Genomic DNA, 115,343 nt, shown 5'->3' on the forward strand with positions numbered 1-115,343 from the left:
TCAGTGATTTGACCTTTACCAACTTGGTAATAAATCTTAGCTTTCAAGTCGGCAAGAATTTCAGCCATTGATTCATTTCTTGTCGAATCGAAACGTTTACCAATATTTTGTTCAAGCCACTCTTGGAAACGTTGGTTAGTATTATGTAAGTTAGCGTATTGAGCATCATCTGCTTGATAAGGTGTTGTTAACTCACTAATGTTATAACCAGCAGTCTTCATATCTTTGAAGACACGTCCGCTTAAATACATACTCTTTTCATAGTATGTTGGAAACTGTGGTTTGCTGACTTGTGTATTTTTTGGCTTAGTTGCCTTTTCTTCTTCACTCCACGTTGGATGGAATAGTGATCCATATTTCAACCAGTTGTATGGATATTCACCAATTGATGTACCATATTGTTGCATGTATTTAACGTAGTCACCAGTTGGTGTTTGCCCGTTAAACATTGTCATATTGTTAATAAGGTTGTCAATATCAGCAACTGTCTTATCAGCTAACGGATTCCTGTAATATCTACTATAGAAATCTTGGTTACCACTACTTACAACATTACCAATTAGGCTTCCATCACGTAAGGCGATTGATGAACCAGTACCACTACCATTATCAACTAACCAACCAGCCATATCAGAAGCTACAATCAAATACTTATGGTCAGCTTCAACTTCTGTATCACTATCTAATAATTTTTGTGATTTTAGCAATCCACCATGAAGGTTTGATCCTGCAGTATATGAAGCAGCGAATCCCTTATTGATGGTTGCAAGACTGTCATCATTCAATGGTACGAGACCATTTAACTTATCAGTAGCGTCTCTTTGGATTGTGACAATACCAATCTTAGCTTCGATATTAGGATTACTATTAAGTTCAGTAGTGAATGCTTCAAGTTGTGCTTTAACATTCGCATAGTTCTTAATAGTTGTAGTATCTACAGCAAAGACGATAGCAATTTTTCTTTTTGAACTGTACCATCTTCTGGCAACTTAAAGTTAATACCATAAGTGCCATCCCCATTATCAGTAGCTGTTTTTGCGATTGGATAATCAGGTGTTTCTGTTTGAGCAACCGCTCTACTTACCCCTGAAACACTCCCCAAACCAAGAACAAAAACTCCCAATGTCATAATAAATTGAGTAATTCTTCTCCTGAGTTTCATTAATACTCCTCCTATAAAAAACCAAATTAATTAAAGGAATTATTACTTATTTTTAAAAACTATAAGTTAATTATTATTCTAAGATAGATTTTTTAAAAGCAAAAGATAATAATTCCACTAATAACTTGATTATACATAAACATCCATATAAAGTCAGTTATTTTTAGTAAATCCTTATAAAATTTATTCTTAAATAAAAAAACACCAATAATAAAATTGGTGTTTTTTAGTCATTATTCATCTTTTTTAAAACAATTAGAGCTATCATTGAGGCCATGTACGTACATACAGTTACAGTCATCGCTAAATATTCATACTTTAATTGGTGCACTCTAATAGTAAGTTGAGAAGTTCTGCTTCTAGATATCAAACTAGACCTCACTGCCACTGTTCCGTAATCATCATTTCTTTTATTCGCAACTTTTTTCCCGTTTATATATGAATCGTATTTAATTCCTTTATAATCGACAACCGGAGTTACAACATATTGAGGAATTTTATTATTTCTAACCGAAATTCTCTGTTCTGTACTATTCACCGTAGACGTTAATCTATTAAAAATGATTGGTCCGGGAATAATATTATTAGTCACTAGGTAAGGAGCAAGCCCTTGGTTCTTACTTAATTTCGTTTTGGAATAATAGTCATTATTGAAAGAAGGCTTTACTAATCCATCAGTCATTGCAGATTGTGAAAGTATGTTAGATCTCTGTTCTTCAGTTTTATAAATCGAATAACTCCCTGGAAACAATACTAGAATTGACACTACTGTTATTACAATTTTTGACTGTTCAAAATTTATATTCGTCATCATGCCAATGATACTAATAACAATAAAAATAACTGATATTGTTAAAATTCGTCCCGGAAATTGAATAGTTTCTATTTTTGAAAGAAATGTAATTTTATCAATTATTTCCCACCCATTTTTAAACCAATCAGTAGTCATAATTGTTAATATAACTCCAATAATACCTGAAGAAAGAAAATAAATATTTCCCCGCCTAGATTCAAAACTGAAAAACAAGTAAATAATTGAAACGACACCTAATAAAAGTAATATACTTCCTATATTCCAACTTGTAGCACTATACCCAGCAAACCCCTTGGGAGAAAAAATATTCAAAAAATCACTGATGTAAGATGCTGTAGAAACTGTTGTTTTAATAAATCTTCCATTAGTTGGAAAAAGAAGTTCATTAGACGTAGTTAGGTTTAAGAAATTATAAATGGTCACCAGTGATAATAATGCTGTAAGTGAAGCTGACACTAATATATTCACTATTTCGTTAAGATTTATCTTTCTAGTTATTATCCTAAATAGCTCCACTAAAATTAACGGTACTAGAATTAAAGCAACCGATAAAATATGGGAATTTACAATCAAAGAAAAACCCAAAGCCAAGAAAATAATACCTGACCTTTTCTTTTTCCATATTCTTAACAATCCAATAACTACTAAGGGAATAAATGTATAGCCCAGTAGTTCCCCAACTGCCAGTCGTTGATATTCAAGTATTAAATGCCAGTTGTTAAATACATATAAAGCTGAAATAAAAATAGAAATTGACGCTTTATGAGTAAACTCTCGAGATAATAACCACGCAGTGAAACTTGTTACAAAATTTATTAAAAACATACATAAGAATACTTTTTTCACTAACGTGACTGGTAGTAAAAATGGCCAAATAAATATATATAGTGAAAAAAATGGATACATTGAGTTAATTCCGATTCCTTGTGTTTGAAAATCTAGAAAATTGACTGGAAACGCTATTTGTCCCTGCTCCATACTATGGAGTACACTTCTGATTCTAGCAAAGTGAAACGCCCAATCATCTTGTCCAACATGCACTTGCCGATCAAAGAAAAAAGGAAGCGTTGCTAAAATACTAATAATTACAAGTGCTAATAATTCAAATATAATTTCGTAGTTCTTATTAAAAGATTTTTTAAGTTCCATCATTTATCCTTTTACTTAAAAAATCTTCCCCTTTATATTAAGACTCAATCCACATATTATTCTTATTCAAAATCTTCAGGATAAGAAACTATTTTGACTTTAATATCTGAAGAAATAACATTACTCTCTTTGGCAATTTTTAATTGTTCATCCATATATTCTACCGCCATAAAATCTGACGAATGTAGCCAGATGTTGTCCACGTACCATTGATTATTTATGAAATCATCAACGAACGTTTTACCTTGTGGGTATTTCCAACCCAGACTGTTATCCAGAGAAATATGAGTAACTGCATTTTTATTTTTTAAAAAAACTTCTTCAAGTTCTTGGACATTGCTAACCAATGTCCAACCATCGGGTACTGATCTGATATCATCTAAAAATAATTTCATAGTTACCTCCTCCAACATTTTCTATATTTTTAAAAGACTTTTTAATTATTCTCAGGTTTATTATTAAAAAAATCAAGAGAAATATTTGTTACAGGGCTTTGTAAAAGTCAAGCAAAAGTGTATCATTTAAGTATATTACTCAATCAAGGTGAAAGAAAAATGACCATTGTTATAACTTTAGGATTATTTATATCATTATTTTTGGCAATGATTTTGCAAAAAGATCAAATATTTGGCTTTTTGGCAACTATTTATTTGAATTTAATTTGTGCCTCTTTTTTTGCGCTCAAAACAACAGAGTTCTATTTAAAAAGACCTATCACTGTCACTGCAATTTTTCTCGATAAATCAACCTCAATAAAATTTCTATTATTAATAATTGCATTCTTTGTCATTTTGTTCATTCTTTTCTCGTTCCTTAATCGAAAGCTTTTAAATATAAAAATAACTAAGTATAAGAATAAAAAGTGGATTAGATACTTAATTGTACTTTTTGTCTTAAGCCTCGGTCTATTCCTACTTTTTTCAGCAAATTGGGAACAGCAAACATTTAGTCTCTTGACTCCAGAGCAAATAATTTATAATCTAACTCAACCCATGGAAGGAGCAGATGGAAGCTTTTTAAATTCATTTGTAAACGGTCCCCTAACAAAAACACTTATTTTCTTTGTTATATCAATCCCTTTTGTCTTATATATAAGAAATTTCAAAATCTCATTTTCACTTAAAAAAAATTTCTCACTGAAATTTACCACCATTTTTTCATTAGTCGGCCTAGTATTATCAATTACCTTTACCTCAGTTGCTGCCGTTAAGGCTGATGCTGCGAGCTTTTATCATTACCTAACTTCTGATTCCTCATTCATTCAAAATAACTACACTAAGCCCACTTCAAAAAATGTTATTTTTCCAACTAAAAAAAGAAATTTAATCTATATTTACGTTGAGTCTTTGGAATCGACTACCATTTCAAAAGAACTTGGTGGACAGTGGAGCACAAACTTGTTACCTGAGTTAACCAGCTTGGCTGAGCAACCTGAAAATGTCCATTTTTCTGATACCAATAAAGAGTTTGGAGGTGCTCAACAATTACCTGGTACTGGATGGACTGTCGCTGGAATGGTTGCACAAACATCAGGACTTCCTCTTAAAGTTCCAAGTAGTAACGGAACCAATCAAAGATCACATCAAAATTACTCTACCGGAACGAAAGATAAATTTTTGGCAGGTGTAACCTCTATAAATGATATCCTTGCCGGTCAAGGATATGAACAAACTTTAGTATTCAGATCAAGCGCTGCTTTTGCAGGAAGAGGTAACTATTTTGGGCAGCATGGAGTGAATACAATTGATGACTTAAACGTTGTAAAAAGAGAAAATCGTCTTCCAAAAGATTATCATGTTTTCTGGGGATACGAAGATTCAAAATTATTCAACTTCGCTAAGGAAGATGCAACAAAACTAAGTCAAGGAACTAAACCCTTTAATTTAACCTTACTAACTGAGAACACTCATTTTGTAGGAGGTTATTTAGAATCATCCGCCCCACAACCATATAACGACAAGTACTCAAATGTCATTGCGTACTCAGATCATCAAATTGTGGATTTTGTAAAATGGGTTCAACAGCAACCATTCTATGACAATACAACCATTATCATTCAAGGTGATCATTTATGTATGGATTCTAATTACTACAAAAGTGTTCCAGACAATAAAAGAAGAACTTTTAATTTAATAATAAACGGCGCGCAACCTAAAGACCAGGTCATAAAAACTAACAACAGACAATTCAGCACTCTGGACATGTTTCCAACCACCCTATCTGCTCTGGGTGTCACCATTAAAGGAGAACGCCTAGGCCTTGGCACCAATCTACTTTCGGATAAGAAAACTTTAATTGAAAAATATGGATTTGAAAAAGTTAATAAAGAGTTATCAGAAAGATCCAGTTACTATACTAAGACATTTATGATTAACAAATAAAAAAAGAACAATAGTTTAGTCTATCGTTCTTTTTTATTTATATTAAGACTGGAGAAGAAAAATCTAAAAAATTAGCTCCTAAGGGTAATGAGTTATTTTTTTTACGTAGTCACTACGCCTCTAATTCTTCCAAATTGAAAACTCCGATCTTCGTGAAAACTACCATTGACTACATACACTGTTATAAAAAAGATAGATTTAAGCAAAACGACAGTACCAATATGATCAGCAAACTTTAAAGTTTATTTTTTAAATAATCATTTTTATTCATATATCCTTCGTAATTACTATCAATTCAAATTATAAACTAGTAGTATCTATTTCAGTTCCCTTTATTGTCCATTAATAAATTTATTATTGTAATACTTCGAAACTGCTGATAATTCTGTACTGACATTAACAAATCCATATTTCTCAACTAATGTCTCTTTATTCGAGAGAAGATTTGTTCCTAATCCAAGCCTGTTCCCTTTAACTTCTACACCTAATGCTGCCAGCGTGGTTGGAAACATATCAATTGTTCCAAACTGTCTGTTAGTAGTTTTAATTTTAGATTTATCAGCTTCTTGTGGAGCATTAAGAATCAAATTGAATGTATGTCTGTCTTTCACCCCTTTATAGTATTGAGTATCCATACTTAGATGATCACCATTTATAATGATAGTAGTATTTTTGTAAAAATCTTGTTGTTGCGCCCACTTCACAAATTCAACTATTTGATGATCTGAAAAAGCAATTACATTGGAGTATTTATTTCCGTATGGCTGGGGAGAGCCTTTTTCAGTATATCCACCAATATGATGCGTATTCGCAGTTAGCATAGTTAAATTGAAAGGTTTATTTTGTTGACTTAGTTTCGTTACATCTTGCTTGGCATATTCAAATAGTTTTGAATCTTCATATCCCCACCAAACTTTATAATCCTTAGATATTCTGCCTTCTTTTTTTGCCGCGAGATAATCATCAATTTTTACATTCCCATGTTCTTTGAAGTAACTTCTGCGACCACCAAATGTTGCATCAGAACCAAACAAAGCGACTTGATTGTAACCTTCTTTTTCTAAGATGTCGTTTAATGAGATTACACCTGGAAGAAATTTATCTCCTTTGTTATTAGCATAACTATTCCCATCAACAGGAATTTTTAAAGGCAGCCCTGAAGTCTGGGCAACCATTCCCGCAATCGTCCATCCAGTTCCTGAAAGCTGTTGTGCTCCACCAAATTCCTTTTCACTATTTGAAAAATGAATTCCTTGTCTTGATAATTCTGTTAATTCAGGAAGTAAATTTTGACTTTGTTGTCCTCCCAACTCTTTTGATATGGATGTCGATTCTAAGGACTCAGCATAAATATAAATTAAGTTTCGTTTGTGCTTAGGGAATTTAATGTTATTTGCAGTTGGTTCAACATAGTTCTTTTTTATGAAAGTTGAATCAGTTGTGAAATAATCGTAAAAATCTTTCGCCTTTATCTCCACTGCAGCAATAGAAGTCAAAACTAGACTAATAATTAAACTTGGAACAACAATCCATTTCCCTAAAAAGCGATAATTAAAAAATCGATTTAAGATTTTAAATGAAAAGTTGAATTTTCTTAAATAAATAAAAATAATACTCAAAAAAATCAGTAATAGCAGTGATTGTAATAATGGTCCAATAATAAATGAATCGACAAATCCTCCTGCAGTCCCTTCCATCGGCTGAGTCAAATTGTATATGATTTGCTCAGGAGTTAACAGATTGAAATTATAATTCGTCCAGTAACTAGCTTTTAACAAGAAATAGCCTATAGTAATTAAGAAAGCCGCACCTATACTTCCATAAGGCAACCGATTTTTTTTAAAGTTTTTTTCTACCATTGAAAAACTAGTCCAACGCTCTAATAAATTGAGTGAAAAATAAACTAATACGTAAACAATTAATAAAATAAAGCAAAATTTGATTGAAAAAGTTGGTGTAAATATTACATCGTTAAAAACTATAGGATTATGTGTATATATTCGCGCCAAAAATAAACTTATTAACAAAGAAGCTATTCCCACGAGAAAAGTTTTCGCCAAAATTTTAAAAGTAGTATCATTTTTTGTAAAGATTGCAGCCAAAATTGGCAATATTACAAATCCAAAAATAAAAATATACATTTATCCATCCTCTATACCCTGTTTACTATGTTTAATCTTATCATTAAATTTTCATTGTGCAAAAAAGTCATAGAATTATCCTTCTACGACTTTCTTTTTCATATACATATAGTAACTTCCATAACAAATCCCACAGGCAATGATTAATATTCCAAAAATAACGGTTAGATTTGCCGCCCCAAAATTTTGAAATACCAAGGTTCCAATTGGCACACCTAGCGCATTACCGGTTAAAAATCCCGATTGCGCAATACCAAGATAAATTATGCGTTCCTGCCTAGGAAAGATTTCATATTCCATTAATTCTTTAAATATAAAGAATCCCGCAGTTCCAAATGACATAATCGCATAGGCCAATATGATGAAATAAATATTTTGCTGACCATTTAAGACTAACAAAATCATCGATATTCCGATGATCAGTTGATTGATTATAAAGAATAATAATGGAGCCACATTCACTTTAATTCTTTGGTAGAAAATTGCCGCTACTACCGTCAAAACACTAAAGACAGTAGTCCAAAATGTCACTGAAGCAACCTTTAGTCCCGAGCTACGGAGAATAGCTGGAATGATTGGTTCAATCAATGCATCCGTTACTCCTAAGAAAAACACCACCAGAAACAAAATAATTCCCGAAGTCTTATTAGATGGAAAGATGGTTATTGGTTTATCTTTTTTTTCGTGCATTTTGCTTGTTGGGATATCGTTAAAAAGAATCAAGCTTCCCATACAAATTGAAGATAAGACAATTAAAGAAATGTAGACTAAATTTGACGAATTGAAAAATGAAATAATGGCGCCAGCAACAATAATTGCCAACAGTGCTGCTACTTGTAGTATTACATATCGTGACGATACTAAGATTTTTTTACTAGCCTCATCCGCATCCGACTCGTAATAAATCCAAGTTCTAATTACTATTAAGGTAATGCTTGCTCCCATTCCAGAGATTAATCCAGATACTACTGCAATGAATGGACTACTGGGGAAGATTCTCAAGAACATCCCCAATGCATAAATCGGCAAAAACACTATCGCAATTTTTCTTAAATTCCAATTGTTCAAATTATTACTAATCAGAAATGATAAGGCACCAGCAACAGCCATTGCTGAATAAGCCATTGAATAATTCACTAATCCATTATTTTGTTGAAAATAAAGAACTTGAGAATATCGTGAAATTCCCATAGTTAAATAAAAAACTAAAATGAATGACAACAGTTTTCGATGTTTATATTCAGTTTTAAAAATTGTTTTAACTCTGCTCATTCAAAAAACATCCTAAAACCCCTAAAAATGCCAGTTGCAGGATTCGAACCTGTGACCGCCGGTTTACGATACCGATGCTCTACCAACTGAGCTAAACTGGCATAAGTAAGTACATCTTATTTGATGTACTTGTCTAAAAACTTCGTTACTTTATTTTGATATAATTGAGGATTTTTTTCAAATGATTTTGCATGTCCAACGCCCTTAATTACCCAGAGTTCTTTGGGACCCTTAGTTGCCTTGTAGTTTTTGTAAACCATGTTAGTTGGTACAAAATCATCTTTTCCTCCGTGAATGAAGAAAACAGGCAAATGATTATTCTTTAGTTGATCAACGCTACTAGCTACATATGGATCATAGCCACCCTTTACTATCGTTACCCAACTGAGAATCTTAACTAGTGGAACTGGTGGAATATTGTATAAATTACCAGCTTCGTAGAATAATTCATCTTTCAAAGATGAATAGCCACAATCTTCGACAATTGCTTTAACCTGAGATGGTAGATTAATTCCACTCATCATCATAACCGTGGCCCCACCCATACTAATTCCGTAGAGAACAATCTGGGAATCAGTACCATCTTTAGCGATTACTTTGTTTACCCATTTTGCGTAATCATCTTTATCGGTCCAACCGTAACCAATAACTTCTCCTTCACTTTGACCATGAGCTCGATCATCAGGAGCCAGCACGTTATAACCCATATCATGAAACATCTTGATTTGTTGAGCCATATCTTCTTTTTTACCCATGAAACCATGAGCAACGACAACGGTTTTTTTCGTTGGTTTTTCAGCTGGCACATAAGCAGCCACCAACTTTAAATTACCACCAGCTGAGGTTTGTTTCCACGTTTGTTTATTTTCTTTGAGCCATTTTTTGGCGGCCGTTTCTTTCTTAGTTACTTTCTCACTATCCAAAAATGATTTTTCACCTGGAACAAACGCCACTTGATAGAAATAAAGACTGGCTGCAGTAAGTGCTGCTGCAATTACCACAACAATTGCTGTCAGCCAACTGATTATTTTCTTTTTTCTGCCCATTTTTTTCTTCATATTTTCACCTATCGGTTATTGTAATAAAAAAGCCAGCAATAGCTGGCTGATCGACTCCGGTTGTCAGGCTCGAACTGACGACAACCTGATTAACAGTCAGGTGCTCTACCAACTGAGCTAAACCGGAATAATAACTTGACGACTAATAAATGATAGCTTTTTTAAAAAATCTAGTCAAGTCATTTTTATACTATTTTGTTATCTTCTTAACCCCATTCATATACGGAACAAGCACTTCTGGAATCGTAACTGTGCCATCTTCATTTTGATAATTTTCTAGAATTGCTGCGACAGTTCTACCTACTGCTAATCCAGATCCATTAAGGGTATGCAACAAGTTAACTTTTCCGTTCTCATCACGATAACGAATTTGGGCACGACGTGCTTGGAAATCTTCACAGTTTGAGCAGCTTGAAATCTCACGATAAGTTTTTTGTGCTGGCATCCAAACTTCGAGATCATATGTCTTAGCAGCGGAGAAACTAGCATCTCCACTTGCTAAAACAATCCGGTGATATGGAAGATTTAATTTCTCAAGAATGCTTTCTGCATCCAAAGTCATTTGCTCCAATTCGTCATATGAAGTTTCTGGCTTAGTAAATTTCACCATTTCGACCTTGTTGAATTGGTGCATTCTAATTAAACCACGAGTGTCACGTCCGGCACTTCCCGCTTCAGAACGAAAACTTGGACTCAAAGCTGTGAATTTTTGAGGCAACTTCTCTTCATCAAGAATTTCGCCTCGGTAAAAGTTGGTTAAGGGCACTTCTGCAGTGGGAATTAATGTCAATGGATCTTCTTCATTCATGACCGTGTATACATCTTCAGTAAACTTAGGAAACTGCGAGGTTCCAAACATTGATTCATTGTTAACTAAATAAGGCGTAATCATTTCTTGATACTCTTCTTTAGCATGTTCATCGAGCATAAAGTTATAGATAGCACGTTCTAATTTTGCTCCTAGACCCATGTAGTAGACGAAGCGACTTCCGGAAACTTTTGCAGCACGTTCAAAATCAAGAATTTCTAAATCTTCTCCAAGTTCAAAATGAGCTTTTGGTGTGAAATCAAAGTCTCTAATCTCACCCCATTGTTTCACTTCTTCATTGTAACTTTCGTCAGGTCCAACAGGCACAGTATCAGATGGGAAGTTTGGCAAGCGCACTAAAATATAATTCATTTTCTCATCAATATCATTTAATTGACTGTCTAAATCTTTAATCTTTGCCGATACTTCTTGCATAGCATTAATCTGCTCGATAGCGTCTTCTTTATTACGTTTTGCTTGAGCAATCTCTTGTGAAACGTTATTACGTTCAGCCTTTAATTCTTCGGTTTTTACAAGAATTTCACGACGCTTAGCATCGAAATCTACAACCTCATCAATTTCTTCAGCTTTAACACCGCGAGCTGCTAACTTATCCTTTGCCCATTGTGGATCTTTTCTAATTTTTTTAATATCTAACATTTTTTCTACCTCCTTCAAATAAAAAAAGCCGACTCTCCCTAACTAAAGGGACGAATCGACTTGTTCGCGGTACCACCCGAATTCAAGCATATAAAAATACACTTGCACTTCATTGGATGATAACGATCTCCGTCGATGGCTTCTAACCATAAGCTCGAATGCTGGAATAGGATTCTTATTAGTTCACACCAACCACTAACTCTCTGAAATAAATCACATAGGCATTCTCAATTGCTTGTTGTAAATATAATAATGTATCGAAATAAATAATTCAACTTATCTATTGTTCAAAGTTTTTTGATTAGTCCACATTTCGTGAATCAAACTGTACAATTCGCCATATTGTCCTTCTAGTCCGCCATAAATCCACCGGAAGATAAAGGCATTACTATCGATACCTTCAGGCAATAACTGCTCACTTTCACTAATAACCAAATCAGCTTTTTGAACATCATCAGTAACGTCTACATAAGGAATTGACTCAAGCATCTGCATCAAGTCACTATGAATCATGAAGAAACGTTCCATATCAATAAAGACTTGAATTCGATTCTCTTTGCGGTTCAAAACCACTCGTTGACTGATTAAGTCATACATTGCCTCGGCAATATTCACAGTGTCATTACTAAAGAATTGGAATGGCTCCTCTTTAGCAACTTGTTGGACCGTATCCAGAGCCATTTTCTTAATTTCTGGGTATTCTAAACGTTGCATGGATAGTTGATAATTTAAGTAAAAATCAGCCAGTCCCATGAAATTCTCTTTGAAGGAGATGCTGGCAATTGCAGATGAAACAAAATTATTTCGGAATTGCTTCATTGCCTTATCATCAAAATTCATCGCTTTTTTCAAGTCCAATGGAAACTTGCTTATTACTTCATTAATAAAGCGATATGTTTCCGGATTTGATTGTTGATACAACGAAGTCAATTTCTCAATTGCGGCATCATCTTGTGGCATAAAGGTTGGCATGCAAGTGATGTATAAATAATAATGTGCCGACTCAATATGTTCTTGTTCAGGAGTTAAAGTTGCTGGTAGCTTCTTAGCTTCGCGATAACTCTTAACCACATTAGGATGAGGATATCTTAGTAATTTATTAGAAAGATCTTGATTACTAATATGGCGTCCTTGACCCGAACAGATATTATTAATTGCCACAAAAGTAGCATAAAATTCTAGAGAGGTTTTGTCTGGAAGTGGAACTTGAAATTCATTTAAAACATATTTTACGAAGTCCAAACACTCATCATGAGAAATATCTGCAAAAGGCCATTCATAGCCACGAGTGGCATTCCACATAATTCCAGTTAAGCCCAAGCGAATCATCTTCTCGTCACCAATCAAGCGAATTGGTTCATAGGTCAATCGTAAGTTGAACTTACGCATGATAGTTCGTAATGGTTTTAAGTGACGTAAGACCGTTGCCTTACTGGAATTTTCTCCTTCATAAAACTTCTCAAAGGATGTACATTCTTGATTAATAACACAATTCATGATGAATCTGTAAGGATGAGAATTCTTCACAAGATAGAAATGGTATTGATCGGGATCAACGTTAAAGACCTCAAACATGCTAGGGTCTTTCTTCCCTAGTATTTCTGACATATCATCTAGAATTCCTAAATAAGTGTTGTAAATACTACCGTAGCTCTTCTTCAATAGTAGGGCAATTTGGCGTAAATTAACTTCATCTATTTGGTAGTCTAAAGCTCCATAAGTTGATAAGCGATCAGTGTCAGCCATTTCTCTAACTTTAATCTGAACGATTTTAATGAATAAATTCAGTTTTTCGGCATCAGATGATGTTAGAAATAAATCTTTTGATTTCTCCATGTCACTCCTCAAATTTCAAATTCATTTTTATGTTAATTTATTTTACTTTTTTAAACACTTATTTACAACTCAATATCCTCTAATTTAATCATTTTTGTTTTATATTTAATTTTATAGTAAAGATAAAACCCTATGAATAAAGGAATACTCATGTAACTTATTAGTAAATTAAACCAATTAAATGAAACTAAAGAATTGATATCTTGTCCCAAAATTACGATAATCCCAAGAAAAATTGCTAATAATGGTCCGAAAGGAAAGAGTGGTGCTTTGTATTTTAGAACTCCCAGATCTTTCTTCTGAACAATAAATGCTCTTCTGAAACGATAATGTGACCAAGCAATTCCTAGCCAGGCAATAAATCCAGTTAAACCACTGGCAGCTACCAATAATTCATAGAAGTTCTTGCCAACAATACTTAATAGTAGAACTACTAATCCAAAAACTCCGGTAAGGATTAATGAAATTACCGGCACACCACGAAGACTGGTTTTCGAGAACACTTTAGGAGCGAAATTCATTTCACCCATCGACCAGAGCATTCGTGTAGCGGCGTACATCCCTGAATTGGCAGCCGACAAGACCGCAATCAGAATAACACCATTGATGATATCCGCAGCTCCAACTAGACCTAGCTTATCAAAAACTAAAGTAAATGGACTAATAGCGATATCTTTTACGCTAGAACCCAGTAATTGTGGTGATGTATAAGGTATTAAAGCCCCAATTACAAAAATTGCCACTACGTAAAAAATCAAAATACGCCAAAAAACTTGTTTGATTGCCTTTGGAATACTTTTTTCAGGATGTTTGGTTTCTCCTGCAGTAATTCCGATTAATTCAGTACCCTGGAATGAAAAACCAGCAACAACGAAAACACTTAACATTGCTGGAATACCACCAACAAACGGTGCTTGTTTGTAATGAAAGTTACTTAAACCAACAGCTGGTTTACCATTAATTCCAAAGAAAATCATTGCTCCACCAACAATAATGAATGCAATAACAGTAGCAACTTTAATCAAGGACATCCAATATTCTGATTCAGCAAATGTTTTTACTGAAACAATATTGATAAAGAAAATAACAATTAAGAAGAATAAACTGATTAACCAACCTGGTATTGTTGGTAACCAATAATGCACAATAATTGCAGTAGTCGATAGATCAACCGCTAAGGTAATAGCCCAGTTAAACCAATAATTCCAACCAAGAGCAAACCCAACCGCCGGGTCAACAAAACGATTTGCATAGGTTGAAAATGAACCTGATACCGGAATATACGTTGCCATTTCTCCTAAACTAGTCATTAAGAAATAGACCATAATTCCGATAGCAACATAAGCCACCATTGCTCCACCAGGACCAGCTTTAGAAATGGTTGCTCCACTTGCGACAAATAATCCTGTTCCAATACTTCCTCCTAGAGCTATCATCGACAGATGTCGAGTTCTAAGAGATCTCTTTACTTCTGTATGTTCTGCCATACTTCCTACCTACTTATAAAAAATTACAAATAGACCAAAATAACTAAAAAAACTCCTCGTCATCAGCGTTCGCCAATAACAAAGAGTTTAGACTTTACCTACTCAGTTATTAATAGCACTCCGCATTTTTGCGACAGTATATTACCTCTTAAGTAATATCCCAACCAATACTTCTCATAGTAAATATTGATTTCGGCATCTTCTCCTTTCAATAGAAATTCTAGTCACTATGTTGACAATTCCTACCTACTGATAGTTGATGCGCCTCTATTTGTTAACCATATTCTAGTATAAGTAACTATTTTACGCAATCATTGCTTTAAACTTTTCATATAATATTCCTGATTTTTCATTCCCAGAATACTCATGTCAGCTTCATATTTATACTCAAAGCCATTATTTAAAAGGATTTTTTTTGAAGCAATATTTTCTTTAAAAGTGCTTGCCCAAATCTCAGTTAAGCCATTCTTTTGTCCATACTTAATCCCTAACTCCACAACTTTAGTGCCAATTCCCTGGTTCTGGTATTGGCTGTCGATTGTTATTCCTAATTCCTTAGTATGAATCAAGTCCTCAGACTGCCCACGACTATTTAAAAAAACTACTCCAACAAATTTCCCGTCGAGTAAGATTTTTTGCTCCCATTGACTATCAACAATTTGATTAAAAAAATGTTGTGCTTGTTCTTCAGTATAGTCACTAGGAATTCCCGCATTTTGAGAAGTGGGTTCTTTAAGTAATTGATAAAAATCTTCAAAATCTTGCTTGGTAAAATTCTTAAGTTCAATCATTCTTCATTATCCCATGGAAAAATAAGTCGATAAATTCCAACGTATCTGTGGATGTCGTACCATCCATATTCGTTACATATTTCATCAACACATCAATATAGATCAAAATAGTCCGATTTGAAATCTCTGGTCTTAGCTCCCCAGACTTACGTCCTTGTTCAAAGAAGTCATGCCAGAAATATTCTTTTCCTTCATTATACGCAATCATCACTTCATTTTTGCCATCATTTTCGCGCATACTTTTTAACATGAAATTTGCAAAGTCTGGATGAATAACCGCTGCGCCCGCATACTTTGCATGAATCATGGCTTTAACTTTTTCTTTGAAATCAAGTTGATCGTTATCGATTATTTCTTGAAAGTCCGTATAACCGTCTTTAATCGCCTTGATAATAACTGTATGCCCAAGATTTTCCTTATTCTTGAAGTATTTAAAAATAGTAACTTTCGATACTCCAGCATCTTCAGCAATATCTTCAATTTTTGTTTTTTTATATCCATCTTGATAGAACAGCTTCTGAGCTGAAGCTAAAATAACACCTTTTTTATCCATACGTTTACTCCCTGAACTATGAATTAACGTCAAGTTCATTTTATCGTAAAATTCCCATTTTTCAAGTATTTATGAAATGAACTATTTATATATATAAAGTTCATTTTATGGTTGACTTTCCATTTAACAAGTATTACTATCATCTTGAATTTGGAGGAAGTAATAATGACAACACAACTAAAAATCACTAATTTAACAAAGAAATTCAAGAACTTTACCGCTCTTAATAATATTAATTTAGAGTTAAACTCTGGTGAGGTTCTCGGATATATCGGACCTAACGGTGCTGGTAAATCGACAACTATCCGATCCATCTTAGGAATTTTACATCCAACTAATGGACAAATCGAGATTTTTGGACAAGATGCTTTTAAAGATGCTTCCAAAATTCACGAAAAACTTGCTTACGTGCCTGGTGATGTTTATCTTTGGCCCAATTTAACCGGTGGCGAAACGATTGACCTACTATTAAAAATGAACAATCAAAAACATTCTCAACTGACTGATGAGCTTATTAAAGATTTTGATTTAGATATTAGTAAGAAGAACAAAACTTATTCGAAAGGTAACCGTCAAAAAGTAGCTTTGATTGCGGCTTTTTCAACCGAGGCGGAAATCTATATTTTTGACGAACCTACTTCAGGATTGGATCCTTTGAACGAAGAAGTTTTCAAGAAACATCTAAAAAAACTAAAAGATAACGGTAAGAGTATTCTCTTATCTAGTCATATCTTAAGTGAAGTTCAAGAAGTGGCTGACCGCATTGCAATCATCAGAAATGGTCAGATTATTCAAACTGGTACTCTAGAGGAAATGCAATACTTAACCGATACTTTAGTTGAAGCTCAAGTATCTGGTGACCCTCAAGAACTTAAGAATATGCCCGGAGTTTCTAATCTAGTTATCAAGGACAAAAAAGTTAGTTTCCAAGTGGATTCTGATAACCTCAACAATACAATTAACTACTTAAGTTCAATTGGACTTGCTAGTCTCAAGAGTACCAAACCTACTTTGGAACAGATTTTCCTACAATATTATAAGGTTAGTGGTGACAAGTAATGACTAATTTATTCAAAAAAACTGGGTTCTTAACGAGAACCTACTTAAAGAAAGATTGGGTAATTCTTAGCGGCGCTATCGCATCTTTATTTGCATTAGTCGTAGGTGTAGCCGCCGTTTTACCAAACGTTTATAAAAGTGCTAGTTCGATTTCTTCAATTGTGCAGGTCTTAAAACAACCGGCAATGCGTGCTGTGATTGGTATTTATCACGGTGGAAATTCCAATGGTAGTCTTTACGCTTCATTAATGATTCTCTGGGTAGCATTATTGGGCGTGATTTTTGCCATCATTATTGGTGTGCGAAACACTCGTAGTCAAGAAGATTCTGATTTAACCGAACTCCTCTTATCAAGGAGTATCGGTCGCTTGGCGTTACCAATGGCAAGTTTTTTGGAACTTTTCTTCCTATATGTTGTCACTTTCATTACCAATTTTGCCGGACTAACTCTTTTAGACATTGACGGATTAAGTTCAAGTACTGCTCTATTATTCGCCCTTAGCTTTAGCTTGGTTGGTCTTTTATTTGGTACGTTGACTATTCTTTTTGCTCAGCTTGCTAATACTTCAAGTGGAGCCAACATTATGTCGTATGTCGCACTACTATTATCTTATATGGTAGTAATAGTTGGTTCACAAAAGAATAATACCGATCTATTATGGTTATCTCCATTAGGATGGTTATCAAAATTAAGTCTTACTGATAAAAACTCCTACTTACCTGTTATTGTAGCTACAATTATCACCATTGTTCTCTTAATTATTGCCTTAGTTCTTCAATATAAAAGAGACATCGGTTCAGGATTATTACCAAAACTTCCTGGTCGTAAAAAAGCTTCAATGTTCTTACGTGGATTCTCTAGCTTAGCTTTTAGAAATCAATTAACTTCATTAATTGTCTGGGCAGGAATTTTGTTCAGTGCTGGACTTGCTTATGGTTCTGTTTTTAAAGACATCACTAAATTAGCATCCGGCAATCAATTGTTAATGCAAATGATTGCTAAACAACAAGATAAAATGATTCTTAGTTTTTCATTTATGATTCTCGGAATCTTTGCTATTTTGGCAACCGTTCCCGGGCTACTTCATATTTTCAAAATCAAATCAGATGAAACTAAAGGCTATCTAGAATTAATTCACAGTAAAAAAGTTTCTCGTTCACAAGTATTCTTTACCTATGGATTAATTGGTATGTTTGAGTCCTTTATTGTCTTCGTTGCTAGTGTGCTAGGAATTTATGTTGCTCAAGTAAATATGATGAAAAATCCTATTCCATTAGAAGACTTCGCCAGAGCAACTCTCGCCTTCTTACCTATCATGTTAGTTATTTTGACTGTCGGGTTAATTCTTGTTACTTATGCACCAAAATTAACTAACTTGATCTGGCTAGTTCTTTACTATGGATTCTTTGTAAACTACTTCGGAAAATTATTCAAAATGCCTAAATGGGCAATGGATGCTTCATTATTTGGATTAGTAAAACGCAGTTGGGACCATCCTTTGTCAACTAACTACATGTTAATTTTTGTAGCTATTTCCGTAGTCCTACTTATTGTCAGTTTAGTAAGATATCAGAAACGTGATTTAGTTTATTAGTAAATTGCATATGTTTTGTAGAATCAGACCTTTTCAAGTATGATGAGTTCAGATGAAAGAAAGGGTGTGGATTAAATGAGTTTTTATTTTCACGGAGAAGAAGTAACTGTACCAGGAACTAGACCAGAAGTTGGTTCAAAGATGCCTGATTTCACTTTATTGGATAAAGATGGTAAGTCAGTATCTTTACAAGACTTAATCAGCGACAAACCACTATTAATTAGTGTTGTTCCTGACATCAACACTCGAGTTTGTAGTATTCAAACCAAACACTTCAACGAAGAAGTTGACGGCCACGAAAGCATTAATTTCGTAACCGTTTCAACTAACACTTCTGAACAACAAAGTGAATGGTGTGCTGCTGAGAACGTAAAGAACATGAAGATGTTATCAGATGTTAACTCTGATTTTGGTGAAGCAATGAACCTAATCGTTCCTGAAAAAGGTATTGACCTTCGCTCAATCTGGGTAGTTAATACTGATGGAGTAATCACTTACAGTGAAGTACTCGAAGAACAAACCAACGAGCCTAACTATACAGTGGTCTTAGATCACATTGATGAAATGTACACAAACTAACATTTTGATAATTTCCGATAAGGATTGTGAATGAAAAAAACCATTATTTTTGCCCCAGAGACATTTAATCTCGCTGAGACAACAAGAATGATTGAGATAGCCAAAGAACTCGACAAGGATTTTGATTGTCAGTTCTTTGGCTTTTCTAATAAGTACTCCAAAATAATTTCTGAGAATGGCTTTTCATTCGAGCTTTTACAACCGGTGTTCTCAGATGAAGAAATTAATCAAATTATGTTACTTGATCAAATGAAAGGAATTAAAAATCCTTTTACAATTCAAGTTGTTCAACAAAGAGTCAAAAACGAATTGAATTTAATCCACAAACTACAACCAAGTATAGTTGTTACAGGAAGTAATCCAACCATCTTTTTAAGTGCTCGCATTGCTCAAATTCCTCTTGTATATGCAAAACCATATGCTCTATCAAGAGCTTATTATTCAGAAAAGAAAAAGAATTTAATTGATGTTATAACTACAAAGATAAAATGGATTCCCAAAGCATTCAAGGTAACCGCCAATTCATACAACTTGCAATTACCAAAATATACAATAGATTTGTTAGAGGCAGATTATAATTTCATCACCACTTCCTCACTGTTTTATGATTCCAAAACTTTGCCAAAAAATTACTCACACGTCGGACCCATATTTGCAAAAATGGGCGAACAACTTCCCGATTCAGTTAGTAGTTTTATCGACCAAGCACGAAAAGCTGGCAAAAAAATAATTTATTTTGCTTGCGGCAGCTCTGGAAACAAAAAATTTATCAGTAGTGTTTTGAAGAAATTAGTTAACCAGCAATATTATATTATTGCTCCTGTTGCTAGCTACTTGACTGAACATGAATTAAGCACATTCAAAGATAATGTCCTATGCACCGATTGGTTGCCAGCTCACAAAGTATCTCCACTAGTTGATTTTTCTATCATCCATGGTGGAGAAGGAACCGTCCAAACAGCTTGCGAATCAGGGAAACCCTTCATCGGTTTTGGTTTACAGAGTGAACAAAGAGTTAATCTGAGTTACTGTGAACATTTTGGAAATGCCATTCAATTAAAGCCTTCACAGGTAAATTCCAAGGCTTTTGACAAAGCTGTAAAAGACATTCAATCACCATCTTTTATTACTCGTGCTGCTGAATTAAAAGAACAGTTCGAAGTGACTGGTGCTAAAAATGCTGCTATTCTAATAAGAAATATCGGCACAAACTAAATAAAAAAGAGTTCTCAATGAGAACTCTTTTTTATTTGAATTAATATCTATCTTAGTGCTTCGAAGTCTATTTTTTAAGCAACTAAAAATTTCCGTGGTTCTATTTTCAAGATATTAATTGAAGACAACGATGTTGCCAATGCGATGATGATAAGTCCGAATGCTCCAAGTTGCATTAAGCTCAGTGGACTGATTTTTAATTTTGGCTCGTCATGCTTAACTGCCGGTTTGTGGTTGTTACCTTGTGGCATTACCTGTGCACCAGACGGTTTATTCTGTTTAGAAATTGTTTGTGGTCCGGCACTAGAGTTATTAAAATTACCAATTAACAACCCGGCTGTAGTAACTATCAAGGTAGTCGAAACAACAACCACTAACAATATACTTCGACCTTTTTTGTAGACGACATGTCGCCGAGTAGCTTTTTTAAAATTCATAATTAGTAACTCCTTTAAAATTCAATACTTTTTATTCTTTTTTTGACAATTCAACAAGTTTGTTATTAAAATACTATCAATGTTGAACCCGACTTTGATTAAACTTGTAATAATAAATCAAAGCGGCGATCGTAGTAGTAACTGCCAAGCCATACTTAGTTTTCGCCTTCATAATTAGCACCTCTCTTTTCATTGGATGTGTACATCATAATTGGTGCACCTTAAATCAACCTTAAGGAAATAAAAAATGTCAAAACAAGTAAAAATTCTCATCATTGAAGACAATGTCGATATTTCAAATAATATCGTTTCATTTGTTGATTCATTTGCCGACTGCACGCAAGCATTCGATGGAACTCTCGGACTCTTGGAGGCACAAAGTAGTATCTACGACCTAATTATCTTGGACATCATGTTACCCGGAAAAAGTGGCTTCGATGTCCTAAAAAAATTACGACAAGAACAAAATTCTGTTTCTGTTTTAATGCTCACAGCTAAAGATCAATTAACTGACAAAGTACATGGATTTGACCTTGGAGCTGATGATTATTTAACGAAACCTTTTCACCGTGAAGAATTATTGGCTCGGATTAAAGCCCTTCTAAAAAGAAGCGGTGCACTTAATAACGACTCAACTATTACTAGTGGTGAAATTACCTTGAATCTCTCCAATCGTCAGGCAACTGTCGGTAGTGAGATTCTTAGTTTGAATGGAAAAGAATTTGACTTGCTGGCCTATTTAATTCAGAATAGCAATACTATTTTGACCAAAGAACAAATCTTTGAGCGAATTTGGGGATTCGATTCCGAAACTTCGATTACCGTGATTGAGGTTTATATGAGCAACTTAAGAAAAGAACTCCATAAATATCTCGATGGTGATTTGGTCAAAACAATCCGTAATGTTGGTTATATTTTCCAAGGTGAAAAATGAAAAAATTCAATTACATTAGAAAACAACAGTTAAAAGTTTTCCTACAAACTATCGTTGGTTTTGCAGTGCTCTTTCTAACTCTAGGTTTGATTATTTTTACCCTGTTCGAAAACACCACCTTATCCAGTGTTGATAATGCTCTGACTCGTCAAACCAACGAAGTAAAGGCTCAAGCACAATTTAGTGATAGTCTTTTTAGCGAGCCTAACGAAAACATAATTCCCTCACAAGGACAAGATAATGGAGCCACATTTCCGATTCAGGGACAAGATGGTGAGTCCATAATTCCTTCTCAAGAACAACAAAATAATGATAGTAACAACTATGGCGATACCCAACAAAAAATTATTAGAGAACCGAAAGTAATTGACGTTCCTTTCAAAGCTAACGTCTTGATTTTCAATAGCAACGGAAGACTCTTAAACAAAGATAGTTTAGGAAATCGTTACTCTATTTTCAAAAAAATCAAACCCCTAAAGAGAAATATCGGCATTAAAAAAACCATCTCCGTGAGGAAGATGAGTTTTCGTTCTTACTTGATAAAATTCGATGATTCAATTCCAAATTCAAAATATTCTGGTAATTATGTCTACATTTTGCAAAACGTTGACGCCGAAAATGCCGCTATTACTAACTTTAAGAACGTCTTAATCATTACCTTCGTTATTTTCTGGTTATTATCATTAATTTTGGCCTATATTTTAACTGTGCAAAATATGAAGCCAGTTCTGAAATCATGGAGACAACAAGCTGAATTTGTGAACGATGCTGCTCACGAGTTGCGAACTCCTTTGGCAATTATTCAAGGTAAACTTGAACTAATGTTAACTAAACCAAACGAAAAAATCGTTGATGAAGCCGAATCTATTTCTGTTTCACTTGGAGAAATTAAACGTTTGACTTCGCTAAGTAATGACCTATTAACCTTGGCAAAAACGGACACCGATGTTAACTCATTAACACTTGAAAAATTCACTCCTAAAGAAGTTCTCCAACCTACCGTTGATACTTTTAATGAAGTTGCCATTTCTCAAAATAAGCAATTGTTGTCCAACTTGACAGTCGCTCAAAATATTACTGCGGATCCCAAAAAAGTGACTCAAGTGTTAATCATTTTATTAGATAACGCTTTGAAATACACCAATGAAAAAGCCACTATCAAAGTTGAAGATGCCATTGAAAACAACAAGTATGTTCTGCGAGTAACTAACGATGGCGAATCAATTTCTAGCGCTGATAAAAAAATGATCTTCAACCGTTTCTACCGTATCAATAAAGACCGTTCTCGTGATACCGGTGGTAATGGATTAGGACTTTCAATTGCTAAAGAGATTGTCACTTTACACAAAGGAAAAATTTCTGTATCAGACAACGTTCCTCAAGGCGTAACTTTTAAAATCGAACTCCCCGTTAACAACAAATAAAAAGACCTCAAATGAGGTTTTTTTATTTTACCGGTTGGCGACGAATCACCAACCAAGAACCGAGATACAATATTATAGCTAATACGAATATTGTGGTTATTGGTGCCCAGATATTTGGACCTGGAACTCCTAAGATTGTTCCCAAGAAATCGAATACTGCTAGCTGGGATGACTTAGGCAAGATGTTAAAAATATATCCCAATAACATTGGCAAGAAAACACATGCTGCTCCAATAATCATTAAAGTAATCTTTTTCAATCTTTTAAACAATAATCCACTAAATGTTCCAATTGAGGTCGCTAAAAGGAATATTACAAAATTAAAGGCCAGAACTCCCGCAGAAAAATCACTGACTTTATACATTGTGTGAATAGTTGATGCATGGACTTGTATCCAAGAAAGATGACTGATTATTGCCGAAAAAATTAAATTCATAAGCACTAACACTGCTGAAACAACTGTTGAATTTATTAGATATGAAACGAAAATTGTCTTTCTACTTGATCCAAACTGAATTGAATTATTGAAACGTTGCGTAACAATAATTAATCCGATCGTTACTGAATAGATAAACGACGGAAAAATCACATCCATAACTGTCATCTCAGCAGACTCATGAGCTATCAGTACACTAGCAATAAATGGCATTGCTATTGTAAGAACTGCGTAAAGCCCATAAAAAATCATCAATGCTTTCAATGAATTAGTTAGTCTATCTTTGACATTCGCTACTAATTTCATTTGTCTCTACTCCTATCTTTTACTTCACTGGCTGACGACGAATCACTAACCAAGAAATGAAGTTAAATATCAGACATATTACTAATAAGGTAAGTACGGGCGCCCAAATATTCTTGCCTTGTAAGCCTAAAATAGTTCCAAAAAAATCAAACACTGCTAGTTTTGCCGATTGAGGCAATACACTAAAAATATATCCCAACACCATTGGGATAAAGACAAGCGCTGCACCGAGAAACATTAAAGTTATTTTTTTTAACCGTTTAAATAACAGCCCACTTAAAGATCCTATTGATATAGATAATAGAAACAATACAAAACTGAAAACTAAAATTTCAAATGATACATTGTTAACTTTATAAAGGTTATCTATTACTGAAGAGGTCATATTAAGCCAAGAAATATTATTCATTATTTCTGTAAAAACTATGTTTAAAATGGCTAAAATTAAAGAAACAACTATTGAATTTATCTGATATGAAATAAAAATAGTCTTTCTACTTGAACCAAATTGAATAGAGTTATTGAATCGTAAAGTCACCATCAGCATTCCAATAATTGCTGCATAAATAAACGAAGGGAAAATCACTCCCGTTGGCGATCCAACTACATTTTCATGAGCTATCAGCATACTAACAATAAAAGGTGTTAGTAGTGCAAAGAATAGATAAAATCCATAAAAAATTACCAATGGTTTCAAAGAATTAACTAATCTGTCTTTGACATTTGCTACTAATTTCATTAGTTCGTCCTCCCCACAAAATACTCTTGGAGATTTAGTTTGTTGACTGAAATTCCTTCAGGTAATTGAGCTTCATCAACTTTATTTTTTACATATAGTTTGCTGATACCAGTAAAGCTATGTTTATAAAAGACATTAAAATTATCTTCAATCGCAGCAATCTTTTCAGAATCACCTTCTAGCATGACACTAGAATTTAACAAGTCTTCGACATCACCGTCATCAATAATTTCACCATTTTTGATCAGAATGATATGCTCAAAGATTTTTTCCATTTCTTCGATAATATGGGTAGCAATTACAAAAGTACGGGGACGAGTAGCATATGTTTCCATCAAAAACTCATAGAACAAATCACGATGGTTAGCATCCAATCCCAAGATTGGTTCATCTAGAAAAATAAAATCTACCGGTAAACAAAGAGCAATAATCAATTTAGTAATTGAGTTATAACCAGTTGATAAACCACCGATTTTACTATTAATATCTAAACCAAAGCGATCAATCATTTTAGTAGCTAAATCCCAATCGAACTCCCCATAAAACGATTCAGCACTTTTGAAAATTTTCTTAACCTTAAAATCTTTACTAAAGTAGTTCTTTTCACTACTTAAATAAATATGAGCTTGGCTTTTTTCATTCTCAGTAACGGTTTCCCCGTTAATTGTCATCTCTCCAGAAGTGGGAAACTCACGATTACTGATTAAGTTCATCAAAGTAGATTTACCAGCACCATTTCTACCCAACAAACCATAGATTTTTCCGGGTTCAAATTTTGTTGAAATGTGCTTAAGAACTTTTTTATCCTTGTAGTTCTTTTGAATATTATTAATTATAATTTCAGTCATTCTGATATCCTCTCTCAATAAGTTCTTGAAGTTCTTCTAAACTCAAATTTAATTCCTTAGCGACTTCAACCGTCTTCAAAACATAATCTTGATAAAAAGTTGCTTGGCGATCTTCAAGAATTTCATCCTGTGAATTTTGTGTAACGAACATCCCTAATCCACGCTTCTTTTCAATCAAATTCTTTTCAACCAGAATATTCATTCCTTTAAGAACCGTTGCCGGATTGATTCGATATTCTTTTGAAATTTCTGTCGTAGAGGGAATTTGTTGTCCCTTTTTATAGATACCTTTTAAAATAGCACTCTCGATTTGATCAGCTATTTGTAGATATAAAGGCGTTCTTTCATCAAATTTAAAATACACAATTTATTTCCTTTCAAAGTAAAATAACAGAACTGGCCAGTTACTAGGTTAGTTACTTGTGTAACTAACTATATAACCTGCCAATAAAATTGTCAAATAAAAAAAGCATATTCTTTCGAATATGCTTTCTAAATCTATCTACGACGGTGTTTCTTAAAAGTAACAATATGTAAGATACACGACAATAACACAAAGAAAATTATCGTAAAGCTGAGGTAATTAACCCAGAAATTATCCATCGAAATAAACTGACTAATTCCTAATTGAATCCCCATAGTTGCTAATGCCATTACTGCAATCATAAAAAATAATTGAATATATCTTTTCAAGGTTGAATCATCCTTTCGCTTCTTAGTTGAAATTTTCTTTGCGTATTTTGCACAGATTTTTTTCTTATTCTCGGGAATTTCTTTCATACCAAAGGTTCCTGGTAAAACAATTTCACCAGTCTTGATAACACCGGCAGCACTCATTACTCGATCAATTGTCTTAAAACTTTCATCAGTCACACCGGTTAAGAAATTCTCCGTTGTTGAAACATAGCAGCTAGTTAAACTTAAATAATGTTTGTTCTTAAATGGTCCGGGAATAGTATCACCATTTTCTTTGAAGTAAACAAACTTTGGTCGCATACAATCAAAGAAGTTCTTCAACACACCAGATAATTCACGCCAATAAGTTGGTGCCGCAAATACCCAAACATCAGCTTCCATTAGTTTATTACTTAGTTCATCTAAAACTGGATTTTCTTCAGGATATTTTCGTGGCGTAATCTCATAATCTTCTAAAAAAATTGTTTCTTGTTCACAATCACTATCAACATTTTTCATTACTTCCGCCAACAATTTGGCGTTGATACCTTCTCTTTGATGTGATGCTAAAATACCTAAAATCTTCATTGAGTAAACTCCTCCATGAACCATTATATACTTAAAAGATATTACTTTCTATTTTGTTTTCGGTTACAATATTTTACAAATACGAATGTGAGGAAATGCGCATGGAAATCAAAAACTCAACTGATTTATCATCACAAGTTTATAAAGACGCTCTAAAAATTCGTTACACCGTTTTTGTCGAAGAACAAGCCGTTCCTGAAGATATGGAAATTGATGAATTCGAAAGTATCTCTACTTACTTCGTCGGTTACATCAATGACCTTCCCGTAGTAACTGCACGCTGTTATGAGACTGACGATAATGGTTGGCATGTTCAACGGGTTGCCACTACCAAAGAATATCGTCAACAAGGTCTTGCCAAAGAATTACTAATTCATATTGAAAATGTTGCCCAACAACATGGCTACGATTATTTAATTTTGGGTGCTCAAGATCAAGCTCAAGGATTCTATCTAAAACTTGGTTATCAAGTAATTGGTGATCAGTATTTGGATGCTGGAATCGAACATCACGATATGAAAAAAACTTTATAAGTGTTCTTATTAGCCAATCAATTTTAGAAAGTGTATTTTAGTTGTGGAAGGTGATAAAAAATGAAAAATACATTTATTGTTGGTGCTAATGGTGCCATCGGAAAATTATTGGTAGAAGAATTACAAAATAAGAAAATTGGTTTTACAGCTGGCGTTCGTAAAACTGAGCAATTGGATGCTTTAACAAAAAACAAGATTCCGGCTAAATTAATTGATTTAACCGGAAGTGTAGAAGATCTTGCTCAAGCTATGTCAGGTAGTGATAGTGTAATTTTCACCGCTGGTTCAGGTGGAAAAACTGGTGATGATATGACTCTAGAAGTCGATCTCGACGGTGCAGTAAAAACTATGGAAGCGGCAGTTCGAGCTGGTATCAAAAGATATATTATGGTCAGTTCAGTATACGCTGACGATCGTGAGAAGTTTGCCAACTCTCCTATTCGTCCATATATGACGGCAAAATTCTATGCCGATCGCGAACTTAGAAGATCTAATTTGGACTACACAATTATTCATCCCGGTTATTTGACTAATGACGATCCAACCGGAAAAATTTCTGTTGATGGTGATGAGACTCAAACAGTCACTAGAAATGATGTTGCTCAAGTTTTGGCAACAATAATTGATAATTCAAGAACTATTCGCAAAGACTATCTCATCGTAAATGGTACAACTGATATTAAAGACGCATTTTAATTAGGAGGAACAATCATGGCTACAATTGGCTTCATTGGTACTGGTGTAATGGGTACGGGAATTGTTAATAACTTACTCGACGCGAACTGTTCTGTTAACGTCTATAATCGTACAAAATCAAAAGCTGATCCTTTGGTTGCACGAGGTGCAACTTGGTATGACAGCCCAAAAGAAATCACCGAAAATTCGGATATCATTATGAGTATGGTTGGTTTTCCTCAAGACGTCGAAAACATCTATTTCGGTGACGAGGGAATCTTTGCTGGTGCAGATGAAAACAAAATCTTGGTTGATATGACTACTAGTACTCCTAGTCTTGCCAAAAAGATTGGTGAAACAGCTGAGCAAAAGAAGATTAAAGCAATCGACGCGCCAGTTTCTGGTGGCGACCTTGGTGCTAAGAATGGAACTTTGACGATTATGGTTGGTGGTAACAAAGAGGCCTTTGATACTATACTTCCTATCTTTGAAGTAATTGGTAGCAATTCTAATTACTTTGGTAGCTATGGAGCCGGTCAAAATACCAAAATGGCTAATCAAATTATGATAGCTGGAACAATGACAGGAATGTCGGAAATGCTAGTCTACGCCAAAAAATCAGGACTTGATTTAGACAAGGTTATTGAAACAGTTGGTGGCGGTTCGGCTGCTAATTGGAGTCTGACCAATTATGCACCACGAATTCTAAAAGATGACTACACGCCAGGATTCTTCGCTAAACATTTCTTAAAAGATTTACGAATTGCCTTGGACGAAGCTGAAAAAATGAACTTAGATTTACCTGCTACCAAAGCAGCCAAAGATCTTTATGAAGTTTTAGTCGACGAAAAGAACCTCGGTAACGATGGAACACAAGCTTTAGTTAAATTATGGTGGAAATAAAACTTCAACAGAATTACCTTTTTGTTCTATAATAAATTTATGACAAAAAAGAATTCACTCCAAAACTCAAATATTCCTTTTATAATTAAAGGAGCAGCGATTGGACTAATTACAGGATTTGTAGTTAGTCTTTTTCGTTTATCAATTCAAGTATTGCTTTCACAGATGACTAACCTATTTAATCTTACTCATCAACATCCCTTATCTTGGCTGATTCTAGTTGCAGTCATTTTGATGATTTGGATTATCACTTCTCAGCTAATCAAATCAGATTCGAATATCAAAGGCTCAGGAATTCCCGAAGTTGAGGGACAACTGATGGGTGAAGTTGAATTGAACTGGTTTTCTGTTTTGTGGAAGAAGTTTACTGCTGGTGTTTTAAGTATCGGTTCTGGACTTTTCTTAGGTCGTGAAGGTCCTTCCATTCAACTCGGTGGAGCTATTGGACAAGGAACTGCCGAATTACTTCATGCTAAGTCGGTGGAAAGACGTGTATTAATTGCTAGTGGTGCGGCAGCTGGTTTATCAGCTGCCTTCAATGCGCCAATGGCTGGAACCTTATTTATTCTGGAAGAAGTCTATCATAACTTCTCGCCCTTAGTTTGGCTTAGTGCCTTAGCAAGCTCATTAACAGCTAACTTTGTCTCGGCAAATATTTTTGGTCTAACACCAGTTTTGAATCTACATCATAATCAAAATTTTCCTTTGAAATATTACGGATTATTAATTGTAGTCGGAATTGTTTTGGGTATCTTAGGTCGTTTATATCAAAAACTAACCTTATTAATGCCACATCTCTATGAATTATTTTTAAGACGAATCCCTCATTATTATTTTGGAATAGTCCCGCTATTACTTCTAATTCCAATTGGATACTGGGCTCCTAATTTAATTGGCGGAGGAAATTCATTAATTTTGAATCTGCCCCACCAACACATCACTATCATTCTCATCGTAGGAATTTTCTTACTTAGATTATTTTTTTCAGTTGTTTCATATGGCTCCGGATTACCTGGAGGGATTTTCTTACCAATTCTTACCCTAGGGGCACTTATCGGTGGTGGACTAGGCATGGCTTTTAACCAGTTGGGACTTCTGCCAAAAGAGTATATTGTTAGCTTAGTGATTTTTTCCATGGCGGGGTATTTCGCTGGAATTGGAAAAGCACCTTTTTCAGCAATTATTTTAATTACCGAAATGGTCGGCAATTTATCTCATTTAATGCCTCTGGCAGTTGTGGCTTTGATTAGTTATATCACAGTGGATAGTCTTGGTGGTGCACCAATCTATGAATCACTTCTTCAAAAGAAACTCTCTCTTCAAAAGATTCAATCCATTACTGGTCAACTCGATCAATTAGAATTCCCAATTTACGAAAATAGTGCCCTCGCACAACAACAAGTTAGAGACATTCATTGGCCTAAAAACACCTTGCTGGCTCGGATTCGTCGGGGCAGCAATAATATCATTCCCAATGGTGACACAGTCATTCATCCTGGAGATACCTTAATCATCTTAGTCGATAGTAATCAACGTTCCGCAGTCCGAGAAAGTCTAAATCAAACAGTTATCAATTAAAAAAAGACCTGTGAATTTCACAGGTCTTTTTATTATTTAACCGGCAATACAGCGTAATGCCATTTCTTTAAAATCCAGTCTTGAGTTTCTTTTTTCTTCAAAACTTTTAACAAGGCTTTAATTTTTTTATCGTCCTTATGTCCACGATTTACTGCCACGACATTGGCGTATGGTGAATCAGTTGGCTCAAGTACGACCGCTTTTTGAGGATTCAATCCCGCTTCAACTGCAAAGTTTGAATTAATTGCAATCAAATCTCCTTCATTATTCTTATATAATTCCGGCATTAACTTAGGGTCAAAACTATATTTGAATTTCAATTTCTTAGGGTTATCTTTGATATCTTTGAAACTAGCTGTTTCAATATTCGTTCCTGGTTTCAAGGTAAGAACATTATTCTCAGCCAGAATTGATAGTACTCTTCCCCAATCAGCTCGTGAACTAGAAACTAGTACAGTTGCTTTATCTTTTAATTGCGATAAATCTGAAATTCGTTTGCTATAAAGTCCTAATGGTTCCAGATGAATCTTTCCAGCGCTGACAATGTGATAGCCGTTATCTTTATTGGATTTGTTCATATATGGAATGTGTTGGTAATAGTTGGCATCAAGTTCTTTAGCATCTAAAGCAGCATTAGGTAGTACATAATCATTGAAGACCTTAATTTCCAAATCAATTCCTTGCTTCTTCAATTCTGGTTTTACATGCTTCAGAATTTCTGCATGAGGTACCGAGGTAGCGCCAACAACTAAACGGTTCTTCGGACGACTCTCCTTACAGCCTACTAAGAGAATTCCCACGAAGAATAATAAGAACAGTAATTTAAATTTTTTCATATTATCCTCCTAACGATGATCAACGCGTTTAGTAAACCAATCACCTAAGTATTGACAGATAAACACAATAATCAAAATAACGACGGTTGCTACTAATGTAACGGTGTTCTGTCCGGCCTCGAATCCATCTTGATAAGCTAAGTTACCTAAACCACCGGCACCAATGACTCCAGCCATTGCCGTATAACCAATAATTGAAATAGCGGTAACCGTTAATCCTGAAATTAATGCAGGTAAACTTTCGGGTAACAACACATGCCAAATTGTTTGACTGTTTTTTGCTCCCAATGATTTAGCAGCTTCCAAAACTCCCAAGTCAACTTCATTAAATGCCAATTCCACTAATCGAGCATAAAATGGTGCGGCAGCGATGACTAAAGCCGGAATGGCAGCTTTTGGTCCGATAATTGTTCCCATAATGTTTTTTGTGAACGGAATTAGTAACACAATCAAAACCACAAACGGTATCGAACGAAAGACATTTACTAGAAAGGCAACGATTCCTCTTAATAATTTTAGATACCATTTTTGTGAATTTTTGGTCTGAAATAAAATTAATCCCAATGCAAATCCTAAAATAGCGACAACAATAACGGTAAAAAAGGTTAAGGTAATGGTCTCAACAGTTGAAACGCGTAGATTAAATAAGTCTACTTGTGACCACTGAAAATATGAATTAATTCCTGCATTCATCTATAACACCTCCACTTGAACTGACTTATCAGTAATACTTTTGATGACTTCATTATGTTCTTTTTGCGGTGCTTTGATTTGAATAATCAAATGTCCTAATACACCTTCGATGGTTGGCTGTAATTGGCCTCCTAAGACACTAACTTCAATATCAGTATATTCACGAATTAATTCGGTAATGACTGGTTTGTCAGCGCTCTTGTTAGGAAAACTCAACTTCAAAATCAAAGAATCAGCTCCACCATTGTCTTTAATTTCTTGTAGTAATTCTGGAGAATCAAAATCATTATTAACCTGTGATTTCGTAATTAATGATTTAGTAATCTCTGACTGTGGATTTTCAAAAATCTGTGAAACTGATCCAGTTTCGACAATTTCACCACTATCCAGTACGGCAATTTGTTGACAAATTCTTCTGATGGCTTCCATTTCATGAGTCACCATAATAATCGTAATTTTGAATTCTTGATTAATTTTGATTAACAAATCAAGAATTGAAGAAGTGGCTTCTGGATCCAAAGCACTAGTAGCTTCATCACAGAGAAGAATTTTAGGATCTCTAACCAAGGCTCTAGCAATCGCCACGCGTTGTTTTTGTCCACCCGATAATTGACTAGGATATTTATCAACTTGATCACTGAGACCAACGATTTCTAACATCTCCAAGGCTTTTTGATTACGTTTGGTTTTGCTTTCACCATTTAGCTTCAGTGGCAAAGTAACATTTTCCAAAACTGTTTTAGAAGATAAAAGATTGAATTGTTGAAAGACCATTCCAATTTGTTTTTGTTGTTCACGTAATTGATCATTTGAAACATTCACGATTGAATTATCGTCAATCAAAACATCACCACTACTAGGTTTTTCCAACCCATTAAATAAACGAATCAAGGTACTCTTTCCAGCACCAGAATAACCAATCACGCCATAAATAATGCCCTCAGGAATATCTAATGAAATATTATTTAAAACTGTAAATGACTGACTATTGTTAGCAAAAGTTTTCGTTACATTCTTAATACTTATCATCCTAATCTCCTTCCAAAACAAAAAAATCCTTCCTCCCAAAAATGGGAGAAAGGACGTCTAATAACGTGTTACCACCTTTATTCGTGATAGTTTCACAACTACCACCTCGCAAAGTACCTGTTGATACTCGTTTGCTGTAACGGGCAACCCCCGTACTTGGCTCAGCAATTCACCAAGTAAACGTTAAAAGACCATATTCGAAAACTTTTCGTATTATCTCTTTTCACCAGTCGAGACTCTCTGTTAATACTAATCAGAAGACTACTCATCTTTTTGTTTTTCTAAACTATTTTTTGTTACCAGTTATCATATTTAAATTTTTGATGCTTGTCAACTCTTTTTATAATCACGAATGAATTGATCAATTTCATTGAAGTCATCGGAAAACAGTAATAAGTCGCGATGCTGCTGCGTTAGAAAGCCTAATTCCACCATCTGATCATACATTTCTTGTAAGTGTTTATAGTAACTATCTTGATTAAAAATTATTGTTGGTGAATCGTTTTGACCAACTCGCTGCCAAGAATATGCTTCGCTAATTTCTTCAATTGTTCCGGGACCACCTGGCAAAGCTAGACAGGCATCAGCCATGGCCATCATTTTTTGTTTGCGTTGGTCCATATTATCGACAATTTCTAAACTAGTTAGTCCCGGATGGGCTTGTTCATCATCGACTAAGAATTGGGGAATAAATCCATAAACTTTCCCACCGGCATCTAAAACCGAATCAGCAATTACTCCCATTAATCCACGATTACCACCACCGTAAACCAAGTCATAATTGTTCCTAACCATCCATTGTCCAAGTTCCTTGGTTTTATCAATATATTTAGAGTCAAAACCCGTGGAAGCTCCACAAAAAATTGCTATTTTTGGCATATTTATTCTTCTTTCAAATAAGGTTGAATGGAATTACTTATCAAAGTTGTCATCATCATAATATCGCCATGATCGAACTCATTTTTTGTCATAACAATTGCGTGCAAGAAGCCTATCATTCCCCAACAAGTGTAGCTCAAAACATAGATACCTTCGTTGTTCTTAAATGGCAACACTTCCGCACCACGTTTAATTGTTAGTTTAAGTAAATTACTCATTAAACCTGAGTTTTTGTTTCTACATAATATTTCTAGTTCTTTAATATTCTCAAATACATAAGTCAAAATGTGCTGAAAATACTCAATACTTTTTTGATTTGGCTCGTAGGATTCAACCATATCGGAAAATGCCTGCAAAGCTTTTTTCTCCGTCTGATCTTGTAAGTCATAAATATCCTTGTAGTGAATATAAAATGTCCGTCGATTTAAATCAGCCAGTTGCGTAATTTCGGTGATTGAAATTTCGTCAACTGACTTCTTTGCTAAGAGACCAACGAATACTTTTTCAATATTTTCCTGTGTCTTTAGTGATCGCTTATTTGTTTTCAAATTATTCTCCCCAAAAGTCTTTATACATAATTATACACATATCGTGTATAAATTCACACAACAGTATGAATTGTCCATTGAATCCCGATTTAATAAGCATAGAATAGGCCACACACTATTCAAAGGGGAAATAATTATGTTCTTAGCACTTAAAGAAATTAAACATAGCAAATTAAAATTCAGTCTCTTAACTTTAATAATTTTTCTAATTATCTTTTTAGTAATGTTCATTACTGGCTTGGCCAATGGACTCTCAAACGATGGCAAATCAGCCCTCAGCTCAACTGATATTCAAAGTTTCGTTCTTCAAAAAAATTCTAACAAACGTATTAGTCGATCAAATTTAACGACTAACGATATCGCCAAAATCAAGAAAGATCACGATCAGCTTGTCCCACTAACCATCTCTCAAAGAACTGTCCAAAAAAGTTCTGATAAGAATAACAAAACTGATATTTCATTTTTTGCGATTGATGCCAAGAGTTTCTTAGCTCCAACAATTAGTGAAGGTAAAAAACTCGCCAACGATAATTCAAATAATGTCATTGCCAGTGAAAAACTCAAAAAACTTGGCTATAAAATTGGTGACAAATTCAAAGAAACAACCACTAATCAAGAATTCAAAATCACCGGTTTTACTTCTGAGAGTTCTTATTCACATACTCCAGTAATTTATCTCAATAATAAAGAGAACCAAAAAATTCTAACAACCGGAATCAACACTTTGGTTAGTCAAAAGAAAATTAGTAAGGTCAAAGGTTTTGATGTTGTAGATATTAACTCAATTATTCAAAACATCCCTGGCTATTCTGAAGAGCAAGGTTCTTTATTAATGATGATTGGTTTTCTTTTTGCAATTTCCGTAGTTGTTTTGAGTGTTTTTTTCTACATCATCACCTTAGAAAAACTTCCACAGTTAGGAACTCTCAAAGCACTGGGAACTTCAACTAGGTATCTCGGCCTCAACTTAATCTCTCAAGCAGCACTCATTACTATCTTTTCATTAATTATTTCAGATGCTTTGATTTTAATTATGAAGATGTCACTACCTGCTTCAATGCCGTTTAGTTTAAGTACAACGACACTATTAGGAACCAATCTCTTATTCATTGTTATTTCAATCATTAGCTCATCAATTTCGTTAATCAAAATAAGCAAAGTTGATCCAATTTCAGCAATCGGAGGAAAATAAAAATGTCAGTCATGGAATTATCTAATGTTTCTAAGAGCTACCAAGATGGCAACGAAACAATCGAAGTTTTGAAAAACATTAATTTATCAGTCAATGCCGGTGAATTCATTGCTATTGTTGGTCCAAGTGGCTCAGGGAAAAGCACCTTCTTGACGATGGCTGGAGCTCTCCTTCATCCAACTAATGGCTCAATTACAATTGACGATCAAGAAATCACTTCTGCTAGTGACAAAGTTTTGACAGATATTCGACTCAATAAACTTGGTTTCATTTTTCAAAGTGCCGAACTAATTCCTTATCTCACAATAATTGATCAACTCAATTATATTGCCAAAATTGCCCACCTTAGAGACTACGAAAAGCATAATCTAGAATTATTAAAATCAATTGGTCTTCAAGACCAACAACATAAATACCCCACCCAGCTTTCCGGTGGGCAAAGACAACGCGTGGCTATTGCTAGAAGTCTTGTCAATAATCCCAAGATTATCCTAGCAGATGAACCAACTGCTAGCCTTGATTCGAAACGTGGTTTTGAAATTGTCAAAATGTTACAAGAAATTAGCCATACCAAAAACAAAGCCGTGGTAATGGTAACTCATGATGAAAGAGTACTTGATTTAGTTGATAAAGTTTACAAAATCGAAGATGGTCAATTAAGTTAACAAGCAACAAAAATGCCCTACAATTCTATGTAAGGCATTAAAATATTACTAACCATGGTTGTAAGTTGTTCAACATCTTTTTCTTCAAACTTATGTGATTTCAAAACGGTGTCTTCCAAAAATCCGATGGTGCCCCAACAAACGAAATTCAAGGCTCTTATTGCATCAATTCCTACTTTGAGTTTTAATACTTCCTTAGCACGCTTAATGGTCATTTCGGCCACTTTACTCATTAACGAAGAATTAGAATTTTTATATAATGCATCAAAAGTTACTAAATTATCAGAGACAAATTTCAAAATGTGCCGGAAGTATCCATAATCATCGTTTACTTCTGAATAATCATTCACCATCAACAAGAACCTAGTCAAGGTATCATCCTCGACTTGTTCTTTCAAATCGTAAATATCTTCATAATAAACATAAAAAGTCCGTCGATTAACTTTTGCTAAAGTTGTTACTTCCACGATAGTAATTTTTTCAATGGGCTTTTTTGCTAGCAAGGAAATAAAACTGGTTTCGATCTTCTTTCTAGTTTGTAAAGCTCTTGTGTCAGCCGTTTTTTCTCGACTCCCATTTTTATATAGCGCGATACCAACTCATTAATTCATTAATTATTTTTTCTGGTAAATAACCCAAATTAATTGATTTACCACTTGCTCCTGATCGGTAGTGAACCTTAACACTAGCTAGTTTTTTCTTCTCTAGCCAGACACTTTGTTTTTTAACCAAACTCTGGACTTTATCAATCTTAAATAATACTTGGCTTTGCGAATACATTGTATTGAATTTCAAGCCAACAAACTCTTGGTCAATAACAAAAATATTTGCACGTAGAGCTTCCATTAAGGACGGCATAATAACTAACCATAGACAAAAAATCACTACTGCTAGCGTTGTATAGAAGCTCTTGAACACTAACACGTCGGCTGCTACTCCAGCAACGATGAATGGCAGCGACCAAAGAAGTGCATTTCTAAGGTTGTAATAGATAGTACTTCCCAGACGAGTGTTTTTTTGATATTTAATCTCGGGAAATTCTTCGAAGAATTCGGCTAAGAATTCGCGAGTCTTATCAGTACCGATTATTGGCATTACAGTTAGATTCTTTTCAGTATCTTTTTTATTAGAGTTAGAAATAATTACTAACTGAATGGTTTCAATTTTCAATAGTTTTCTTATCCAAGTCTGATGAATCTTGATTGCCTGAATCCGATCAGTTTCAATCGAAACAGTTCTTGTTTGAATTAATCCATATTTCACGTTCAATCTTCCCGGAGTTTTTGTCAAAGTGAAATTGAAGTATCTAATCACTAATAACAAAATTGAAACTAAATATAGTAACAACAAGAAGAGTAACGAAGCACCGATTGCGAAACTAATTCCGAAATGTTCTATCGAAAAATTGACATACATCATGTCTTTAAAACCTTCAGGGACGTCATTAAAGAATCTTGCCGAATAACCAATTAACACTACCGCAGCAGTAAGAAAATAAGTTGAAGTAGCTGAATATAATAAAAGATTCTTAGTCGAAATCTTATATTCAGAAATGATTTTCGTTTTGTTTTTTTCTGGTTCAACAACAGTAGTTGGCTCTGCTTGAACCTTTAACTCATCAACTTGATTACGATGAGCTTCGATTTCATCTTTTAAGGACATATCAACCGCTGACAAAGTTACTTCCGGACCTTTTTTGTCATTTCCAGCGGTTTCAATTTCCAACTGTGTCAAATTCAATGGCTTCAAAAAGAACCATTGATTCACGGTAATATTTTGAATGCGATCATATGGAATGTGATTTACTTTTTTGACAATAATCCCACTATTCACTTTGATATCACGATCTCTAATCTCAAATGAAAATGTGAAATAACGCAATGCTGAAATCACCACCAGCAAAACAAAGGCCACTACAATTGCTAAAAGGCTCCACAGAATTCCTTGAATTCCCAATGAAGAAATTAGCCCTACCATTGAGAAAATTAATGGCACGATCAATTCTCTGATAGTTTTAATTAAAAAATAGACTACCGAAATGGGATGAAGTCGTCTGACTTGTTTAGAGGTCATTTCTAGCCTCCTTCGCCAATTTCATAATTAGATCTTTTAGTTCTTGTGCCATATCACCAGTTAACCCATCAATCTTATGATTTTCAGCAGCAGTAACAATACTTACCTCATGGAGTTTAAACATTTGCAGAATTGGTCCTTGTTTCATGGTGACATTTTGAACTCTGGCAATAGGAATAACGATTTGTTTTCGCAAGAAAAATCCTTTATGTAATTCCACCCGATTTTCGGTAATATTGAAGGTCCAAAAATTCCAACGGTACGGAATAATTGCTAGTTGTACAACAAAAATAATAATTATAATTGCAAGAATCGCCCAAAGATAAATTGAAAAGGTATTATCCTCGACGGTAACAGGTATTAATAATTTTGCCGGGATCCAAATTATTAAAAAGAAGATTAAAGTAAATATTGCATGCAATCCCCAAATACTTCTAATAGCTTTAGGTAGCTTTTCTAACTTGTTTTCCATATAATTCATCCTTCTAAATCAATTTGATTTTAATTATACCTGAAAAATAAGACCGACAAAAGTTCGCAAATATCTATTTTAAAAACGTTCGTTAAAGCTTATAATGGACACTGCATGTTGTTTACAAATAAGAGGATATGAAATGGCAGTAATATTTAAAAAGATTGCCAGCGACAAAGTGCTATTAATTGCTTTTGTGGCTGCTATTATTACTAGTTTTTTAAGTGCCCCACACATTATTCAAGATATCAACTGGCATATGATAGGATCGTTGCTTTCAATGATGCTACTTGTTCAAGTCTATGAATACCTGGATTTTCTTGAATATATTGCAACTGAATTAAGTATAAAAGCTAAAACTGTCCGCCAGTTGATGGTTGTGATTGTCTGTCTTTCATTCTTTGGAGCAATGGTTTTAACAAATGATATTACTATCCTAACCATGATTCCCCTCTTTCATAAAATGGCGAAACATTTAAAGATCAACCCGGTTATGCCGGTAATTCTCATCGCCGTATCTTCCAACTTAGGAAGTATTTTCACTCCCTTTGGTAATGCCCATAACTTATATGTTTTATCGCATTACAATTTATCAATTACACAGTTTTTCAAAATGTCAGCGCCAATTTCAATTATCAGTTTTGTGGTCTTGTTGCTACTAACAATGACTTTCCCTAAGCAAGAAATTCAAGCTCGAGAATTGAAAAAAATTGTCTTAAATAAACCAGCTCTAGCAATTACCTTTGCAATTACCATCTTGTTCTTTTTGAGTATTTTTTCATTTATTCCAATTTGGATTCCACTTATCTTTTCAATTGTGTGGACCCTTCTTCTCAACTATCATGTTACCGAAGCAGTTGATTACGCCTTGTTATTAACCTTTATGTGCTTTGGGGTGGCTGTTGGTAATGCTAGTCGCATTCCCGAAGTCGTACAATTGTTCAAATTTTTAGAAAAAGATCCCATGAGTATCTACTTAACTAGTTTAATTACCAGTCAATTCATGAGTAACGTTCCGACAACAATTTTAGTTTCACAATTTACCAAAGATGTTACTGCTGTTTTCTTAGGAACTAATTTGGCAGGAATCGGGACAGTCATTTCTTCAATGGCTAACCTCTTAACTTTCAAGCAATACAATTTCTTCTTCAAAGTTAAACCATTAAGATTCTTAGTAACTTTCTTTGTAGTTGATTTACTATTATTGATTTTATTTGGTGTTATCGGTGCCTTTCTAATTTATATCTAACAAAAAAAGCCTGAAAACTTCAGGCTTTTTTCTATTCAACAATTTTTTCATCAGGGTCAGTCCCTGGTAAATCTTCTAAGCGTTTCATATCTTCAGGTTCAATCGCAAAATCTACTTGAGTATTTTCAACGATATGGTCTTTACCTACTGCCTTAGGCAATGGCAAGGTTCCGTGTTGTAAACAATATCTAATTGCTAATTGTGCAGGAGTAACTCCATATTTATGGGCAATCTCTTCAATTACTGGATGTTCAATTAAATGACCCGTAGCAAGTGGTGAATAAGCCTCCACCAAGATATTATTATCGGTACAAAAATCTCTGACTTTTTCTTGATCAAAGCCAATGAAATATCTAATTTGGTTAACCATTGGTTGAACTTTGGCATCTTTAATAATGTTCTCTAAATCGAGAATACCGAAGTTCGCAACACCGATTGCCTTTACTTTTCCTGTTTCGTAAAGTTCTTCGAAAGCCTTCCAGACAATCATATTATCTCGGTCATGAATGTTCCCACTATCATTCCATGGCCAAGGTGCTTGAAGTAAATACAAGTCAAGATAATCAGTCTGCAAATTTTCTACAGTTCGATCAAACTCTTCAAATACTTCATCGTAAGTCATCACTTCTGGTGGTAATTTTGACGAGATAAAAACATCCTTACGATCAATACTTGATTCTTTAATGGCTTTACCAATACTACTTTCATTGGCATATTTCTTAGCTGTATCAAAGTTTCTATAACCAGCCGCAAGTGCATCCTTAGCAGTTACATAAGCTGGATCTCCTCCAGGAATTTTCCAAGTTCCAAAACCAAGTTTGGGAACTTCAATTCCGTTAGCAAGTACATAAGATTCGTTAATAATACTCATAGCAAAAACCTCCTTTTATGATGTAGTTATTATGTCATGTCTAAATCAATTTTACTAACAAAACACACTATTGAATGTTCGCCTAGAATCCTTTATGATATTAAGCAACGCTGTAACAGAAAGGGAACAATATGACTAAAAAAGTCTATCTAGCAGGTCCATTTTTTGACGAAAAAAATGAACAAAGAAATCGTGCTCAAAAAGCTTTTGAAGCACTTCAAAAAAACCCCACAGTTGGTGATATCTATCTACCAATGAATAATCAGGAAGCTGACTATCCAGAATTATCACTTGAGTGGAGTAAAGAAGTTTATCAACGTGACATCAACGCAATGGAAAATGCTGATGCTATCGTCGCAATTCACGACTTTGAAGGTCATGGTATGGACGAAGGTACAGCTTTTGAAATCGGTTGGGCAGTTGGTAAGAAATATATTGTTCTGTTCCAAGAAAAAGAAGCAGCTGTCAACGTAATGCCCTTACAAGCTGCCAATTATTTTACTAGATCATTCGACGAGTTAAGTACCATCGACTTTGATAACGAAGAACAAAAAGAATACGACGGTGAAATAATATAAATGCCTCTTCTAAGAGGCTTTTTCATTGTCTTCTAATTGTATATTAACTTATTTATAAAACTAGGTTATTATGAAATAAGCATTGTTGTAAATATTTTCTATGAAACTAGGTAAAAAAATGTCATATATAAAAAATCTGAGCACCTTTAAAAAAGTACTTTATGCTTCATTTATTTTAATTTTATTATTCAATTTAGTAATCCCATCTCTCTCAGGAGACGATCTTTTCTACTACAATGCCATTAGTGGTCACAGTTTTAACGGCCAATTTTTAAATGATTTACCAAAATTTATTTTCTCAAGATATCATATCTGGAGTTCTAGAGTTGTGATTGAATTCTTCCTAACATTTTTAACTCAACATGTTTTCATTTGGAAAATATTAGCTACTGGAGTAACTTGTCTGTATATTATCCTTATGAATTACTACTTCAACACAAGAAAATCTCTAAATATTTTACTAGTTATCCTTACAACTTTATTTTCACTTCCAAATTCTTTTTTCAGTGAAACAGGTTGGATTGCAACCACGACTAACTACTTTTGGGCAATCACCTTTGCATTAGCCGCTTTCTATCCTTTCTTTCAGAAGTTGATGAAGAGAAAAATTAACTGGTTTTTCTACTCAGCAGCGTTAATAATTCAAATTTTTGCAAGTAATCAAGAGCAAATTAATGCTTGTTTCTTAGGTTTAACTACGTGTTTGATCGTTTATCTTGCATTTCAAAAACAAAAAATTTGGATCTTGTTACCTAACTGGGTACTTTCAATAGGTGGGGCAATCTTTTCTCTAACTACCCCTGGCAACAAATTACGTTACGCATCAGAGTTGAAACACTGGTTCCCAGACTATGCTCATTTTGGTCTTCTTAGAAAATTGGAATTAGGTTTTTCCTCAACTGGCAAAGCAACTTTTTTTGATTTTAACTTGAGCGCACTTCTTTTCTTTATAGTTTTAGCATTGTTGTCTCTTCTAATAATAAAAAATAAGTATTTAAAAATGATGACACTTGTTCCTCTAATTACTAACATTATGTTTTATATATTTAAAATTAACCGCCCTAATCCAAACTCTGTGGATGATTTAACCAATAACTTTTTAAAACATTTTACAAATTTTGGAACTGATATTTCTTTAAAAAATCCTAGATCAATAATGCCTGATTTGTTCATACTCATACTACTTATTATTACAACTGTTTCCATTTGGTTAATCATTGAAAATCATAAAAAGGCCCTGCTAATAATCATCTTATTGGCAATGGGCTTTGCATCTAAATTTATCATGGCTTTTTCACCTACCATATGGGCATCGGGAATTCGAGTCAATTTTTCGTTATATGTTAGTCTTATAATGGCAACTCTAATTTTACTCAATGAGTATGAAATTAAAAATCCCGAAGGTATGACTAAATTCATGAATTTGTATATTCCTTCCGCAATAGTAGCAGGTATTCTTATGTTTTAAAAAGAGACTCTAACGAGTCTCTTTTTTAAATTCATCCAAAAATTCTAACATGAAATCATGTCTGATTTTAGCCAGTCGTTTTCCTTCAGTCGTGTTCATTTGATCTTTTAACAACAGTAATTTTTCATAAAAATGATTGATGACTGTTCCCTGTTCTCGATAACTGTCATGATCCATTTCTGTTCGTGGCTTTATTTTAGGGTCATAAATTTTGCTACCCTTATTTCCACCATAATAGAAGGCTCGACCAATTCCAATTGCCCCGATAGCATCTAAACGATCGGCATCTTGTACAATTTGGCCTTCAATCGGTAACTCAATATGATTTTCCAAATTCTTTGAATAAGACATGTTATCAATAGTAAAAAATATTTGATCAACTTGATTCTCATTCAGTTTTTGTTTAGTTAAAAAATCTCGTAAATCTTGACGTGCCAGTTCAACGTCCGCAACTAATTTTTCATCAATTACATCATGCACATTGGCCGCAATTTGAACAATTTCAATATCTGCAGTCGGTTCTGTCTCCAGAATTTTCTGTGACAATTTCACAACTCGATTAATATGATCAATCGAATGTCCTGATGTATCGTTAGCTAAAATTTCATTTCGGTATTTAACAATCTGCTTATTCATAAATAATGACCTCGTTATTTCATTATATATAATCATTCAAAAAACTACGAGTAATATCTGAATTCTCAAAAAGTATACTTGTTTCAATCTTCTAATTACGATAATATCAATATTATCATTTGCGAAAGAGATACGTTCATGCTGTATATAATGAAAGCCGCTATCAATTCAATCAGATTGAGAAGCGCTTAATCTACTTCTAATTTGAGAAAGACTCTTAAGTTAGAAGTTTCAAGCTGTAATTGTCACATTGTTTTATATCTAACTAGGAGTATTTTATGAAAAATAACGTTTCATCTTCTCTGCCCAATAATTGGCGGAGAAATTTATATATCTTTTTAAGCGGACAATTTCTGTCCGGAATTACCAGTATGGTAGTCCAATATTCAATTATTTGGTACTTAACTAAAGTAACTGGTTCAGCAACAATTTTAAGTTTTGCTACATTATTGGGAATGATTCCCATGGTTGTCTTAAGTCCTTTCGTTGGTCCAATCGTCGACCGTCGAAACAAAAAGTTCTTATTAATTATCACTGATATTATCGTGGCACTATTCGCTTTAATTCTTTCGATTTCAGGAACAATCTCACCAGAGTTTCCATTATGGCTAGTCTTTGTTTCTTTATTTATTCGTTCTGTAGCACAAACATTTCAAATGCCAATTATTCAATCAATCCTTCCTACCATGGTGCCTGAAGCAGAATTGACTAAGGTAAATGGGCAATTAGGAATGATACAATCAGCCAACTATATTATTGCCCCAGCACTAGGAGCTTTCCTATTTGCCATTGTGCCAATGAACTTGCTAATTCTGTTCGATGTTCTGGGTGCAATTTTCGGGGTAGGTTTATTATTCTTTGTGGTTATTCCTCGTATCTCAGCCGAGAATGAGAAAATCCAAATTTGGGCAGATTCAAAATTTGGACTACAAAAATTAGTTGCCAATAAAGGTCTTTGGTATATTACCCTTATTGGATCTTTTTTCATGTTACTTTTCATGCCTGTTGCCAGCCTATATCCACTAATGACGATGGAATATTTCCAAGGAACTGTCGGACAAGCCGGCTTGATTGAAGTCGTCTATTCTGTTGGCGCATTGTTAGGAGGACTAGTTATTGGATTATTCGGTAACTGGAAGAATCGTATAATTCCTATCCTAGCATCATTTGTGGTCGTTGGAGTAACAACCGGTCTTAGTGGCATTTTACCTGGTGACCAAAAAGGTTTCATTTGGTTTGTTGTATTGAATGCAATCGCAGGATTTGCCATGCCATATCTTGAAACTCTATTAATGGCTATGATCCAACAAAGTTACGAACCCAAGTATTTGGGTAGAGTTTTAGGAGTTTTTAATTCCTTAATGAGTGTTACCGGTCCAGTGGGTTTAATTTTCACAGGTCCAATTGCTGATGGAATTGGCGTTGAAAAAATGTTTATCATCACTGGAATTGGGACTTTTCTTTGTGGAATTGCAATTGTCTTAATTCCAAAGGCCAGAGATTACGATCTCTCACTCCAAAAAAAATTGGCAAAGAACAAAATTGAAGTTCCCACCGAAGAATAATGATTAGCTCCACAAGGAACTAACAATCGTAATAATAGTAATTAGAACTAATACAACAATTTCTTTTTGTTGTATTTTTTCTTTCAAAAAAATCGCCGAAAAAACCACTCCGTACAAAGAAGTTATATTCAAAATAGCTCACCTTTCGTCAAGTTCGAGTATCAATTCATAATTTACTTTAAAAATTATTGAGTTATTATTAAATTAAAATAAATAATTAGGGGAGCTAATGATGACACCAAATAAAAGGGGAATTTTATTTGTCAGCACTTTTTTTGTTGCACTTTTACTAACTGGATGTGGTTCAAATACCCAAAAAACATCTAAAGCTGAAGTTCAAGGAGCTGTAAAAGTAGCTAAGAACTACAAGCCAAAGAAAGCTACAAAAAAGACCGTTCAAAAAACTTCATCATCACCAGTAGCGACGAAACAAGCTACTAATTCAACTGGCAACACTTCAAATAACACTCCACAAACAACACAATCTTCAAATACTTCACAGAAAGTTCTAGGAGTTCCATACATCAGTCAGGGTTCAACTATGTTATGTGAAGGTTCATCCTTGTTGGAAGCTTTACACTACAAAGGTGTAACTAATCAAGGTATTTATCAATTTGTAAATTCAATGCCAATTTCACCTAATAACAATCCATATAATGGATATTCTGGAGAATGGCGCCACAATGTTAATGGTACTTATCAGGGCATGATGTCAGGTCCAGTTGTTCAATGGGCTGCAAAAGTTGGTGGCAGAGCTTCGCAAATATCAGGAGCCGCTGCAATTAAAAATTCAATTAATAGCAATAACCCAGTAGTTGCTTGGATTGTGTACGGCTTCTCAACTCCTCAATTCAAACAAATGCCTTGGGGTCGAGCAGTTTGGAACGGACATGTAATCTGTGTCGATGGCTATAGACCAGGCGGTTATCATATTGTCGATCCTAACGCTGGAAGTTATTGGATTTCATCAGGAACTTTTGAAAGCTCCAATGGCGTTACTGGAATGGCAGTTTCAGTTGGATAATAAAAAGACACTCAATGAGTGTCTTTTTTAGTAGGTCATTGCTCGATAGCCTTGATTAGCGTATTTTTTCCAAAAAACTTCATATGACAAATGATCTTGTTCACCTGTATATGGATCGTTAAAAATAAGATTGTCTTTATCATATCCTGTAAGTAGAACACAATGTGCTGGTTGATAGTGATAACTAATCCAGGCAACCACTGGTTTACCAGCTTTTAGTTTTTGTTTAATTGTCTTGATTGATGACGAACTCAAATCCTGGAAACTCCCAACATATTTCAGAAAAACATCTCGCCAAGCCGGTGGATACATCGTATATCCCGTTCCATCAAATGGATTACCCCAGAAACCACTTTCCATATCGCCATTAGGAGCATAAGGAATTACTCTTGCTAACTCAGTGTTAGTTATCTTAACTCCCTTGAAATTAAACAGCATTGTGGTAGCAGTAATTTCACAACCAGTAGGCAAGTCAGGAAATTGAGATAACTTCTTCACTTTAATTAGAACTTTACTACTTTTGTCACCCACATCTTTTTTCACAATCGGTTGATCATTGTTTGTATAATTTGCCCAGACATTTCTTGAGTCATCAAACCTCATAGATAAAGCCACAACTAATATTGTCGAGAGCAAAATAAGACACACAAAGAATTGCATATTTCTTTTTCTCAAAAAGCAGTCCCCTTTTTTAACTGTTTTTTAATAAAAAAGACCGTAGATTACACAAATAATCCACAGCCCCATTGAATCTAAGCCATCTATCGGATTTGAACCGACGACCCCCACCTTACCATGGTGATGCTCTACCTACTGAGCTAAGATGGCACATTTACCTTTAATAATATACCAATAGTCTATGAATCTCTCAAGTGCAAATTTACTTTAGTTATTGGATATTTTATACTCTATATAGCGAGGAAAAAAATATGTCTCCCAATAAAGAAAATTACTTAAAAGCCGTCTATGAATTGACTCTAGACTTTCGAAAAGTTACCAATAAAAATATTGCTTCAATTATGAATGTTTCGGCAGCTTCAGTAACTGAGATGCTAGCTTCTTTAGCCAAAGATAACTTAATTGAACATAAACCATATAACGAAATTTCACTTACCAAGTCTGGAAAAAAAATTGCCAAAGAACTTGTTAAGCGTCATCGTATTTGGGAAGTTTTCTTATATGAAAAATTGAATTACGAAATCGATACATTACACGAAGCTTCTGATCAATTAGAACACACATCAGATGACGTTTTAAGCGAGCGACTTAACAAGTTCTTGAACTATCCAATTCGTTGTCCACATGGCGGATTAATTCCAGGAAACGTTAAAAGACGTTCCGATAATGACACTCCACTAACTGAGTTTCCTGTTGGTGCAATCAAAAAAATTCATCGAGTCGTTGATAATCATGAATTCTTAACCAAATTCAAGACCACTGGTCTCACGATTGGTGAAGAAATTGAAATTGTCGAAGAAACCGATGACTACATCTTAGTAGCCTCCAAAGAAGATGGCAAAGTTAAAATTCCGATAACCGATGCCTCATTTATTTTTCTAGACTAAAAAAGAGCAATCATTAGATTGCTCTTTTTTGATGGGCTAATAAATCACGATAGTAAATTGCATAAGTTAAGTTCTTATATGGCAATAACCAAAACGATAGTAACCCACAGGTAAAGAAATTTAAAACATCCCAACCTAAGAAGCTAAACACAAGTATTAAATACTCAATTTTACGATTTCTCAACAAACGATAGCTGCCTGACATTGTCGAAAAAATCCCAATCTTTTGGCCACTATCATGGACATCTTTATAAATAAAATACTGTTGTGAAAAAGCAATCATGAAGAAGATTCCTGGGATAAAGTAAAAGTTTAATCCCGTTTGAACGAAGAAATTAGCAATCGCCCACATTGCAATAACTGGCAAGAAGAAGTCTTTACTGAATACCCGAAAGGCTCCGGTAGTCAGGTTGACCCGCTTGTTATCTAGTTGCATATTTAAATAATCCAAAGAAGAATATTGGATCCCAACAACTAACATTGCTGAAAATAATTGAAATCCCATTAACAAAATATTTTCTCGAAGATTGAAGTTCAATAAATTTCCAGAATTCATTAATTTAGTGATTTGTTCAGTAGAATATAAATCACTAATTCTGGATGCTAAATAAAAAGCTCCCGCATAGTAAAGGATTTTCAACAAAACTGCTGGTAAATTCAATTTTGTTAATTCACTTCTCTTTGCTCTAAGAACTAATCTAGCTTGTTTCTTTATTTCAAAAACATTTGAAGTTCCTGGTCCCAATGGCTTACCTCATTATTATTTCTTATGAAACCATACTAACACACCAAATAAAAAAAGCTGAAATTCAGCTTTAACTTATTTCAACTTCTCCGCTATTAGTAGTGATTCTTAAAACATCCTTACTATTCGGATTCTTTTCAAATGATTTACTGTACTCGCGGTCATAGTAATCAAGTTTTGAAGCACTCGAACGACTCTGGTAACTAAAACCAATATTATTTATTTCTTCAATATCAACATCTCCATTAGTTGTTGATATTCTGTTATTTTTCTTCAAATTTACTCGTTCAAGTTCAACATCACCACTAGTCGTTTTAATGCTGCTATCACTCAACTCAGTTGTTTTAACACTTATGTCACCGTTAGTTGTAGATAGTTCGCTTACATCAGCAATGGTTGTATTTTCCACTTCAATATCACCGCTGTTGGCAAAAGAATTGAGTTTATTTAATTGCGAGTTTTTGAAGCTAATTTCACCATTAGCTGTTTTTAACTCAGTTTGCTGACTAACCTTAACACCTCTAATTTCAAAATCAGAAGTATTTCCATTTAGTCTCATTTCAGAAGCTTCAACATCATTTATTTTAACATCTCCATCTTCACTGTTAACTTTAATCACATTGACTTTTTCATCATATGGGATTGTAATTTCAATCTTTGGATCACGGAAAGAAAGGTTAACTCCGACATTGAATTTTGTTTTTGCATCTTCGTCAATTGTTAAATTTTCTGATTCTTGACTAATTGTAGCAAATTTCTTACCAATAACGTTTTGCTTAACGCGATATTCATTGCCTTGCTTAATTTCAACATCGGCTCTATTAGTGTTGATATACAAGTTTTTAAATTTTTTAACCGTTTGTTCTTTTCTATGCTGTCTATTGTCAGCAACTTGAGGGCGACCATTATCAAAACTGATACTTCTAACTCCACCCATCAATGCGCCGCAGACTGTCAAAATCACTCCGACGAATAGCACAATAGAAGTAATTACGTAATATTTCTTCATGATTATTGTCCCTCCTTGGTATTGTAATATTGCTTATCAAAGAATTTGCGACCAATATATTTCACGAATTTTACGACTGCCTCTATAAGTGCCTTCATAACGAAGTAAACACCTGGTGCAATCATTAATCCTAGAGTTCCTATTATTAAGCCAGTTCCTAGATAGAATAGCCCAACCGGAAGTGAAGAAAACATTGTAAAAATTCCTGTAAATACTGCAACTATTCCTCCGATAACAAATCCAACTATTGTTCCAAGGAAACCAACAAATAATCCAAAAATTGCGGCAAATATGGCCATTAAAAGCCCAATTAGTCCAATTGCTAATGGAATAGCTGAGGGAATTGCGAAAAGTCCTAGGATAATAATCCAAATAACTCGCATCGAGTTGTTACTCGGTTTCTTAGAGTCTTTCTCTTTTTTAGTCACTTTTTCCGTCTTTGTTTCAGACTCTTCATCAAATGAGATCGAATAGTCAGCCAAAATTTTTCTTGATAATTGCTTTGGTGTACCCAAGTTCTTTACGATTTCACTTTTAGATTCTGGAGTCGAATCTAAGATATACTCGGTATAAAATTCGATTATATCTTCTTGTTCGTTTTTACTAAGACTACTAATATACGATTTTAATTCGCTAATATAATCTTCTATAAATTGTTGATTTTCCATCTTTATCCTCCCAGTATTTCATTGGCTGATTTTGAAAAATTCTGCCAGTCCTGTTTTATTTCCTTTAATCTTTCTTCCCCAGAGTCAGTGATCTTATAATATCTACGATTACGTCCTTGATATGGTTGGTCATACGTTTCTAAATAACTGTCTTTTTTGAGTCTTCTTAAAACCGGATAAATCGTCGACTCAGAGATATCGAATTTTTCTTGAAATCTTTGAGTTAGCGTATATCCATACAAATCTTCTTTAGTTAAGAAAGCCAACATCGATCCATCAAGGACTTCGCTTGGAATTTGAATTGCCATAACTTTCTCCTTTCCAATATTATATTTCATATAGTATTATATAAATAAAAAAAGATGTTTGTCAACATCTTTTTCTAAACTAATTTTTTTCTTAGAATTCCTGAGATAAAGTCAATCGCTGTAACCATTACTATGATACCGATTAGAATGATTCCCACTCGACTCCAAGAACGAGTTTGAATCGCAAAAATTAATGGTGTTCCGATACCACCAGCTCCAACCATTCCTAAAATCGAAGCCGAACGAACAGCAATTTCAAATCGATATAAAGTTAATGAGAGAAATTCTGGTAGCACTGTCGGTAACGTTGCAAAAAACAACACTTGTGAGTGATTACCACCAGCACTAGTAATAGCTTCACTAGGTCCGTAATCTGCATTTTCCAGTGCTTCAGAGAAGAGTTTACCAAGCATCCCAATCGAATGAATACTAAGCGCTAAAACACCCGCAAAAGCTCCAGGACCGACCGCTTTGATGAACATAATTGCCAAGACAATTTCTGGAAAGGTTCGAATAATTGTTAGAACAATTTTTCCAGTCTGGCTTCTAAACTTACTACTATTCTTTTTAATATGCGCTGCCCAAAAAGCAAATGGCACACTTAGTATGGCCGAGATGAAGGTTCCTAAAAAGGCAATCGCTAGAGTTTGAATTATTAAGTTAACTAAGTCTTCGCCACTACCATCGTAGGTATAGGCCCAGTCAGGATTAAACAATCCACCAAAAATTGAATTAGTAACTTCGCCGGCTGAATCCTTAATTCCCGAAAACTCAATTCCGGAAAAACTCCAGACATAAATTGCAATGATGATTACTCCCCAAATCAACCAATTGTATTTAGGGTTTTTAATTATTTTTTTCATTATCTTAATTTCTCCCTTAATACATTACTTAATGTGTCAATGATTAATACCACCACAAAAATAGCAATAATAATCACGGCTGTTTGATCGTATCTAAAGGAAGATAATGATCTTTGCAAGAAGACACCAATACCACCAGCGCCTAGATATCCTAAGATAGTTGAAGCACGAACATTGATTTCAAAAGTATACAAGAAGTAACTGATGAATTGATTGATTACCTGTGGCACAATTGCAAAAACAATTACCTGCATTTTATTTGCTCCACTAGTTGTTAAAGCATCAATCGGTCCAAAGTCAATGGTTTCAATCGTTTCATAGAAGAGTTTAGAAATCATAGCAAATGAGAAAACTGTCAAAGTTGCCACACCGGCAACTGGTCCAATACCCACAATCGCAACAAATAATGCTGCTAATAATAAGTCAGGTAAAGTTCTCATTAAATTAAGGAAGAATCTGATTACACTGGTAACATATTTATTTTTAATAACTGTTCTGGCAGCAATAAAGGAGAATGGTAATGCGATTAAAGTTCCTAAAGACGTTCCAATAACTGCCATTTGAATAGTCTCAAGAAGTGGTTGAATGATGTAGCGGCTGTAACCCCAATCAGGGTTTACCATTTGTTTTAATAGTTCAAAAAATTGTGAAATATTAGAAACTAGTAAATCCAAGTTCACTCCGGTGATGATTGAGCTTCCAATTAAACAAATTAGGAAAACTACCAACCAAAAAACAAATACCAGATGAAATCTTTGGACTATTGTTCTTTTTGGTATTTCATTCATTAACTGCCTCCTTTGGCGAAGCAGTCTCACCGTTATAAATTTGATCTAAATCAACTTCAGAAACTTCATTGATTTTCTTATCATAAATTAATTCACCAGCTCGTAATCCAATAATTCGAGTGGCGTATTTTTTAGCAAGTTCTTTCGAATGAAGATTGACCATTACCGTAATACCAAGTTCTTCATTGATACTCTTTAGGTCGTCTAGAACAAGCTTAGTAGTTAATGGATCTAACGATGCAATTGGTTCATCAGCAAGAATTATTTTAGGATTTTGGATTAAAGTTCTAGCAATGGCAACACGTTGTTGTTGTCCACCAGATAATTGATCGGCACGGGTATAAATTTTTTCAGCTAGCGAAACTCTCTTTAAAGCATCAACAGCATTTTGTTTATCTTCTTTAGAGAAGAGTCCAAAAACACTCTTGAATGTCGAATAATATCCTACTCGACCAGACAAGACATTGCGTTGAACACTCGACTGCTTAACTAAATTGAAGTTTTGAAAAATCATCCCAATACTACGACGAAGTTCACGCAGACTCTTTCCTCTAGCTTTAACTATTGATTGTCCATCAATTAAAACATCACCTTCACTGATAGTTTGAAGTTGGTTAATTGAACGCAGCAAAGTACTTTTACCAGCTCCTGACAATCCAACGATAACGACAAATTCGCCAGGATCTACCGTTAAGTTAACATCCTTTAATCCTAAAGTTCCATTTGAATAAATCTTCGATACATCTTTAAATTCAATAATTGACTTGCTCATTTTGTTATATCCGCCTTCTTCGAATAAAAGCCGTTTATCAATTAATAAACGGCTTTTAGCTTGCTATTTGACTGAAGTGTTAAAAATTATTTGGTTAATTTTTTAACATCTTTATTGTATTGTCTCATCAAATCAAAGTTACTATCTTTTGATTTTGTGTATCCTTCATGTGAATAGATTTCTGAGACAATCTTGTGTCCTTTTTTAGTCTTAGCAATTTTAATAAATGCATCTTGAATCTTCTTTTGCCATTTTGTTGACATATCTTTTCTTACAGAAATTGTGTCATTTGGAATTGGTTTTGTAAAGTATAGTGGTTCAACTTCGTCCATGATATTAGGAACATCTTTTTTAACGATGTTTCTAGCATCTTCAAAGACGAAAGCTGCATCTGTATCACCATTTAGAACTGACATTACACCTTGGTCATGTCCCTTAACTTGAACGGTTTTGATACCATTCTTGTTAACGTTGATTCCCTTTTTCAACAATTCCACAGCGGGGAAGATAAATCCTGAGGCTGAAGTAGTATCTTGAACGGCGATCTTCTTACCTTTAAGATCTTTAACACTCTTGATATCACTACCTTTTTTAACAACGATCATTGATCTATATTTATCAACTAATTGTTCACCATTTTTTCCACCTGGTTGAACAATTTTGTAACGTTGAGCTTGAAGTAATACCTTAGTTCCGTTTTGTTTATGAGCCATTACGTAAGCATCTGGTGGTAAGAACCCAACATCAACTTGTTTTGAACCCATTGCTTCGACAATCGTATTGTAGTCAGTTGAAACACTAACTTTAACAGGAATGCCTAATTGTTTGGAAAGTAATTTTTCTAGTGGTTTAGCTTTTGCCTCCATCGTATCAGCTTGTGATGATGGAACAAATTGAACTTTTAATTCCTTTGGTTCGTATGAAGAGGCTGATTTTTTGCTGCCGCTAGTGCCGCAGGCTGCCAATCCAATACTCAAAATTAATGCAAATGATACTAGTAGAATCTTTTTCCAAATTTTCATCTACTTCGTTCCTCCTTTATTTTATAAATTTAGATTATTACAAAAAACGAACTTTATCAAGTTAAAATCTTAACAAAAATCGTTTTTATTGGTACGTTCCACTTATTAACCACAACATATTGTTGATTCTATTGGTTTCTTTGGCAAAACACGAACTATTTCGCAAAAATAAAGGTTGACTTTCGTTAATGATGAATGCTATATATAGATGGTAGCTATATAAGACATACAATATAATGTATCTACAAAATATAAGTTCGTCATGTAACATTCGACTTTAAGGAGAAACAGATGCAAGTATTTGATTATAATGACATTCAATTAATTCCCAATAAGTGTATTGTTCAAAGCAGATCAGAGTGCGATACCACTGTTACTTTAGGAAATCACACCTTTAACATCCCCGTAGTTCCCGCAAATATGCAAACTGTTATAGATGAATCTTTGGCAGAAAAACTTGCTCAAGAAGGATTCTTCTATATCATGCACCGTTTCAATCCTGAAAGTAGATTAAATTTCGTCGAATCAATGAAAAATAAAAATTTAATTAGTTCTATCAGCGTTGGTATCAAAGATGAAGAATTCGATTTCATTCGTCAGCTCGCTGATAATAAACTAACTCCTGACTATATAACTATCGATGTTGCTCACGGTCACAACGACTTAGTCATTCAAATGATTCATCACGTCAAAGAATTTCTACCTGATTCTTTTTTAATCGTTGGAAATGTTGCCACACCTGAAGCTGTTCGCGAATTAGAAAACGCCGGAGCAGACGCTACAAAAGTTGGCGTTGGTCCTGGTAGAGCCTGCATTACAAAGCTCAAAACTGGCTTTGGAACAGGTGGATGGCAGCTTAGTGCAATTAACTTATGTTCAAAAGCTGCCCGTAAACCAATCATTGCCGATGGCGGAGTTCGTTTCAACGGAGACATTGCTAAATCCATTCGTTTTGGTGCTAGCATGGTTATGATTGGATCATTATTAGCTGGTCATGAAGAATCACCTGGTGAATTAATTGAACAAGATGGTCAAAAGAAAAAAGAATATTTTGGCTCTGCTTCCGAGTTTCAAAAGAATGCTCACAAAAATATTGAAGGCAAAAAATTATTTATTGACTACCGAGGCAGTATCTTTGATACACTAAAAGAAATGAAAGAGGACTTACAATCAGCAATTTCTTATGCTGGTGGACGTGACTTGGATTCTATTCGCAAGGTCGACTATGTGATTGTTAAGAACTCTATTCTAAATGGTGACATCGATTATTAAGGAGAATTTGTATGAAAAATATTTATCTTGCCGCCCCATTTTTTAGTGATGAACAAATAGCTAGACGTGATAAACTTGCCAAATTATTAAATGATAATCCTTCAGTTGGAAACGTCTTTTTACCTGGTGAACACGAAGATGATCCAGATGCAGAGTTTGGGACAACCGAATGGCAATTAGCTACATTCAAATTAGATGTTAATCAAATGAACACTAACGATGTTGTTGTTGCAATACTCGATTATGAAGCTGTTGACACCTCAGACCCAGGAACCATTTGGGAATGTGGCTACTCATATGCTAACAACATCCCTGTCTTAGGAGTTCAATTTAGTGGTTCTAAGAAATTGAACTTAATGTTATCTATGAGTTTAACTGCTTTCTTTAACGGTGAAACTGACATCGAAAAAATTAAAAATTACGATTTTGATTTACTACAAACAAGATTCGCAGAATTTGAAGTATTTTAAGCAGTAAAAAGACCATCACTTGAAAGTGATGGTCTTTTTTTATTAAACTTCTTTTGAAAAAATCAAATCTGAACCTTCCTTTTTCAAGAAAGTAAATCCCGTTCGTTGAACTACATCAATACTTTTAGTGTTCTTTTCATTAATAACTGCACGAATGGTACTGACTCCAATTTCATCTTGAATCAATCGATTCAGTTCATTGACAATTTTCGTCATAATACCAAATCCTCGAGCATGCTTGTCTAACCAATAACCAATCTCGGCCATTTTAGTTTGTTTATCAATCTCATGAAAATCAAACAAGCCGACTATTTGGTTCTCATATTTAATGCAGTAGACTTCTTGTTTAGGATTTTTTTCAGCTTCAATTAAAAACTTCGTTTCATCATCAATCGATTTTGTCTGACTAATCCACGGAAACCACAAGGCGAATTCATCACGATTGTTTTGTACTAAGTCAAATATTTGGGGACTATCAATCAATTTTGGATGTTCCAAGGTTACTTTTTTCATAAGTTAATCTCACTTCTAATTTTGATTAAATTGGGTCTCTACATATTCTCGATATAGTTCATGATTCTTGACTAATTCACTGTGTTTTCCTGAACCGCTAACAGTACCATGCTCTATGAAGTATATTTTATCAGCATCGACAATTGTACTCAAACGATGTGCTATTACCAAGGTAGTTCGATTCTTCATCAAAGTCTCCAAAGCCTTTTGTACCATTGCTTCTGACTCTGAATCTAAACTAGCTGTTGCCTCGTCTAACATTAATATCTTAGGATCTCTCAAGAACGCCCTGGCAATTGCTAATCGTTGACGCTGTCCACCAGAAACTTTCACACCGCGAGTTCCAACTTGAGTATCCAAGCCTTCAGGCATTTCTTTCACAAATTGATCAGCATAGGCCAGTTTTAGAACTTCCCATAACCTGTCATCAGAATATTCCCCTTCCAAACCATAAGTTAAATTGTCTCTGATTGTTCCTGCCATAATGGCCGAATCTTGACTAACAAATCCGATTTGACGACGCCACTTTTCAAGTTTCACATCTTCAATATCAGTGTCACCTATTTTGATACTGCCACTCTTAGGTTGATAATATCGTTCAATCAGTGAAAAGATTGTTGATTTTCCACCACCAGAAGGTCCGGCAAAGGCAACTACTGTATTTGGTTTTGCTTCAAAACTAACATCAAAGAGAATCTGATTACTCTTGTCGTAGGCAAAATCGACTTTATCCATAGTTAACGTTTGTCCATCGACATCAACATCTTCACCTTTCGCAAAATCTTCTTCAGGTTCTAACATTAATTCCTGAATTCTTTCAGTTGAACCACTTGTTTTGGCTAAAGTTGTCATGAATTGTCCTAAAGTTGCAGCGGGTCCCATTAACTGGAATAAGTACATTAGGAATGAAAACATTGCCCCAATTGTCATAGTTCCATCGACAACTCGTGATGTTCCATAGGCCAGAATCCCTACAATAAGTCCCATCATTACTGCCATCATTACTGGACTGGCGATTGAATCATAAATTGCTTCACGTAACCCAATTCGATAGAGTTTGTCGACTTCATCTTTTCCTTTACCTATTTCAAATTCTTCGGCATTAGAAAGTTTAACTAACCGAACTTCACTAAGTGTTTCATCTGATTCACCACTAAATTCAGCCAAAGCATCTTGTCTAGCATGACCAACTTTTCTAGCTTGACGACTGATTGGAAGCATAACTGCCATTACTAGTGGTACAGCAATGAACATAATCAAAGTCATTCGCCAGTCCATAAAGAGCATCAAGACCAAGGCTCCAACAATGGAAAATAATGAAGTCACTAAACTAGGAAATGACCTTGAAAGCAAATCTTTGATTTGTGTTGAGTCATTAACTAGTCGGGAAGTCATTTCACCTGACTTAGTTTCGTCGAAGTAACTAATTCGTAGTCGAAGTAATTTGTTCCAAATTTTATTTCTTAATTTCTGAACAACATCTTCACCGAAGAATCCTAATAATGAACCAGAAACAGCACTGATAATCGCACTTACAATAAAGATTGCTATAATTCCGATTATCAGACTCCAATTCATTCCTTTTGAAAAACTATTAATCAAATTCTTGGCAAATTGGGGAACAACTAATTGAAAGCCAGTGGCAATTAATCCAGTTGCCAATCCAACATATAGTTGCCAATATTTTGGTTTAGTTTGCTTAATTAGTTGAAAGAAACTATTAAAGTTAAATTTTGTGTTTGATGGTTCCACTCTCATTGAATGTCTCATATATTTACCTCATACAATCTTGGTTTTGTTAAAACCAGTTGAATTTGTCCCAACGGCGATTATTTCCATTAAAATGATCAAAATGATGATGGAAATCTCTATCACGATCATCGAAGTCATGTTTATTTTTTACATTATCGGCAATCTTTTTTAACAATTGAGCAAGTTGTTTTTGTTCATCTTCACTCAAACCAGTTAAAATTTCTTCCGAAATAAGATCAACTTGTGAATCACCTTTTTTAATTCTCTTTTTTCCGTCTTCAGTTAAATAAATTAATTGAATTCTCTTATCAGTTTCACTAGCTTTTCTCTCAATAAAGCCTCTTTCTTCTAAGGCTTTAACTTGTAAGCTAACCGAACTAGGTTTGATATCCAACAACTCGGTTATCTCAGCATTGGTCAAACCATCATGTTGAGTCAACAAATTCAAAAGTCGATACTGCCCTCTTGTATTGTCATAATCATGACGCTTTCTCTTACCAACAACCATCCAAACCCCAGCCATGAAATATCTTGAATGCGCTAGTTTCGCAAATAGTTCCATAATATCTTGCGTTTTATCAGTCATAATTTATCTCCTTTGCATAAAAGTATTTAGTTAGTTTTATTTTTGCCTACCTAACAATTCAATAATATAACTCGTTAGGTTTTGGTTGTCAAGAACTAACTACTTTTAATTTCGATATTTTAAATTACGACAGATATGTTTATCAGCCCAACCGATTAAGAATCCTTGGAATATCAATGAAAAGACCGTCCCAACATTCACGGCTACTAAGTGACGATTAATTAAATAACAGATGAATATCACAATAATCGGTGGAATAAAACTAACAATTTGCGCGATACCAGGATTACCTTTGAAGTATTTAAAACGTAAAATAAAGGATAGATCATCATTAGGATGTAGAACCAGATTCACTCTTAAATAGATTGACACCGCAACTGCAATCAAAAAAATTCCGAAGATATCAATTATCACTCGCCAGATATAGGGAAGTTGAACAATATTCAAGTAATTCAAATACTTGGTCATGAATTGAACTAAATAACTAAATGGTGTAATGAAAATAAAATTGCCCAGCATTCTGCGCCAGTCAATTTCTCCAGCTAATATAGTATTTAAAACAATTACCAAAATTCCGTACACAAATAAGATATTACCCAAACTAATTTGAGTAATATCTGCTAAATTGGTTGCTGATGCCGTCCACAACGCACTCCCCATATTGGTAGAGATAGTTAGTGCATTGGCAAAAGAATTCAACAAAATTGAAAATGTAAAATAACCCATGATTTCTTTAGTAGATAATTTTGATTTTACTAACATACCTTTATTATAGACTTATTTAAAATGTTTGGTGGCCTCTTTTGTAGCAAAAGGTGTAGTTTTATGAGTTTCAACAAATTTTGCCACCCATTCTTGATCGGTCTTTGCATATTCTCTGAGCGACCAACCAATAGCTTTTTGAATGAAAAATTCATCGGTATCAATATCTTCATCAATCATCATGGTTAGATAATCTAGATTGGTTTTCTCTTTAAAACCTAGTTGTAAATCAATACCAATACGACGAACCCAAAAGTTTTCATGGTTAACAAATACTGCTGCGACCTCATCAAATTCATCTGGATGAAGTTTCACGTATTCGGTAAAAACTTTTCTCCAAGCATCAATGCTATCCCACCACGTTTTTTCTTGAGCTAATTTTAAGAACACCTGCAAGTCTTTTTGACTCCATTTTTTCTTAGCTAACACTGCCAAATCAATTGCTACATACTGATATTCACGTGCTGATTGTGCATAGTAATTTTCAATCTCTGTTAAAAGTTCCTCGGCTGACCAAGTTTTTGCATCTTGCCAAATCGAGCGAACAATTTGTTTTCTTTGAACCCCATCAACTCCATTAAAAGAAAACTGATTGCGCATATATTGAGCCATTTTGTCTTGTTTTTCGGGATTGACCGGAAGAGTAATCATAATATTCTCGCTTTTATTTATTTCTTTACATTATAACAAATAAAAAAAACACTCTTGCGAGTGTTATTTTTCTAGTGCTTGTAATTTTTGATTATCATCTAATTGTGATTCGCCACGGTTACCGTGTCTTTGTAACCAGTCCATACCTAGCCACAATAAACCAAGGTTAGCAATAATGAACAATACTAGCACACCGATTGATTGTGTGACTTGTCCACTTCCAAGTCCGGAAGAAATTGCTTCACGGAATCCTAGAGTTGACCAAGTCATTGGTAGGAATGGATGAATGAAGTTATAGAATCCATTTGTTACTTCCATTGGGAAGGTACCACCGGCACCACCAAGTTGAAGCATCAATAGAATCATAGCTACAAAACGTCCAGGATTATCAAAGGTCATTGATAAGAACATCACGATTGCCATTGAAGCTAATGAGAAGGCAATGGAGATAGCAAAGAATTGACCTGGATGATCGATTTGTAATCCAGCTACCATCATTAATGCTGGTTCGATAACAGCCATAGTTACAGCTACTAATCCACCAACAGTAATCTTGCTTAAGAACCAAGCGGTTGATGACTGACCTTCCATTGAAACTTTTCTAATTGGGAAAGCGAAGTTGAAGACAATTGCCCCAACATACAATGCTAACGAAAGCACGTAAGGTGCTAAAGCATGTCCGTAATTGGGAACGTAACTGTAATTTTCATGTTTCAATTTTGCTGGAGCAGCAAATTGATTTGCTGTTTTGTCGGTTAGTTTAATTGAATTAATCTTCTTAGCACCATCACCTAATGAAGTAGCAAGTGTCTTGTTACCATCATTAAGTTGACCAGCTCCGCTATTTAAAGCTCCTGAGTTAGCAGCTAATTGACTGGTACCACTAGCTAATTGATTAACCCCTGAGCTAAGTACTGGAATCTTAGAGTTCAATTCACCGGTTCCACTAGCTAATTGATCTGAACCATTAGCAGCTGTAGCCACACCATTAGTGTATTGAGTTAATCCATCTGATACTTGTGATGAGCCATCTTTCAAAGTAGATAGTCCTGAGTCTAATTGATCCATACCGGGAACTAATTGATTATTAAGCCCGTTTTGAATATCACGAAGACTTTGCATCATTGAAACAGAACCATTAGCAGCAACCTTCAATTGATCAAATTCAGCATCTGTAGGCACTTGAGCTTTCAAACCATCAACAATTGTCTGTGCTGTTTGAACCGCTGATTGTTTAAGTGCTGCAGCAAGTACTGCTTTAGCGCGATTTTCATCAGTGAATGTAGCTCCTCCACCCAATGGAGATGGAGCTTTCAACAACTTCATTTCTTTTTCAGCATCTGCTGTAAAATCACGATTTTGAACTTGCGTAACAATGCCATCTAATTGTCCAACAGCAGCTTGGATAGTATCAATCTTCGTTACTAGTCCTTGATATCCAGCAAGTGCATTGTTGTAGTTAGCATCTGATGAAAAATTAGGATTGGTATTTAATTGATTTTGAATTTGTTTCAAACCACCATCGATTTGTGAACTACCAGCTTTAAGTTGGTTAACACCTGAAGTAAGTTGACTTGCTCCTGACATAAGTTCGCCATTTTTACTTGCTAAGGTTTGAAGTCCATTATTAAGTTGACCTGCTCCATTATTTAATTGAGCCACACCATTAGATAATGGCACAACACTAGTTTGCATGGTTAAAACACCATCATTAACTTGATCAACACCCGATGTATAAACATTCAAACCATTTACCAAAGTATTGGAACCATCACTAAGTTGTTTAGCACCATCAGCAGCTTGATTAAAGCCATCACCAGCAGTTTCAACTTGTTTGAACATAACTTTAGAATAAGCTTTTGTTACTGCTTCTCTGATTTGAGTATTTAATTCTTTAGCTCCTACTTCAGAGATAACTTGTCCAATGTAGTTCAAAGAATCATTAGTCTTATATTCAATTTGCATCTTCTTAGGATTCTTATCTAAGACAGTTGCAGCATTAGCTGAGAAGTCTTTAGGCAAGGTGATAGTAGTGTAATATTTCTTATCCTTCATACCTTGCTTAGCTTCTTTAGCTGAGACAAACTTCCAACCTAACTGGTCGTTCTTCTTCAATTCTTTAACCATGTCATCACCGGCGTGCATTTTCACCCCTTGATATGTGACGGGTTGATCTTGATTGACCACCGCAACTGGCAAATGTCCAGTATTTCCATATGGATCCCAAACGGATTTTAAGAAGAAAATACTATATAAGAATGGAATAAACACGATGGCAAATAATGAAATCATCATTAATTTGCTTGATCTGATAAACTTAAATTCATTTTTAATCATTTGCATTTTTGTACAACTCCCAAGTATTAAATCTACTTTCTTTTATTAACTCGACTAGCTTAATTCATTTTAAATCAAAAAACAAGTCATAATACTTAAAAATTATGATTATATTTTGATATTATGTTGAAATATCAATTTTTGATAATTGTTTTCTGAAAAATGAAAATATTTCTTCCATTCGTATTTTTACATAAAAAAAACGGGATTACTAGTATCCCGTTTGTAAAGTATTTAACTTAGTTAAGCTTCTTTTTGCTTACAACATTTAGTTTTTCATCTAAATCATAAACAACTGGTTCACCGGTTGCCATTTCAACATCCATGATATCTTCATCAGAAATGTTTTCAATATATTTTGTCAAGGCACGTAGTGAGTTACCGTGAGCGGCAATAATAACGTTTTTACCATCAAGAAGTTTTGGAGCAATTTCGTCTTCCCAGAATGGAATAACTCTTTCAAGAGTAACTTTTAGGTTTTCTCCACCAGGAATAGCTTTTGGATCTAAGTCAGCATAACGACGATCGTTAGCAGCTGAACCTTCATCTGATGCATCCAATAAAGGAGGTAGAACATCATATGAACGACGCCAGATATGAACTTGATCTTCACCGAATTTTTCAGCAGCTTCAGCTTTGTTTTGGCCTTGAAGAGCACCGTAATGACGTTCGTTTAAACGCCATGATTTCATTTCTGGAACCCAAAGTTGGTCTGATCCTTCAAGTGCGTAATGCAATGTTTTGATAGCACGTGTTAATACTGAAGTGTATGCTTGATCGAATTCAATACCTTCTTGTTTCAAAAGACGACCAGCGTTTTGAGCTTGTTTAACTCCTTCTTCACTTAGATCAACATCAACCCAACCAGTAAATAGGTTAGATAGATTCCATTCACTTTGTCCGTGACGAATAAAAACTAATTTAGCCATTTGTTATTTGCCTCTTTCTTTTATTAATATCAATTTATTTTACACCAATCAAATATCAGTCGCAATAATAGTAATTGTTATTCACCTTTTTTCTGAAATTCAAAAGTGGCTTTTCTTGTTTAGGTTTCACCTGCACATCTAAGATATCTAATAGGAAAGTAAAAATTGGAATACCAACAATTAATCCCCATGGACCCATGATCGTTTCCGATATCAATAGAATAATCAACGTGAAGAACATTGGTAAGTGAGTCTTGCTCGACATGAACTTAGGATTCAAGAAGTAGGTTTCAAAGGCATGAATAGCAATAATCATGATAATCATGTAGATTACGTCTTTGATTCCGCCAATTGAGTAAGCCACCATTGATAATGGAATTAGAGAAATTACCACGCCGGCAACTGGGATCAAGGACAAAATGAATACCATAACTGATAAAGCTAAAATTCCCGGGAACTTCAAGAGAACTAAAGTAATCGTGGTGATGACAGTGTTAGCAAAAGCAATGAATAATTGAGCTTCTAAAACAACCCCAAAAGTATTCACAAATTTATCAGCGAAAAACTTCAAGTCTTTGAACAACCAACTATTACGACTCTTTAAGAATAATCGACCAAAAGCATCAACATTATCGACATCAAAGGCATAGAAGAAACTCAAGATAAAGGAAACAAAGATGGTCATTCCTACTTCACCAACGTTACCTATATAGGTAACAACTTTTTCCAAGCCCATCTTAATTTGGCCATCTAGATTAACTTGACCTACCCAATCCATAACGTAGGCAAAGACGGGATTCTTTTGAAGTTGAGGATCATTATAAAAATCAGTTAACGATTTAAACATTTTTGTTAACTGTGTTACCAGTTGTGGGAAGTACAACGTCACAGCTAGATAAACCAAGTAAACTACTAATAAATAGACAGGAATAATAATCCAGGTTGGTTTGATTTTAATATATTTTTGAACTCTTCTAACTAACTTAACGGACAAGAAAGTCAAAATAAATGTTAATAAGAAAATGTTCATCATTGAACGCATCAACCATAAAACAAGAATTGTTCCTATTAATACTGTATTTCGACGTAGTCTTTCATTAGCAACAAACTTTTCGTACATATAATACTCCTCAAGAATCTTTCATTAGTACTAATAATATCAGTCTTACCCATAATATAAAACTATCAAGGTAATAAATTATAAAATTAATTCTAAACAAAAAGAGCGTATGTTTACGCTCTTTTTTATTTATCAAAATACTTCACGTCGTTAGCTGATACCCATGTATTTTCGGCAATCTTATAATACTTATCGCCCTTATCATCATAACCAACTTCGGTTGTGTACCAGAAAGTCTGGCCCTTAATATTGTCTTTCAAGAGACGACGTTCTTGAGTTTGATAAGAACTAAATAATCTAACCGTATCGGTCTCATCACCATTAACTTGAACAATTCCATCAACCGCTTCTGACTTCTCATCGAACTCAATATCGAATGCATTGTAAACGGCATGAGCATCAGTTTTGGCCATTTCTTTATCGTAGTCGGCATCAAGTTCTTCATTTTCAGAATCTTGAATTACTTCTTCTGCTTCATCTTGAACAGGTTCATCAACTTCAATTTCTTCGATGATTTCATCTTCTGAGTTCAATTCATCAGAGTTTTCATCATCAATAATTTCTTCAATTTCCAATGATTCTGCTTGTTCAAATTTAGGTCTTTCATCAGTTTCTTCAGGCATTTCTTGGAAAATCTTCTTCGAAAGATCCACAGTTGAAGTAGATTCTACTTCTGGTTCTTCAATAACAATATCGGTTTTTTCTATTTCTTCTTCAAGATCTTCGTCTGCTACCTGCAAGGTAGTCTCATCAGATGCATCTTCTTCGGCAACATTTTCATCTTCCAGTTGAGTTTCTTCAACTACTTCCTCTTCAGAGTCAACAGGTTCTTCAACTTGAACTTCTTCTAATTCAGCAGATTCTTGTTCGTCTTTGACATCTTCGGAGTCAGAAACGTCTTTATTTTCGTTTACTGGTTCTGTAGTAATTTCTTCATCAATATTGATTGGTGAACTTTCTAATTCTTCAACGTTATCTTCATGGAACTCTGTAGCTACTTCTGGAATCTCTTCTACTTCACTAGCGACTTCTTCAACTGCAGTCTCTGGAATTTCTTCAGAATCACTGGCTGATTGATCAGCAACTGGTTGAACTAAACCTGACAACTGTTCTGTTGGCTCAGTAGTTCTTTGAGCAAACATTTCAGCTTCAGCTTGAGCGACAGTTTGGAATTGAACCGTGTCTTGTCCCAAAATATATTTATTGTCGCCAATCTTACAAAAGTCAACGACTGTATGAAGAATTCCTACTACTGTATAAGTTGCTCCATTTTCAGGGAATTCATCAGCAAGTGGTTGACCGTTTTCATCATAGAAGAGTTGACTTAGTTGATTATTAAACTCAACTTCAAAAGGTTCCACTTCCTCATAATCAATCTGTGTATCAACAGCTTCATCGAAATTGTTGATATTGTCTTCTTCCATAATATCTTGTACTTGTTCATCAATATCATCTGGTGCTTGAACTTCATTAGTTGCTTCAGTCACGTCGGAAACTCTGACATAACGTTTTTCAAAAACTTTATAATACTCAATGTTTTCTAAACTGTTCACACGTTTCATATGAACATTAATTTCTTCTCCAGGGAGTAGTTGATCATCTTCGCGGAGATTTCCAAAGTCATCAAATAGCGGAATATGTCCTTTGTCGATGGCTGTCACAAATTGTTGTGGCTCAATTTCGTGATTTGACCAGATTGAATTAGTATTTTTTTCTAGTTCTTTATTTAAATCAACTTTTTCATAGTCTTCATCTGAGACCGTCACTTCATTAGTAACAATCAATTCTCTTCTGAGAACTAAGATATCTAAGTCAGCTAAAATTCTTTCCGCAGAATGAATGGGGCGACCATTGATAGCAGTTTTGGCACTAGGAAATTTGCTAACTTCAGGAATTACTAAATAAATCATTTGATTGTAGATTTTTTCTTCTTTGAAGACATCATCTAACTCATCTTCTCCGTCCACATCAGGCAAAGAAATCTTGATTTTTTCAATTTCAAATTTATGCTTACCACTTTCAATTTCAGCAGTGAAGTTCTCTGGATCAATATATTTCTTAACTTCATCACCCAATGGTACTTCGATTGAATCAGCATAATGAACTGATAGAATCGAGCTTTTCGACTTAAACATATCTGTTTCTCCCAAAATTTGCTTTAAACTTCATTTTACAACAGTTTCACTATTAATCAAAAGATAGATTAGAAAAAAACTGTGTTAAAATACATAAGTTAACAACAGGAGGCTGAGTCATGGGTCCATTTTCCACACAATTTCATTTATATAGATGGCTACGGATTATCTTTTTATTTGCAACTGGTCTGGTCATTGTCATCAATCCTATTAAAAGTGAAGACGCAATTGTTTATTTTGTTAGTGCTTATTTATTTATTTACGGCCTAATTGCAATTGCTGATAACATTAAATTATATAAAATTGCTAAAACTGATAGTATTTCCATGCTCTTAGGAATCGGAAGTATTATCCTATCTGTAATTACGTTATTCGTAGCACGTTTTTTAATTTCTTTAATTCCAATTCTTCTAGGAATTATACTAATCGTCAATGGTATCAATCAATTCCGTGATTCAAACGAAGATAGAAAATTCGTCAACGTCACTCCTTGGCTTGATTATTTATATTCAGTATTGATGATTGCTGTAGGATTAGTACTTATTTTAAATCCATTAGACATTGTTCGCTTAGTATTCTGGCTCTTCGGATTTGGCCTAATTGCTTTATCAGTTTTTGAATTAATAAATACCCGATTATACAAATAAAAAAGACATCGATTTATTCGATGTCTTTTTTTATTTATTAATCTAATTCATTCAAAAAACTCTTGCCAGGAAGATTATTTTCTAAATCAAAATTCTCCAAAATACTTTTTCCTAAATCACTAAAGGATGTTCTTGTTTCTAATTCTCCACCTTGATTTTCTGGCGAGTATACAATAAGTGGGACATACTCTCTAGTGTGATCGGTTCCCTTAAACGAAGGGTCATTCCCATGGTCTGCAGTTATCACTAATAAGTCATCATTTTGCAAGTTTTCAAGTACATTGGAAAGTTGTTTATCTACTTTCATTAATGCCTTTCCATATCCTTCGACATCTCGTCTATGTCCATACTTACTATCAAAATCAACTAAATTAGCAAACAATAATCCGTGAAAGTTTTTCTTCACTAAACTAATTATTTTATTCATTCCATCATCGTTACTACTAGTGTGAATCCCGTTAGTAATGCCTCGCCCAGAAAATATATCGTTAATTTTTCCAATGCCAATAACATCATAATTCGAAGATTTCATTATATCTAAAACAGTTTCTCCTGTTGGTTCCATAGTATAATCTCTTCTATTCGATGTTCTTTCGAAATTTGATTTATTTGTTCCAATATAAGGGCGCGCTATTATTCTTCCAACCATTAAATTCAACTCATCAACTAATGATCGAACATATCTACATATTCTATACAATTCTTCAATTGAGATAACACCTTCATTTGCAGCAATCTGTAATACGGAATCTCCAGATGTATAGACAATTAAACTTCCATCTCTAATCTGTTCTTCGCCATAGTCTTTTATTACTTCAGTTCCAGAATATGGCTTATTCACTATTACTTTTCTTCCCGAAAATTTCTCAATTTTTTTTATCACTTCTTCAGGGAAACCATTAGGGAAAAAACCCATTTTTTGCTCTACCGGCAACCCCATCATTTCCCAATGTCCGTCCATGCTATCTTTACCCGCAGAGACTTCCCTCATTTTTCCGACATGAGCCATTGGAAATTCTTGAATTTTAATTCTATTCAATGGTTTATTTTTTCTAATATTACCCAATCCTAGAACTTCTAGATTTTTTAATCGAAAATCGCCCTTGTAATTGCTTGCAATATGACCTATTGTATCAGCTCCGATATCATCATATTTATCTGCATCACTTGCCTCGCCTATCCCCACTGAATCGAGAACGATCACAATTATTCTACTATACTTCATTTTCTGTTTTACTTCCCTTCATTGGATTAGGTATGACATTAATGATTATTAAAGAAACAAGGTAAATACTTGCCAAGAATAATAATGCATATGTAAAGCCACTTTTATCTATAACATAACCAATTATTATCGGAGAGAGTCCACCTACTGCTCTACCAGTATTGAATATAGCATTATTAGCAAAACTTCTAATTTCAGTTGGATAAAAACTACTTATTAAAGCTCCGAATCCAGCATTCATTCCGTTTGCGAAGAATCCAACAACTGCACCAACAAGTAACATTAAGTAAGCATTATCAACATAAATATAAAATATAATAGAAACCCCAGCTAAAATTAGAAAAATTGAGTACGCAATTTTTGATCCATATTTATCCAGAACTTTCCCAAAGGTCAACATACCAATTGACATTCCAACGATTGTAGAAATCATCCAAATTGATGAACCTGAAACTGATAACCCTAACTTATTTTCAAGATATGATGGCAACCAATTCATCAACCCATAATATCCAGCAACTTGCACTGCAGACATTACTGTTAATCCTAAAGTAATTCCTGTAGTTTTAGCATTCTTAAAAAGAAGTTTGAAAAAACCAATTTTCACATCTTTTTTCTCTTTACTTTCTTGCCATGATTTTGTTTCAGGTAATTTCCTTCTAACAAAAAATGCCAATATCACCGGAATTAGACCAAATAGAAAAGTTGCTCTCCAACCAAAATACGGAGTAATCATTGCAGCAATGATTGCAGCTAAGATAGTTCCCATTTGACCTCCAACCGTAATCCAGGAAGACATTTGACCACGCTTTTCTTTTGGAAATGATTCTGCTACTAAGGCCATTCCAATACCATATTCACCACCAGCACCAAAACCAACAAGAAATCTTAATATATATATTTCAATCATACTGTTAGCAAATGCCATTAAGGCCGTTGCTATCGCAAAAATAAAAATAGTATATGAAAAAACTTTAATTCTTCCCTTTCTATCTGCTAAATATCCAAAAAGTAACCCTCCTAGCAGCATTCCAATGTTAGTTATAGCTGGGAGTAATCCTCCTTCTGCCGATGGTATATGGAACTCGCTGATAATTGAGCTAAGGGCAAATGAAAGTAGAAGGACGTCCATCCCTTCAAGTCCTAAACCAAGCATAGAAGATACTAAAATACTTTTTTTATTATCTTTCATAGATAGCCTCCTTTACTTATAATACAGAGTCCAATACCGAGTTAGCTGATTTTTTATGAATTACTTTATAATCCTTATCATCTGCCCATTTATAATCAGATCTACTTAAATGTACAACTAAACAATTAGCAACTGGAATATTGTAAATTGACCCTAGTAAGAAAAGAACCGCCGATTCCATCTCAGCATTAATTACTCCACGATCAATCCAGTAATTCATCATCTTCTCATCGACTTTAAGTGATGATCCTTTTATATTAGGTTGTCTATATTGTCCAAAGAAGTAAGTTTCTGTCGTCAATCCTACTCCTGTATATACATTGAATCCATTTTTTTGAGCACCATTATAAATTTTAGCTGTCAGTAATGGATCAGCAACTGCTGGATAAACATCTGGAACATACTCACCAAGCAATCCTGAAGTTCTTGCCATTGCTCGATTAATAATCAAGTCTCCTGGGCGAATATCTTCGCTCCATGCTCCACATCCGCCACATCGTATAATCTGTTTAGCACCGTTTTCTATCAATTCAATTATGCATATTTCAGTAGAACCAACTCCCATACCAGTTGAACATACTGAAACTTCGTGTCCTTTGTATTTACCTTTAATTAAAACAAATTCTCTACTATCTTCTAATTTTTTCTTGTTTTCCCAGTCTTCTGAGATTAGTTCTACTCTTCCGGGATCACCAACAATAAGAGTCACTTCTCCTAAATCACCATAATTAGTATTTTTTAAATGCTCACTACTCATTATTTTCACTCCTTTTGTTTAAGTTTAATGTTAATACTGTAAAGAAAGAAATAATATATAACATTGCTAAAAATCCCATAGTAATTGTCAAATTAAAATTATCTAAAAGGTACCCGATTACAACTGCTGAAAATCCACCTACAGCACGACCAATATTAAAAATAATATTATTTGCCGTAGCTCTAATTTTTGTTTCATACAAATCTCCAACTATTGCTCCGTATCCTGCATTCATTCCATTTGCAAAAAATCCAACTATTGCTCCACCCATTAGCAAACTGAATTCATTATTAGCAAACGAATATAAGAATACTGAAACAGCTGATGCAAGTAAAAATAATGAATATGCTACCTTTGGTCCAATTCTATCCATTATTTGTCCGAATACTAACATTCCTAATGACATTCCTACAATTGTAGCAATCATCCAAATTGAAGAACCTGAGACTGATAGTCCTGATTTTTCTTGCAATATTGAAGGGAGCCAATTCATTAGTCCAAAGTATCCAGCAACTTGTACAATCGCCATAACCATTAATCTTAGTGTGTTTCCAATATTCCCTTTTTTAAATAAAATCGAAAGAATTGCCGCAGAGTTACTTTCTTCTTTCTCTTGACTCTTTTTCCATTCAGAAGATTCGGGAACTTTATAATAGACAAAAATTCCTAAAATAATTGGTATTGCTCCAAAAAGAAATAGTCCACGCCAGCCTGACATTGGAATAATTATTGCCGCTGCTATTGCTGCAATAATACTACCTATTTGTCCAGCAACTGTAACATATGAATTTATTCTTCCTCTTTTATTCTGTGGGTATACGTCAGCAACCATAGACATGATTACTCCATAAACTCCACCTCCACCAATACCTACAATAAATCTAAGAATATAAATTATGAATATGTTTGGAGAAAACGCCATAAGTCCAGTAGCTAGTGCATATAAAATTGTTGTAATAGAATAAATTTTTACCCTACCATATTTATCAGCTAAGGGACCGAAAAAAATTCCTCCTACTAGCATTCCAATATTAGTTATTGTGGAAATCAGCCCACCCGCTGCCCCACTAATGTGATAAGTTATCATCATACTGCTAAGAACAAATGATAATAACATCGTACTTGCAGACTGCGCTGACAACCCAAGTGAACTAGTTATAAGTGCTCTTTTTTGTTCCTTTTCTACATTTTCATTATTCATTTCATTTCTCCTTACTTATTTGTATATTTGAATGCTACCACCTTTCTTTTTTAATAACTATGTACTAAAATACAAATTAAGCGCTTTCTTTTTGTATATTTGAACAGTTGAAAGGTTATTTACATGATACATCTTCAAGACATTCTAAATTTAGAACAAAAAAAATTGAGAAGAATTACATCAAGTCCTAATACTAACCCAGTTGTCAGATCAATAACCGTACTTGAAAATCTTGACGTCAAAAGCTGGCTCGTTGGTGGTGAAATCCTTTTAGTAAGCTCTGGAACGTTAAATATATCTACTAACAAATTAATTGAGCTTATTAAGAACTTATCTTTAATGAAATCATGCTGTCTTGTTATAAAAAAACTAGATGACAATTTCAAAGTTAAGTCTGAAGTTGAAAATTTGGCAAGTGATATACAATATCCAATATTCATATTGGATGATAACAGTAGTTATGTTCAAATTATGTCAGAAGTTAATGATCTGTTATTCAAAGATAGAGATCAAGATAGACTGATAAGCCTAGAATTAAATCGGCTTTTTTATCTTAACGAAATAAAAGATACAGATTTTGATTTTGTTTCTCACACAATTAATAAAGATCTTTATAAATTAACCGTAAAGGTAATAAAGTTTTCTTCTACTTTTACTGATTCACCTTTGAACAAAATCAACCTATCCTCACAACACATAGAAGTTATTGATAAAATACTAAAAAAACATTTTATACATAGTCTAAAATCTATCAAATATTTTTTTGTGGACAATAGTGACAATTTTTATTTAATCTTCTTTTTTGATGCTCAAAGTATTTCATCATTTTCCTTCAAAGATGAAATTTTCAAATCTATCCCGAGAAATTTTACGTATAAATTTCATATTGGTGAATCAGAGTCACATAGAGCTTCCGACTTAAATATTTCATTTAAAGAGTCAAACTTTGCAATCAAATCTTTAGATTTTTTACCTGACTCAAGGATAATTGTGAATTTTAAAGATGTATATCTTTTACAATTGATAATTAGTGCGAATAAGGAAAGTGAGAAATCATTACTAAATCTCGATTTAGTCAATTTACTTAATAATTCCGTATATTTATCCACATTAAAAACTTTTTTCAATCAAAATGAATCAATAAAGAAAACCGCAGAAAAAATGTTTACACATCCAAATACTATCCGTTACAGATTGGAATCAATAAATGAGTTGACCGGTTTAAATTACAAAAACACAAATGATAAACTAATTCTTTATGTCTATACAATGACTAGACTTCTCACTATCAATTCTTAGAATTCACAATAAAAAAAGACATCGATTTATTCGATGTCTTTTTTTAGATTACTCTCAAAAAATTCCGAAATCTGATCCATTAGTTCTGTAGTCACTAAATGACCTTCATTTCTCCCAATCAAAAATTCTACATTTTTAGCAAAATCTTGATCTTTAATTTCTTCATAAAAATCTCGTGGTTGTGAGAAAGGAATTCGTTCATCTCTAGTTCCATGCCAGATAAAAAATGGCCGCCTATTAATCGCTGCTGGATTCAATGATAAATCATAATTCTTAACCCAACTCAATAGTTTCAACAAGTCGTTGGGAACAAAAAGTCCATATTCTTTCGCACTCTTTTGAACGCGGTCAATATATTTCATTGGTGCTGGCGATCCCATAATACAAGCAGCTACTGAAATTTCAGGATGTTGAGTCAACAAGGCACTTGTCGTTATTCCACCCATTGAGTAACCACCAACGCCGATTTTCTTCTCATCTAACAATTTGATTTCGTCATAAAAATTCAATAAGACACTGAATTCAGCTAAGTTAGCTTGAATACTATTCCAGAATGTAAACGAAGGAATTGAGGAAATAGGTTGTTTTCTTTTACCATGATTTTGTGCATCAGGTAAAATTACGCGAATACTTTTTTGTGCCAATTTACGAGCTTGTGTGAGTACCAATTCTTTACTCGATTTCCATCCATGATAAAAAACCACGATTGGAATTTTTTCTTTTCTTAAATCGTATGCTACCACTTCTAAAACTGGAATATGTTTAATATCACGAGCTAAAACTTCTATTTTCATTTTTACCAAATATTGACCCTTTGATCTTCATCTAACCACATACCATCATCCGGAGTAATGTTAAATGCCTTGTAAAAGTCGTCCATGTTTTGCGCATGAACGTTGGCACGCATTGGTCCTGGAGCGTGAACGTCAGTTGATAATAGTAATTCAGCGAATTGGGTCGTAAGCTTGATTCTCCAAACACGGGCCCAGTTCTTAAAGAATTCCTGTAAATCAACATCATCATGCGTTTTTGCGGCTTCAAGAGCACAACTTAAACCACCAACATCGGCAACATTTTCACTGACAACTAGTGTTCCATTTACTTTACCACCAGCGTATTCAACTCCATCGAATTCTTTAACCATAGCTTGAGTTAATTTCTCAAACTTAGCATAATCTTGGTCTGTCCACCAATTATTCAAGTTACCTAATTCATCGAATTTAGCTCCATTGTTATCGAAAGCATGAGAAATTTCATGAGCAATAACTGCGCCAATTCCACCGTAGTTTTGGCTCGATGATTGTTGCAAACTATAAAATGGTGCCTGCAAAATTGCTGCTGGGAATGTAATATCATTTCTAGCGGGATCGTAACATGCATTTACCATGTGTCCGGGCATTGCCCATTCGTCACGATCAACTGGTTTAGGATATTTGTCAAAACGATATTGACGAAAGACTTGCGAAATCTTTTGCATATTTTCATAAAGACTTAAACTCTCATCAACCTTAATCAGATTAAAAACCTCTTCGACCTTGTCAGGATAGCCGACTTTAATAGCAATTTTTTCTAACTTTACAACTGCTTTTTGTTTGGTAGCTTCGCCTAACCAATCGTTTTCCTTCAAGCGTTTTTTGTAGATGTCGACCATTTTATGAATCATTGAAATAACATCATCTTTAGCAGCTTGACCAAAATACTTATCTCCATAATAAACACCAAGAATCTCGCTGAAAGTGTTGCTAACACGATGGTAAGCAGCCTTGATTGGGTCAGACAGAGTCTTACTTCCACTCAAAGCCAAGTTATAAGCACCTGCTGTTTGACGAATGTCTTCACCTAATAGTGAGGCACTAGCCAGAACTTTGTTCACTGTCATCCATGATTTGAGATTTTCAAATTGCCCATCCAATACTTGATTAATACCATTAAAATATCTTGGTTCGGTGACAATCACTTTATCCGGAGTATCTTTAATTAATTCTTTGATTAATTTGTCCATCTTCAATGAAGAAACTTTTTTAGTGAATTCATTGAAATCAACAGGGTTGTAGGCTTTAGTATAGTCAGCCCATTCTTCAGAACTCTTAACTAATGGTACTAAACTAGCATCAAACTCGATGGCTTGCTCAGTAATTTGCTGTGCTTCGTCTTCATTAAAACCGACTTTAACTAAGGTCTTAATAGTCACATCTTTATAGACTTCCAAAAGTTTCTGTCCCGACTGATTATTATCGTAATAAGTCTTGTCAGGTAGAATCAGGCTAGGTGCGTAAGCATACACAACATTAGTTGAAGTATCTTTCATGTCTGCATCAACGACAATTGAAAATGGAAGTGGGAATCCCTTCATCACTAATTGAGTCAATTGATTATCAACATCACTAAAACTTTGTAGGTTCTTGATGACTTGTAAATCTGCTTGAAGCGGCTGAGCTCCATCAGAATTTAATTTATCAGTGTTAATTCCTACACGATATAACTTAACGGCTTCTCTCATTAGATTGTTAGGAATGGTACTGTCGTCCTCAGCAAATGTTTTTAAATCACTCATCATTTGCTTCTCAACACCTTCATCCAAGTCTGAAAAACCACCAGTTCTTGGTTTATCGTCTGGAATAACAGCGGTCTTAAGCCATTCACCGTTAACTGATAGATAAAGATTATCTTTGGCACTTGCGGTTGCCCCGACAGTTGTGTCGCCGGCACCACCTAGAATTTGTACATTTTTCATAAGCATTTACTCCTAAGTTTGAATAATTCGATAATACCATAGATCAAAAAAAGCCGTTTAAATAACGGCTTTTTCTTATCTAACAACTGATACTGATACAGGTGAATATCTGACAATATGTTCAGCTTGTGAACCTAATTTGCCATGGCGATTATCAGATCTTTCTGACCCAATAATTACTAAGTCAGGATCATATTTAGGAATTACCTTATCTACAATCACATGACCAGGATTTCCTTCCGAAACCATTGGTTTCACGTCGGCTACTCCAAAATCGTTGGCTTTTTGAACATAAACATTCAAATGATCTTTGATTTGTTCACGTCTTTCTTCAATTAATTGAGGTGAGAGTGATTGGAAAATATTCAAATCACCGACCTCCATTACAGAAATAATTCCTAAAGGTACTGCCAATGATTTTGCCAATGTGCACGCATAATTAAAGGCACCTTTAGATGAGATAAAGTCATCATCATCAACGCAAACTAGTATTTTGTTGTATTGAAGTGGCTCCACAATATATTCGTCTAAATTTTCATTATCCATCTCTTGATACCTCCATGTTTTGTTGGTGTAATTATATCACAATTCACATCTCGAACTGGCGAATATTGGTTGCTGCACCATAACCTAAAACGGACAAAATATTGGTCGTAGGGTTGATATCAACAATGTATCCCGCAAACTCTGATGGTTCGTTAATTTTACGATCCCATTTTTTATTGTAATTAGTTGTCAAACCATGGTTCTTCCCCATCAAAGCTGAGCAATTCAATAATATGTAATTGATGTCGTCGAACTTGTAATTTTTTTCTACGTGCTTGTGACCACAAATATAAGCAGATATCTTAGCGTCGGTGACTTTAGAAAAATCAAATTCTACATTTAAGGCGAACTCGTTTTCTAACTTATTGTCCACTTTTCCTTTAACTCGCTGATTAAATGCGACAAATAATTCGTGAAGGGAAATTCCGTTAAAACTAAGTCCATCCTCACCTTTTTCTGAAAGCAATGGTGAATGACCTAGCACAACGATTTTTTTACCAGAAGATTTTTCAAGTATCGCGATTAAATCCATCACTTGATAGTTACGAACAGCTCTGACTTTTTTGACGTCATATTTCTTTACTCCTTGATGATTCAACTCATAAGGAACGTCACTGGTATTAATAAAAATCGTTCTAACTTCGCCCTTATCAAAATAGAAAACTCCAGAATCTTCAGATATATATTTGATTTGTGGCTGATCATACAAGACAGGTTTTACAATATTGTCGTAGGAACTGCTTGTAAATGAAGCTTTTTTAGAAAGTGTATGCTCGTCATATTTGTCATTATCATCATGATTACCTTTCACCATAGCAAAAGGTAACTTGGAATTATTTAACGCTCTAACTGTAAGACGTAACAAAGTCTTGCTGTTTTCGGGAGTGGTGCTGCCATCAATTGCATCACCTAGGTGCACCTTCAAGTCGAGTTTATTATTCTGATCGAAAAATCCTAATTCCTGTGTGTGAATTAAGCCGTTAATGCCGTAAAAATCAGAACTAAAAGTGTCTTTAGTATGAGTATCAGTGATTACAGCCATAGTAAAAGAACCGTACGAAGCATTACCTTCAACGATTTTTTCATCAAACTTAGTCAAGTAACTTTGAACAAAGCCACGAAACGATTTGCTATCGCTCATATCAGCCGAATAATCATCTAATAGATTGATGTTTTTGACACTTTTAATTTTTCCAAAGAAATTTACGATTTTACGAAACACGACCTTCCTCCTGTAAAGAGATTCAATACCTATAATATACCACTTAGGTACAAAAAAAGTCGCCCATGAAAGGCGACTATTATTTTAATATCATTTGATAAGCATAACGTGGTTGACGATCAGCAAACATGCGAATGACTCCGCGTTTATCGAAGCCATTTTTTTCGATTACGTGTTGCATTGCTAGATTTTCAAAATGCGTATCAATTCGAACATCATTATAACCAAGCATTAATGAAATAGTGATTAAATGATGGATGAAAGTATCTGCTAAATTGTTACCAGCATAATTGGCATCCACAGCAATACGATGAATAACGGTATACACGTCGTTTGATTCAGGCATCCACTCGCCGTCTTCAATCACTTGATAGTTCTCATCAATACCTTGGTTTAATGCTGCTGTACCAACGATTTCATTATTAAATATCAGTAGATAAGTGATTCCATCTTTTAGATCTTGTCTTAAAATATCGTGATCAGGATAGCCATCTTGCCATTGATCAACGCCACGTTTTTTTAATGTAACTTTTGCCGAATCAATAATTTCTACAATTCGATCCAAGTCCTTCTCTTCGGCTTTTCTTACATAAATTGTTGCCATAATTCTCACCTCAAAAATTTCTTTACCGAAAGATTTAAACAAATTTTCATGAAAATTACAACACTTTTGTTCAAATAAAAAAGATTAGCATTATCTGCTAATCTTTTTTATTTTGCCATTCATTGACTGCACGTGCTGCTAAACCTAAGCTTAGTAGTGCATCTTTTGAAAGACTATTTCTGATATCACCAATTTTGGTATTGGCACCAACTGCGCCAATTACTTGTAGAGAAAAACTAATCAAATGCAAGTCTCCTTCGACTTGGTACTTACCGTTTTCGTCATATGGTGTTTCGTGATTATATGTAAAATTAATTTCGTTATTTAAAATTGAACCATCCACGTGATTAACCAAAACACGGTCACGCATGTTCTTTAACTTCTTATCTTTATGTTGAAGAGTTAATCCATGATCGGATTCTTCTTCATAATACTCGTTTTCTGTCATCTCGAAGTATTCTTTGAAAGGTTTTCTCAATAGAGAAATTTGATCAACAAATTCATAGACTTTTTCAGCATCTAGTTTAGATTTCTTCTTTTTGATGTTATCAATGTCATCATACAAATTCGTTGCGAATTCACTTACTTTTGAAAAATTCATCTTCTTCACCTCGCTAATTATTATAAAGGTTCTTCCTTAAAACTTCCATACGCCATAATAAATGCGGTTAATATTATTAAAATAATGCCTAAAGTTTCAAAACCACCAATTTTCAAATGCATAAACACTACTGAAGTTAGGGTTGCTGATAATGGTTCAAAAGAATCCATCAGAGAAACCGTACTAGCTTTAGTATACTTTAAACTGGCTAAATTCATGAAGTATGCTAATACCGTACCAAAAAATAGGACGAAGGCAAATAATAAAATTCCACTAGTACTTAGTTTAGGCAGTTGCCAGAACGGATGTTGAAAGCTCAACGCCAAGCCACCGATGAACATTGCCCAGCCAACAACAATTATTGAGCCGTATTCTTTCAATAATCTACCTGGTAATAGAATGGACATTGCCGAAGTAATTGAAGCAATCATTCCCCAGATAAAGGCGTTAGGCCCAATCGAAAAACTTGAAAAACTCCCTTGAGTGACAATAAAAAAAGTTCCCACTAATGCAAAGATTAAACCAATTACATCAACTCTTCTTGGTAAAGTCTTGGTAACTAAACTAATCCAAAGAATTACAAATACCGGCGAGGTAAATTGTAAAATTGTAGCGGTTGAAGCATCAGAATAAGTCATCGTCTTATAATAAGCTAATTGCATCAAAGCCATTCCAAAAACTACATATAAGAGTAGCCGCCCTAAATCATTCTTGGTGGTTAAGATTCCAAATGTCTTTTTCTTGCCACGTTTAAAGTAAGCATAGATAAGTAGGATTAATCCGGCAAAGAGCATTTTCGTACTAACAAGTACATCCGAATTCACATGATCAATCTTAATCAGTGCATCGGCCATGGTGTCGGAAAGACCCCAAAAGATTGCTGCTAGCCCAGCAATTAAAATACCATAGTATTTTTTCAACTAAAAAACCTCACTTAAAATCACAGCTATCAATGTGATCATTTATAACTCCGCTAGCTTGTAAAAATGAGTAAATAGTTGTTGGTCCGACAAACCTAAATCCAGCTTGTTTCATTTTTTTACTTACTTTGGTTGATAATTCATCAAAAGCTGGCATCTGAGAATCAGAATCATAGTGATTTACAATAATTTGATGATCAGTATTCTCCCAAATAAAATCGTCAAATGTTTGCTTGTTTTGATGAAGATCAGAAATAATTTTGGCGTTATTGATAGTTGCATTAATTTTTAATCTGTTTCTTATAATACCAGAATTGTTCATCAATTCGACAAACTTTTTTTCATCATATTCTTTAACTTTTTCTATTTCAAAATTATCAAATGCTTTTTTGAATTCATCACGCTTATTCAGAATTGTTTGCCAGCTAAGACCAGATTGAAACAACTCCAAAGTTAATAACTCAAAAAGATATTGATCATCATGGTTTACTATTCCCCATTCATGATCGTGATACTCCATCATATTAGGGCTAGAATTGGCCCAGGCACATCGTGTCATATTTCATCCTCAATACAAAAAAGAGGCCGTCGACCTCTTTTTTTAAAATTATTTATTATTAGCATCTGTTCTTACAACGATTACATCAGTTGCAGCATTTCGAATTACATAAGCAGATACAGAACCTACCAATAGTCTCTCAACTGCATTAAGTCCAGTTGAACCAATCATGATTAAATCATTTTTGTATTCCTTAGGGAACTCAGAAGCAATCACCGTCTTCGGATCTCCAAAGCGAAGATGTAAACTCATATCTTCTTTTTTCATTCCTAATTCATAAGCACGGTCTTGCAATTCAGTTAAGTACTCTTGAGCATCTTCAGAGATTTTGTAGACGACATCTCCATTCAACATTCCCCCGTACATCCCTACGAATTGTTTGGTATTTAACACATTCAACACGTCTAAATGTGCATCGTTTAGTCTTGCTACTGTCACAGCTTTCTCAAAGGCTCTCTCTGCTTCTTGCGAGCCATCTACTGAAACCAAAATTCTCTTATAGTCTTGTGACATCTCTCTGTCCTCCAGTACTTTGGTTTATATTAATAATATATGTTATTAAAAAAGTTTACAATATTTAAGCCATGCTATTTAGATTAATCATTGTTATAATTTAATTATTGTTAATTTAGAAAGGATATATCAGCTATGAATGAACGTATTTTAGACCCTTATCTTGATGCCGGTAGAAACTTTAGAGAACTTGGCGGATACCAAACTGAAGACGGCAAAACTATTAAATATCACAAAATTTTAAGATCTGCTAACTTAGCTGAGCTTACAGAAAAAGACCAAGAATTCTTGAAGAATTATGGTCTTCACAAAGATATTGATTTTCGTTCCAAACAAGAAGTTGAAAACGAACCTGACAAAGTTCCAGATGGTGTTGAATATATCTTTAACCCTGTCTTAAAAGAAGATCAAACTCAAGCTTCAAAATCAACTTCAGAAGTTGAAAAAGAATTTGGATTCACATTCGATGATGGATATAAACATATGCTTAAAGTATATGAAAATATGATTTTGGATGACGAATCTAGATCTGCTTACCGTATTTTCTTCAATCATTTGTTAGATAATACAGAAGACAACCAAGTTGCACTCTTCCACTGTACTGCTGGTAAAGATCGTACTGGAATGGGAGCAGTATACTTCTTGTGGGCACTCGGCATTGATCAAGAAACTATCAAAAAAGACTACCTATTAACTAATAAAGTTATGAAGTCATTTGTTGAAGAAAAAGTTTCTATTCTGGAAAGTAAAGACACTAGTGAAGATGTAATTTCTTCAGTTAGAGCTTTGATGTCTGTTAATGAAGACTACTTAGATGCTGCCAGAAAAACCATTATTAAAGAAAATGGTAATATGGAAAATTACTTAAAAGAAGCAATTGACCTATCTAGTCAAGAAATCAAAGATTTAAGAAAAATTTATTTACATTAATTGATTTTTTTCATTTAAACATTAAAAAAAAGTCATAAAAAATTCACATTTTCCATTTAATATAATGTCTGTAAGTTAAAGTGTTCCCCCCAAGAATAACTTTAATTTATTCCCCTCAGAATATGATGCAAAAAAACGGCACTCCCCATTGTCGTTTTTTTGTTTCTTGCATTAAAAAAGGAGTAGTTAACATTTCGTTAGCTACTTTTTTTTTATCTTTGCCACCATTTTTTCTTACTATTATCAATTTGCATATTAGAAAGTGTTCTTAATGGCTTAGCTGATTGGACAGGATTGTTTTCTAATGAATCATCAACCAAAGCCTGTTCTTGTTTTTGATCTCGAATTTGTCTTGCTCTTTCTAATGCCTCAGCATACTTATCTTCTTTCGATTCGATATTTTGAGCATTAGTAGTTGGTTGCGCTGAAGCAACTGTTGGGTTGGCCATTTGAGGTTGACTGTTAACTCGATTCTGTTGAACTGTTGAAGTCTGAGCTGGTGTCGGATTATTACCAGGTATTAAGTCTTCATTTACATTCATGTCATAGTCAAATAATGGTGTTTCTTGTGTGTTCTTCAAGGCTCGAATTAAGGCATAATTTTCTTGTTGAATATCTTTTAATTGTTTCTTGAGATGATTAATTTCACGAGCTTGCTTGGAAATCTTTTCATTCAGTTTTCTTTCTGAAGGTGACATTCCCTCAAAAGCAGCTTCTTCCAATTCTTTATCGGGAACTTGTCCGTCAAATAAGCTCTGTGCAGCTAATTCAAGAGTCATATCGTCACGTTGTGACAACTCGATCATTGCCTTTAGGTCTTCGATATTTTTCTTCGTATAATTACGTCGCTTATTATTTTTACGTGCAAAAAAAGCATCATTTGCCGCAACTTTTTCAATTAATAATGAATATTTACGTAGTGTTGTGACATTAACTCCAAGTTCCTCAGCAGCTTGGGCCGGTGTCAACAAATCAACTAAACTTTTTTCTACTGTCATAATTACCCCCAACATAAAAAAGCCTTACATATATATAAGTATAAAAGAAACATATTCATTGTTCAATTCCTATAGAAAAAATTATAAGTTTGTTTTTTACATTTAAGAATATTACAATATGCTTGTATTATAGCATCTAAGTCAAGAATTATTAAGACTTGCTATAATAATCTTATCAATAAATAAAGAGGTTGCTAAAAAGTTGGGAAATGAACAATTATTAATAAACTTGTTAACAATCGTTATCACGTTTATTCTAGCCTTTTTCTTCGTGGCATCCGAATTCGCTTTAGTTACGGTTCGACCTAGTCAAGTTGAAGAAGCCATTGAAAAAGGTACGGCAAGTAAGAAGAAGCTCCAAAGAATCTTACACATGTCACATAACTTAAACGAGTACTTATCGACCACACAAGTTGGTATTTCAGCCGTGGGTATTATCATTGGTTGGATCGGTGAAAGTACTCTGGAAACAATTTTCGTAGATATCTTGGGGATTTTTCATGTTCATGGTGGAGCAAGTATGCACGCTGTTGGATCAGTCGTGGGTATTGTTGTCCTAACTTATTTAGAAGTTGTTTTAACCGAAATTGTACCTAAAAACATTAGTATCGATATGCCTTTGAAGATGTCACTGTTCGTTGTGACACCTTTACATATTTTCCATACAGCATTTTATCCATTTGTATGGCTATTAAATATCTCCGCAACTGGATTAGTCAAAATGCTAGGTTTCAAACCTGCCAATACTGACGATCAATCTTTCTCTCAATCAGAGATTTTACGATTGTCACAAACAGCGGTAACTAGCGGACAACTGGATGAAGAAGATTACGTCTACATGCAAAGAGCTTTTGAATTTAATGATAAAGTTGCTAAAGACGTCATGGTCGATCGTACTAGATTATATACAATTGACATCACCACTACCGTTGCCGAAGCTGTTAAGGATTATCTACAAGAAGGATATTCAAGAATTCCTGTTGTTGCCGACGGTGATAAAGATAATATCTTAGGTTATGTTTATTCATATGATCTGGTTAAACAAAACCAAGTAGACGGTTCAATTCAAGTCAGCCGTCTTCTAAAAAATATCATCACTGTTCCCGAGACTATGCCAATTCAAAAAATCTTGAATCGAATGATTCATCGTCAAGCACCGTTTGTTGTTGTAGTAGACGAATATGGTGGAACAAGTGGTTTAATCACCGACGATGATATTTATGAAGAATTATTTGGTCCAATGTATGACGAGAACGATGATGCTGCTGATGAATACATCTATAAAGATGATCAAAATCAAATCAATGTCTCTGGTAAAACCACACTTTATGATATTCAAAGATATTTTGATGTAGATATTGAAGCCTTTGAATTGTCAGATATTGTTACCATTGGTGGTTTCATTATGGAAAACTATCCCAAGACAAAAGATGGCAGTGTGATTACGGTTGCTAACTTACAATTCACAGTTCTTGAGTTTGATCATACTTTCCCGGTATTGTTCAAAGTTGAAAAACTTGCAGAAGTACCTGAAGAAGAAAATACAGAAGAAACAAAAAAAGCTGAGGATTAAACCTCAGCTTTTTTAATGTGTTCTATTCCAACTGATCCATCAATTAATTCCGATGTATTACTCATTTGTAATGTTGTCGTACTTGGTTTCACTCTAAAAGTGATATCGCTTTTGAAATAATAATCCGAACTCTGCTTTACAAATACCGGTCCAACATTACTATCAATTTCCAAACTATAATCGTTATGGAAATCTACACTATCTTCGACTAACAAAATACGAAAACTAGTATCGAGTGAGCACATCCCTACTTTGGAAAACATTCCTACACCGTCATCCAAGTCCAAAAGAATTGCTTCATTATCTTGTTTCTTATCCAACAAAATCTTCTTAGATTCATCATCAAAAGTAATTTTCATATCAAAAACCCCTTTTCCTTTTACATAGAAATTGAATCAACGTTATTAAACACGTTCCAAGTGTTACTTGTCACGCTCTATTTTCATTATGCACGATTTTTGATATTTCTAAAGGATTTTGCACTATCCAATCAGATTTGGCTTTTTCCAATTCTTTTAGATCACCGTAGCCATACAAAACACCCATCGAACGTAGATTATTATAGTGTCCACCTTCAATATCGTTTTTACGATCACCCACCATTGCGATATTTCCTTTATCAAATTCGTGTGGTAAATTGTTCAATCCATAGGTAATAACATCTTTTTTTGCATTACGTTCATTTTCTAACTCTGCCGCACCAAAAACATCATTTAAATGGCGGTCAAGTTTTAAATCAGTTATGATTCTTTTCGCAGTTTTTTCTGGCTTAGAGGTTGCAATATAAACCGGAACATTTTGATGTTTCAAATTCTCTAACATCTCTTCAACACCGGAATAAATATTGTTTTCACGCCAGCCTCTATCATCATAATACTCACGGAAGATATCAATCCATTCTTGAATTTTCTCATGATCTTCAGGATCAACGCCATCATATTTAACAAAAGTTTCACCTAATGGTGGTCCAATAAAGGTTTTTAAAGTTGCTTCATCATGATAAATGCCAACTTTTTCGTACATATATTGTAGAGCTTTGATAATTCCCTCTTGAGAATTAATCAAAGTTCCATCTAAATCAAAAAATACACTGGATATCATTAAGTTACTCCTTCAATCAGTTTAAGTTTTATTATAGACAAACGTTTTTCAAAAAACTATCGTAATTTTTTTGTTATAGTATAAGAAAGCTTTTTTGAGGTGAATAAATGGATCAAACTAACCTACAAACTGGTTTGACTAACAATGAAGTTACCAAACAAGTTGCTGCTGGTCAAACAAACGTTACTATCGACAAATTAACCAGGACTAACTGGCAGATTATTTTTGATAATCTCTTTACTTTGTTTAATATTATTAACCTTGTCCTAGCCGTCCTAGTTGGAATAACCGGCGTCTTCAACAACCTCTTCTTCCTCGGTCCTGTTATTGTAAATACTCTATTTGGTACCTATCAAGAAATTAAATCCAAGAATGAAATTGATCGAATTTCTTTGATTAATGAACATGAAGTTTCAGTTCTAAGAGATGGGCAATTAATTTCGGTAAAAAAAGATGCCTTAGTAAAAAATGACTTGGTTCAATTAGCTCGTGGTGACCAAATTCCTGCCGATGGAATTGTTAGAAAGACTGAAGGAGTTGAAGTCAACGAATCTTCTCTTACCGGTGAATCTAACTCCATTGCCAAAAGCGTTGATGATGAAGTTCTTTCAGGAAGTTTTATCGTGAGTGGAACTGCTTTAATTCAACTCACTCACGTTGGTAATGATAGCTTCATTTCCAAAATGTCTTTAGAAGTTAAACATGAAAAACGTAAAGTTAGTTTTTTGATGAAAACCATCAATTCAATTATTCGAGTATTAACTTATGCGTTGGTACCTCTGGGATTAATTCTGTTCTTCTCGGCTTTTTTGAAGAATCATAGTTATAATCAATCAATCTTAGGAACTTCTGCTCTGGTTATTGGAATGATTCCCGAAGGTTTAGTCCTATTAACGACTGTGGCTTTGAGTGTCGGAGCCTTGAACCTTACTCGAAAAAAGACCTTAGTTAGGTCACTATCTTCAATTGAAACACTTGCTCGTGTTGATGTGCTCTGCCTTGATAAAACAGGAACCATCACCACTGGAAACTTAAAAATAACCGACATAATTACTAAAAACAAAACTGAGAAATCAGAAATCATTAATATTGCCAAGAGTATTGTTGATGCTACTCAAGAGGAAAATCAAACTGCTCTGGCGATTTCTAACTATCCTGCAGAGTTTGAAATAATTAAGCATACCAAAGCCATGCCTTTCTCATCAGAAAAGAAAAGCTCTGGTTTCGTGGATGAAAATAACAACACTTACACCATGGGTGCTTTGGAATTCATGATTGATAATCCGAATCCAAAAGATATTCAAGAGATCAATGACTACGCCAAAGATGGTATTCGAGTGATTGCCATTCTTAAAAACGACACTTTGTTAGGTTTCTTATTAATTGTCGATGAAGTCAGAAAAGAAGCGAAGAATACTTTCTCTTATCTAGAAAAGCAGGGTGTCACCCTTAAAATTATCTCAGGAGATAATCCTTTAACTGTTTCAAACGTAGCTCAACAAGCTAATATCAAAAACAGTGATAAATTCATTGATCTTTCTCAAATTGAAGGCGAAATTGATTATGAATCAATCATCAAAACCTACACTGTCTTTGGTCGTGTTAAGCCGGAACAGAAGAAGTTCTTATTAATCGCCATGCAAAACCAAGGACTTACCGTAGGAATGACCGGTGATGGAGTAAATGATATTCTGGCAATGAAACAAGCCGACTGTAGTATTGCGATTGCTGGTGGCTCAGACGCTGCCGAATCTACCGCTGATTTTGTTCTCTTGAACAAAAATTTTGATTCCATGATTTTTGTCTTAAATGAAGGACGTCGAGTTATTAATAATATTGAACGTGTCGCCTCGCTTTACTTAATTAAGACGATATATTCACTATTCTTGACTATTATCTTTATCTTCCTTCACTCAGAGCTACCTTTCCACCCTTCACAAATGACCCCGGTTAATGCTCTAACAGTGGGAATTCCAACCTTCCTATTAGCGTTACAACCCGACTACCGGCCACCAGCTGGTAAATTCATGCGTAATGTTTTAGAAATTGCCTTGCCGGCAGCAATCAATATTGTCCTATGGACGATGGTTATTACTTACTTTGCAAACATTACTCATATGTCACATGCTAATTCCTCAACTCTAATTGTCTTACTTATTTCATCAATTGGCTTCGCTGCTTTATTCGTAATTGGACGTCCAATCAATCGCATCAAAATTGGAATTTTTGCTACATTAATAATTGCCTCGTTAATAATTTTTATTTTCAGTGGTAAAATCTTTAGCTTAGCAAATCCATTTAATCCAGATATCTATCTCTACAGTATTGTGATTATTCTAGCAGCCTATCCACTCTTTGAAATTACGCGAGAAGTTCTTGGTCGCAGAGTTTTTAGTAAATTTGCCAAATAAAAAAACCTTCCGTATTGGAAGGTTTTTTTATTTAACTATTTCAACTCTATCACGCATTTTGAATAAGTCGTGAGTTGAAACACAATTTTGAATATTATTAATTGCATCACCGATAATTGGTGCTACTGAAATACGAACTAATTTATCAAATTGTTTTTCTTCAGGAATTACAATTGTATCAGTTACAACGATTTCTTTGATGATTGATCCATCAAGTCTCTTCACTGCATCACCGGAAAAAATTGCATGGGTTGCTGCAGCATAGATGGTTTCAGCACCAGCCACATTCAAAGCCCGAGCGGTATTAATCAATCTGGTTCCTGTATCAATTAAGTCATCCATGATGATACAAGTTTTACCTTTTACATTACCTACAATATCAGGAATGTTAGTTTTGGAATCTTTTCTTTGATCAATAATAGCAATCTGTGATTCGAAAACTTCGGCTAATTCCCGAGCTCTTTTACTTGAAGAATGACTTGGAGCCACAACAACAACATCTGAATTTGCTTCTTTATCGTGGAAGTATCTTTCAAATAGAGGCATTGCTTTCAAATGATCAACCGGCATATCAAAGAATCCTTGAATTTGATCAGCATGCATATCCATCGCAATTACACGGTCAATTTTTGTCATTTCTAATAAGTTAGCAAATAGTTTAGCGGTGATTGGTTCACGCGAACGAGATTTACGATCCGCTCTAGTGTAAGAGAAGTATGGTAGAACTGCTGCCACACTATTAGCACTTGCTCGTTTCAAAGTATCAATAGCAATTAGAAGTTCCATCCAGTTGGTATTAACTGGATCAGAAACTGAATCTAAAACATATACATCACAACCACGAACACTTTCATTAATCATGATAGAAATTTCACCATCAGAAAAATGACTAATGGTGCAATCAAGCAATGGAATATCCATATACTTAGAAATTCTTTGTGCTAATTCCATATTACCGTTTAAGGCTAATAACTTCATTTTGCTGGACATTATACTTATTGATTCTCCTTATAAAATTACTGGTTTTGATACCGGTTCGTACTCGTTAGCAATTACTAAGCCCATATCATTGTCAGTGTTTTGCTTTTGAACACGCACATTTTCTTTAGCGATAATCGTGAATTTAAAACTCTTCCCGGCAGCTAAAGCAATATACTTACCTTGAAGTGCTTGTTCCATACTACCACTAATATACATTCGGTAGTCAGGATGATCGTCCATTACTTTTTCAACAATCTTGAAGTTGTCCTGATTTCTGGCTTGTAACACCGTCAATGAAATGGCAACCCGTTCTTGAAAATTTCCCAGATACTTATTTTTCTCATCGGGTTTTAACTGGGGACCACCAAAAACATGATCTTTTAGATACTGTTCTACTTCTTCCATGCAATATCCTCAATTTCAATTTTTTGTACTTATTCCATTATACAAAATATTGGCGTTTTATTCAGTATAAGAAGTATAATTAACAAAATAAGTTTAAGGGGTGTGATTTTATGGATGAAAAAGTCTTTTTTAACCCAGGAGATGCAATTGCTAATGCCCATGATTTTGGTGAAGCAATGCGTAGTGCTCAGATTTATCGTGCTAAAGACCCATTAGAAGCACCATTAATCATCGCCAAAGATGCAAAAAACAATAAATCATTTGCGGTTTATTTTGAAAAAGACAATGCTCAGACGAAAAAAGATGCTAGCATTATTGAATATGATGTAGTTGATCGAATTTAAGACAATTCGCTGTGTATAAAACAAGGATATTTTCTTATGTTAAAAGAAATCTTTTTATCTTTTTTGGCTCTAGTAGCTGTGTATATTCTAGTTTGTGTAGTGGTTGCATTTGTAAAAACTATACATATAAGAATTAAAGATAAAAACAAAAATAAAGAAGACTTGAAGCGAAATTTTATTGAGGTGTTCATAGATAAATTAATGGAATTACTAAATCCACTTAATATCATTGAATGGCTCTTTATGCAGTAATAAAAAAGCTAAGAAATTAATCTTGGCTTTTTTGTTATTTCATATACTCTACAAATAATTCTTCGTAAATATCAATGAAGTTGAAATAGACTTGTTTATTTACATATTCGTTTACTTGATGAGGCATTGTTGGCTCACCTGGTCCAAATACAATAAATGGAAATTCATATGGTTTATCTTTTAGTAAGTTAGATGCATCAGTTACACCAGCAACTGCCATCTTAGGAATCTCATCTTTAGAATATTTTTCACCAATCTTCTTGGCAAGATTAATGAGTTTAGAATTATCATCATGTTGAACAGATTCCAATGACATGTAAATATCCATGTCTATTTTTGCGCCGTCATTATTTTTTTGATCAACTATTTTTTGCATTGTGGAAACAACTTCATCATTATCAAATTCTGGAATTGTTCTGACATTAATTTCAGATTCAGCACTTTCTGGAATTGAGTTAACTTGGTTTCCACCGTTAAAGATTGTTGTGTTGAAAGTTAAATCACCTAACAATTCGTTCTTCTTACCAGCACCACGGAATTTTTCATTGGCAATATTCAAAGCGGATAATAGTGGATCAATCGCATTGTATCCTAATTCAGGCATCGAACTATGCGAAGCTTTTCCTTTTGAAGTTAGTTTAATGTCCATTGAACCTTTGTGAGCATATACTAAGCTGTAACCAGATGGCTCACCGATTACTAGGGCATCAACATTGTCCATCTCTCCTTTTTCATAGAAAGTTTGAGAACCTTTTTCACCAACTTCTTCACCGACAGTTGCCATCAACCGAATTGTTCCTTTAGGAAGAAGATTTTGCTCCTTAATATCAATCATAGAAATCATGAAAGCTGCTAAACCTGCTTTCATATCGGTTGCTCCACGGCCATACAAGTTTCCATTTTTCTCAGTTAATTCGAACGGATCAGTGTCCCATTGTGACAAATCTCCGGGGTCAACCACGTCCATATGTCCTGAAACACCTAGAACTGGTTTTCCACTTCCTATTTCAGCAATTAGATCTACTCTCCCTTTTTCAATGGGAATTATTTTAGTCGTAATTCCATGTTCCTTAAATACCTTAGAAACATATGTAGCTACTTCTTCTTCGTTTCCATTAACAGAATTAATTTTTACCAAATCAGATAAAATTTGGACTTTCTTTGCTTCATCAAAAGTTGAACCCATCACGAACCATCTCCTCATTTACTATAAATTTAATTATAATTCGAGTGTAATCCTAAAAATTAGATTTTTCAACGGACATACCTTCAATTTATTTACAAAAAAATAAGCTCACAATTGTGAGCTTACTCTAAAATTTAATTGAAAAAGCAGTTACTTCAGGAACCACATTGAATCTGGCATGAAGTGAAGTTGTCCCTAGTCCAGTATTCACATACAATTTCATTCCATCAGATAATGTATACATCCCTCGGACATACTTTCTTGCTAACACATTGGTAATTGGTTTAAACGGAATCCAAATTTGTCCACCATGACTATGTCCAGCCAATGCAAGCTGCGTATTGGTATTAACGAATTGGTCAGCCACATCTGGTTCATGTGTGAGTAATATTGAATAATCATATTTTTGACGATAGGCCAAAGTTTGATTAACAGAAGGATTTCCCAGCAGTGAATCGTCAAGTCCACCAATAAAAATCTTCTTACCGGAATCTGTAGCAATAGTTTGTCCAGTATTCTTCAAGACTGTAAAGCCGGACTGATTCATGACATATTCATAAACTCGAGCAGCACCGCCGCCATAATCATGATTACCCCAAACAGCATATTTACCAATTTTGGCTTTCATGGCACTAAGTTTTGCGATTATCTCTGATTCATGACTGTACTTGGAATAATTATCGAATAAATCACCAGTAAAAACGATCACATCAGGTTTTTGTTCATTAACTTTATCAATAACTTTGTCCAAACGATTTGATTCATAGGCTTTAGATACTTGAATATCGGAAATTTGTACTAATTTTAATTGTGTTTTCTTTTGATTGTCACCAAGTGAAATATTATTAGTATGAACCATAAATGGTTCAACTTTAAATGCATACACAGGAACTAGCACTATTAGCACCAGAACAAAGAGAAGAATTTTTTTAAACAATTGATTCACCTTCTTTTTGAGTTGAGTGCTACCTTACAGGTTATTTATTTTGATTGCAAATGTTTCTAAATTTTTTATAAAAAAACAGTAGCTTATCTAGCTACTGTCATTTTTTCTTACTATTCGTATCTAAATCTAACTGCTCACCCATATTCTGAATTATCTGCTTATGAATGCGAAAGTTAGCAACCGAAACATCTTTGATGTTATTGATGGCAAAGTAATTGTGAGAAGTACTATTTTTTCTTTGATAATAATGATACAAAGGTTTGGTCGAATAATAGAAATTATCAGTTGTGCTGACATATTGAACGTTAAAGATGGCATCTTCCATTAAATTAACGTCCGTCGCAAAACTTAAGTCATTTTTCTTAATCAATTCCAATTTATATGCCTTGTTCCAGGCGTATCCCATAACTGATCCATTGGCACTGATGATTCTTTTCAACAATTCATTACGGTCAACTACTGCGCCAGTATTCTTAAAAATTCCTTTTTGTTTCGAATTCTTGTCTGTTTCAACCATAAATCCACAACAAGCCAAATCAATGTCGTTTTCTTCAAAAGCCTCCACAAAAAAAGCCAAATATTCTGGATCAACCCAGTCATCACTATCGACAAAGGTAATATATTGACTGTTAGCTTCATGAATTCCGGTATTTCTCGCCGCTGAGACACCTTGATTTTCCTTGTGTTGAATTAACTTAAAATTCTCATATTCCTTTGTGTACTGCTCACATATTGCAACTGAGTCATCTGATGACTGGTCATCAATCATAATTAACTGAAAATCCTTAAATGACTGGTCAACAAATGAATCCAAAGACTTCTTCAAATATTCTTCGGCATTATATATAGGCATTACTACAGTAAAAATATAATCCTCTTTATTCAAAAAATTCACGTCCTTATTTTAATTGTTTCAATTCTATCAGAAATCAAAATAAAAACATAATTTATGATAGGCCCTTTTGCAATTATCTAACTATTATAGTAGATTAGACTTATTACACTCAATGGAGGAATATTATATGAGTTTTCTGGAATTAAAGAATATCAAAAAATCTTTCTTTTTAAACAAAAAAGAATTCCAAGTTTTAAAAGACATCAGCCTTAATTTTGATCGAGGAGAATTTGTCTCAATTTTAGGAGAATCAGGTGGTGGTAAAACTACCCTTCTAAATATTATTGGTGGACTCGACTCACAATACGAGGGAGACGTCTTATTAAATGGACAATCTGTCAAAAGTGGTTCCGAAAAAGGACTAGATGCTTATCGAAGCAAAACTATTGGTTTCATTTTTCAAAGTTTTCATTTGATTAGTCATCTAACCGTTTTACAAAATGTTTTAATCCCATTAGAAATGTCGTCAATGTCTCGTAGTCAACGTACCAAAAGAGCTAAAGAACTACTGACTCAAGTAGGTCTTGGTGACCAAATGGATAAACATCCCGGACAATTATCTGGTGGACAGAAACAACGTGTCGCCATCGCTCGTGCGTTGGCAAATGATCCCGACATTATTATTGCCGATGAACCAACTGGTGCTCTGGATTCTCAAAACACCAATGAAATTCTGGAGATTCTGGAAAAGATTTCTCAACAAGGCAAACTTGTTATCGCCGTTACTCACTCAGATCAAGTTGCTGAATATGGAACTCGAGTAATTCACTTAGTTGATGGCCAAGTTGATTCAGATAAACAACTCAGAGACAAAGCTGATGATGTCAAAAAAGATAGTAAAGTTACAATTAACCATTTAAGTTTTATGGATAACTTTATGATGGCAATGAATCATATGCGTTACTATCTGGGACGAAATTTATTAATCATTTTTGGTTTAATGATTGGTATTTTTTCAGTTGTCTTCATGTTAGGTCTTGGTAACGGTGTAACTGGTTATATGAACCACGAAATGAACAAATTAGCTAATCCAACAGCCATTCAAGTTTCCAAAAACTCAACATCTAATGATCCTCAGATGTCTGAATTCACGATGAAAGAAAAAGATCTTAACACATTCAAAAAAATTAAGAATGTTAAAAAAGTAGAAAAAGGATATTTTGCTGATACAGTAAAACTTTCTAATGGTAAGAAAAACGTTACTGCTCAACTTTTCCAAACCTGGAATGAAACTATCAAAGAAGATGATATTACAACTGGGAACAAACCTGGCAAGGATGAAGTTGTCTTAGTTAAGAATGATGCCAAAACTTTCAAAAAAGATTATAAAAAATTAGTTGGCAAAAAAATCACTCTTTATATAGGTGCACTTGATAAAAATAAACGCCCTATTCAAATTGAGAAAGAGTTCACTGTTTCCGGAATTCTTAAAGGTGGAACCACCAGTGTCGATTATCAAACTCTGAAAACACTTTATGCAGCAAACAATGCCACTTTGGATCCTAACTTTGCAACTCTGAAGGTTAATTCCACACCTAACGTCAAAGCTGTTCAAACTAAAATCAAAGACTTCAAAATGACTAAGGATAAGAAAAAAGTTGCTAAGTACACGTTAGCCGGAGTGGGTGCTCTGATTGATACTCTTACTACTTATATCAATCTCGCCTTCTATTTATTAGCTGCCATTGCTGGAATTTCATTACTGGTCTCGGCTATTATGATTATTGTTGTTCTTTACATCAGTGTTTCTGAAAGAACTCAGGAAATTGGAATTTTAAGAGCTATCGGTGCCAGAAGAAAAGATATCCGAAATCTCTTTATCTCTGAAGCTTTCTTACTAGGACTTATCTCTAGTTTACTATCGGTAGGCTTTGCATATATTTTACAAGCACTTGCAAATAATGCATCACAATCCGCTATTGGAACGGCTATTATCCAAGTATCTGCTGGAAATGCCATCTTTGGAATCGTCGTAAGTGTGGTTATTGCTCTGTTAGCTGCTCTGGCACCATCTAGAAGAGCCGCTAAATTAGATCCAAGAGATACCTTAACAAATGAATAGAACGTAAAAAAGAGTGACTTCTAATGAAGTCACTCTTTTTATTTAGAATTCTTGAGCTCTATTGGTGAAAATTCCATCGACTCCCCAATTAAATAATTGATTAGCTCTGGCCTTATCGTCAACAGTCCAAACATTAACTTCATAGCCATGTTTTTTGAATTCCTGAACCTTTTCCTTAGTTAAAGTTTTGTTCTCCACATGGATTGCTTGAGCATGGCATGCTTGAAGATATAAATTCCAGTCATCATCCAAAGTTTCTTTCTTAAATAGACAGGCATACTTTAGTTCAGGCTTTAGTCGTTGAAGTTTCAATAGCATAATGGGATTAAAACTAGAGATAAGCACTTCAACTTCCGGATTCAATCGATCAATTTCTTTGTTTAATTTTTCAACCAAAACGTCCGCTAAATGATTCGCATTGTCAGCAACCACTGCTTTTAATTCGATATTCACGTTCAAATGTTGCTTGTTAATTAAATCAATAGTTTCGTGCACAGTTGGTACATGTTCATTTACAAAATCGCTATCAAACCATGAACCGGCGTCTGCCTTTTTTACTTCTGCACTATTAAGTGTGGTAATCGCACCACTGATATTTGTTGTTCGATCTAAATAATCATCGTGTAAAATAAATAACTCTTCGTCGCTAGTAATTGAGATATCTGTTTCTAACCAGTCAACATTAGTTTTCGATAATTCCTTAAATGCAGCAATTGTATTTTCTGGTCTAATACTAGAAACACCTCGATGGGCGTAAATCCGTTTCATAACTGACTCCTAATAAGTTAATAGGCATATTTTATCACAATAAAAAAGACTGAGCTCTAACGAACTCAGTCTTAATAATTATTAGGCTTTATATCTAGAAACACCATCTAAGTATGTTTCAGCAAGACTCATATCTTGATTTAAAACAATAAAGTCAGCATCTCTACCAGGTAAAATAGAGCCACATTTATCGTTTACTTTGCTACTTTTAGCAGCCACGTAACTTCCCATCATAACTGATTCTTCTGGAGTAACAATATTCCAATCAACAACGTTCTTAATTGCATCGTCTAGTTTTAGAATACTTCCAGCTAAGTTATGAGTTTCATCGTCTAGGCGAGCTGTACCATCTTTAACTACAACTGGAAGTTCACCCAAGATATAATTACCATCTGGCATCAATCCAGCACGCATACAATCAGTGATTAAAGCCACATGCTCTGGAGTTTTGCTTTCAATCAATGCTTTAGCAGCATAAGGTTGAACATGATATCCGTCGCAGATTAATTCATCGTCAACTAAGTTCATACTCATTGCGGCACCAACCATACCCGGTTCACGGTGTCCAAATGGTGACATTCCATTATAAGTATGCGTAAACATTGAAGCTCCAGCTTCAACACAATCCTTAGCTTGTTCAAAAGTAGCACTTGAATGTCCTAGAGCAACTACTGTTCCATCGGCGGTTACATCTCTTGTAAATTCAACTGAGCCTTTTCTTTCAGGAGCTAAAGAGATCTTTTTCAACATTCCCTTGGCAGATTTTTGCCATTCACGATATTCATTGATGTCTGGATCTCTGAAGTATTTAGGATTTTGTGCCCCTTTATGTTCTTCAGTGTAGTAAGGTCCCTCAAAATGAATCCCTTGGATTTTTGCACCTGTAGCATTTTGGTAATTGTCACCAATCGTTTTACAAATGTCGTTTAATTGTTCAAATGATGCTGTCAAAGTAGTGGGCAACCATGAAGTAACACCAGTTTTTAAAAGGCCCTCTGACATTTCATTTAGTTTATCCCAGTCATTATCCATAACATCATGGCCAAGAAATCCATGAATGTGTGTATCAACTAAGCCTGGAGCAATCCATTGATCTGAATACTCAACAATTTTACCATCTGGTTTTTGGTTTTCTTTATAGTATCGACCGAATTTATTATCATCGGTTATTTCTAAATAACCACCATTTTCAGTAGTGTTTTGTAAGAAAAATTTGTTTGCATGAATAAAGTATGACATGAATCTACCTCCATTATTTTCTACAACCCATTATAGCAGTTGCAAAAGGTCTATACCAGAGTGAACTGCATAAAAAAGACGCCATTAGTTAATGACGTCTACTGTTTAGGTGTTTAAATTTAAGTTGTGTTCTTGAATATACTTTTTGAAAGACTCGGTGTCAGCCTTACTTAAGATGACTCCATAGGTCTTATCCATCATCGTCAAAGGTTCGGCACCTTCTTTAAAATCAAAGCGATTCTTAGTTTGATAAATATACAGTTTCTCATAAGGGATTTTTTCAACTTTTTTTACATCTTTGAAAATAGTTAAACTATGCTTATGAATACCGATAAAGCCTGTACCACCACGGCCTACATAATATTTAATATAGCGTCCCCGTTTTGCTTTTTCGATGGAACGTTTCTTTTTAAAATATCCGTTTAACCATATCCACTCGCTGGCAATCAAAATTATTATGATTACTACCACAATGATGATTGCAGCCATTGGTATCCCCTTATATGACTCCTGCATAATTTACCCCTTCTTAATTATTTTGTTCGTACCATTTTAGTTTACTGTTAATAATTGACTCACACAAGTCGGCATAGCTAACACCTTCTGCTTCTGCTTCTTGAGGAAGCAATGATAAAGGTGTCATTCCTGGTAATGAGTTTGCTTCGATAACATAAGCTCCAGAGTCATTTAATAACACATCAACTCTTCCATAGTTTGCCATATCTAAAGCTTCAAAAGTCTTCAAAGCTAAGTCTTGCATTTGTTTATGTGTAGCATCATCCAAGTTCTTAGGTGGTGTAATGAAATGAGTTACATCATTTTCTTGGAATTTGTGTTCAAAGTCATACCAACCAGTATCGACAACAATTTCAATTGCCGGGAAGACATGTCCATCAACAATTCCAATTGAAAATTCGCGACCTTTAACAAACTCTTCAATCAATGCTTCACGATCAAATTTCAAAGCTTCAGCAACCGAAGATTTTAATTCAGATTCGTCTTTCACAATACTTGTACCAACTGATGAGCCACCATTTGCTGGTTTAACAACCATTGGGAAACCAAAACCTAAATCTTCTAATTTGATATCAGTAGTCTTAGTTGCAAAATATTTGGCTGTTTTAATATTGTTTTGGAAGAAAATTTCCTTAGAAAATTTCTTGTCCATAGCAATTCCTGAAGCTAAAGTTCCGGAACCAGTATATTTGATTTCATTCAAGTCAAACACTGCTTGAACTTTACCGTTTTCTCCATCTTCACCATGAAGACCTAAGTAAACAATGTCAGCTGCTTCACAGACTTTTAATACGTTCTTTCCAAAAAGACCACGGGTTCCGTCAGTTCTGAGAGCATTAATCTTTTCAGTTGTTAACACTTCATCACTAATTAATAGTTTGCTTTCATCTTCAGGTTCTGTAGTGAATAATGCATCAACTTCTGCGCCACTGTTGGCATCTACTCCTAAGAATGAGTCAATATAAGCAACTTCGTGTCCTTTACTTCTTAGTGCATTGGTAATTTTTGCTCCTGATGATAAGGAAACATTTCTTTCTGTACTACGTCCACCGGACAATACTACTATTTTCATCGGTTAATCCTCCCGAATTTTAATTTAACGTGTTGTTCTAGAACCTTAACCTTACCATAAATATATTACCGATTACATTACTGTTAAGAATATTTTTACTTTTCCATAAAAAAAAGCGCCTTGATCAAGGCGACTTCATTGTGAGCTTAATTATTGGTTATCCAGAAGAATAAGATAAAGATTAAAGCTAGTGCATAAACCAATGGATGAACTTCTTTTCCACGTTTTGCAGTAATCATTGTAATTGGGTAGAAAATGAAACCAATAGCAATACCATCTGAGATTGAATATGTTAGTGGCATTGTTACTAATGTCATAAATGCAGGAATTGCAATTTCTAATTTGTCCCAATTAATTTCTTTAAGTGAAGTTGCCATCAATACTCCAACAACAATCAAGGCTGGAGCAGTCACATTACTGGTAATGATTGATAGTAATGGAGAGAAAAATAAACTCAAAACAAACAAAATCGAAACAATAACTGAAGTAAATCCAGATCTACCACCAACGGCAATACCAGATGAAGCTTCAACGTATGCTGATGTTGGTGAAGTTCCTAATAAAGAACCAACCATCATTGTTGTTGAGTCAGCAGCTAACGCACTTCCTACTCGAGGTAATTCATTATTCTTCATGAATCCACCTTGTTGAGCAAGAGCAACCAAAGTTCCTGCGGTATCAAAGAACGTTACCATTAAGAATGTTAAGACTACCATCCACATCTGGATACTATTGAAGTCACCTAAATGTTGTGGAGCCACCATAAATGTTGGTTTTAAACTAGGCATACTTGAAATAATTTTTGTTGGTAAAGGAATCAATTGTGTCACTATTCCAACAATTGTAGTTCCAACCATCCCAATAAAAACTGAACCTGGAACTTTCTTTACCATTAAAATAACTGTTACAAAAATTCCAAAAATTGTTAGCCAAGTTGTTCCTACTCTTAATGAACCTAATCCAACTAATGTGGAAGGATTATCAACAATCAATCCACCTTCTTGTAAACCTAGAAAGGCAATGAACAGACCAATTCCGGCCGCAATAGCTAACTTCATATCTTGGGGAATAGCATTAATAATTGCTTCACGAACTTTAAATGCTGTGATTAAAATAAAAATAATTGAAGCTAGAAAGACACCCGCTAAAGCTGTTTTCCATGACACTCCCATTCCTTTAACAACTGTAAAGGTGAAAAAGGCATTAATTCCTAGTCCTGGTGCAACTGTAAAAGGATATTTTGCAACTACACCCATAATCATACATCCAAGTGCTGTAGTAAGAGCAGTGGCAGAGAAAACTGCACCTTTATCCATACCTGAAGCACCTAAAACATTAGGATTAACAAACAAAATATAAGCCATAGAAACAAAGGTCGTAATACCCGCAATAATTTCAGTTCTAAAGTTTGTTTTCAATTCTTTAAAATTGAAAAATTGTTCGATTTTTTCTGTCATTAGTTTAATACCTCTCAAAATAGTTCGTCTTTTTTAAAAGAACAAGTTTATTATATCTAATTATACAAATAAATCAAGTTAAAAATCGAACTATCAAATCTAAACGTTCGTGTTTTACTACTTTATTAATTTATGTTTAGATTTAGGTCCTCCAAAGATTTACCCTGTTATTATTTAACATACGGAGGCACAAGACATATGAAAAAAACGCAAACACTTATAATTACTTTAATCACATTATTAATAGGTATCTTTTCTTACAGTCAGGTAAACGCTGCAGAACTAGACTCTCCAGTTATGACTTTAGGAAGTTCACTTACACAAAATCAGCGCCAAGGAACTATTGACACTTTATCTGCCAAAATCAAAGGAGAAAACTATTCCACCATCACCGTTACTGGTGATAACCTGGTTAAATATTTGAATCCTTCTGGTTCTAATTTCACTTCTGCCTCTGGCGTATGGTCTTCAGCTTTAATTGTTCCCGCTAACTCTGGTTCAGGAATAAATGTGACGATTTTGAATTACAATGGTAACAAAACAATTACCACAATTACCGAAAATCAATATCGAAATGCTGCCTTGACTGCTGGAATTTCTGATGCCAATATCTATGTCACTTCAGCTACTCCAATCGATGGATCTGGTGCCTTAGCCGGTATTTATAGCGCTTATTCAAAGAATGGCGAGAGTTTAAATCAAAGTCAAGTTACCGCTGCTCAAGATGAAATGAATACACTTAGCGAAATTAATCAAGAAAACAAAGGTAAAGATGGCTATACAGACCAACAATTGAACAACGCTATTGCTGGTGCAAAAAGTGACATGGCTGACAAAGGACCTAATATTACCGTTAATGAAATCACCAACATCGTTAATACCCAAATAAATAACAATGGTCTTCAAGACAGCATCACTACCGAGCAACGTCAACAAATCATCACCGTTCTAACCAAAGTCCGGGATTCTGGAGCACTCAAAAATAGTAATTTCAAGGACCAAGCAAAAAAACTTAGCAATGATATTCAAAAATCTGCTGCTAATATTTTCGACAAGTTAAACACTAAAGAAAATCGAAATTTCCTACAGAAACTTTGGGATAATGTAGTTTCCTTCTTTACAAACTTATTCTAAAAAAACCACCTTATAATAAGGTGGTTTTTTTACATTTTATCCATTGTTTCATTTAATAATTGATCAACAAGATTGTTGCCTTCATTTTCTGCATGTCCTTTAGTCCAAGTTATCTGCAGTTTATTAAACTTAGGTAATAGTTGATCTAACTGTTGCCACAATTCGACGTTTGCTGGAATTGAGCCATCGGCTTTTTTCCAGTTACGATTCTTCCAGCCGTTCAACCATCCTTGTGTGATTGCGTTGATTAAATACTTAGAATCAGAAATAACCGCAATTTCAGTCCCCTGTTTCCCTAACGAAATTAATCTTTGAAGTGACTGAATTAAGGCAGTTAGTTCCATTTTATTATTGGTTGCCCCGAATTCACCTTTGGAATCAGAATATCTCTGACCATGATCTTGAATTAAATAAGCCCAAGCTGCCTTGTCATTATTTTTGACATGTCCACCAGCCACGTTCCCAGTATTTCTTGAACCACCATCTGTAAAAACTAGCACGGCATCATCAGAAATTGCTGGTTGTTTCTTTTGCCCTTCAATAAAATCTCTGGCAGCATCTTCGGTGGTAAATCCTTTATAAACCGCTCCAGAAAAACCATCAATTTGTTTCTTTGCTTCAGGCCAGTTGGTATAAATGCCAGGCTTGCGACCTTTTTTTATTGCGTAATATTTCACATTATTCACCTCTACGTGTTAAAAGTATTATAATATAGAGATTAGAAAATAAATAGGATTGAAAGAATTTGAATAAGAAAACACAAACCGCTGATATTCCTAATCGACAAAAAAACTTGGTGTCCGATCAAATACCAACTTTATTTGTGCATGGTTTCCGCGGTGGTGACTACACTACCGAAAAAATGGTGATCGCTTCTTTAGGTAAAACTGGTGCTGATGATTTCTTGAAAGTAAAAGTTAGTCGCTTCGGTCGCATTACTTACGAAGGTACTTGGACTAACAATAAATACCCATTGGTTCAGATCGTCTTTCAAGATAAATTTACTATTTCACAGATTATGTCGCACTGGATAGTAGAAGTTCTAAAAGATCTAACTAAGAATTTTGCTTTTGAAAAATACTATGCCGTGGGTCATTCTCTGGGCGCAGTTGCCTTAACCTTAGCCGAAATTAGTGTGAGCACAAAATTCTACTTACCAAAAATCGACAAACTTGTTTTAATCGCCGGTCCTTTCGCTGGTGTGATTGGTTTGGGCGATTTACCAAACATTAATCACTTGAACGAAAAAGGACGTCCAGTATTTATGGGATTCACTTTTGTTCAATTGATGTTGACCAAGAAAAAATTTCCTAAAGATGTCGATGTTATCAATATCTACGGTAATGTTAATGATTTTTCCAATTCGGATAAATACGTCTCAGTAACCTCCGCCCGTTCAATTTCATATATTCTAAAAGACCATGTTCGTTCTTTTGAAGAATATGAGGTTTTAGGCAATCGTGGTGAACATTCTCAAATGCACGACGATGGCGAAATTTTAACAGCTATGACTCAATTCTTGTTTAAGGATGGTGATAACAATGGCTGAGTTTTCTTATCTACGTCCATTAATTACTGAACATTTCATTTTTGATTTTCCAGCTCATTTTTCTATTAAACAGATTAGCGACTTTACTCAAGGCAATTATGACGAAGTAACTGAAAAATCCAATCTATTAATGCAAGAAATCATGAGTGGTGAAATTTGTCACTGGTACATTGAAGAAAAGAACTCTAATCAAATAATTGGTGCGGTTTCTTATAATTTCGCTAATACTCAATTAGTAGTGAAGCTAGATGAAAGTTTAGACCAGCGGTTTCTATCAGAAATTGCTCAGCGAATTGCTCAGATCTGTTATACCAATTTGAAATTAACCACTTTTTCAATTAATCCCGACGCGAACGTTTTAATTTGCCATGAACTAGAAACTTACTATAATATGGTAAACAAGAAATTTACTTTAAAATAAAGAGGTAACTAAATGTATTATGGTTTCGGTTTTGACTGGACATTTATCTTAGTAATTATTGGTGCGGTAATTGCCGGACTAGCTCAGATGAACGTTACAGCAACCTTTAACAGATATAACAAAATCAATAGTAGAAATAACGTCACTGCCGCACAAGCGGCCCAAGCTATCATGGATGACGCAGGATTAAACAATGTCAGAGTTAATCATATTCAAGGTGACCTAACAGATAATTACAATCCTTCTGACAAAACCTTGAACTTATCCGATTCTTCATATGAATCGACTTCAATTGCTGCTATTGGTGTAGCTGCTCACGAAGTTGGCCATGCAATTCAAGATCAAAAAGGCTACTGGCCAATGAAACTTCGTTCCATGTTTGTGCCTTTAGTTAACTTGGGGTCAACGGCAGCATTCCCGATTATTATTTTGGGTGTTGTCTTGGGAATGAACTACACTTTAATCCATATTGGGATTTATCTTTTCTCACTAATCCTGATTTTCCAAATTATCACTTTACCAGTTGAATTCAATGCTTCGATGCGTGCCGTTAATATCTTGACCACTGGCAATATCTTGTCACAAGACGAATTACCAGCCGTCAAAAAGGTACTTTTCGCCGCTGCTTTAACTTATGTTGCTGCAGTTTTATCAACCGCGTTACAATTCCTACGTCTAGTCCTTTTATTTGGAAATCGACGTGACTAGATTTTTATCAATCAAAACAGTAAACTAGCTATAATAGTTTACTGTTTTTTTAAGGACAAATTCATGTTAGTTAATAATATTATTTTAATCGCTGTCATTTTGATACTTATCGCCAATACAGTTGGTGCGATTGCAACCGTCTTTCACCGTCCCCGTAGTATTTCATCTATCTTGGCGTGGTTACTCGTACTTTTCTTCTTACCGATTATCGGCTTTTTAATCTACGCTTTTTTTGGTCGTGGTTTAGCAGAAGAAAAATTATTTACTATTTCTAATCAAGATCACGTCGGATTACACACACTTGATGAAATTATTAAGCAGAACAACAAAAAACCGTCTACTCCACCAGCTGACGATACTGCTCCAAAGTGTTCAAAGGTCGTTAATTATTACAACAAAACTAACGAATCACCTCTAACTCGTCACAATGACGTCCAATTATACACAGATGGTCAAGAAAAATTTGACGCACTTTTTGAAGATATCAAAAACGCCAAAGAATCGATTCACGTTGAATATTACACTATTTATAACGATGAAATCGGTAATAAATTGATGTCACTCTTAGCTCAAAAAGCTCAAGAAGGATTAGAAGTCAGAGTCTTATACGACGCTTGGGGCTCGGGAAAATTCAATTTTTCTTGGTTTAAGAAATATGAAAAAATGGGTGTGTTGGTAACTTCTTTCATCACCAGTCGTAATCCAATTGCTAAAGCTCGATTGAACTATCATCTCCATAGAAAAATTGTGGTAATTGATGGCATTTATGGCTGGATTGGTGGCTTCAATGTTGGCGACCAATACTTAAACGAAACCAAAAAATTTGGATATTGGCGTGATACTCACGCTCGAATTTATGGAACAGCAGTCTTCTTGATGCAAGAACGTTTTATTATGGACTGGAATGCTTCGATTAGAAACCAACGCAACAAAATTTCCTTTGATCCAAAATACTTCCCAAGTGAAAAAATACCTTACGAACAAACTACTCGTGCGCAAATAGTCAGTGACGGACCAGACCACGAAGCAGAAATTCTTAAGGGTGGCTTCATCAGTATGATTTTGAATGCCAAAAAGCATATCTACATTCAAACACCCTACTTGGTGCCTGACGATTCAATGATTGATGCATTGAGTATCGCTGCTGCCTCCGGTGTTAAAATCAGCATTATGATTCCTGATCGACCAGATCACATGTTCATTTATCGAGCAACTCAATACTATGCTAACTTCTTAACCAAACGTGGGATTAAAGTCTATAACTATGACAAAGGCTTCTTACATGCCAAAACTGCCGTTTTTGACGACGAAATTGCGGTTGTTGGTTCAATGAATCATGACTTTAGAAGCTATAGTTTGAACTTCGAGGCTAATGCCTATTTCTATAACACTAAATTAGCAAACCAATTAAAAGATATTTTTGAAGAAGATGTTAAAAATTCAACTCTAATTACCGAAGAAACAATCAAACAACAAAGCACTTGGTTAAAATTCAAGCAATACTTCTCAAGATTATTATCACCAATTCTATAAACAAAAAGACCGCCAGATTGGCGGTCTTTTTTATACAGACACCATGCGAATGGTATCAATATTCTTATTCAATGAAATATCTTCAACAATATCGGCATATTTCATTCCCTGAGGAATTTCTATTCGATAAATGTTGGTATAAATTTTTTGTTGATTATCTTGGTTAACCGTAAAATCGACATCCCTAACTTTAATATGATGTTGATCAAAGTAATCCTGAATGAATTCCTTCGTTTCTATTTTATGATGATATTTAATTTCAATTTTTTTCAATTGATTAATATGAATAATCTTCTTCAAGAACACTAAAATTAGAATTACAAAGACTGAACTGATAACTCCAATTTCATAGTATCCCATTCCGATTGCCAAACCAATTCCAGCAGTTGCCCACAATGAAGCAGCTGTTGTTAGTCCCATGATTTTGCGGCGATTGACAATAATTGTTCCTGCACCTAGAAAACCAATTCCACTGACTACTTGAGCAATCAAACGAGTCAAATCAGCACGAATAGTTGTTGCTAAATGCATATTGGCTTTAGCAAATTCAATTGTTTGATAACCAATTTCAAGTTGAATCATTGCTACTACACAAGCACCTAAACACACTAAAATATGCGTTCTGATTCCTGCAGGGCGATTTTTGTACTCACGATCGGACCCGATTATTCCCGCAACAACCGTTGCCAATAATAGACGAATTAATATATCTGTTGTTGTTACTTCAAACAAACTATCTCCTCCCTTATTACTTAATAAAAAAAGCCTGATTAGATAAATTCAGGCTGATTATTGAACACTACCAATTTCAATCTCGGTCGAATCGTTGATATGTTTTTCCAATTCTTGTTTGATAACATTAAGTTCATTATTAAAAATCATTTGAACTGATTGACGAGTAGTTAAATTAAAAATTGCTACTACTCGATTCTTTTCACCTAAGTTCACGGGAATCAACGTAATGTGAGCTAATTGTGAATATTTATAAACACTTGAGAAAAAACCGCTATTAACTAGACGTTTTTCTCCAATACCACCAACACCATCCATAATTCCAATTGTTAAAAACAACGCAATTAAGACAATGTAGCCGAATGAAAAACTTAATCCAGCGACTACCCAACTAGCAAATAGTCCTGAAACAATGATTGGTGTGTATTTGTACCTTGATCTAATGGTTATTTGTGACTGCCAATAAATGTTAAAAATTGCCCCCGTAACAAAAATAGCATTAGCAATCCAAATAAATAAATTTGTCATTATTAATACCTCTATTCTAGGTAATAGCTTATCATCAAACGCTTAAAAAGTATAATGATAAGAAAAAGTTAAGTTAGCCTAAAAAAATGGTTTTCTTCCTAATCATTATAGTGTACTATATTGTTTAGGATATTGAGGAAAGGACGAAAAGAATGTCAGAAAAGAAGAAATTTGTAAGCTATGCTAACGGTCCTTCTCTTGAAGAAATCAACGCTACTGTTGAAGTTCCAGAAAACGGAAGTTTCTTCAAAAAACTATTAGCATATTCAGGGCCTGGAGCATTAGTTGCTGTTGGTTACATGGATCCCGGTAACTGGGTAACATCAATTGCCGGTGGTGCTCAATTTAAATATAAATTATTGAGCGTTGTTTTAATCTCTAGTTTAGTAGCGATGTTATTACAATATATGGCTTCTAAAGTAGGTATTGTAACAAGCCGCGATTTAGCACAACTCACTCGTGACCACACTAACAAGAGCGGTGGTTTTGTCTTATGGATTGTTGCCGAATTAGCGATCATGGCAACGGATATTGCCGAAATTATTGGATCTGCTATTGCGATCAAGCTATTATTCCACGTTCCACTATTGGTCGGTGTCTTAATAACCGCCGCCGATGTACTACTATTGCTATTATTAATGAAACTTGGTTTTAGAAAAATTGAAGCTTTGGTTGCAATGCTGATCACTGTTATTCTAGGAGTTTTCTTATACGAAGTTTTACTTGCTGAACCAAACTTCGGCGAGATGATGTCAGGATATATTCCTAGCATTGAAATTACACAAAACCAATCAATGCTCTATATTGCTTTAGGAATTGTCGGAGCAACAGTTATGCCTCATAACTTGTATCTTCACTCATCAATTTCTCAAGCTCGTAAATACGACCGTGAAGATGAGGACTCCGTTAAAGATGCAGTTCGTTTCTCAACTTGGGATTCAAACATCCAATTAACCTTGGCTTTTGTGGTTAACTCATTGTTACTTACTTTGGGAGCTGCTCTATTCTATGGAACAAAAACCGATCTAGGTCGTTTAGGTGATTTATTCAACGCCTTACAAGATCCAGCTGTTGCCGGTTCCATTGCCAGTCCTACTCTTGCTATCTTATTCGCCATCGCGTTATTAGCATCAGGACAAAATTCAACAATCACTGGAACTCTATCTGGACAAATTGTTATGGAAGGTTTCGTTCACATGAAAATCCCTCTATGGGCAAGACGTGTGATTACTCGACTACTATCCATTTCACCAGTTATCTTCTTTACAATTTACTACCACGGAAATGAAGCCAAAATTGAAAGTCTTTTGACCTTCTCACAAGTTTTCTTAAGTGTGGCTTTACCATTCTCGATTTTTCCGTTAGTATATTTCTCAAGTAACAAAAAGTTAATGGGGAACTTTGCCAATAAGCCATGGATAAAATGGTTAGGTTACTTTATAGCGGTGGTATTAACAATCTTGAACATTTGGTTAATTATTACTTCATTCTAAAAGGGCGCAAGCTCTTTTTTTATCTTATTAGAAAGAGAAAAAACATTGGACAATTTCTTATCATTTTATGAACCATTCTTTGACATTAATAATTGGATTGCGGTTTTTGATAGCAAACAAGACTGGATTATCATTATTTCCTTAGTAATCTTGGAATGTATGATGTCGCTTGATAATGCTGTTGTTTTGGCTGCTCAAACCAAAATCCTTCCGGATAAAAAGGAACAAGAAAAATCACTTCTTTACGGTCTAGTTGGAGCTTACTTCTTCAGATTTGTGGCTGTTGGAATTGGTAGTTTTCTTATTCATTTCTGGCAAGTTAAGGTTGTGGGTGCCTTATATCTACTTTACCTGTCAATTTCCTTTTTCATTCGTTTCAAAAATGGTGGTCACGAAAACGGACATAAACACATCCCTGTTATGAAGAAGCTTTCGCTATTCTGGCGAGTAGTTATTTCAATCGAGTTAATGGACATTGCCTTCTCAGTCGATTCAGTTTTAGCATCATTAGCACTATCAGAAAATCCGATCATCCTAGTTTTAGGTGGTTTCTTAGGTATCCTAATGATGAGATTAATTGCCGAAGTTATTTCTGTTATTATGAGCAAAATTCCTGAGCTCATTCCTGCGGCTTACGTGTTAATTTTCTTTATCGCTATCAAGCTCTTCTTAACAATCCCGGCTATTGATATTGAAATTCCTTCATACTTGTTCTTAATTTTCACAATTTTAGTTTTCGTAGTAACATTCATTATCCATTTCATGACAAAGAAAAAACGTCGAGATTAATTCTCGACGTTTTTTAAATACCCTTGTAAGACTACTGCTTGATTATGTAATTCATTTTTTGCACTATAAAGCAAAATAACCTTTGGATGCTGATTAATTTCTTGTACAAAATCTGTGGCTGTTGAATTTTCATGCAACTCTTTTAGATATTTCTTCTTAAATTCATCCCACTTATCATCTTCATGATTGAACCATTTTCTCAATTCACTACTAGGTGCAATTTCTTTTGCCCATAAATCTAAGTTGGCTTTTTGTTTTGAAACACCTCTTGGCCAAACTCGATCCACTAATACTCGATAATAGTCAGTTAATTCATAACTATCATAAATTCGCTTAATTTCGACCATAATCTCACCTTCTTATTACCATGCTACTGCAAGTCATAATATTTAACAAAGGTGATTTTTGGACCTACAATATAGTTGTAAATAAAAAGAAAGGAAGTTATAACTATGAGAAATGAATTGATGAATCGTAATAATGATATGGCTAATTGGTTTGATGATTTTGGTAACATGTTTAACAGATTAGGATCATTTCCTAAAGTAAATATGAAGTCAGATATTTCTGAAACAAAAGATGCCTATGATGTAAAAATTGACATGCCTGATATGGACAAGAAAGATATCAAACTTTCGTACAAAGATAATCAATTGTTTGTAACTGGCAAACGTGACAGTTTCAGTGATCATGAAGATGACAAAGGCAATATTTTGATGAGTGAACGTAGCTATGGACAGTTCTCAAGAAGTTTTAACTTGCCTAATGTTGACGAGAAAAAAATCTCCGCTAATTATAAGAATGGTACATTGAATATCAAACTTCCAAAGAGTGCAAAGGTCGAAGATGACAGTGGATTAATAAAAATCGACTAACATTCATAAAAACTTCAAACTTTCTCACTGAGAAATTCAAACATTTAGATTATTATAACTAGTATAGAAAGTTAATAGAGAAGAAATTCTTTATTACTTCTTATATTCTTACTCCTCTATAATAAGTATATATAAAAAGAACGCCCTCCCCAGGCGTTCTTTTTTATTGTTCAAAATCCATATTAGCGGTTCTACCATAATAAAGTAAGTAGCGATTACCTTTTGAATCAATTTCATACTTACTTACCCCGCAGTTTCGAGGTTGAATAATTTGGGAGATATCTTTGACATCAACCATCACCTTCATGAAGGCACGTGAGATAAATCCATGACAGACTAAAGCAACTTTCTTATCATCACCTAACTGACTCAACTCAGTTACCAATTGATCAATTCTGGCATAAACTTCTTCATAGGATTCAGCATCTTCAGCGTATTCAATAAAACCGGGCAATAAATATCCTCTTTTATCAAAAACTTCAGGATATTTAACTGATAGTTCAGCTTCAGATTCGCCATCCCAACTGCCATAATCAGCTTCTCTTAGTCGATCATCAGTTTTGATTTCAAGACCAGTTCCAGCTGTTACTATTTGAGCCGTTTCATAAGCCCTTTTTAAAGGACTAGAAATTACTGCATCAAAACCCGATAAATCAAATTCATCGTGTAATTCCTGAGCCTGTTGACGTCCTTTTTCATTCAATGGTAGGTTTGTAGAATTACCATTAATTCTCTTTTCTTTGTTAGTGTCCGTTTCACCATGACGAATAATATATAATTCAACCATAAACTCACCTCATAATTAATATTACTATCATTCTACCATGTTTTATTACCTGTATATTGATATGATTTATTTAATTATTTTCATTGACACTCCCACCCACAAATAGTAGTATTAATAAAAATAAATAACCTTTAATTAAGTCCAGAGAGGCTTGCAAGGTAGTCATAAGTAATAGACTAACTCTATTTAACTAGAGACCTTCTAACCTCCGGGCTGGAAGGTCTTTTTGATGGAGGAAATTATGAAAAACAATAATATTGTTTTGGATGTACATGACAAACCAGCACCACTTCAATGGCTTGGTTTATCAATTCAACACTTATTCGCAATGTTTGGTTCCACAGTTCTAGTTCCAATTTTAGTTGGTTTAAACCCTGGAATTGCTCTATTCAGTTCGGGTGTCGGAACCTTGATGCACATCCTGGTTACTAAAGGAAAAATTCCTTCATATATGAGTTCCAGTTTTGCATTCATTACACCAATGATTGCTTTGATGAAAACAGTCGGTTATCCCGCTATTGCCCAAGGAACAATCGCTGTTGGTGTTGTTTATCTAATTGTGGCTACAATGGTAAGTTTCTTAGGAACTGGTTGGATTGATAAAGCATTGCCACCAATTGTAGTTGGTCCAATCATCATGGTTATCGGGCTTTCACTTGCCGGTAACGCCGGAAAAGATGCCACCATGAATAATGGTCATTATGATGTTAGATTCTTCATCGTGGCTTTTGCAACATTATTCATCACCATCGCCTTTAACATGTTACTCAAAGGATTTGCCAGTCAAATTTCAATCTTAATCGGAGTTTTTTGTGGTTATATTATTGCTGCAATGTTTGGACTAGTCGATTTTACAGCCGTAATTAATACCCCTTGGTTCAAAACTCCTGACTTTGAAATTCCGTTTGTTTCATATAAACCACAAATTTATTGGGGAGCTATCTTAGGAATGGCACCAATTGCTTTCGTAACTATGACCGAACATATGGGTCACATTATGGTCCTAGATGAATTAACTGGTAAGAACTTCTTAAAAGATCCTGGATTGAATCGTACTTTAGCCGGCGACGGAGCAGCTTCAATTGTTGCTGGATTAATCGGTGGACCATCGATTACTTCATACGGTGAAAACATTGGAGTTATGGCTATCAACAAAATTTATAGTGTTTATGTCATTATCGGTGCAGCAGTTTTCGCAATGATTTTCGGATTTGTCGGTAAGTTGAGTGCCTTAATTCAAAGCATTCCACTTCCAGTAATTGGTGGAATTAGTTTTCTACTATTTGGAGTAATTGCTTCTTCAGGTCTTAGAATCCTGGTCGATAATCAAGTCGACTTCAACAAAAATCGTAACTTAATGATTGCCTCATCTGTATTGGTAATCGGAATCGGAAATGTCTTCTTACAAATTGGTACTTTCCAATTCTCGGGTGTTGCTGTAGCAACTATTGTCGGTATGTTACTAAATGCTGTTCTTCCTCAAAACGCTCGCAACGAACAATAAAAAGCCTCCCTTTACGGAAGGCTTTTTTAATATTCTTTTAGCACTTGTTTTAATTCAGTAATTTCTTGTTTCAATTCTTGACCAATATCAGTATCCGCAACCGTCATTCTCCGCTCTGCTTTAGCCACAACTTTTTTGGTTGAAACAATATCAGTCATTTCAGCGATCGCTTGTTGTCGTGTAACAAACGGTTCATGAGTTACTAGTTGAAAACCATATGAATTATAGAGTAATGTATAGCCACCAATTCCGGTGGTTTTTTGATATGGTTTGGACATCCCGCCATCAATTACAAACATTTTCTTATTGGCCATAATTGGCGAATGACCTTTTTTCACCGGAGTATGTCCATTGATGACATGACCTGTTGCAGGATCAAGCCCAAACTCAGTTAGAACTCGATCAACAAACCATTCCTGATGGCGCAAACTGTAATATGAATTCTTTTTTTCGTGATGAGTGTTTTCATCACTGATAAAATATCTTTCAAATGTCTTCATCGCTTGCTTACCAAAGAGCGGCGACCTTGCTCCAGTCCATAAATACCAAAGTAGGTCTGAAGTATTTTCATCTCTTTGGGATAAGTTTTGAAACCCATTCTTCAATACTTCTTCGAAAAACTCAAATAATTCCTTACCTTGATAGCGTTTGCCATTAAGTTCGAAACTTTCAAAATTTCCTTCTGAATCAACTGGAATGCAGCCATGTAGTAACAAATTATTATTGTATTTCAAATACATGCTTCCATGACTAATCAAAAAATCCGCATGTTTCTTTAGCTGTGATGAAGTAACAAATGAATTGATTAATCCATCTAAAATTTCCTGTTCTTCAGCAGTCAATGCCGCCACATCATTAACATCAAGCGTTTGGAAGCATCCATTTTCAATTGGATATACTTTGCCGTCTAGCTTTATTGATTTAAAATCAGCAGTCATTCTTTCTAATACTCGGCGATCATCCATCCGAAACTCTGGGTGTCGTTTAATAGCTTGCATCTCTAGTTTAAATTGAATAATAGCAATCGCTTGTTGAATTTTATTCGTTTGTCGCAACTCTGCCTCAGAAATCTGACGGCGGTTTTCTATTTTTGTTTTAAAACTTGGATTAACTTCATAATTTCGATCCGCAAACATCGACAAGTGACGTAAATTGATACCATAGCTGTCTTCCAAAATATCCAAGTTGTTATATCGCGCACTAATTCTAATCAAATTTGCGATACAAAGCGGAGCTCCCATTGCCCCACCAAGCCATAAAATATCATGGTTTCCCCACTGAAAATCAACATTTTTGAACTTCATCAGTTTTTCGACAATTAAATCTGGATGTGGTCCACGATCATAAATATCGCCAATTACATGGATACGATCCACAACTAGTTTTTGAATGGTATGAGCTGTAGCAATAATGAACTCCTTTGCCACCTTCAAATCAATCAAATTATCAACAATTTGTTGGTAATATTCATCCTTATTAATATCTTCTTCATTAATATACAAAAGTTCTTCAGTTATATAGATGAAATCTGGGTTGAGTGCTTTACGAACTTTCGAACGAGTGTACTTACTACCCACGACTTTTAACAGTTCAATTAAGAAATAAAAGTTTTGTTCATACCAGTAACGCCCATCATTAACCTCCTTTTCTACCATCTCACTAGGATAGTAAATCAAAAAAGCTAATTCTTTTTGTTGAGTCAGCGACAACTCTTGACCAAATCTTTCGTGAATCTTTTGAAAAATATTCCCCGAACCATTTCGGAAAATGTGCGCAAAAGCATCATATTCACCATGAATATCACTAACAAATTCTTCTGTACTCTTTGGTAAGTTCAAAATTGCCGACAAGTTGATAATTTCGGTTTTTACATTATTTTTATTGGCAAAATACTCATGCATAACTTTCGAAGTTATTTTATCCATAATTAATCTATACCAATTCCTTTAAGTTTACTGTATGGAACTACCATAGCAACTATACCAAAATTATGCAAGGCCCCTTTATTGCAAATAAAAAAGCCCCCTGATTAGGCAGCTTTTTTGTTCATTACTTCATTTAATAGGAAGTTTAGGATAATAGCAGTGAAACTTCCTACTACTAGTCCATTATTTAAGATTGTTTGTAAAGTAGCAGGTAATGATTGAAGTAAGGTTGGCTGAACACTGACACCGACACCAATTCCAATCGAAACTCCGATAATTAATAAATTGTTGCTAGTCATTTCGACATTGCTGAGCATTTTTATTCCTTCGGCACCAACAATTCCGAACATAACTAACATTGCTCCTCCTAAAACTGAGGTAGGAATCAAAGTGGCAATTGCGCCAATCTTAGGAATTAGTCCTAAAATCATCAACATAACTGCCGAATAGAAAACTGGAACAACTGATTTGATTCGAGAAATTTCAACCACACCTACGTTTTGTGAGAAAGTTGAGTAAGGGAAAGTATTAAAAATTCCACCTAATGTAGCGGCGATTCCTTCCGCACGATACCCATGTTTCAAATCTGTTTCCGATAAGTCTCGACCAGTAATTTCAGCTAAGGCGAAGAATACTCCTGTTGACTCAATCATACATGTTAAAGCTGCCAGTAACATGATTAAGATGGATGACCATTCGAACTTAGGTGTTGCAAAGTAGAATGGTTGGGGAATTTGAAACCAATGAGCAGAACTAACTGGATCAAGTCCAATTTTACCCATAGCAAGAGCCACAAAACTCATAACCACAATTCCAATTAGAATAGAAATTTGCTTGATGAAACCTTTTCCAAAGATATTGATTAAAATGATAATCAAAACAGTACTAAAACCTAAGAATAAGTTTGTAGAATTACCAAAGTCGGCTGCTTTAACATTACCACCACCAAGATTTTGAAAAGCTACTGGAATCAAAGTGAATCCAATTAAGGTAATTAAAGATCCTGTTACAATAGTAGGAAAAAATCTTTTTAGTTTTGAAAAAACACCAGCAATTAAGAAAATACAAATACCGGTAACAATAATAGCGCCATACATATAACCTATTCCGTGATTAACACCGATGTTTTGTAGCGGTGTTACGTACTCGACGGCTGAACCTAAAACAACTGGCAACCCAATTCCTGTTAAAGGTGTTCTCTTTAATTGTAGTAACGTAGCAATTCCGCACATAAAGATATCTGCCGATATCAAGTATGTCATTTGTTGAGCGTTGAATCCTAAAGTTGCTCCAACCAATAAAGGAATCAGAATGTCTCCTGAATACATTGCTAATAAATGTTGAAATCCTAAAATGGCATTTTTGATAAATGATACATTTTCATTCTTAGCTTCCATTATTTCTCCAATCATCCGTAAATTTAAAATTTGTATTTCTATATTACCACTTCAAAAGTTCTCAAACAATCAAAATATGAACTATTTTTCATAAATTCCAATAAATTGTTCGCCTTTATTCTCGATGGGAG

At 34.5% G+C, this 115,343-nt stretch carries 116 protein-coding genes, 3 tRNA genes, 1 pseudogene and 1 riboswitch; of the genes and pseudogenes, 38 read left to right on the plus strand and 82 right to left on the minus strand.

Annotated features, from left to right (window positions below):
- The 4 genes from Q2T76_RS06310 to Q2T76_RS06325 form a co-directional block, all read right to left on the minus strand.
- The coding region (locus Q2T76_RS06310; protein WP_302084688.1) for a hypothetical protein at positions 1-785 on the minus strand (785 nt) is incomplete at its 3' end.
- 149 nt (positions 786-934) lie between these two features.
- Positions 935-1,162 (minus strand): hypothetical protein, encoded by a 228-nt coding sequence (locus Q2T76_RS06315; RefSeq protein WP_302084689.1) that lies wholly within the window; start codon positions 1,160-1,162, stop codon positions 935-937.
- A gap of 226 nt (positions 1,163-1,388) precedes the next feature.
- A complete protein-coding gene (locus Q2T76_RS06320) occupies positions 1,389-3,128 on the minus strand; it encodes a hypothetical protein (RefSeq protein WP_302084690.1) in 1,740 nt (579 codons plus the stop codon).
- 59 nt (positions 3,129-3,187) lie between these two features.
- Positions 3,188-3,520: a cyclic-phosphate processing receiver domain-containing protein gene (locus Q2T76_RS06325; RefSeq protein ID WP_302084691.1), complete on the minus strand. Its 333-nt coding sequence runs from the start codon at positions 3,518-3,520 to the stop codon at positions 3,188-3,190.
- A gap of 159 nt (positions 3,521-3,679) precedes the next feature.
- On the opposite strand from Q2T76_RS06325, the gene Q2T76_RS06330 reads away from it, so the two are divergent.
- The gene (locus Q2T76_RS06330) at positions 3,680-5,506 is read left to right on the plus strand and encodes a sulfatase-like hydrolase/transferase (protein WP_302084692.1); all 1,827 of its coding nucleotides are present in this window, start codon (positions 3,680-3,682) and stop codon (positions 5,504-5,506) included.
- A 332-nt stretch (positions 5,507-5,838) separates the two neighbouring features.
- On the opposite strand, the gene Q2T76_RS06335 is transcribed toward Q2T76_RS06330, so the two are convergent.
- From Q2T76_RS06335 to Q2T76_RS06380, 10 genes are all read right to left on the minus strand, one after another.
- Positions 5,839-7,647, minus strand: a complete 1,809-nt coding sequence (locus Q2T76_RS06335; protein ID WP_302084693.1) for an LTA synthase family protein — start codon at positions 7,645-7,647, stop codon at positions 5,839-5,841.
- Positions 7,648-7,722: 75 nt separating this feature from the next.
- On the minus strand, positions 7,723-8,919 hold the full coding sequence (locus Q2T76_RS06340; protein WP_302084694.1) for an MFS transporter: 1,197 nt from the start codon (positions 8,917-8,919) through the stop codon (positions 7,723-7,725).
- Between the two features lie 28 nt (positions 8,920-8,947).
- Positions 8,948-9,020 (minus strand) — tRNA-Thr (locus tag Q2T76_RS06345).
- 15 nt (positions 9,021-9,035) lie between these two features.
- The gene (locus Q2T76_RS06350) at positions 9,036-9,977 is read right to left on the minus strand and encodes an alpha/beta hydrolase (RefSeq protein WP_302084695.1); all 942 of its coding nucleotides are present in this window, start codon (positions 9,975-9,977) and stop codon (positions 9,036-9,038) included.
- Between the two features lie 54 nt (positions 9,978-10,031).
- Positions 10,032-10,104 (minus strand) — tRNA-Asn (locus tag Q2T76_RS06355).
- Positions 10,105-10,167: 63 nt separating this feature from the next.
- Complete coding sequence (serS, locus tag Q2T76_RS06360) at positions 10,168-11,445, minus strand: serine--tRNA ligase (RefSeq protein WP_302084696.1); 1,278 nt, start codon at positions 11,443-11,445, stop codon at positions 10,168-10,170.
- Positions 11,446-11,721: 276 nt separating this feature from the next.
- A complete protein-coding gene (locus Q2T76_RS06365) occupies positions 11,722-13,281 on the minus strand; it encodes a helix-turn-helix domain-containing protein (protein ID WP_302084697.1) in 1,560 nt (519 codons plus the stop codon).
- Between the two features lie 62 nt (positions 13,282-13,343).
- Positions 13,344-14,768, minus strand: a complete 1,425-nt coding sequence (locus tag Q2T76_RS06370) for an amino acid permease (RefSeq protein WP_302084698.1) — start codon at positions 14,766-14,768, stop codon at positions 13,344-13,346.
- Positions 14,769-14,873: 105 nt separating this feature from the next.
- A riboswitch (Lysine riboswitch) is annotated at positions 14,874-15,046 on the minus strand.
- Positions 15,047-15,079: 33 nt separating this feature from the next.
- Complete coding sequence (locus tag Q2T76_RS06375) at positions 15,080-15,559, minus strand: GNAT family N-acetyltransferase (RefSeq protein WP_302084699.1); 480 nt, start codon at positions 15,557-15,559, stop codon at positions 15,080-15,082.
- Positions 15,552-16,112 (minus strand): TetR/AcrR family transcriptional regulator, encoded by a 561-nt coding sequence (locus Q2T76_RS06380; RefSeq protein ID WP_302084700.1) that lies wholly within the window; start codon positions 16,110-16,112, stop codon positions 15,552-15,554. The genes Q2T76_RS06375 and Q2T76_RS06380 overlap by 8 nt, the downstream gene beginning before the upstream one ends.
- A gap of 165 nt (positions 16,113-16,277) precedes the next feature.
- Between Q2T76_RS06380 and Q2T76_RS06385 the strand changes: the two genes are divergently transcribed.
- From Q2T76_RS06385 to Q2T76_RS06400, 4 genes are all read left to right on the plus strand, one after another.
- Positions 16,278-17,171: an ABC transporter ATP-binding protein gene (locus tag Q2T76_RS06385; RefSeq protein WP_302084701.1), complete on the plus strand. Its 894-nt coding sequence runs from the start codon at positions 16,278-16,280 to the stop codon at positions 17,169-17,171.
- Positions 17,171-18,766 carry an ABC transporter permease gene (locus tag Q2T76_RS06390; RefSeq protein WP_302084702.1) on the plus strand — a complete coding sequence of 532 codons (1,596 nt, stop codon included), beginning with the start codon at positions 17,171-17,173 and terminating at the stop codon, positions 18,764-18,766. Before Q2T76_RS06385 ends, Q2T76_RS06390 begins: the two co-directional genes overlap by 1 nt.
- A gap of 75 nt (positions 18,767-18,841) precedes the next feature.
- Positions 18,842-19,345, plus strand: a complete 504-nt coding sequence (locus Q2T76_RS06395) for a peroxiredoxin (RefSeq protein ID WP_302084703.1) — start codon at positions 18,842-18,844, stop codon at positions 19,343-19,345.
- A 30-nt stretch (positions 19,346-19,375) separates the two neighbouring features.
- Positions 19,376-20,560, plus strand: coding sequence for a glycosyltransferase (locus Q2T76_RS06400; protein ID WP_302084704.1), 1,185 nt, complete (start codon positions 19,376-19,378; stop codon positions 20,558-20,560).
- A gap of 74 nt (positions 20,561-20,634) precedes the next feature.
- Here the strand turns inward: Q2T76_RS06400 and Q2T76_RS06405 are convergent, their stop codons facing one another.
- Positions 20,635-20,997, minus strand: a complete 363-nt coding sequence (locus Q2T76_RS06405) for a hypothetical protein (protein ID WP_302084705.1) — start codon at positions 20,995-20,997, stop codon at positions 20,635-20,637.
- A gap of 247 nt (positions 20,998-21,244) precedes the next feature.
- On the opposite strand from Q2T76_RS06405, the gene Q2T76_RS06410 reads away from it, so the two are divergent.
- Both Q2T76_RS06410 and Q2T76_RS06415 read left to right on the plus strand, forming a co-directional pair.
- Positions 21,245-21,931, plus strand: coding sequence for a response regulator transcription factor (locus tag Q2T76_RS06410; RefSeq protein WP_302084706.1), 687 nt, complete (start codon positions 21,245-21,247; stop codon positions 21,929-21,931).
- Positions 21,928-23,355 (plus strand): cell wall metabolism sensor histidine kinase WalK, encoded by a 1,428-nt coding sequence (locus Q2T76_RS06415; protein WP_302084707.1) that lies wholly within the window; start codon positions 21,928-21,930, stop codon positions 23,353-23,355. Before Q2T76_RS06410 ends, Q2T76_RS06415 begins: the two co-directional genes overlap by 4 nt.
- Before the next feature lie 22 nt (positions 23,356-23,377).
- Here Q2T76_RS06415 and Q2T76_RS06420 read toward each other — a convergent pair whose 3' ends face one another.
- The 5 genes from Q2T76_RS06420 to Q2T76_RS06440 all read right to left on the minus strand — a co-directional run bounded on the left by Q2T76_RS06420 (position 23,378) and on the right by Q2T76_RS06440 (position 26,947).
- A complete protein-coding gene (locus Q2T76_RS06420) occupies positions 23,378-24,097 on the minus strand; it encodes a hypothetical protein (protein ID WP_302084708.1) in 720 nt (239 codons plus the stop codon).
- Between the two features lie 19 nt (positions 24,098-24,116).
- Positions 24,117-24,836: a hypothetical protein gene (locus Q2T76_RS06425; protein ID WP_302084709.1), complete on the minus strand. Its 720-nt coding sequence runs from the start codon at positions 24,834-24,836 to the stop codon at positions 24,117-24,119.
- Complete coding sequence (locus Q2T76_RS06430) at positions 24,836-25,684, minus strand: ABC transporter ATP-binding protein (protein ID WP_302084710.1); 849 nt, start codon at positions 25,682-25,684, stop codon at positions 24,836-24,838. The genes Q2T76_RS06425 and Q2T76_RS06430 overlap by 1 nt, the downstream gene beginning before the upstream one ends.
- Positions 25,677-26,048 (minus strand): GntR family transcriptional regulator, encoded by a 372-nt coding sequence (locus Q2T76_RS06435; RefSeq protein WP_302084711.1) that lies wholly within the window; start codon positions 26,046-26,048, stop codon positions 25,677-25,679. The genes Q2T76_RS06430 and Q2T76_RS06435 overlap by 8 nt, the downstream gene beginning before the upstream one ends.
- Positions 26,049-26,182: 134 nt before the next feature.
- Positions 26,183-26,947 (minus strand): NAD(P)H-dependent oxidoreductase, encoded by a 765-nt coding sequence (locus tag Q2T76_RS06440; protein WP_302084712.1) that lies wholly within the window; start codon positions 26,945-26,947, stop codon positions 26,183-26,185.
- A gap of 101 nt (positions 26,948-27,048) precedes the next feature.
- On the opposite strand from Q2T76_RS06440, the gene Q2T76_RS06445 reads away from it, so the two are divergent.
- Genes Q2T76_RS06445 through Q2T76_RS06460 form a run of 4 tightly spaced genes read left to right on the plus strand, consistent with a single transcriptional unit; the run spans position 27,049 to position 30,636 of the window.
- Positions 27,049-27,480 (plus strand): GNAT family N-acetyltransferase, encoded by a 432-nt coding sequence (locus Q2T76_RS06445; RefSeq protein WP_302084713.1) that lies wholly within the window; start codon positions 27,049-27,051, stop codon positions 27,478-27,480.
- Between the two features lie 60 nt (positions 27,481-27,540).
- Positions 27,541-28,176 (plus strand): NAD(P)-binding oxidoreductase, encoded by a 636-nt coding sequence (locus Q2T76_RS06450; protein ID WP_302084714.1) that lies wholly within the window; start codon positions 27,541-27,543, stop codon positions 28,174-28,176.
- 15 nt (positions 28,177-28,191) lie between these two features.
- The gene (locus Q2T76_RS06455) at positions 28,192-29,058 is read left to right on the plus strand and encodes an NAD(P)-dependent oxidoreductase (RefSeq protein WP_302084715.1); all 867 of its coding nucleotides are present in this window, start codon (positions 28,192-28,194) and stop codon (positions 29,056-29,058) included.
- 39 nt (positions 29,059-29,097) lie between these two features.
- Positions 29,098-30,636, plus strand: a complete 1,539-nt coding sequence (locus Q2T76_RS06460) for a ClC family H(+)/Cl(-) exchange transporter (RefSeq protein ID WP_302084716.1) — start codon at positions 29,098-29,100, stop codon at positions 30,634-30,636.
- Positions 30,637-30,668: 32 nt separating this feature from the next.
- Here the strand turns inward: Q2T76_RS06460 and Q2T76_RS06465 are convergent, their stop codons facing one another.
- The 5 genes from Q2T76_RS06465 to Q2T76_RS06485 form a co-directional block, all read right to left on the minus strand.
- Positions 30,669-31,472: a MetQ/NlpA family ABC transporter substrate-binding protein gene (locus Q2T76_RS06465; protein WP_302084717.1), complete on the minus strand. Its 804-nt coding sequence runs from the start codon at positions 31,470-31,472 to the stop codon at positions 30,669-30,671.
- A 9-nt stretch (positions 31,473-31,481) separates the two neighbouring features.
- A complete protein-coding gene (locus Q2T76_RS06470; RefSeq protein ID WP_302084718.1) occupies positions 31,482-32,165 on the minus strand; it encodes a methionine ABC transporter permease in 684 nt (227 codons plus the stop codon).
- Complete coding sequence (locus tag Q2T76_RS06475; RefSeq protein ID WP_302084719.1) at positions 32,166-33,194, minus strand: methionine ABC transporter ATP-binding protein; 1,029 nt, start codon at positions 33,192-33,194, stop codon at positions 32,166-32,168.
- A 330-nt stretch (positions 33,195-33,524) separates the two neighbouring features.
- Positions 33,525-34,073 carry a TIGR00730 family Rossman fold protein gene (locus tag Q2T76_RS06480; RefSeq protein ID WP_302084720.1) on the minus strand — a complete coding sequence of 183 codons (549 nt, stop codon included), beginning with the start codon at positions 34,071-34,073 and terminating at the stop codon, positions 33,525-33,527.
- A gap of 2 nt (positions 34,074-34,075) precedes the next feature.
- Entirely contained in the window at positions 34,076-34,621 is a 546-nt protein-coding gene (locus Q2T76_RS06485; RefSeq protein WP_302084721.1) for a TetR/AcrR family transcriptional regulator, read from the minus strand.
- 136 nt (positions 34,622-34,757) lie between these two features.
- Here Q2T76_RS06485 and Q2T76_RS06490 point away from each other — a divergent pair, with 136 nt between their 5' ends.
- Together Q2T76_RS06490 and Q2T76_RS06495 are read left to right on the plus strand one after the other, a co-directional pair.
- On the plus strand, positions 34,758-35,813 hold the full coding sequence (locus tag Q2T76_RS06490; protein ID WP_302084722.1) for an FtsX-like permease family protein: 1,056 nt from the start codon (positions 34,758-34,760) through the stop codon (positions 35,811-35,813).
- Positions 35,814-35,815: 2 nt separating this feature from the next.
- Complete coding sequence (locus Q2T76_RS06495) at positions 35,816-36,478, plus strand: ABC transporter ATP-binding protein (RefSeq protein WP_302084723.1); 663 nt, start codon at positions 35,816-35,818, stop codon at positions 36,476-36,478.
- A 17-nt stretch (positions 36,479-36,495) separates the two neighbouring features.
- On the opposite strand, the gene Q2T76_RS06500 is transcribed toward Q2T76_RS06495, so the two are convergent.
- From Q2T76_RS06500 to Q2T76_RS06510, 3 genes are all read right to left on the minus strand, one after another.
- Complete coding sequence (locus Q2T76_RS06500) at positions 36,496-36,981, minus strand: hypothetical protein (protein WP_302084724.1); 486 nt, start codon at positions 36,979-36,981, stop codon at positions 36,496-36,498.
- 76 nt (positions 36,982-37,057) lie between these two features.
- The gene (locus Q2T76_RS06505; protein ID WP_302084725.1) at positions 37,058-38,551 is read right to left on the minus strand and encodes a PH domain-containing protein; all 1,494 of its coding nucleotides are present in this window, start codon (positions 38,549-38,551) and stop codon (positions 37,058-37,060) included.
- Positions 38,541-39,023: a PH domain-containing protein gene (locus Q2T76_RS06510; RefSeq protein ID WP_302084726.1), complete on the minus strand. Its 483-nt coding sequence runs from the start codon at positions 39,021-39,023 to the stop codon at positions 38,541-38,543. Before Q2T76_RS06510 ends, Q2T76_RS06505 begins: the two co-directional genes overlap by 11 nt.
- Positions 39,024-39,165: 142 nt before the next feature.
- Here Q2T76_RS06510 and Q2T76_RS06515 point away from each other — a divergent pair, with 142 nt between their 5' ends.
- Positions 39,166-40,272, plus strand: coding sequence for an SLC13 family permease (locus tag Q2T76_RS06515; RefSeq protein ID WP_302084727.1), 1,107 nt, complete (start codon positions 39,166-39,168; stop codon positions 40,270-40,272).
- A 31-nt stretch (positions 40,273-40,303) separates the two neighbouring features.
- Here Q2T76_RS06515 and Q2T76_RS06520 read toward each other — a convergent pair whose 3' ends face one another.
- Positions 40,304-41,143: an aldo/keto reductase gene (locus Q2T76_RS06520; RefSeq protein WP_302084728.1), complete on the minus strand. Its 840-nt coding sequence runs from the start codon at positions 41,141-41,143 to the stop codon at positions 40,304-40,306.
- 131 nt (positions 41,144-41,274) lie between these two features.
- On the opposite strand from Q2T76_RS06520, the gene Q2T76_RS06525 reads away from it, so the two are divergent.
- Together Q2T76_RS06525 and Q2T76_RS06530 are read left to right on the plus strand one after the other, a co-directional pair.
- The gene (locus tag Q2T76_RS06525; protein WP_302084729.1) at positions 41,275-41,721 is read left to right on the plus strand and encodes a nucleoside 2-deoxyribosyltransferase; all 447 of its coding nucleotides are present in this window, start codon (positions 41,275-41,277) and stop codon (positions 41,719-41,721) included.
- A gap of 118 nt (positions 41,722-41,839) precedes the next feature.
- Positions 41,840-43,189, plus strand: coding sequence for a DUF6056 family protein (locus Q2T76_RS06530; RefSeq protein WP_302084730.1), 1,350 nt, complete (start codon positions 41,840-41,842; stop codon positions 43,187-43,189).
- 9 nt (positions 43,190-43,198) lie between these two features.
- On the opposite strand, the gene Q2T76_RS06535 is transcribed toward Q2T76_RS06530, so the two are convergent.
- Entirely contained in the window at positions 43,199-43,825 is a 627-nt protein-coding gene (locus tag Q2T76_RS06535) for an HD domain-containing protein (protein WP_302084731.1), read from the minus strand.
- Positions 43,826-44,103: 278 nt separating this feature from the next.
- On the opposite strand from Q2T76_RS06535, the gene Q2T76_RS06540 reads away from it, so the two are divergent.
- Positions 44,104-45,390 (plus strand): MFS transporter, encoded by a 1,287-nt coding sequence (locus Q2T76_RS06540; protein WP_302084732.1) that lies wholly within the window; start codon positions 44,104-44,106, stop codon positions 45,388-45,390.
- Positions 45,391-45,886: 496 nt separating this feature from the next.
- Positions 45,887-46,414, plus strand: a pseudogene (locus Q2T76_RS06545) (C39 family peptidase); the annotation flags it as partial.
- 27 nt (positions 46,415-46,441) lie between these two features.
- Here Q2T76_RS06545 and Q2T76_RS06550 read toward each other — a convergent pair.
- Together Q2T76_RS06550 and Q2T76_RS06555 are read right to left on the minus strand one after the other, a co-directional pair.
- Positions 46,442-47,089 carry a C39 family peptidase gene (locus Q2T76_RS06550; protein ID WP_302084733.1) on the minus strand — a complete coding sequence of 216 codons (648 nt, stop codon included), beginning with the start codon at positions 47,087-47,089 and terminating at the stop codon, positions 46,442-46,444.
- Positions 47,090-47,169: 80 nt separating this feature from the next.
- Positions 47,170-47,242: transfer RNA gene (locus tag Q2T76_RS06555), tRNA-Thr, on the minus strand.
- Between the two features lie 101 nt (positions 47,243-47,343).
- Here Q2T76_RS06555 and Q2T76_RS06560 point away from each other — a divergent pair.
- Complete coding sequence (locus Q2T76_RS06560; protein ID WP_302084734.1) at positions 47,344-47,979, plus strand: metal-dependent transcriptional regulator; 636 nt, start codon at positions 47,344-47,346, stop codon at positions 47,977-47,979.
- A 13-nt stretch (positions 47,980-47,992) separates the two neighbouring features.
- Here the strand turns inward: Q2T76_RS06560 and Q2T76_RS06565 are convergent, their stop codons facing one another.
- The 8 genes from Q2T76_RS06565 to Q2T76_RS06600 form a co-directional block, all read right to left on the minus strand.
- Positions 47,993-48,724, minus strand: coding sequence for a DUF975 family protein (locus Q2T76_RS06565; RefSeq protein WP_302084735.1), 732 nt, complete (start codon positions 48,722-48,724; stop codon positions 47,993-47,995).
- A gap of 70 nt (positions 48,725-48,794) precedes the next feature.
- Entirely contained in the window at positions 48,795-49,733 is a 939-nt protein-coding gene (locus Q2T76_RS06570; RefSeq protein WP_302084736.1) for a DUF4097 family beta strand repeat-containing protein, read from the minus strand.
- A gap of 2 nt (positions 49,734-49,735) precedes the next feature.
- The gene (locus Q2T76_RS06575) at positions 49,736-50,401 is read right to left on the minus strand and encodes a DUF1700 domain-containing protein (RefSeq protein ID WP_302084737.1); all 666 of its coding nucleotides are present in this window, start codon (positions 50,399-50,401) and stop codon (positions 49,736-49,738) included.
- A gap of 2 nt (positions 50,402-50,403) precedes the next feature.
- Positions 50,404-50,709, minus strand: coding sequence for a PadR family transcriptional regulator (locus tag Q2T76_RS06580; RefSeq protein ID WP_302084738.1), 306 nt, complete (start codon positions 50,707-50,709; stop codon positions 50,404-50,406).
- 74 nt (positions 50,710-50,783) lie between these two features.
- The gene (gene phnE, locus Q2T76_RS06585) at positions 50,784-51,572 is read right to left on the minus strand and encodes a phosphonate ABC transporter, permease protein PhnE (RefSeq protein ID WP_302084739.1); all 789 of its coding nucleotides are present in this window, start codon (positions 51,570-51,572) and stop codon (positions 50,784-50,786) included.
- Positions 51,572-52,360 (minus strand): phosphonate ABC transporter, permease protein PhnE, encoded by a 789-nt coding sequence (gene phnE, locus Q2T76_RS06590; RefSeq protein WP_302084740.1) that lies wholly within the window; start codon positions 52,358-52,360, stop codon positions 51,572-51,574. The genes phnE (Q2T76_RS06585) and phnE (Q2T76_RS06590) overlap by 1 nt, the downstream gene beginning before the upstream one ends.
- Positions 52,353-53,132 carry a phosphonate ABC transporter ATP-binding protein gene (gene phnC, locus Q2T76_RS06595; RefSeq protein ID WP_302084741.1) on the minus strand — a complete coding sequence of 260 codons (780 nt, stop codon included), beginning with the start codon at positions 53,130-53,132 and terminating at the stop codon, positions 52,353-52,355. The genes phnE (Q2T76_RS06590) and phnC overlap by 8 nt, the downstream gene beginning before the upstream one ends.
- A gap of 86 nt (positions 53,133-53,218) precedes the next feature.
- Positions 53,219-54,154: a phosphate/phosphite/phosphonate ABC transporter substrate-binding protein gene (locus Q2T76_RS06600; protein WP_302084742.1), complete on the minus strand. Its 936-nt coding sequence runs from the start codon at positions 54,152-54,154 to the stop codon at positions 53,219-53,221.
- Between the two features lie 291 nt (positions 54,155-54,445).
- On the opposite strand from Q2T76_RS06600, the gene Q2T76_RS06605 reads away from it, so the two are divergent.
- Together Q2T76_RS06605 and Q2T76_RS06610 are read left to right on the plus strand one after the other, a co-directional pair.
- The gene (locus tag Q2T76_RS06605) at positions 54,446-55,426 is read left to right on the plus strand and encodes a GMP reductase (RefSeq protein WP_302084743.1); all 981 of its coding nucleotides are present in this window, start codon (positions 54,446-54,448) and stop codon (positions 55,424-55,426) included.
- An 11-nt stretch (positions 55,427-55,437) separates the two neighbouring features.
- The gene (locus Q2T76_RS06610) at positions 55,438-55,896 is read left to right on the plus strand and encodes a nucleoside 2-deoxyribosyltransferase (protein WP_302084744.1); all 459 of its coding nucleotides are present in this window, start codon (positions 55,438-55,440) and stop codon (positions 55,894-55,896) included.
- Between the two features lie 42 nt (positions 55,897-55,938).
- On the opposite strand, the gene Q2T76_RS06615 is transcribed toward Q2T76_RS06610, so the two are convergent.
- From Q2T76_RS06615 to Q2T76_RS06655, 9 genes are all read right to left on the minus strand, one after another.
- The gene (locus tag Q2T76_RS06615; protein ID WP_302084745.1) at positions 55,939-56,409 is read right to left on the minus strand and encodes a GNAT family N-acetyltransferase; all 471 of its coding nucleotides are present in this window, start codon (positions 56,407-56,409) and stop codon (positions 55,939-55,941) included.
- A 15-nt stretch (positions 56,410-56,424) separates the two neighbouring features.
- Positions 56,425-58,179, minus strand: a complete 1,755-nt coding sequence (locus tag Q2T76_RS06620; protein ID WP_302084746.1) for an ABC transporter ATP-binding protein — start codon at positions 58,177-58,179, stop codon at positions 56,425-56,427.
- 28 nt (positions 58,180-58,207) lie between these two features.
- On the minus strand, positions 58,208-58,747 hold the full coding sequence (locus Q2T76_RS06625) for a MarR family winged helix-turn-helix transcriptional regulator (protein WP_302084747.1): 540 nt from the start codon (positions 58,745-58,747) through the stop codon (positions 58,208-58,210).
- A 105-nt stretch (positions 58,748-58,852) separates the two neighbouring features.
- On the minus strand, positions 58,853-59,509 hold the full coding sequence (locus Q2T76_RS06630; protein ID WP_302084748.1) for a hypothetical protein: 657 nt from the start codon (positions 59,507-59,509) through the stop codon (positions 58,853-58,855).
- Between the two features lie 15 nt (positions 59,510-59,524).
- Complete coding sequence (locus tag Q2T76_RS06635; RefSeq protein WP_302084749.1) at positions 59,525-60,160, minus strand: DNA alkylation repair protein; 636 nt, start codon at positions 60,158-60,160, stop codon at positions 59,525-59,527.
- Positions 60,161-60,223: 63 nt separating this feature from the next.
- Entirely contained in the window at positions 60,224-62,497 is a 2,274-nt protein-coding gene (locus tag Q2T76_RS06640) for a YhgE/Pip domain-containing protein (protein WP_302084858.1), read from the minus strand.
- 239 nt (positions 62,498-62,736) lie between these two features.
- Positions 62,737-63,426, minus strand: coding sequence for a 2,3-diphosphoglycerate-dependent phosphoglycerate mutase (locus Q2T76_RS06645; protein WP_302084750.1), 690 nt, complete (start codon positions 63,424-63,426; stop codon positions 62,737-62,739).
- 55 nt (positions 63,427-63,481) lie between these two features.
- The gene (locus tag Q2T76_RS06650) at positions 63,482-64,546 is read right to left on the minus strand and encodes an AI-2E family transporter (RefSeq protein ID WP_302084751.1); all 1,065 of its coding nucleotides are present in this window, start codon (positions 64,544-64,546) and stop codon (positions 63,482-63,484) included.
- Between the two features lie 125 nt (positions 64,547-64,671).
- Positions 64,672-66,681, minus strand: coding sequence for a hypothetical protein (locus tag Q2T76_RS06655; protein WP_302084752.1), 2,010 nt, complete (start codon positions 66,679-66,681; stop codon positions 64,672-64,674).
- Positions 66,682-66,800: 119 nt separating this feature from the next.
- Here Q2T76_RS06655 and Q2T76_RS06660 point away from each other — a divergent pair, with 119 nt between their 5' ends.
- Positions 66,801-67,328: a DUF308 domain-containing protein gene (locus Q2T76_RS06660; RefSeq protein WP_302084753.1), complete on the plus strand. Its 528-nt coding sequence runs from the start codon at positions 66,801-66,803 to the stop codon at positions 67,326-67,328.
- 37 nt (positions 67,329-67,365) lie between these two features.
- Here Q2T76_RS06660 and Q2T76_RS06665 read toward each other — a convergent pair whose 3' ends face one another.
- Genes Q2T76_RS06665 through Q2T76_RS06680 form a run of 4 tightly spaced genes read right to left on the minus strand, consistent with a single transcriptional unit; the run spans position 67,366 to position 71,703 of the window.
- Positions 67,366-68,553 carry a phosphopentomutase gene (locus Q2T76_RS06665; protein WP_302084754.1) on the minus strand — a complete coding sequence of 396 codons (1,188 nt, stop codon included), beginning with the start codon at positions 68,551-68,553 and terminating at the stop codon, positions 67,366-67,368.
- Positions 68,543-69,745, minus strand: a complete 1,203-nt coding sequence (locus Q2T76_RS06670) for an MFS transporter (protein WP_302084755.1) — start codon at positions 69,743-69,745, stop codon at positions 68,543-68,545. Before Q2T76_RS06670 ends, Q2T76_RS06665 begins: the two co-directional genes overlap by 11 nt.
- 16 nt (positions 69,746-69,761) lie before the next feature.
- Positions 69,762-70,502 carry a nucleoside phosphorylase gene (locus Q2T76_RS06675; RefSeq protein WP_302084756.1) on the minus strand — a complete coding sequence of 247 codons (741 nt, stop codon included), beginning with the start codon at positions 70,500-70,502 and terminating at the stop codon, positions 69,762-69,764.
- On the minus strand, positions 70,495-71,703 hold the full coding sequence (locus Q2T76_RS06680) for an MFS transporter (protein ID WP_302084757.1): 1,209 nt from the start codon (positions 71,701-71,703) through the stop codon (positions 70,495-70,497). Before Q2T76_RS06680 ends, Q2T76_RS06675 begins: the two co-directional genes overlap by 8 nt.
- Before the next feature lie 123 nt (positions 71,704-71,826).
- Here Q2T76_RS06680 and Q2T76_RS06685 point away from each other — a divergent pair, with 123 nt between their 5' ends.
- Positions 71,827-73,002: a PucR family transcriptional regulator gene (locus tag Q2T76_RS06685; protein ID WP_302084758.1), complete on the plus strand. Its 1,176-nt coding sequence runs from the start codon at positions 71,827-71,829 to the stop codon at positions 73,000-73,002.
- Between the two features lie 26 nt (positions 73,003-73,028).
- Here the strand turns inward: Q2T76_RS06685 and Q2T76_RS06690 are convergent, their stop codons facing one another.
- The 9 genes from Q2T76_RS06690 to Q2T76_RS06730 form a co-directional block, all read right to left on the minus strand.
- Entirely contained in the window at positions 73,029-73,796 is a 768-nt protein-coding gene (locus Q2T76_RS06690) for an alpha/beta fold hydrolase (RefSeq protein WP_302084759.1), read from the minus strand.
- 2 nt (positions 73,797-73,798) lie between these two features.
- Complete coding sequence (locus Q2T76_RS06695) at positions 73,799-75,736, minus strand: M13 family metallopeptidase (protein WP_302084760.1); 1,938 nt, start codon at positions 75,734-75,736, stop codon at positions 73,799-73,801.
- 75 nt (positions 75,737-75,811) lie between these two features.
- Positions 75,812-76,282: a universal stress protein gene (locus Q2T76_RS06700; RefSeq protein WP_302084761.1), complete on the minus strand. Its 471-nt coding sequence runs from the start codon at positions 76,280-76,282 to the stop codon at positions 75,812-75,814.
- Positions 76,283-76,325: 43 nt separating this feature from the next.
- Positions 76,326-77,504, minus strand: a complete 1,179-nt coding sequence (locus Q2T76_RS06705) for a metallophosphoesterase (RefSeq protein ID WP_302084762.1) — start codon at positions 77,502-77,504, stop codon at positions 76,326-76,328.
- 79 nt (positions 77,505-77,583) lie between these two features.
- Complete coding sequence (locus Q2T76_RS06710; RefSeq protein WP_302084763.1) at positions 77,584-78,108, minus strand: GNAT family N-acetyltransferase; 525 nt, start codon at positions 78,106-78,108, stop codon at positions 77,584-77,586.
- A gap of 97 nt (positions 78,109-78,205) precedes the next feature.
- On the minus strand, positions 78,206-78,709 hold the full coding sequence (locus tag Q2T76_RS06715; protein ID WP_302084764.1) for a hypothetical protein: 504 nt from the start codon (positions 78,707-78,709) through the stop codon (positions 78,206-78,208).
- A 20-nt stretch (positions 78,710-78,729) separates the two neighbouring features.
- On the minus strand, positions 78,730-79,629 hold the full coding sequence (locus Q2T76_RS06720; protein ID WP_302084765.1) for a DMT family transporter: 900 nt from the start codon (positions 79,627-79,629) through the stop codon (positions 78,730-78,732).
- Positions 79,630-79,639: 10 nt separating this feature from the next.
- Positions 79,640-80,188, minus strand: a complete 549-nt coding sequence (locus Q2T76_RS06725) for a DNA-3-methyladenine glycosylase I (RefSeq protein WP_302084766.1) — start codon at positions 80,186-80,188, stop codon at positions 79,640-79,642.
- Positions 80,189-80,236: 48 nt separating this feature from the next.
- Complete coding sequence (locus Q2T76_RS06730; RefSeq protein WP_302084767.1) at positions 80,237-80,701, minus strand: universal stress protein; 465 nt, start codon at positions 80,699-80,701, stop codon at positions 80,237-80,239.
- A 135-nt stretch (positions 80,702-80,836) separates the two neighbouring features.
- On the opposite strand from Q2T76_RS06730, the gene Q2T76_RS06735 reads away from it, so the two are divergent.
- Positions 80,837-81,631 carry a tyrosine-protein phosphatase gene (locus Q2T76_RS06735; protein ID WP_302084768.1) on the plus strand — a complete coding sequence of 265 codons (795 nt, stop codon included), beginning with the start codon at positions 80,837-80,839 and terminating at the stop codon, positions 81,629-81,631.
- Between the two features lie 212 nt (positions 81,632-81,843).
- Here Q2T76_RS06735 and Q2T76_RS06740 read toward each other — a convergent pair whose 3' ends face one another.
- A complete protein-coding gene (locus Q2T76_RS06740; protein WP_302084769.1) occupies positions 81,844-82,629 on the minus strand; it encodes a MerR family transcriptional regulator in 786 nt (261 codons plus the stop codon).
- A 202-nt stretch (positions 82,630-82,831) separates the two neighbouring features.
- Between Q2T76_RS06740 and Q2T76_RS06745 the strand changes: the two genes are divergently transcribed.
- Positions 82,832-84,202 carry a hemolysin family protein gene (locus Q2T76_RS06745; protein WP_302084770.1) on the plus strand — a complete coding sequence of 457 codons (1,371 nt, stop codon included), beginning with the start codon at positions 82,832-82,834 and terminating at the stop codon, positions 84,200-84,202.
- On the opposite strand, the gene Q2T76_RS06750 is transcribed toward Q2T76_RS06745, so the two are convergent.
- Both Q2T76_RS06750 and Q2T76_RS06755 read right to left on the minus strand, forming a co-directional pair.
- On the minus strand, positions 84,199-84,561 hold the full coding sequence (locus Q2T76_RS06750; protein ID WP_302084771.1) for an iron-sulfur cluster biosynthesis family protein: 363 nt from the start codon (positions 84,559-84,561) through the stop codon (positions 84,199-84,201). The genes Q2T76_RS06745 and Q2T76_RS06750 overlap by 4 nt on opposite strands.
- A 70-nt stretch (positions 84,562-84,631) precedes the next feature.
- Positions 84,632-85,303 carry an HAD hydrolase-like protein gene (locus tag Q2T76_RS06755; RefSeq protein WP_302084772.1) on the minus strand — a complete coding sequence of 224 codons (672 nt, stop codon included), beginning with the start codon at positions 85,301-85,303 and terminating at the stop codon, positions 84,632-84,634.
- A gap of 107 nt (positions 85,304-85,410) precedes the next feature.
- On the opposite strand from Q2T76_RS06755, the gene Q2T76_RS06760 reads away from it, so the two are divergent.
- Complete coding sequence (locus Q2T76_RS06760; protein ID WP_302084773.1) at positions 85,411-87,714, plus strand: HAD-IC family P-type ATPase; 2,304 nt, start codon at positions 85,411-85,413, stop codon at positions 87,712-87,714.
- Positions 87,715-87,741: 27 nt separating this feature from the next.
- On the opposite strand, the gene Q2T76_RS06765 is transcribed toward Q2T76_RS06760, so the two are convergent.
- Both Q2T76_RS06765 and Q2T76_RS06770 read right to left on the minus strand, forming a co-directional pair.
- Positions 87,742-88,704 carry a ribose-phosphate pyrophosphokinase gene (locus Q2T76_RS06765; protein ID WP_302084774.1) on the minus strand — a complete coding sequence of 321 codons (963 nt, stop codon included), beginning with the start codon at positions 88,702-88,704 and terminating at the stop codon, positions 87,742-87,744.
- Between the two features lie 18 nt (positions 88,705-88,722).
- A complete protein-coding gene (locus tag Q2T76_RS06770) occupies positions 88,723-89,100 on the minus strand; it encodes a DUF1694 domain-containing protein (protein ID WP_302084775.1) in 378 nt (125 codons plus the stop codon).
- Positions 89,101-89,210: 110 nt separating this feature from the next.
- On the opposite strand from Q2T76_RS06770, the gene Q2T76_RS06775 reads away from it, so the two are divergent.
- Together Q2T76_RS06775 and Q2T76_RS06780 are read left to right on the plus strand one after the other, a co-directional pair.
- Positions 89,211-89,444, plus strand: a complete 234-nt coding sequence (locus tag Q2T76_RS06775) for a hypothetical protein (RefSeq protein ID WP_302084776.1) — start codon at positions 89,211-89,213, stop codon at positions 89,442-89,444.
- A 36-nt stretch (positions 89,445-89,480) separates the two neighbouring features.
- Positions 89,481-89,696: a hypothetical protein gene (locus Q2T76_RS06780; RefSeq protein WP_302084777.1), complete on the plus strand. Its 216-nt coding sequence runs from the start codon at positions 89,481-89,483 to the stop codon at positions 89,694-89,696.
- 34 nt (positions 89,697-89,730) lie between these two features.
- On the opposite strand, the gene Q2T76_RS06785 is transcribed toward Q2T76_RS06780, so the two are convergent.
- The 3 genes from Q2T76_RS06785 to Q2T76_RS06795 all read right to left on the minus strand — a co-directional run bounded on the left by Q2T76_RS06785 (position 89,731) and on the right by Q2T76_RS06795 (position 92,714).
- On the minus strand, positions 89,731-90,882 hold the full coding sequence (locus tag Q2T76_RS06785) for an ArgE/DapE family deacylase (RefSeq protein ID WP_302084859.1): 1,152 nt from the start codon (positions 90,880-90,882) through the stop codon (positions 89,731-89,733).
- A gap of 127 nt (positions 90,883-91,009) precedes the next feature.
- On the minus strand, positions 91,010-91,819 hold the full coding sequence (locus Q2T76_RS06790) for a metallophosphoesterase (protein ID WP_302084778.1): 810 nt from the start codon (positions 91,817-91,819) through the stop codon (positions 91,010-91,012).
- A 106-nt stretch (positions 91,820-91,925) separates the two neighbouring features.
- A complete protein-coding gene (locus tag Q2T76_RS06795) occupies positions 91,926-92,714 on the minus strand; it encodes a glycosyltransferase (protein ID WP_302084779.1) in 789 nt (262 codons plus the stop codon).
- A gap of 136 nt (positions 92,715-92,850) precedes the next feature.
- Between Q2T76_RS06795 and Q2T76_RS06800 the strand changes: the two genes are divergently transcribed.
- Positions 92,851-94,785, plus strand: coding sequence for an ATP-binding cassette domain-containing protein (locus tag Q2T76_RS06800; RefSeq protein ID WP_302084780.1), 1,935 nt, complete (start codon positions 92,851-92,853; stop codon positions 94,783-94,785).
- 42 nt (positions 94,786-94,827) lie between these two features.
- Here the strand turns inward: Q2T76_RS06800 and Q2T76_RS06805 are convergent, their stop codons facing one another.
- From Q2T76_RS06805 to Q2T76_RS06825, 5 genes are all read right to left on the minus strand, one after another.
- Positions 94,828-95,553, minus strand: a complete 726-nt coding sequence (locus Q2T76_RS06805; protein WP_302084781.1) for a glycerophosphodiester phosphodiesterase family protein — start codon at positions 95,551-95,553, stop codon at positions 94,828-94,830.
- 81 nt (positions 95,554-95,634) lie between these two features.
- The gene (nagA, locus tag Q2T76_RS06810) at positions 95,635-96,792 is read right to left on the minus strand and encodes an N-acetylglucosamine-6-phosphate deacetylase (RefSeq protein ID WP_302084782.1); all 1,158 of its coding nucleotides are present in this window, start codon (positions 96,790-96,792) and stop codon (positions 95,635-95,637) included.
- A gap of 105 nt (positions 96,793-96,897) precedes the next feature.
- Entirely contained in the window at positions 96,898-97,281 is a 384-nt protein-coding gene (locus Q2T76_RS06815; protein ID WP_302084783.1) for a hypothetical protein, read from the minus strand.
- A gap of 40 nt (positions 97,282-97,321) precedes the next feature.
- On the minus strand, positions 97,322-98,380 hold the full coding sequence (locus tag Q2T76_RS06820; protein ID WP_302084784.1) for a D-alanine--D-alanine ligase: 1,059 nt from the start codon (positions 98,378-98,380) through the stop codon (positions 97,322-97,324).
- 146 nt (positions 98,381-98,526) lie between these two features.
- Positions 98,527-99,837, minus strand: coding sequence for an NCS2 family permease (locus tag Q2T76_RS06825; RefSeq protein WP_302084785.1), 1,311 nt, complete (start codon positions 99,835-99,837; stop codon positions 98,527-98,529).
- Positions 99,838-100,035: 198 nt separating this feature from the next.
- On the opposite strand from Q2T76_RS06825, the gene Q2T76_RS06830 reads away from it, so the two are divergent.
- Positions 100,036-100,971, plus strand: coding sequence for a DUF1002 domain-containing protein (locus Q2T76_RS06830; protein ID WP_302084786.1), 936 nt, complete (start codon positions 100,036-100,038; stop codon positions 100,969-100,971).
- A gap of 29 nt (positions 100,972-101,000) precedes the next feature.
- On the opposite strand, the gene Q2T76_RS06835 is transcribed toward Q2T76_RS06830, so the two are convergent.
- Positions 101,001-101,648: a ribonuclease H family protein gene (locus tag Q2T76_RS06835; protein ID WP_302084787.1), complete on the minus strand. Its 648-nt coding sequence runs from the start codon at positions 101,646-101,648 to the stop codon at positions 101,001-101,003.
- Positions 101,649-101,716: 68 nt separating this feature from the next.
- Between Q2T76_RS06835 and Q2T76_RS06840 the strand changes: the two genes are divergently transcribed.
- The 4 genes from Q2T76_RS06840 to cls all read left to right on the plus strand — a co-directional run bounded on the left by Q2T76_RS06840 (position 101,717) and on the right by cls (position 105,182).
- Entirely contained in the window at positions 101,717-102,520 is an 804-nt protein-coding gene (locus Q2T76_RS06840) for an alpha/beta hydrolase (RefSeq protein WP_302084788.1), read from the plus strand.
- Positions 102,513-102,941 carry a hypothetical protein gene (locus tag Q2T76_RS06845; protein ID WP_302084789.1) on the plus strand — a complete coding sequence of 143 codons (429 nt, stop codon included), beginning with the start codon at positions 102,513-102,515 and terminating at the stop codon, positions 102,939-102,941. The genes Q2T76_RS06840 and Q2T76_RS06845 overlap by 8 nt, the downstream gene beginning before the upstream one ends.
- A 12-nt stretch (positions 102,942-102,953) precedes the next feature.
- A complete protein-coding gene (locus Q2T76_RS06850) occupies positions 102,954-103,649 on the plus strand; it encodes a zinc metallopeptidase (RefSeq protein WP_302084790.1) in 696 nt (231 codons plus the stop codon).
- A gap of 63 nt (positions 103,650-103,712) precedes the next feature.
- Entirely contained in the window at positions 103,713-105,182 is a 1,470-nt protein-coding gene (gene cls / locus Q2T76_RS06855) for a cardiolipin synthase (protein WP_302084791.1), read from the plus strand.
- Positions 105,183-105,212: 30 nt separating this feature from the next.
- Here cls and Q2T76_RS06860 read toward each other — a convergent pair whose 3' ends face one another.
- The gene (locus Q2T76_RS06860) at positions 105,213-105,914 is read right to left on the minus strand and encodes an MgtC/SapB family protein (RefSeq protein ID WP_302084792.1); all 702 of its coding nucleotides are present in this window, start codon (positions 105,912-105,914) and stop codon (positions 105,213-105,215) included.
- 57 nt (positions 105,915-105,971) lie between these two features.
- Complete coding sequence (locus Q2T76_RS06865; RefSeq protein WP_302084793.1) at positions 105,972-106,442, minus strand: hypothetical protein; 471 nt, start codon at positions 106,440-106,442, stop codon at positions 105,972-105,974.
- A gap of 152 nt (positions 106,443-106,594) precedes the next feature.
- On the opposite strand from Q2T76_RS06865, the gene Q2T76_RS06870 reads away from it, so the two are divergent.
- Positions 106,595-107,935 (plus strand): Nramp family divalent metal transporter, encoded by a 1,341-nt coding sequence (locus tag Q2T76_RS06870; RefSeq protein WP_302084794.1) that lies wholly within the window; start codon positions 106,595-106,597, stop codon positions 107,933-107,935.
- A 45-nt stretch (positions 107,936-107,980) separates the two neighbouring features.
- A complete protein-coding gene (locus tag Q2T76_RS06875; protein WP_302084795.1) occupies positions 107,981-108,724 on the plus strand; it encodes a hypothetical protein in 744 nt (247 codons plus the stop codon).
- Here the strand turns inward: Q2T76_RS06875 and Q2T76_RS06880 are convergent.
- Positions 108,721-109,071 carry a DUF488 domain-containing protein gene (locus Q2T76_RS06880; RefSeq protein WP_302084796.1) on the minus strand — a complete coding sequence of 117 codons (351 nt, stop codon included), beginning with the start codon at positions 109,069-109,071 and terminating at the stop codon, positions 108,721-108,723. The genes Q2T76_RS06875 and Q2T76_RS06880 overlap by 4 nt on opposite strands.
- A gap of 105 nt (positions 109,072-109,176) precedes the next feature.
- On the opposite strand from Q2T76_RS06880, the gene Q2T76_RS06885 reads away from it, so the two are divergent.
- On the plus strand, positions 109,177-109,599 hold the full coding sequence (locus Q2T76_RS06885) for an Hsp20/alpha crystallin family protein (RefSeq protein ID WP_302084797.1): 423 nt from the start codon (positions 109,177-109,179) through the stop codon (positions 109,597-109,599).
- A gap of 163 nt (positions 109,600-109,762) precedes the next feature.
- Here the strand turns inward: Q2T76_RS06885 and Q2T76_RS06890 are convergent, their stop codons facing one another.
- Positions 109,763-110,386: a histidine phosphatase family protein gene (locus tag Q2T76_RS06890; RefSeq protein WP_302084798.1), complete on the minus strand. Its 624-nt coding sequence runs from the start codon at positions 110,384-110,386 to the stop codon at positions 109,763-109,765.
- 241 nt (positions 110,387-110,627) lie between these two features.
- Between Q2T76_RS06890 and Q2T76_RS06895 the strand changes: the two genes are divergently transcribed.
- Positions 110,628-111,890 (plus strand): uracil-xanthine permease family protein, encoded by a 1,263-nt coding sequence (locus Q2T76_RS06895; RefSeq protein WP_302084799.1) that lies wholly within the window; start codon positions 110,628-110,630, stop codon positions 111,888-111,890.
- Between the two features lie 26 nt (positions 111,891-111,916).
- Here Q2T76_RS06895 and Q2T76_RS06900 read toward each other — a convergent pair whose 3' ends face one another.
- Both Q2T76_RS06900 and Q2T76_RS06905 read right to left on the minus strand, forming a co-directional pair.
- A complete protein-coding gene (locus Q2T76_RS06900; RefSeq protein ID WP_302084800.1) occupies positions 111,917-113,815 on the minus strand; it encodes a fructose-1,6-bisphosphatase in 1,899 nt (632 codons plus the stop codon).
- A gap of 104 nt (positions 113,816-113,919) precedes the next feature.
- Entirely contained in the window at positions 113,920-115,212 is a 1,293-nt protein-coding gene (locus Q2T76_RS06905) for a nucleobase:cation symporter-2 family protein (RefSeq protein WP_302084801.1), read from the minus strand.
- Between the last annotated feature and the right edge of the window lie 131 nt (positions 115,213-115,343).

The organism is Lactobacillus sp. YT155, assembly GCF_030504545.1.
In the GTDB taxonomy this organism is placed as follows: Bacteria; Bacillota; Bacilli; order Lactobacillales; family Lactobacillaceae; genus BQUT01.

Bases quoted from the DNA above. Each gene is read 5' to 3' on its own strand.
- Q2T76_RS06775 (WP_302084776.1), top strand. From the start codon at position 89,211: ATGGATGAAAAAGTCTTTTTTAACCCAGGAGATGCAATTGCTAATGCC.
- Q2T76_RS06455 (WP_302084715.1), top strand. From the start codon at position 28,192: ATGGCTACAATTGGCTTCATTGGTACTGGTGTAATGGGTACGGGAATT.
- Q2T76_RS06850 (WP_302084790.1), top strand. From the start codon at position 102,954: ATGTATTATGGTTTCGGTTTTGACTGGACATTTATCTTAGTAATTATT.
- cls (WP_302084791.1), top strand. From the start codon at position 103,713: ATGTTAGTTAATAATATTATTTTAATCGCTGTCATTTTGATACTTATC.
- Q2T76_RS06350 (WP_302084695.1), bottom strand. From the start codon at position 9,977: ATGAAGAAAAAAATGGGCAGAAAAAAGAAAATAATCAGTTGGCTGACA.
- Q2T76_RS06715 (WP_302084764.1), bottom strand. From the start codon at position 78,709: ATGAATTTTTCAAAAGTAAGTGAATTCGCAACGAATTTGTATGATGAC.
- Q2T76_RS06615 (WP_302084745.1), bottom strand. From the start codon at position 56,409: ATGAAAAAAGTAACCTTGGAACATCCAAAATTGATTGATAGTCCCCAA.
- Q2T76_RS06690 (WP_302084759.1), bottom strand. From the start codon at position 73,796: ATGAAAATAGAAGTTTTAGCTCGTGATATTAAACATATTCCAGTTTTA.
- Q2T76_RS06440 (WP_302084712.1), bottom strand. From the start codon at position 26,947: ATGAAGATTTTAGGTATTTTAGCATCACATCAAAGAGAAGGTATCAAC.
- Q2T76_RS06325 (WP_302084691.1), bottom strand. From the start codon at position 3,520: ATGAAATTATTTTTAGATGATATCAGATCAGTACCCGATGGTTGGACA.
- Q2T76_RS06620 (WP_302084746.1), bottom strand. From the start codon at position 58,179: ATGAGACATTCAATGAGAGTGGAACCATCAAACACAAAATTTAACTTT.
- Q2T76_RS06885 (WP_302084797.1), top strand. From the start codon at position 109,177: ATGAGAAATGAATTGATGAATCGTAATAATGATATGGCTAATTGGTTT.
- Q2T76_RS06335 (WP_302084693.1), bottom strand. From the start codon at position 7,647: ATGTATATTTTTATTTTTGGATTTGTAATATTGCCAATTTTGGCTGCA.
- Q2T76_RS06575 (WP_302084737.1), bottom strand. From the start codon at position 50,401: ATGGAAAATCAACAATTTATAGAAGATTATATTAGCGAATTAAAATCG.
- Q2T76_RS06505 (WP_302084725.1), bottom strand. From the start codon at position 38,551: ATGACCTCTAAACAAGTCAGACGACTTCATCCCATTTCGGTAGTCTAT.
- Q2T76_RS06430 (WP_302084710.1), bottom strand. From the start codon at position 25,684: ATGACTGAAATTATAATTAATAATATTCAAAAGAACTACAAGGATAAA.
- Q2T76_RS06530 (WP_302084730.1), top strand. From the start codon at position 41,840: ATGTCATATATAAAAAATCTGAGCACCTTTAAAAAAGTACTTTATGCT.
- Q2T76_RS06815 (WP_302084783.1), bottom strand. From the start codon at position 97,281: ATGGCTGCAATCATCATTGTGGTAGTAATCATAATAATTTTGATTGCC.
- Q2T76_RS06750 (WP_302084771.1), bottom strand. From the start codon at position 84,561: ATGAAAATTACTTTTGATGATGAATCTAAGAAGATTTTGTTGGATAAG.
- Q2T76_RS06520 (WP_302084728.1), bottom strand. From the start codon at position 41,143: ATGAGTATTATTAACGAATCTTATGTACTTGCTAACGGAATTGAAGTT.
- Q2T76_RS06685 (WP_302084758.1), top strand. From the start codon at position 71,827: ATGATACATCTTCAAGACATTCTAAATTTAGAACAAAAAAAATTGAGA.
- Q2T76_RS06385 (WP_302084701.1), top strand. From the start codon at position 16,278: ATGACAACACAACTAAAAATCACTAATTTAACAAAGAAATTCAAGAAC.
- Q2T76_RS06460 (WP_302084716.1), top strand. From the start codon at position 29,098: ATGACAAAAAAGAATTCACTCCAAAACTCAAATATTCCTTTTATAATT.
- Q2T76_RS06625 (WP_302084747.1), bottom strand. From the start codon at position 58,747: ATGACTGATAAAACGCAAGATATTATGGAACTATTTGCGAAACTAGCG.
- Q2T76_RS06725 (WP_302084766.1), bottom strand. From the start codon at position 80,188: ATGACACGATGTGCCTGGGCCAATTCTAGCCCTAATATGATGGAGTAT.
- Q2T76_RS06330 (WP_302084692.1), top strand. From the start codon at position 3,680: ATGACCATTGTTATAACTTTAGGATTATTTATATCATTATTTTTGGCA.
- Q2T76_RS06700 (WP_302084761.1), bottom strand. From the start codon at position 76,282: ATGGATAATGAAAATTTAGACGAATATATTGTGGAGCCACTTCAATAC.
- Q2T76_RS06680 (WP_302084757.1), bottom strand. From the start codon at position 71,703: ATGAATAATGAAAATGTAGAAAAGGAACAAAAAAGAGCACTTATAACT.
- Q2T76_RS06655 (WP_302084752.1), bottom strand. From the start codon at position 66,681: ATGTTTAAGTCGAAAAGCTCGATTCTATCAGTTCATTATGCTGATTCA.
- phnE (WP_302084739.1), bottom strand. From the start codon at position 51,572: ATGAAAAAAATAATTAAAAACCCTAAATACAATTGGTTGATTTGGGGA.
- Q2T76_RS06535 (WP_302084731.1), bottom strand. From the start codon at position 43,825: ATGAATAAGCAGATTGTTAAATACCGAAATGAAATTTTAGCTAACGAT.
- Q2T76_RS06560 (WP_302084734.1), top strand. From the start codon at position 47,344: ATGTCTCCCAATAAAGAAAATTACTTAAAAGCCGTCTATGAATTGACT.
- nagA (WP_302084782.1), bottom strand. From the start codon at position 96,792: ATGTCATACTTTATTCATGCAAACAAATTTTTCTTACAAAACACTACT.
- Q2T76_RS06600 (WP_302084742.1), bottom strand. From the start codon at position 54,154: ATGAAAATTTGGAAAAAGATTCTACTAGTATCATTTGCATTAATTTTG.
- Q2T76_RS06380 (WP_302084700.1), bottom strand. From the start codon at position 16,112: ATGGATAAAAAAGGTGTTATTTTAGCTTCAGCTCAGAAGCTGTTCTAT.
- Q2T76_RS06315 (WP_302084689.1), bottom strand. From the start codon at position 1,162: ATGAAACTCAGGAGAAGAATTACTCAATTTATTATGACATTGGGAGTT.
- Q2T76_RS06395 (WP_302084703.1), top strand. From the start codon at position 18,842: ATGAGTTTTTATTTTCACGGAGAAGAAGTAACTGTACCAGGAACTAGA.
- Q2T76_RS06865 (WP_302084793.1), bottom strand. From the start codon at position 106,442: ATGACAAATTTATTTATTTGGATTGCTAATGCTATTTTTGTTACGGGG.
- Q2T76_RS06630 (WP_302084748.1), bottom strand. From the start codon at position 59,509: ATGTTAGTAAAATCAAAATTATCTACTAAAGAAATCATGGGTTATTTT.
- Q2T76_RS06755 (WP_302084772.1), bottom strand. From the start codon at position 85,303: ATGATATCCAGTGTATTTTTTGATTTAGATGGAACTTTGATTAATTCT.
- Q2T76_RS06465 (WP_302084717.1), bottom strand. From the start codon at position 31,472: ATGAAAAAATTTAAATTACTGTTCTTATTATTCTTCGTGGGAATTCTC.
- Q2T76_RS06820 (WP_302084784.1), bottom strand. From the start codon at position 98,380: ATGAAAATAGTAGTATTGTCCGGTGGACGTAGTACAGAAAGAAATGTT.
- Q2T76_RS06605 (WP_302084743.1), top strand. From the start codon at position 54,446: ATGCAAGTATTTGATTATAATGACATTCAATTAATTCCCAATAAGTGT.
- Q2T76_RS06675 (WP_302084756.1), bottom strand. From the start codon at position 70,502: ATGAGTAGTGAGCATTTAAAAAATACTAATTATGGTGATTTAGGAGAA.
- Q2T76_RS06495 (WP_302084723.1), top strand. From the start codon at position 35,816: ATGTCAGTCATGGAATTATCTAATGTTTCTAAGAGCTACCAAGATGGC.
- Q2T76_RS06580 (WP_302084738.1), bottom strand. From the start codon at position 50,709: ATGGCAATTCAAATTCCAAGCGAAGTCCTTGATGGATCGATGTTGGCT.
- Q2T76_RS06570 (WP_302084736.1), bottom strand. From the start codon at position 49,733: ATGAAGAAATATTACGTAATTACTTCTATTGTGCTATTCGTCGGAGTG.
- Q2T76_RS06320 (WP_302084690.1), bottom strand. From the start codon at position 3,128: ATGATGGAACTTAAAAAATCTTTTAATAAGAACTACGAAATTATATTT.
- Q2T76_RS06415 (WP_302084707.1), top strand. From the start codon at position 21,928: ATGAAAAAATTCAATTACATTAGAAAACAACAGTTAAAAGTTTTCCTA.
- Q2T76_RS06765 (WP_302084774.1), bottom strand. From the start codon at position 88,704: ATGTCCAGCAAAATGAAGTTATTAGCCTTAAACGGTAATATGGAATTA.
- Q2T76_RS06890 (WP_302084798.1), bottom strand. From the start codon at position 110,386: ATGGTTGAATTATATATTATTCGTCATGGTGAAACGGACACTAACAAA.
- Q2T76_RS06845 (WP_302084789.1), top strand. From the start codon at position 102,513: ATGGCTGAGTTTTCTTATCTACGTCCATTAATTACTGAACATTTCATT.
- Q2T76_RS06740 (WP_302084769.1), bottom strand. From the start codon at position 82,629: ATGACAGTAGAAAAAAGTTTAGTTGATTTGTTGACACCGGCCCAAGCT.
- Q2T76_RS06830 (WP_302084786.1), top strand. From the start codon at position 100,036: ATGAAAAAAACGCAAACACTTATAATTACTTTAATCACATTATTAATA.
- Q2T76_RS06525 (WP_302084729.1), top strand. From the start codon at position 41,275: ATGACTAAAAAAGTCTATCTAGCAGGTCCATTTTTTGACGAAAAAAAT.
- Q2T76_RS06710 (WP_302084763.1), bottom strand. From the start codon at position 78,108: ATGGCAACAATTTATGTAAGAAAAGCCGAAGAGAAGGACTTGGATCGA.
- Q2T76_RS06660 (WP_302084753.1), top strand. From the start codon at position 66,801: ATGGGTCCATTTTCCACACAATTTCATTTATATAGATGGCTACGGATT.
- serS (WP_302084696.1), bottom strand. From the start codon at position 11,445: ATGTTAGATATTAAAAAAATTAGAAAAGATCCACAATGGGCAAAGGAT.
- Q2T76_RS06665 (WP_302084754.1), bottom strand. From the start codon at position 68,553: ATGAAGTATAGTAGAATAATTGTGATCGTTCTCGATTCAGTGGGGATA.
- Q2T76_RS06730 (WP_302084767.1), bottom strand. From the start codon at position 80,701: ATGTCACAAGACTATAAGAGAATTTTGGTTTCAGTAGATGGCTCGCAA.
- Q2T76_RS06785 (WP_302084859.1), bottom strand. From the start codon at position 90,882: ATGGGTTCAACTTTTGATGAAGCAAAGAAAGTCCAAATTTTATCTGAT.
- Q2T76_RS06735 (WP_302084768.1), top strand. From the start codon at position 80,837: ATGAATGAACGTATTTTAGACCCTTATCTTGATGCCGGTAGAAACTTT.
- Q2T76_RS06420 (WP_302084708.1), bottom strand. From the start codon at position 24,097: ATGAAATTAGTAGCGAATGTCAAAGATAGACTAACTAATTCATTGAAA.
- Q2T76_RS06760 (WP_302084773.1), top strand. From the start codon at position 85,411: ATGGATCAAACTAACCTACAAACTGGTTTGACTAACAATGAAGTTACC.
- Q2T76_RS06470 (WP_302084718.1), bottom strand. From the start codon at position 32,165: ATGAATGCAGGAATTAATTCATATTTTCAGTGGTCACAAGTAGACTTA.
- Q2T76_RS06490 (WP_302084722.1), top strand. From the start codon at position 34,758: ATGTTCTTAGCACTTAAAGAAATTAAACATAGCAAATTAAAATTCAGT.
- Q2T76_RS06425 (WP_302084709.1), bottom strand. From the start codon at position 24,836: ATGAAATTAGTAGCAAATGTCAAAGACAGATTAGTTAATTCTTTGAAA.
- Q2T76_RS06340 (WP_302084694.1), bottom strand. From the start codon at position 8,919: ATGAGCAGAGTTAAAACAATTTTTAAAACTGAATATAAACATCGAAAA.
- Q2T76_RS06895 (WP_302084799.1), top strand. From the start codon at position 110,628: ATGAAAAACAATAATATTGTTTTGGATGTACATGACAAACCAGCACCA.
- phnE (WP_302084740.1), bottom strand. From the start codon at position 52,360: ATGAATGAAATACCAAAAAGAACAATAGTCCAAAGATTTCATCTGGTA.
- Q2T76_RS06645 (WP_302084750.1), bottom strand. From the start codon at position 63,426: ATGGCTAAATTAGTTTTTATTCGTCACGGACAAAGTGAATGGAATCTA.
- Q2T76_RS06540 (WP_302084732.1), top strand. From the start codon at position 44,104: ATGAAAAATAACGTTTCATCTTCTCTGCCCAATAATTGGCGGAGAAAT.
- Q2T76_RS06805 (WP_302084781.1), bottom strand. From the start codon at position 95,553: ATGAAACGGATTTACGCCCATCGAGGTGTTTCTAGTATTAGACCAGAA.
- phnC (WP_302084741.1), bottom strand. From the start codon at position 53,132: ATGAGCAAGTCAATTATTGAATTTAAAGATGTATCGAAGATTTATTCA.
- Q2T76_RS06475 (WP_302084719.1), bottom strand. From the start codon at position 33,194: ATGATAAGTATTAAGAATGTAACGAAAACTTTTGCTAACAATAGTCAG.
- Q2T76_RS06670 (WP_302084755.1), bottom strand. From the start codon at position 69,745: ATGAAAGATAATAAAAAAAGTATTTTAGTATCTTCTATGCTTGGTTTA.
- Q2T76_RS06780 (WP_302084777.1), top strand. From the start codon at position 89,481: ATGTTAAAAGAAATCTTTTTATCTTTTTTGGCTCTAGTAGCTGTGTAT.
- Q2T76_RS06770 (WP_302084775.1), bottom strand. From the start codon at position 89,100: ATGGAAGAAGTAGAACAGTATCTAAAAGATCATGTTTTTGGTGGTCCC.
- Q2T76_RS06635 (WP_302084749.1), bottom strand. From the start codon at position 60,160: ATGATTACTCTTCCGGTCAATCCCGAAAAACAAGACAAAATGGCTCAA.
- Q2T76_RS06900 (WP_302084800.1), bottom strand. From the start codon at position 113,815: ATGGATAAAATAACTTCGAAAGTTATGCATGAGTATTTTGCCAATAAA.
- Q2T76_RS06365 (WP_302084697.1), bottom strand. From the start codon at position 13,281: ATGGAGAAATCAAAAGATTTATTTCTAACATCATCTGATGCCGAAAAA.
- Q2T76_RS06450 (WP_302084714.1), top strand. From the start codon at position 27,541: ATGAAAAATACATTTATTGTTGGTGCTAATGGTGCCATCGGAAAATTA.
- Q2T76_RS06650 (WP_302084751.1), bottom strand. From the start codon at position 64,546: ATGTACGAAAAGTTTGTTGCTAATGAAAGACTACGTCGAAATACAGTA.
- Q2T76_RS06445 (WP_302084713.1), top strand. From the start codon at position 27,049: ATGGAAATCAAAAACTCAACTGATTTATCATCACAAGTTTATAAAGAC.
- Q2T76_RS06375 (WP_302084699.1), bottom strand. From the start codon at position 15,559: ATGATTGAACTTAAGAATTTTACCAAGCAAGATTTTGAAGATTTTTAT.
- Q2T76_RS06870 (WP_302084794.1), top strand. From the start codon at position 106,595: ATGTCAGAAAAGAAGAAATTTGTAAGCTATGCTAACGGTCCTTCTCTT.
- Q2T76_RS06480 (WP_302084720.1), bottom strand. From the start codon at position 34,073: ATGCCAAAAATAGCAATTTTTTGTGGAGCTTCCACGGGTTTTGACTCT.
- Q2T76_RS06610 (WP_302084744.1), top strand. From the start codon at position 55,438: ATGAAAAATATTTATCTTGCCGCCCCATTTTTTAGTGATGAACAAATA.
- Q2T76_RS06410 (WP_302084706.1), top strand. From the start codon at position 21,245: ATGTCAAAACAAGTAAAAATTCTCATCATTGAAGACAATGTCGATATT.
- Q2T76_RS06405 (WP_302084705.1), bottom strand. From the start codon at position 20,997: ATGAATTTTAAAAAAGCTACTCGGCGACATGTCGTCTACAAAAAAGGT.
- Q2T76_RS06880 (WP_302084796.1), bottom strand. From the start codon at position 109,071: ATGGTCGAAATTAAGCGAATTTATGATAGTTATGAATTAACTGACTAT.
- Q2T76_RS06825 (WP_302084785.1), bottom strand. From the start codon at position 99,837: ATGACAGAAAAAATCGAACAATTTTTCAATTTTAAAGAATTGAAAACA.
- Q2T76_RS06510 (WP_302084726.1), bottom strand. From the start codon at position 39,023: ATGGAAAACAAGTTAGAAAAGCTACCTAAAGCTATTAGAAGTATTTGG.
- Q2T76_RS06515 (WP_302084727.1), top strand. From the start codon at position 39,166: ATGGCAGTAATATTTAAAAAGATTGCCAGCGACAAAGTGCTATTAATT.
- Q2T76_RS06640 (WP_302084858.1), bottom strand. From the start codon at position 62,497: ATGATTAAAAATGAATTTAAGTTTATCAGATCAAGCAAATTAATGATG.
- Q2T76_RS06370 (WP_302084698.1), bottom strand. From the start codon at position 14,768: ATGGCAGAACATACAGAAGTAAAGAGATCTCTTAGAACTCGACATCTG.
- Q2T76_RS06400 (WP_302084704.1), top strand. From the start codon at position 19,376: ATGAAAAAAACCATTATTTTTGCCCCAGAGACATTTAATCTCGCTGAG.
- Q2T76_RS06390 (WP_302084702.1), top strand. From the start codon at position 17,171: ATGACTAATTTATTCAAAAAAACTGGGTTCTTAACGAGAACCTACTTA.
- Q2T76_RS06695 (WP_302084760.1), bottom strand. From the start codon at position 75,736: ATGAAAAATGTACAAATTCTAGGTGGTGCCGGCGACACAACTGTCGGG.
- Q2T76_RS06905 (WP_302084801.1), bottom strand. From the start codon at position 115,212: ATGGAAGCTAAGAATGAAAATGTATCATTTATCAAAAATGCCATTTTA.
- Q2T76_RS06800 (WP_302084780.1), top strand. From the start codon at position 92,851: ATGAGTTTTCTGGAATTAAAGAATATCAAAAAATCTTTCTTTTTAAAC.